Origin of the sequence: Winogradskyella pacifica (assembly GCF_003386275.1) — a bacterium.
Taxonomy (GTDB): Bacteria; Bacteroidota; Bacteroidia; order Flavobacteriales; family Flavobacteriaceae; genus Winogradskyella; species Winogradskyella pacifica.
On record NZ_QREI01000003.1, the window covers coordinates 468,232 to 557,238 of the forward strand.

The 89,007-nt window shown below is 33.5% G+C and carries 71 protein-coding genes and 3 tRNA genes; 38 read left to right on the forward strand and 36 right to left on the reverse strand.

The features are described from left to right. A partial coding sequence (locus DFQ09_RS09145; protein ID WP_115809581.1) for a BspA family leucine-rich repeat surface protein occupies positions 1–6,236 on the reverse strand: 6,236 nt, incomplete at its 3' end. A gap of 226 nt (positions 6,237–6,462) precedes the next feature. Between DFQ09_RS09145 and DFQ09_RS09150 the strand changes: the two genes are divergently transcribed. From DFQ09_RS09150 to DFQ09_RS19185, 3 genes are all read left to right on the forward strand, one after another. Then, entirely contained in the window at positions 6,463–7,092 is a 630-nt protein-coding gene (locus DFQ09_RS09150; RefSeq protein WP_115809583.1) for an NAD(P)H-dependent oxidoreductase, read from the forward strand. 79 nt (positions 7,093–7,171) lie between these two features. Further along, positions 7,172–8,365 carry a DegT/DnrJ/EryC1/StrS family aminotransferase gene (locus DFQ09_RS09155; protein ID WP_115809585.1) on the forward strand — a complete coding sequence of 398 codons (1,194 nt, stop codon included), beginning with the start codon at positions 7,172–7,174 and terminating at the stop codon, positions 8,363–8,365. Positions 8,366–8,392: 27 nt separating this feature from the next. Next, positions 8,393–8,512 (forward strand): T9SS type A sorting domain-containing protein, encoded by a 120-nt coding sequence (locus DFQ09_RS19185; RefSeq protein ID WP_394347265.1) that lies wholly within the window; start codon positions 8,393–8,395, stop codon positions 8,510–8,512. 81 nt (positions 8,513–8,593) lie between these two features. Here DFQ09_RS19185 and ribB read toward each other — a convergent pair whose 3' ends face one another. The 8 genes from ribB to pheT all read right to left on the reverse strand — a co-directional run bounded on the left by ribB (position 8,594) and on the right by pheT (position 19,402). Beyond that, on the reverse strand, positions 8,594–9,742 hold the full coding sequence (gene ribB, locus DFQ09_RS09165) for a 3,4-dihydroxy-2-butanone-4-phosphate synthase (RefSeq protein WP_115809587.1): 1,149 nt from the start codon (positions 9,740–9,742) through the stop codon (positions 8,594–8,596). A 35-nt stretch (positions 9,743–9,777) separates the two neighbouring features. Further along, on the reverse strand, positions 9,778–11,781 hold the full coding sequence (locus DFQ09_RS09170) for an LptF/LptG family permease (RefSeq protein WP_115809589.1): 2,004 nt from the start codon (positions 11,779–11,781) through the stop codon (positions 9,778–9,780). A gap of 17 nt (positions 11,782–11,798) precedes the next feature. Further along, a complete protein-coding gene (locus DFQ09_RS09175; protein ID WP_115809591.1) occupies positions 11,799–12,440 on the reverse strand; it encodes a LolA family protein in 642 nt (213 codons plus the stop codon). A gap of 60 nt (positions 12,441–12,500) precedes the next feature. Then, positions 12,501–14,945, reverse strand: coding sequence for an FtsK/SpoIIIE family DNA translocase (locus DFQ09_RS09180; RefSeq protein ID WP_115809593.1), 2,445 nt, complete (start codon positions 14,943–14,945; stop codon positions 12,501–12,503). 54 nt (positions 14,946–14,999) lie between these two features. Continuing rightward, positions 15,000–15,773, reverse strand: coding sequence for a M15 family metallopeptidase (locus DFQ09_RS09185; protein WP_115809755.1), 774 nt, complete (start codon positions 15,771–15,773; stop codon positions 15,000–15,002). 119 nt (positions 15,774–15,892) lie between these two features. After that, positions 15,893–16,261 (reverse strand): diacylglycerol kinase family protein, encoded by a 369-nt coding sequence (locus tag DFQ09_RS09190; protein ID WP_115809595.1) that lies wholly within the window; start codon positions 16,259–16,261, stop codon positions 15,893–15,895. 7 nt (positions 16,262–16,268) lie between these two features. Continuing rightward, a complete protein-coding gene (tpx, locus tag DFQ09_RS09195; protein WP_115809597.1) occupies positions 16,269–16,769 on the reverse strand; it encodes a thiol peroxidase in 501 nt (166 codons plus the stop codon). 206 nt (positions 16,770–16,975) lie between these two features. Continuing rightward, complete coding sequence (gene pheT / locus DFQ09_RS09200; protein WP_115809599.1) at positions 16,976–19,402, reverse strand: phenylalanine--tRNA ligase subunit beta; 2,427 nt, start codon at positions 19,400–19,402, stop codon at positions 16,976–16,978. 267 nt (positions 19,403–19,669) lie between these two features. Between pheT and DFQ09_RS09205 the strand changes: the two genes are divergently transcribed. The 4 genes from DFQ09_RS09205 (at position 19,670) to DFQ09_RS09220 (ending at position 22,753) form a co-directional block, all read left to right on the forward strand. Then, on the forward strand, positions 19,670–20,884 hold the full coding sequence (locus DFQ09_RS09205) for a peroxiredoxin family protein (RefSeq protein WP_115809601.1): 1,215 nt from the start codon (positions 19,670–19,672) through the stop codon (positions 20,882–20,884). Positions 20,885–21,309: 425 nt separating this feature from the next. Continuing rightward, positions 21,310–21,465 carry a YqaE/Pmp3 family membrane protein gene (locus tag DFQ09_RS09210; RefSeq protein ID WP_115809603.1) on the forward strand — a complete coding sequence of 52 codons (156 nt, stop codon included), beginning with the start codon at positions 21,310–21,312 and terminating at the stop codon, positions 21,463–21,465. Positions 21,466–21,479: 14 nt separating this feature from the next. Then, positions 21,480–22,121: an SDR family oxidoreductase gene (locus DFQ09_RS09215; protein WP_115809605.1), complete on the forward strand. Its 642-nt coding sequence runs from the start codon at positions 21,480–21,482 to the stop codon at positions 22,119–22,121. A 71-nt stretch (positions 22,122–22,192) separates the two neighbouring features. Next, on the forward strand, positions 22,193–22,753 hold the full coding sequence (locus tag DFQ09_RS09220) for a type 1 glutamine amidotransferase domain-containing protein (protein ID WP_115809607.1): 561 nt from the start codon (positions 22,193–22,195) through the stop codon (positions 22,751–22,753). A gap of 108 nt (positions 22,754–22,861) precedes the next feature. Here the strand turns inward: DFQ09_RS09220 and recG are convergent, their stop codons facing one another. The 6 genes from recG to DFQ09_RS09250 form a co-directional block, all read right to left on the reverse strand. After that, the gene (recG, locus tag DFQ09_RS09225; RefSeq protein WP_115809609.1) at positions 22,862–24,964 is read right to left on the reverse strand and encodes an ATP-dependent DNA helicase RecG; all 2,103 of its coding nucleotides are present in this window, start codon (positions 24,962–24,964) and stop codon (positions 22,862–22,864) included. A 181-nt stretch (positions 24,965–25,145) separates the two neighbouring features. Continuing rightward, entirely contained in the window at positions 25,146–26,606 is a 1,461-nt protein-coding gene (locus DFQ09_RS09230; RefSeq protein ID WP_115809611.1) for an AMP-binding protein, read from the reverse strand. An 11-nt stretch (positions 26,607–26,617) separates the two neighbouring features. Then, complete coding sequence (nadE, locus tag DFQ09_RS09235) at positions 26,618–27,598, reverse strand: NAD(+) synthase (RefSeq protein WP_115809613.1); 981 nt, start codon at positions 27,596–27,598, stop codon at positions 26,618–26,620. Positions 27,599–27,609: 11 nt separating this feature from the next. After that, on the reverse strand, positions 27,610–29,598 hold the full coding sequence (gene asnB / locus DFQ09_RS09240; RefSeq protein WP_115809615.1) for an asparagine synthase (glutamine-hydrolyzing): 1,989 nt from the start codon (positions 29,596–29,598) through the stop codon (positions 27,610–27,612). A gap of 25 nt (positions 29,599–29,623) precedes the next feature. Continuing rightward, positions 29,624–29,872, reverse strand: coding sequence for an acyl carrier protein (locus tag DFQ09_RS09245; RefSeq protein ID WP_115809617.1), 249 nt, complete (start codon positions 29,870–29,872; stop codon positions 29,624–29,626). A 189-nt stretch (positions 29,873–30,061) separates the two neighbouring features. Beyond that, positions 30,062–30,664, reverse strand: coding sequence for an acyltransferase (locus tag DFQ09_RS09250; protein ID WP_115809619.1), 603 nt, complete (start codon positions 30,662–30,664; stop codon positions 30,062–30,064). A 337-nt stretch (positions 30,665–31,001) separates the two neighbouring features. Here DFQ09_RS09250 and DFQ09_RS09255 point away from each other — a divergent pair, with 337 nt between their 5' ends. The 4 genes from DFQ09_RS09255 (at position 31,002) to DFQ09_RS09270 (ending at position 36,015) form a co-directional block, all read left to right on the forward strand. Beyond that, positions 31,002–32,975 (forward strand): M1 family metallopeptidase, encoded by a 1,974-nt coding sequence (locus tag DFQ09_RS09255; protein WP_115809621.1) that lies wholly within the window; start codon positions 31,002–31,004, stop codon positions 32,973–32,975. Between the two features lie 5 nt (positions 32,976–32,980). Further along, a complete protein-coding gene (locus tag DFQ09_RS09260; protein WP_115809623.1) occupies positions 32,981–33,886 on the forward strand; it encodes a patatin-like phospholipase family protein in 906 nt (301 codons plus the stop codon). A gap of 28 nt (positions 33,887–33,914) precedes the next feature. Beyond that, on the forward strand, positions 33,915–34,799 hold the full coding sequence (locus DFQ09_RS09265; RefSeq protein ID WP_115809625.1) for a patatin-like phospholipase family protein: 885 nt from the start codon (positions 33,915–33,917) through the stop codon (positions 34,797–34,799). A 73-nt stretch (positions 34,800–34,872) separates the two neighbouring features. Continuing rightward, the gene (locus DFQ09_RS09270; RefSeq protein WP_115809627.1) at positions 34,873–36,015 is read left to right on the forward strand and encodes a lycopene cyclase family protein; all 1,143 of its coding nucleotides are present in this window, start codon (positions 34,873–34,875) and stop codon (positions 36,013–36,015) included. Positions 36,016–36,054: 39 nt separating this feature from the next. Here DFQ09_RS09270 and DFQ09_RS09275 read toward each other — a convergent pair whose 3' ends face one another. After that, complete coding sequence (locus DFQ09_RS09275; protein ID WP_115809629.1) at positions 36,055–36,288, reverse strand: hypothetical protein; 234 nt, start codon at positions 36,286–36,288, stop codon at positions 36,055–36,057. Between the two features lie 39 nt (positions 36,289–36,327). After that, on the reverse strand, positions 36,328–36,786 hold the full coding sequence (locus DFQ09_RS09280; RefSeq protein WP_115809631.1) for an SRPBCC family protein: 459 nt from the start codon (positions 36,784–36,786) through the stop codon (positions 36,328–36,330). A gap of 251 nt (positions 36,787–37,037) precedes the next feature. Between DFQ09_RS09280 and DFQ09_RS09285 the strand changes: the two genes are divergently transcribed. The 10 genes from DFQ09_RS09285 (at position 37,038) to DFQ09_RS09330 (ending at position 52,584) form a co-directional block, all read left to right on the forward strand. Beyond that, a complete protein-coding gene (locus tag DFQ09_RS09285) occupies positions 37,038–38,981 on the forward strand; it encodes a peptidylprolyl isomerase (protein WP_115809633.1) in 1,944 nt (647 codons plus the stop codon). Positions 38,982–38,993: 12 nt separating this feature from the next. Continuing rightward, positions 38,994–39,845: a peptidyl-prolyl cis-trans isomerase gene (locus tag DFQ09_RS09290; protein ID WP_179349362.1), complete on the forward strand. Its 852-nt coding sequence runs from the start codon at positions 38,994–38,996 to the stop codon at positions 39,843–39,845. Continuing rightward, the gene (locus DFQ09_RS09295; RefSeq protein ID WP_245940336.1) at positions 39,808–41,247 is read left to right on the forward strand and encodes a peptidylprolyl isomerase; all 1,440 of its coding nucleotides are present in this window, start codon (positions 39,808–39,810) and stop codon (positions 41,245–41,247) included. The genes DFQ09_RS09290 and DFQ09_RS09295 overlap by 38 nt, the downstream gene beginning before the upstream one ends. Before the next feature lie 6 nt (positions 41,248–41,253). Further along, the gene (locus DFQ09_RS09300) at positions 41,254–42,207 is read left to right on the forward strand and encodes an AAA family ATPase (protein ID WP_115809637.1); all 954 of its coding nucleotides are present in this window, start codon (positions 41,254–41,256) and stop codon (positions 42,205–42,207) included. Between the two features lie 337 nt (positions 42,208–42,544). Further along, positions 42,545–45,322, forward strand: a complete 2,778-nt coding sequence (locus tag DFQ09_RS09305; protein ID WP_115809639.1) for a bifunctional aconitate hydratase 2/2-methylisocitrate dehydratase — start codon at positions 42,545–42,547, stop codon at positions 45,320–45,322. A 206-nt stretch (positions 45,323–45,528) separates the two neighbouring features. Beyond that, a complete protein-coding gene (locus DFQ09_RS09310) occupies positions 45,529–47,799 on the forward strand; it encodes an aconitate hydratase (RefSeq protein WP_115809641.1) in 2,271 nt (756 codons plus the stop codon). 118 nt (positions 47,800–47,917) lie between these two features. Then, positions 47,918–50,176, forward strand: a complete 2,259-nt coding sequence (locus DFQ09_RS09315; protein WP_115809643.1) for a DUF7619 domain-containing protein — start codon at positions 47,918–47,920, stop codon at positions 50,174–50,176. A 107-nt stretch (positions 50,177–50,283) separates the two neighbouring features. Further along, entirely contained in the window at positions 50,284–50,955 is a 672-nt protein-coding gene (locus DFQ09_RS09320) for a Crp/Fnr family transcriptional regulator (RefSeq protein WP_115809645.1), read from the forward strand. Between the two features lie 71 nt (positions 50,956–51,026). Continuing rightward, positions 51,027–51,905, forward strand: coding sequence for an anti-sigma factor (locus tag DFQ09_RS09325; protein WP_115809647.1), 879 nt, complete (start codon positions 51,027–51,029; stop codon positions 51,903–51,905). Positions 51,906–51,978: 73 nt separating this feature from the next. Continuing rightward, positions 51,979–52,584, forward strand: coding sequence for a TlpA family protein disulfide reductase (locus DFQ09_RS09330; protein WP_115809649.1), 606 nt, complete (start codon positions 51,979–51,981; stop codon positions 52,582–52,584). Between the two features lies 1 nt (position 52,585). Here DFQ09_RS09330 and DFQ09_RS09335 read toward each other — a convergent pair whose 3' ends face one another. From DFQ09_RS09335 to DFQ09_RS09365, 7 genes are all read right to left on the reverse strand, one after another. Beyond that, on the reverse strand, positions 52,586–53,032 hold the full coding sequence (locus tag DFQ09_RS09335) for a sterol desaturase family protein (RefSeq protein ID WP_115809651.1): 447 nt from the start codon (positions 53,030–53,032) through the stop codon (positions 52,586–52,588). A 12-nt stretch (positions 53,033–53,044) separates the two neighbouring features. Beyond that, on the reverse strand, positions 53,045–53,884 hold the full coding sequence (locus DFQ09_RS09340) for a phytoene/squalene synthase family protein (RefSeq protein ID WP_115809653.1): 840 nt from the start codon (positions 53,882–53,884) through the stop codon (positions 53,045–53,047). 19 nt (positions 53,885–53,903) lie between these two features. Continuing rightward, entirely contained in the window at positions 53,904–55,364 is a 1,461-nt protein-coding gene (locus DFQ09_RS09345; protein ID WP_115809655.1) for a phytoene desaturase family protein, read from the reverse strand. After that, complete coding sequence (locus DFQ09_RS09350) at positions 55,364–56,269, reverse strand: MerR family transcriptional regulator (protein WP_115809657.1); 906 nt, start codon at positions 56,267–56,269, stop codon at positions 55,364–55,366. The genes DFQ09_RS09345 and DFQ09_RS09350 overlap by 1 nt, the downstream gene beginning before the upstream one ends. 145 nt (positions 56,270–56,414) lie before the next feature. Beyond that, positions 56,415–56,498: transfer RNA gene (locus DFQ09_RS09355), tRNA-Leu, on the reverse strand. 55 nt (positions 56,499–56,553) lie between these two features. Beyond that, positions 56,554–56,626 (reverse strand) — tRNA-Lys (locus tag DFQ09_RS09360). A gap of 294 nt (positions 56,627–56,920) precedes the next feature. Continuing rightward, positions 56,921–56,993 (reverse strand) — tRNA-Lys (locus DFQ09_RS09365). A gap of 130 nt (positions 56,994–57,123) precedes the next feature. On the opposite strand from DFQ09_RS09365, the gene DFQ09_RS09370 reads away from it, so the two are divergent. After that, a complete protein-coding gene (locus tag DFQ09_RS09370) occupies positions 57,124–57,645 on the forward strand; it encodes a shikimate kinase (RefSeq protein WP_115809659.1) in 522 nt (173 codons plus the stop codon). On the opposite strand, the gene DFQ09_RS09375 is transcribed toward DFQ09_RS09370, so the two are convergent. From DFQ09_RS09375 to DFQ09_RS09385, 3 genes are read right to left on the reverse strand one after another with little or no spacing between them, the layout of a single operon-like run. Then, positions 57,637–58,140, reverse strand: coding sequence for a phosphoribosyltransferase family protein (locus DFQ09_RS09375; protein ID WP_115809661.1), 504 nt, complete (start codon positions 58,138–58,140; stop codon positions 57,637–57,639). The genes DFQ09_RS09370 and DFQ09_RS09375 overlap by 9 nt on opposite strands. Then, positions 58,140–58,727, reverse strand: coding sequence for a methyltransferase domain-containing protein (locus DFQ09_RS09380; RefSeq protein WP_115809663.1), 588 nt, complete (start codon positions 58,725–58,727; stop codon positions 58,140–58,142). Before DFQ09_RS09380 ends, DFQ09_RS09375 begins: the two co-directional genes overlap by 1 nt. Positions 58,728–58,758: 31 nt before the next feature. Next, the gene (locus DFQ09_RS09385) at positions 58,759–59,133 is read right to left on the reverse strand and encodes an RNA-binding S4 domain-containing protein (protein ID WP_115809665.1); all 375 of its coding nucleotides are present in this window, start codon (positions 59,131–59,133) and stop codon (positions 58,759–58,761) included. A gap of 134 nt (positions 59,134–59,267) precedes the next feature. Here DFQ09_RS09385 and DFQ09_RS09390 point away from each other — a divergent pair, with 134 nt between their 5' ends. Beyond that, entirely contained in the window at positions 59,268–60,323 is a 1,056-nt protein-coding gene (locus DFQ09_RS09390) for an FKBP-type peptidyl-prolyl cis-trans isomerase (RefSeq protein WP_115809667.1), read from the forward strand. A gap of 80 nt (positions 60,324–60,403) precedes the next feature. Here the strand turns inward: DFQ09_RS09390 and DFQ09_RS09395 are convergent, their stop codons facing one another. The 3 genes from DFQ09_RS09395 to DFQ09_RS09405 all read right to left on the reverse strand — a co-directional run bounded on the left by DFQ09_RS09395 (position 60,404) and on the right by DFQ09_RS09405 (position 62,952). Continuing rightward, a complete protein-coding gene (locus tag DFQ09_RS09395; RefSeq protein ID WP_115809669.1) occupies positions 60,404–61,003 on the reverse strand; it encodes an outer membrane beta-barrel protein in 600 nt (199 codons plus the stop codon). A 54-nt stretch (positions 61,004–61,057) separates the two neighbouring features. After that, entirely contained in the window at positions 61,058–62,011 is a 954-nt protein-coding gene (locus DFQ09_RS09400; protein ID WP_115809671.1) for a transketolase family protein, read from the reverse strand. 95 nt (positions 62,012–62,106) lie between these two features. After that, positions 62,107–62,952 (reverse strand): transketolase, encoded by an 846-nt coding sequence (locus tag DFQ09_RS09405; RefSeq protein ID WP_115809673.1) that lies wholly within the window; start codon positions 62,950–62,952, stop codon positions 62,107–62,109. A gap of 293 nt (positions 62,953–63,245) precedes the next feature. Between DFQ09_RS09405 and tgt the strand changes: the two genes are divergently transcribed. The 15 genes from tgt to DFQ09_RS09480 all read left to right on the forward strand — a co-directional run bounded on the left by tgt (position 63,246) and on the right by DFQ09_RS09480 (position 80,844). Continuing rightward, entirely contained in the window at positions 63,246–64,376 is a 1,131-nt protein-coding gene (gene tgt, locus DFQ09_RS09410; protein ID WP_115809675.1) for a tRNA guanosine(34) transglycosylase Tgt, read from the forward strand. A gap of 126 nt (positions 64,377–64,502) precedes the next feature. Beyond that, positions 64,503–65,525, forward strand: a complete 1,023-nt coding sequence (locus DFQ09_RS09415) for an LptF/LptG family permease (RefSeq protein ID WP_245940339.1) — start codon at positions 64,503–64,505, stop codon at positions 65,523–65,525. After that, positions 65,512–66,420 (forward strand): DMT family transporter, encoded by a 909-nt coding sequence (locus DFQ09_RS09420; protein ID WP_115809679.1) that lies wholly within the window; start codon positions 65,512–65,514, stop codon positions 66,418–66,420. Before DFQ09_RS09415 ends, DFQ09_RS09420 begins: the two co-directional genes overlap by 14 nt. A gap of 146 nt (positions 66,421–66,566) precedes the next feature. Beyond that, positions 66,567–67,520 (forward strand): acetyl-CoA carboxylase carboxyltransferase subunit alpha, encoded by a 954-nt coding sequence (locus DFQ09_RS09425; protein ID WP_115809681.1) that lies wholly within the window; start codon positions 66,567–66,569, stop codon positions 67,518–67,520. A gap of 168 nt (positions 67,521–67,688) precedes the next feature. Continuing rightward, positions 67,689–69,224, forward strand: a complete 1,536-nt coding sequence (gene dnaB / locus DFQ09_RS09430; protein ID WP_020896943.1) for a replicative DNA helicase — start codon at positions 67,689–67,691, stop codon at positions 69,222–69,224. 70 nt (positions 69,225–69,294) lie between these two features. Next, positions 69,295–70,329, forward strand: coding sequence for an AI-2E family transporter (locus tag DFQ09_RS09435; RefSeq protein ID WP_115809683.1), 1,035 nt, complete (start codon positions 69,295–69,297; stop codon positions 70,327–70,329). Between the two features lie 61 nt (positions 70,330–70,390). Continuing rightward, positions 70,391–71,308 carry an aminotransferase class IV gene (locus tag DFQ09_RS09440; protein ID WP_115809685.1) on the forward strand — a complete coding sequence of 306 codons (918 nt, stop codon included), beginning with the start codon at positions 70,391–70,393 and terminating at the stop codon, positions 71,306–71,308. Continuing rightward, positions 71,301–72,026, forward strand: coding sequence for a sulfotransferase-like domain-containing protein (locus tag DFQ09_RS09445; RefSeq protein WP_245940337.1), 726 nt, complete (start codon positions 71,301–71,303; stop codon positions 72,024–72,026). The genes DFQ09_RS09440 and DFQ09_RS09445 overlap by 8 nt, the downstream gene beginning before the upstream one ends. Positions 72,027–72,172: 146 nt before the next feature. Continuing rightward, positions 72,173–73,357, forward strand: a complete 1,185-nt coding sequence (locus tag DFQ09_RS09450) for an asparagine synthetase B (RefSeq protein WP_115809761.1) — start codon at positions 72,173–72,175, stop codon at positions 73,355–73,357. 83 nt (positions 73,358–73,440) lie between these two features. Beyond that, positions 73,441–74,148, forward strand: a complete 708-nt coding sequence (locus tag DFQ09_RS09455; protein ID WP_115809687.1) for a T9SS type A sorting domain-containing protein — start codon at positions 73,441–73,443, stop codon at positions 74,146–74,148. A gap of 77 nt (positions 74,149–74,225) precedes the next feature. Then, positions 74,226–75,923, forward strand: coding sequence for a tetratricopeptide repeat-containing sensor histidine kinase (locus tag DFQ09_RS09460; RefSeq protein ID WP_115809689.1), 1,698 nt, complete (start codon positions 74,226–74,228; stop codon positions 75,921–75,923). Next, positions 75,916–76,584, forward strand: coding sequence for a LytR/AlgR family response regulator transcription factor (locus DFQ09_RS09465; protein ID WP_115809691.1), 669 nt, complete (start codon positions 75,916–75,918; stop codon positions 76,582–76,584). Before DFQ09_RS09460 ends, DFQ09_RS09465 begins: the two co-directional genes overlap by 8 nt. Positions 76,585–76,942: 358 nt before the next feature. Further along, positions 76,943–79,666, forward strand: coding sequence for a LamG-like jellyroll fold domain-containing protein (locus tag DFQ09_RS09470; RefSeq protein ID WP_115809693.1), 2,724 nt, complete (start codon positions 76,943–76,945; stop codon positions 79,664–79,666). 459 nt (positions 79,667–80,125) lie between these two features. Then, positions 80,126–80,404, forward strand: coding sequence for an EF-hand domain-containing protein (locus DFQ09_RS09475; protein ID WP_115809695.1), 279 nt, complete (start codon positions 80,126–80,128; stop codon positions 80,402–80,404). 17 nt (positions 80,405–80,421) lie between these two features. Next, a complete protein-coding gene (locus tag DFQ09_RS09480) occupies positions 80,422–80,844 on the forward strand; it encodes a secondary thiamine-phosphate synthase enzyme YjbQ (protein WP_115809697.1) in 423 nt (140 codons plus the stop codon). Here the strand turns inward: DFQ09_RS09480 and DFQ09_RS09485 are convergent. The 6 genes from DFQ09_RS09485 to thrS all read right to left on the reverse strand — a co-directional run bounded on the left by DFQ09_RS09485 (position 80,818) and on the right by thrS (position 88,351). Beyond that, complete coding sequence (locus tag DFQ09_RS09485) at positions 80,818–81,621, reverse strand: HAD family hydrolase (RefSeq protein ID WP_115809699.1); 804 nt, start codon at positions 81,619–81,621, stop codon at positions 80,818–80,820. The two genes, DFQ09_RS09480 and DFQ09_RS09485, sit on opposite strands and share 27 nt — an antisense overlap. Before the next feature lie 73 nt (positions 81,622–81,694). Then, positions 81,695–84,952, reverse strand: coding sequence for an amidohydrolase family protein (locus DFQ09_RS09490; protein WP_115809701.1), 3,258 nt, complete (start codon positions 84,950–84,952; stop codon positions 81,695–81,697). Between the two features lie 167 nt (positions 84,953–85,119). Continuing rightward, entirely contained in the window at positions 85,120–85,464 is a 345-nt protein-coding gene (gene rplT / locus DFQ09_RS09495; protein ID WP_115809703.1) for a 50S ribosomal protein L20, read from the reverse strand. Positions 85,465–85,567: 103 nt separating this feature from the next. Then, positions 85,568–85,765, reverse strand: coding sequence for a 50S ribosomal protein L35 (gene rpmI, locus DFQ09_RS09500; RefSeq protein ID WP_020897364.1), 198 nt, complete (start codon positions 85,763–85,765; stop codon positions 85,568–85,570). A gap of 61 nt (positions 85,766–85,826) precedes the next feature. After that, positions 85,827–86,375, reverse strand: coding sequence for a translation initiation factor IF-3 (infC, locus tag DFQ09_RS09505; RefSeq protein WP_115809705.1), 549 nt, complete (start codon positions 86,373–86,375; stop codon positions 85,827–85,829). 35 nt (positions 86,376–86,410) lie between these two features. Then, on the reverse strand, positions 86,411–88,351 hold the full coding sequence (thrS, locus tag DFQ09_RS09510; protein ID WP_115809707.1) for a threonine--tRNA ligase: 1,941 nt from the start codon (positions 88,349–88,351) through the stop codon (positions 86,411–86,413). Between the last annotated feature and the right edge of the window lie 656 nt (positions 88,352–89,007).

Consider the following 89,007-nt stretch of genomic DNA (forward strand, 5'->3'; position numbering starts at 1 on the left):
AACGTAGTTGCAACATCAGTATCACCATTTACAGGACTTGTAAGATTAGTACAACTAGGTGTGTTAGAAATAATAGTAAAACTTTCAGCGGTACAACCTGTAACTTCAACAGTTCCGTTTATTGGAATAATAGTCACCATAACAACCTCATCATTTAGAAAAGGATTTGTGAAGTTGTAAAAAGTGTCTGTAGTTTCAAAATTTGTAATATTGTTATTGGCAGTACCAGAAATAGTCACTTTGTAGCTTGTTGCATTTGCAACCGTATTCCATGTGATTTGATTTAACGTAGTTGCAACATCAGTGTCACCATTTTGAGGACTTGTAAGGTTAGTACAGCTAGATGTGTCAGAAATAATAGTAAAACTTTCAGAAGTACAACCGGTAACTTCAACAGTTCCGTTTATTGGAATAATAGTCACTGTAACAACCTCATCATTTAGAAAAGGATTAGTGAAGTTGTAGAAGGTATCTGTAGTTTCAAAATCTGTAATATTGTTATTGGTCGTACCAGTAATTGTTATTTTATATGCAGTGGCATTTGCAACAGCATTCCATGTGATTTGATTTGATGTAGTTGCAACATCAGTGTCACCATTTACAGGACTTGTAAGATTAGTACAGCTAGGTGTGTCAGAAATAATAGTAAAACTTTCAGAAGTACAACCTGTAACTTCAACAGTTCCGTTTATTGGAATAATAGTCACTGTAACAACCTCATCGTTTAGAAAAGGATTAGTGAAGTTGTAGAAGGTGTCTGTAGTTTCAAAATCTGTAATATTGTTATTGGTCGTACCGGAAATAGTCACTTTGTAGCTCGTTGCATTAGTTGCAGAACTCCATGTTAATTGGTTTAAATCTATAGCAACATTTGTAGCGCCATCGATAGGACTAACAAGATTAGTACAACTTGGTGTTTCAGGAATAATAGTAAAGCTTTCAGTAGAACAACCTATGGCATTTTCTGTCGCATTAAAAGGAATAATAGATACAGTTACCATTTCTCCATTTAAAAAAGGATTGGAAAAGTTGTAGAATGTATTGGAAGTTTCAAAGTCCGTAATATCATTATTTGCAGACCCTGTGATAGTAATTCTATATGACGTTGCATTTGCTGCTGCATTCCAAGTCATTTGGTTTAGGGTTGTAGTAACATTTGTTTCTCCATTAGCAGGACTCGTAAGGTTAGTACAACCAGGACTTGTAGATATTTGGTCTGACGTAGTAAAAACTTCTTCGCTACAACCTGTTGCATCACCAATAGCATTGTAAGGAATTATAGTAACATAATAGGTTCTGCTATTTTGTAAATCATTGGGAAGGGTATAGGTTGTAAAATTACCGACATCAACACTATTAGCAATTTCAATTCCTCCACTTGTAGTGCCTATGCTAATTAAATATCCTGTTGCGTCTGTTACTGCATTCCAGGTAATGTTTGTATCGATGGCAACATCTATGGCATTATTAAGAGGATTGCTTAAGTTGGTACATAATGGAGGCCTAGGAATGGTCTGTGTTGTAAAACTTTCGGTTGTACATGAATTGGCATCTCCTTCGTCATTATAAGGAGTAATCGTTACATCTATGAGTGTTTCTTCGGGTAAATCTGTAGTAAAGTTATACGTCGTACTATTTCCTACGTCTTCATTGTTTAAAATAATAATGCCTCCAGGATTAGTGACAACATGTATTCTATAGCCATTGGCATTTGTTATAGGCGTCCAACTTAAATTTGTACCAACCATAACTTCTGTATCACCATTTAACGGCAGAGTAAGATTTGTACAATCTGGAACTGTCGCAGCATCTGTAGATACCGTAAAACTTTCTTCTGTACATGGCCCAATAGCGTCACCTTCATCATTAAAAGGAATAATTGTGACAGACACAGTTTCTCCACCTGCAAAATCAGAAGCAAATTCGTATGAAGTAACATCGCCTACGTTTTCATTAATAATTGTTCCACTTGGTTGAATCGTAATTTCTAATCTGTAGCCACTAGCAAACAGTACATTTTCCCATGTTAAATTTGTATTTACAGGGACATCTGTTGCACCGTTTAATGGTAAAACGAGTTGGGTACATTCTGGAATCGGGCAATCTAAAACATCATTGTTTATAGACCAACCGTAATTATCAATAATATCTTGTCGCTGTTGTAAAGCATCGCAATAAAGTAAGGTGTCTGCACCAAGTGTCAATCCGGCTGGTAACGAAAGTTCTGACCAAGCCATTAAAGTAGCGTCATAGTTTTCTCTAGACAATGCTGTACGGTCTAGCATATTGTTAACGTTGGTGACATTGCTTATATCCCATTCCACCAAGTTTTGGTTAAATGAGCTAGCATCTCTAAACATACTTTGCATAGTTACCGTACCAATATTCCAAGCATCCATAGACTGATTATAAGATAGGGCATCCCTAAACATATTCTCCATGGTTTGTACACCTGTAACACGCCAGTTAATTAAGGTCTGATTAAATGCTGATGCACCATAAAACAGAGCTTCCATCGTTAGCACATTACGTACGTTCCAACTGTTTATTTCACCATTAAATGAAATCGCATCTTGAAACATGCCTTTCATAGTCGTAACAGAGGCGACATTCCAACTGTTCATAGTTTGGTTATAGGTTGATGCTTCTCTAAACATGTCCTCCATAGTAGAAACAAACGATACATTCCAAGTATCAATATTTTGATCGAATGTTGAAGCACTTTTAAACATGGCTTGCATGTTAAGTACTTCGCCTGTATCCCAATTATTTAAAGGTTGATTAAAGGCAGTGGCGTCTTCAAACATGGACATCATATTGGTTACTGAAGCAACGGTCCAATTATTTAGTGGATTATTAAAAAGCATGGATGCTTTAAACATAGAATCCATTGCCGTTACTGAGCTTACATTCCATGAATTTAAAGGTTGATTAAATACCAAGGCGCTTTCAAACATCGAAGTCATAGTCGCAACAGCACTTACATCCCAAACGTCTATCGGTTGGTTAAAAAGGGCAGCATTTTTAAACATAGATCCCATATTTACCACTGAGTTGACATCCCATTGGTTTAATGGTTGGTTATAGGCTGAGGTGTTTTCAAACATGCTAGACATGTTTAAGACATTAGTTACATTCCAAGTATTTATGTTTTGGTTAAAAGCTACGGCTCCTCTAAACATGCCGAACATATTACTAACTGATACTACATTCCACTGATCTAAAAGCTGATTGAAGGATTGCGCATAAGAAAACATTCTACTCATAGTGATGGCATTACTAACATCCCAACTGTTTAGCGGTTGGTTGAAGTCAGAGGCACCCTCAAACATCTGTTGCAAATTGATGACACTGCTCACATTCCATGAATCTACAGGTTGATTAAAATCTGCAGCAGATCTAAACATGCTAGACGTGTTAACGACATTACCCACATTCCAATTACTGATATCACCATTAAAATGAGTAGAACTCTCAAACATTTGTTGCATATCGGTGACATTGCTGACATCCCAATTGTTTAAATCTTGATTAAATTCTATGGTATTGGCAAACATCTGTTTGGTGTTAGTGACATTACCAACATTCCAAGAGTTTAAAGGTTGGTTAAAAGCTTCACTATCGTTAAACATATCACTCATAGAAGTAACGCTGCTTACATTCCAAGAATCAATAGATTGATTAAAAGCTTTAGCCGTATTAAACATATTAGACATATTAGTGACGTTGCTAACATCCCAATCATCTAACGGTTGATTAAATATTTCGGCTTGATAAAATAAATTAGTCATGTTTGTTACATTACTAACATCCCAATTATTTATATCACCGTCAAATAACTTGTTTCGTCTAAACATGCGTGCCATGTTCGTAACGTTTGTTAAATCGGGTACATCCGTAGCATTGTACACCATATTATCACAAAACCAAAAGAAATATTCCATACTCTGCCATGGTTGCGTGCCCCATTGGTCTACAGCAATTAATTTTTTATTATCTCTATTGGTGCTGCGGTATATATGTTGAGGGTAATCGCCTATAATTGAAATCGTATAAATACCAGGAATTAAGTAGGTATGTGTTAGTTGATCTGTAACGTTATTATTATACTGATTATCTCCCCAATCAATAGAAAAGTTATACGTTAAACTAGAGTTGACTTCAAGAAATAGTTGGTTTGCTGCGCTTGAGTTAGTATCTAAAATACTTGTGTCTACAGTAAATTTGAAGGCATCCGGACTATTAACCCAACTTTCTATAGTCTTAAACTGTATTTCTTCACAACCAATTGCTGGTCCTTCAGAATTATAAGGAATGACAGTCACAAAAACATTATCGCCAGGCGAGAACTCATTAGTAAAGCTAACACCAATGACATTACCGATATCGTCATTATTATAGATGACTTGTAAAACGTTACCCATATCATCTTCTCTACGAATACTAATACGATAACCATCGGCATTTGCAACCGGATTCCATCTAATATCAGAATTTGCAGGTACGTTAAGATCACCATCAATAGGAGATATGATGTCTGAACATAGCACAAAAGAGCAATTAGCCGTATCGCCAGTAATCGTCCAGTTAAAAGTATCTATAAGGTGTTGTCTTGCTGCAAGTCCGTCACAATAGGTTAGCGTATGAGCACCTAAAGAAATATCTGTCTGAACACTTTGACTCGCCCAATTAATAAGCGTGTTATCATAATTTTCTTGAGATAAACCGCTATTGCTTAGCATATTTACCATATTAGAAACATTACTAATATCCCAAGTTGATAAGGGGTGATCAAAAGCATTAGCAGCACTAAACATATTTTGCATCGTGGTAACATTACTTACAGTCCAATTATCCAAGGGCTGATTAAATTGTGATGCGCCAAAAAATAGATTGTTTGTATTAGTTAGACTTGTCGTAATCCAATTATTAAGAGGTTGGTTAAATTCTGAAGCTTCATTAAACATCCCTTCCATAGTAGTGACCATTGCAACATCCCAAGTATTTAATGCTTGGTTGAAAACAGTACAATTATTGAACATATCAGACATATCGGTAACATTTCCAACACCCCAATTATCTAAAGGTTGGTTAAACGCCATAGCATAATTATCACCGTAAAACATTTTAGACATGTCAGTAACATTACTCACATTCCAACTATTTATAGGCTGATCAAACGATCTCGCTCTTTCAAACATTTCGCTCATGTTGGTCACATTGGTAACAACCCAACTATGTAAAGGTTGATTAAATGTAGCACAGCGTTTAAACATGGAGCTCATATCTGTTACGTTACTAACATCCCAAGTATTAATAGATTGATTGAAAATCATATCTAGAAACCCTTCAAACATCTGAGACATGTCTGTAACATTTCCTACATCCCAATTATCTAGAGGTTGATTAAATTCTCTCGCTCTATAAAACATAGAACTCATGTCTGTAACATTGGCCACATTCCAATTATTTAATGGCTGGTTATAATTTAAGGCTACAGAGAACATACTCGCCATAGTCGTTACATTGGCAACATTCCAATTATTAATGTTTTGGTTAAAGTTAGTCGCTGAGTTAAACATATTACTCATATCGGTTACAACTGCTGTATTCCAACCATCTAAAGGTTCATTAAAAGCTGTACTTTGAAATGTAGAAGCCATAGTTGTCACAGAGCTCGTATTCCAATTTGCCAAGGGTCTATTAAATGAACCTGCACGTGCAAATGTTCCTGAAAGATCAGTTATGGTGCTTGTATCCCAATTATTTAAAATACCGTTGAAAGAATTACAATCTCTAAACATGTTTTTTAGACTCGTCACCTGTGATAAATCTGGAGAATCAATGGCATCGAAATTTAAATTTTCACAACCAAAAAAAGCATTTTCCATACTTTGCCATTGAATAGTTCCCCAACTAAGGATCTCTTCAATTTTTAATTTATCTCCAGTGTCATTAAAATAAATTTGAGGAAACGTTCCTGAAATATTAATAGTATAACTTCCTGAAGACGCATAGGTATGTGTAATGTTTCCTGTAACATTAGAATCTGTATCACCATCTCCCCAATCTATGGTATAATTATAAGTATATAGTGCGTTGGTGGGAATTTCAATTTGATTATCTAAGGTAGAATTACTATCCGTGTTAGATGTATTCCATATTGAGATAAAATCTTGTGTAAAAGCAGTTGTGCTAAATATTAGAGCTAGAATTAATATAATTTTTTTATCCATATACAGTAGTAGGCTTTATCTAAAAAAAGCAGATTTTCGGGACGTGTCAAAAATCATCATTATCGACAAAGCTACAATAAAACAAGTTAAACGGTATTTTTTTGTTAGATTATTTATCAATTTAAGATGGTTTTTATATGAATTAAAAAGGGATCAAATAGTTTTAGCTTAACTTATTAAGGCTTTTTTAAGTTCTTTATTCCTTATTTTTGCTCAAAAAAAGAGCATGTCCATAATAGAGCAATTAAATTGGCGTTACGCGACCAAAAAATTTGATACTACCAAATCACTTTCTAGAGAAAAACTTAATATTTTAAAAGAAGCATTTAATTTAACGGCTGTGTCTTATGGTTTGCAAACTTTAAAATTAGTTGTTGTAGCAGATAAGATTGCAAGAGAGCGTTTAGTAGAGGTCGCTTATGGTCAACGTCAGGTTGTGGATTCTTCTCATTTATTGGTGTTATGTATTCAAAATGAAATTGACGGTAACGATGTGAATGCACATTTTGATACGATAAAAGCGATACGAAACACACCAGATGCGATCCTTAATCCTTTTAAAAAGGAATTAAAATCTACAGTTGAAGATATGCCTGCAGATAAGAAACTCATTTGGGCAACAAAACAGGCTTATATTGCTTTAGGAAATTTAATGACTGTATGTGCTGTAGAAGGCATAGATAGTTGTCCTATGGAAGGTTTTATACCAAAAGTGTTAGATGAAAAATTAGAACTAGAAAAGCATGGATTAAGTTCTGTTTTGTTGTTTCCGGTAGGGTATAGAGCAGATGATGACATGTTCGCTGATTTTAAAAAAGTAAGACAACCAATTTCAAAAACGGTTGTAGAATTATAGCAGTTTTAACTGTGAGAAATATGTAAAATGATATCTTTGTTTTTCAACGAAACATAGACCAATAAAATTAAAATTCAATATGCCAGGATTCGAGTTATTTAGTGATTTAGAACGTAACGAAGTTAATGATGTTTTAGACAATGGAGTCTTAATGCGTTATGGTTTTGATGGCATGCGAAAAGGCCATTGGAAAGCTAAAGAATTAGAATCTGAATTAGGAAAAACGTTTCAATCTAACCATGTTCAATTGGTGTCTAGCGGAACAGCCGCAGTATCTGTTGCTTTAGCATCAGCTGGAGTAGGAGCAGGTGATGAGGTGATAATGCCAACGTTTACCTTTGTGGCGAGTTTTGAAGCCATTATGATGTTGGGAGCTATTCCTATTTTGGTTGATATTGACGATACATTAACTTTAGATCCAAAGGCTGTTGAAGCTGCAATTACCCCAAAGACGAAAGCCGTTATGATTGTACAAATGTGCGGAAGTATGGGGAATATGGATGCGTTGCAAGATATTTGTAATACGCATAATTTATTATTTGTAGAAGATGCATGCCAAGCTATTGGTGGAACTTATAAAGGAAAACCATTAGGAAGCATAGCAGATTTAGGTTGTTTTTCTTTCGACTTTGTAAAAACAATTACCTGTGGAGAAGGAGGAGCTGTTGTCACGAATAACAAAGATTACTATATAAATGCCGATCATTACAGTGATCATGGTCATGACCATGTTGGTAATGATAGAGGTGCAGAAACGCATCCGTTTTTAGGTTATAATTTCAGAATTTCAGAATTACATGCAGCCGTTGGTTTGGCTCAAGTAAGACGTCTGCCAGAGTTTATTGCTATTCAGAAACGTAATTATACGATTCTAAGAAATGCATTATCTAGAGTTCCAGGAGTAACATTTAGAACTGTTCCTAAAGGAGGTGAAGAAAGTTATGCCTTCTTAAACTTCTTTTTACCAGACGCCGAATCTTCGCAAAAAGTAATTGAAGCTTTTAAAACAGGTGGAGTAGATGCATGTTGGAATTACTATCACAACAATTGGCATTATATTAAAGAATGGAACCATCTTAAGGATTTAAAATCGTTGTTTCCAATTTCGACAGAAGTTAAAAAAGGTTTAGAATATCTTCAAACTAAAACCTTTGAGCAGTCTGATTCATACATCGCTCGTAATATTTCATGTTTAATTAAATTGTCTTGGACGGAAGATGAGGTTAAGGATCGTGCTGAAAAGATGGCGAAAATTATAAAAGCGCATATTTAAATTCGACTATAATATTTTCAGATTAGAATTTATTTATACACAAGGGAAACAGAACAGATAAGAGTAGATCAGTTTGAATCTGGTATTTACGTATTAAAAATTTATTCTGAAAAAGGAGAAATCACAAAAAAGATAGTTATAAAATAGTAAAAAAAACACTATGAGTTCATATAAAAAGAGAGCCTCATAATAGATAAGGCTCTCTTTTTTATTCAGATGTTAATGTATTTAATACTCTACGTAATCTACAATCTCCAAACCATAACCAATCATACCAACACGTTTGGTTTGGAGACTATTAGATAATAATCTTAGTTTTCTCACTTTAAGATCGTGAAGTATTTGAGCTCCAATACCAAAATCTTTAGAATCCATACCTAAACTCGGTGCTTTTACTAATTCCCCTTCTATTTGATTGTCTTTCAAAATAGACAAACGATTTAATAGATTCATCGATTCTGCTTGCTGATTAATGAAAATTACAGCTCCTTTTCCTTCTGTATTGATGGCGTTGAACATATTGTCCAATTTTTGATCTGCATTATTGGTTAACGTTCCAAGTATATCATTATTAACTAAGGAAACATTAACACGTGCTAAAACAGGTTCGTCTTTAGACCAACTTCCTTTAGTTAAAGCAATATGAATTTGATTGTTCGTTGTTTGTTGGTAGGCTCTTAGTCTAAATTTGCCAAAACGTGTTTCGATATTAAAATCTTCTTTCTTTTCAATTAAAGAATCGTGCTCCATACGGTAGGCTACTAGGTCTTCAATTGAGATAATTTTTAAATCAAATTTCTCAGCCACTTTCAATAATTCAGGAAGCCTTGCCATAGTGCCATCCTCATTTAAAATTTCGACTAAAATTCCGGCAGGTTGAAAACCAGCTAAACGTGCTAAATCAACAGCGGCTTCAGTATGACCTGTTCGTCTTAGAACTCCGCCATTCTTAGCCTTAAGAGGAAATATATGCCCAGGACGACCTAAATCTTGTGGCTTGGTATCCTTTTCAACTAAAGCTTTTATTGTTTTTGCTCTGTCATGAACAGAAATACCAGTTGTACAGCCTTGTCCTATTAAATCAACAGAAACTGTAAACTGTGTATGGTGCAGAACCGTATTGTTTTGAACCATCATTGATAAATCTAGTTCGTCACAGCGGTCTTCAGTAAGAGGTGCACATATAAGCCCTCTACCATGTTTTGCCATAAAATTGATCATTTCAGGAGTTACAGCTTCTGCGGCTGCAATAAAATCACCTTCGTTTTCACGATTTTCATCATCTACGACAATGATAACCTTACCTTGTTTAATGTCTTCTATAGCTTCTTGAATAGAGTTTAGACTGGTTTGTGTATTCTTGGTTTTAGTAATCATCATAGTGCTTTTTTTTTGACGCTGCAAAGATACGCTTATTTTATATTTTGAAGACAGCTGAGGTAGAAGTCTTGAGAAATTCTACTTCTTACAATTATATACTTTAGTGGATAAATAGGAAGTGTTAATGCGACAATTAAAGGATTGATTCGCTTTCCTTCTTGATTAATAATTTTATAGAATTTGGAATACACCAAAGCGTTAACAATAACATAAATAGCAAAAAATATAAAGGCGATAATACTTAAAGTTAAAGCCGATTCTGTTAATTCTGGAAATTTATTGTTTTTAAACACAAAATGTAACACGAATAGTACAATACCAACACAATAACTGATTAAACTGGTTTTTGAGTAATCATTGTAATCTTTCAGTAATACTCTTGCTTTTATAAGTGTATCCGGAATTTCTAAACCTTCAGACTTTAAACCTTCAAGTGAAATATTTCGATCTAATATATTATGAAGTGCAATCTCTTTTGGCTTTTTATCTAACGTAAATTCATCTTGTTTCTTAATGATGTCAATTAACTCTTCAATAGAATATTTGGAATAAAAGTTATACACTTTAGTATCACTTTCCGAAAGTTGAAGTTTATTCTTAGGATTAAATAATCGTTTCAGGGGGACGATAATAGCATCAAACTCAAAAACGCCTTTATCATTTGTAGCACGGGTTGTAAGATAAATACTTAACGGTAGCATTACAGCTGTAGAAAGCCAAGAACCAATAACAGGACTAAAACTACCTTTTTCAGCACTGTTTTTAGCGAAAATACCAAAGAAATGATAGGTTAGGAAAAGGACAATAGCGATGACCATTGGTAACCCAAGTCCACCTTTTCGTATTAATGCTCCAAGTGGTGCTCCTACAAAAAAGAGAATAATACACGCAAATGCTAAAACAATTTTATCTTGTAATGATATAATGTGCTTGTTTAAAAATATTTGTTTCGTTTCTAAGTTCTTTTCATTAGAATCTAAAATTTGTCTGGTACTATTAGAAGAGTTTAATGCCAAATTCAGAATTTGAATTTTTTGAGCTGTATTATAAAAATCTAAAAGGTTTTTAGCAATTAAAAGAGAATCTTTTGGAATGGTTTTTCTAGTCTTAGTCGTATCAATATTTATATTTAGAGATGCGTATGTACTACGGTTATATAGGGTGGTTGATAAAGTTTCGTAATCGACTTGTCTGTTTTGTTGCAAGGTATCAATTACTTTATTTAGCTGCGCCACACTTAGCATATTATATCTGTCGGTTTGACTTTTTTCATCTAAGTCCTCACTGTTTAGTATTTCTAAATCTACATTGGTAATATAGTTGTCAAAATAACTTTTAACATGCGGTTTGTTCTGATTCTTTCTGACGTCCTTACTGATAACTTCTTCGTAATAATTCCCATTCAACAATTCAAGTTGAAGAATATTAGAATCAGGGCTACTTTTTAATTCCCCTCTTTCAGAAACAATAACTTTATAATTGCCACGTCTTGTGGTACTTTTTTCATGAATAACAACATCTTCTAAAAACTGCCCACGGTCACCAGACTTTTTTGCAACTTTTATATTAATATTTCCAATTTCGTTAAACTGACCTTCAGCAATAGCTAATGCTGGTTTCATTTTAGCGATGTTACGTCTAAGGTTGTAAAAATTATACTCTCCCCAAGGAATCACATTATTTGCAAAAAAGAAACAGCCAATACCAAGCGCTACAATGAATACACTTAAACTTCGCATGGCACGTTGCAATGAAATACCTGTAGATTTCATTGCCGCAAATTCATAGTTTTCTGCAAAGTTACCAAAAACCATTATTGAAGATAATAAAACGGTCAGCGGCACTACCAAAGGAATTAGCTTTGGCATGTAATACAAAATAAATTTAGCAGTCACAGTAACGTCCAAATCTTTACCAGCAAGTTCAGCAATATATAGCCAAACTCCTTGTAAAATAAAGATGAACATGAATATAATAAAGACGCTAAAAAACGTCTTTAAAAATGTGATAAGTATGTACCTATCTAATATTTTCACAGAATTATAATTTAGCCTTAGTCTATTTTATTGATAAAGTAATCACTGTATTTACTTTTGTCAAATGTAAATAAGGTTTTTGATATAGGTTGGTCGGTTTTAAAAGAATTAACAGTTAATGTTGTTTTTGTTCCATTTTTACCAACTTCAATTAAATTGTAAATATGCTTAGTAGTTGCATCAATCCCTAATAAAATATGCTTTATTTCAGAATTAGTATCCATTGGATTGAGTTTTACATACTGAATTTTTCGTCCTTTGATAGTTTGTAAAATGTCCATTTTAAAGCTATAACCATCTTCATAAAACGATAACATTTTGCTTGGTGTAATGGTGCTTTCATCTTCCGAATTATCCGAAGAAATCGTAACTTCTTCATCTTCAGGACTAATAGTGTGTAAGGTTTTTCCATCAAAAATACGTGTAATGCCTAAGATGTTAAGTTTGTATTTTTCACCTTCTATAACGACATCACCTCGTGTTTCTTGTTTAATATTCTCGCTAATATTATTTAATTCGTATTTAAAATCTAAGCTAATATTTTTATAGCTTTTAATTTTTGAGCTTACTTCTTTTAATAACGATTCGGCTTTGGCATCATTCTGAGCGAAAGCATTGAATCCTATAGCAATACATGCGATAATAATTAATTTTTTCATTCCTTTTTGTTTCTGTTCTTATTGTAAAATAATGTTTTTGTTACTTAGTGTAATGTTGTGTTACTGTTCATTATCTAACAACTGATCTAAGGATACTAAATCTGGAACTAAAACTTGACGCGCTTTACTTCCTTCAAAATTTCCAACAATACCAGCTGCTTCTAATTGATCAATAATACGACCTGCTCTGTTGTAACCCAATTTTAATTTTCGTTGTAATAAAGATGCAGAGCCTTGTTGCGCGGTTACAATAAGTTCTGCTGCTTCTCTAAACAATTTATCTCTGTCTGATATATCAATATCAAGATTTGTGCCACCTTCTTCACCAACGTATTCTGGAAGCAAATGAGCATCTGGATATGCTTTTTGTGAACCAATGAATTCTGTGATCTTTTCAACTTCTGGAGTATCTACAAACGCACATTGAATACGGATAAGTTCATTTCCTTGTGTGTAAAGCATATCTCCACGGCCAATTAACTGATCGGCACCAGAACCATCTAAAATCGTACGCGAATCTATTTTGCTCGTTACTCTAAAGGCAATACGAGCAGGGAAATTGGCTTTAATAATACCTGTAATAACGTTAACCGATGGTCGCTGTGTTGCAACGATTAAGTGAATACCAATAGCACGCGCTAATTGTGCAAGTCTTGCAATTGGTGTTTCTACTTCTTTACCTGCCGTCATAATTAAATCGGCAAACTCATCTACAACCAATACAATGTATGGTAAAAAGGCATGACCGTCATTTGGATTTAATTTTCGGGCTTTAAATTTTACGTTGTATTCTGCAATATTTCTACAAAATGCATTTTTAAGCATTTCGTAACGGTTATCCATCTCAATACAAAGTGAATTTAAAGTGTTTATAACCTTAGTGTTATCTGTAATGATAGCTTCTTCGCTATCTGGAAGTTTCGCCAAATAATGACGCTCAATTTTATTGAAAAGTGTTAATTCTACTTTTTTAGGATCAACAAGAACAAATTTTACTTCCGCAGGATGCTTTTTATACAGTAACGAGGTTAACACAGCATTTAAACCAACTGATTTACCTTGTCCGGTTGCTCCAGCCATAAGTAAGTGTGGCATTTTGGCTAAATCGACAACAAAAGTTTCATTGCTAATCGTTTTTCCAAAAGCAATAGGTAAATGCATTTCGGATTTTTGAAATTTTTGAGATGCAATAACCGAACGCATCGATACAATAGTCGAATTTTTATTCGGTACCTCAATACCAATAGTTCCCTTTCCAGGAATTGGCGCAATGATTCTGATTCCTAAAGCCGCAAGCGATAGGGCAATATCATCTTCTAAATTCTTGATTTTTGAAATTCTGATTCCAGCATCTGGTACAATTTCATATAATGTAACTGTTGGTCCAATAGTCGCTTTTATACTCGAAATTCCAATTTTGTAGTTGTTAAGTGTATCTACAATTTTGTTTTTATTTTCTTCAAGTTCATCTTGATCTATAGAAATACCTTCATTATCGTATTTCTTTAATAAATCTAATGGAGGAAATTGATACTTCCCTAATTCGAGTGTCGGATCAAATTGTCCAAAATCTTCAACTAATTTAGCGGCTAAATTATCGGATTCAGATTTTTCTTCTTCAACGGTTTCGACTTCAATTTTTAATTCAGGAGTTTCAATAGTTTCCTCTTTCGGCTTTTCTGTCACTTCCATTTTTAGCATTTCAACTTTAGAATCTGTCTCAGCCTCAGGTTCTGGTTTTGAATGCTTAGTAATGGTCGGTTCTGCCTTTTTTATAGGAATATCTAAAACAGACTTAATAGCTTCTGCTTCTTCAGTTAAACTATTGTCAAAAATAGGTGTCGGTTCTGTTGTTGTTTTATCGGATTGTAAATCTTCTTTGATAGAGCTTTTTGCACTTTTAAAACTGTTTACGAGTGTCTCTCCTGTAATTTTAAATCGAATAGCTAAATAGGTGATAAGACCAAATGTTAATAAGAGTATCGTCCCAATTTTACCGATGTAATCTTGAAAGAATTGATTCATCTCGAAACCAATGGTGCCTCCTAGAAAATCATATTTATGCGTAAAAAATCCGAAAAGAATTGAAAGCCATACAACGATCAATGTTCCCCAAACCCAATGTGATCTTAATTTTGATTTGTTTAAATTCAAAGCGACATAAACACCTGAAAGAAATAATAAACCCGCAAAAATAAAGGAAGGTAAACCAAAGCCTTTAGTAATGAAAAATTCACTTACCCAAGCTCCAAGCTGACTAGCCCAATTTTTATATTCGTTTGAGCGTTCTGGGAAATTATGAAGCACACTTTGATCTTCTTTCCCCGTAAACACAAAGGATAAAAAGGAAATAAAGAGCAGTGCTCCTAAAATAATAAGGAAACTACCAAAAATGAGTTTTTGCTGACTAGTCAACTTAAGTGAAGGTTTTTTAAACGCTCTCTTCGTCTTAGTCTTCGGTGCCGCTTTAGTGGTTGTTTTCTTTTTTGTTGCTTTTTTTGCCATTTTATGCCGAATTTATTTCGGTAGCTAGTTCCGTTTATTTAGGAAATCTATAGTTTAGTTGTAATCTTTTGCTCTTTTAGAAATCCCATTGACATAGTCTTCTATAATATGTAATTCTTTAGCTGTTTCAGAACCTTTAAAATTTGCAATATCTTCAATGGTGATATTAGAATTATAAAACTTTAAATAAGGATCTGCTAATGGTAAATAGGACCAATGCCATTTTTCGAGATTATAACCAGTTCTGCTATTGTCTTTAGTGGTATAAACTTGGTAAAATCCAAAATGATTCGCATTTGCATTCAACCAATCATAGATAGCCTTTCCTTTTCCGGTGCTAAAATACGAATTACTTAAACTATTTAGGTCTAAATCTGTTCCCCAATGGTGACGAGATGAACTTGGCATAGAACTATATTCTAAAATTTTCTGAGCACGTTTTAAAGGCTCAAGATTAGAATAGCTATTCCATTTACGTTCCCAAATCGCTTTTTGTTCATAGAAATTTCTTGTGCCTGATAAAATATGCAATACAACTCCATCTTTTTTAGCAGCCTCATACATGTCTAAAAAAGCCGTATAAACCGTTTTGTTAAGGTATAAGGTTTTTGCAGAATGCTGTGCACTAACTTTACTAAATGTAGAATCTGTTTTATAATCAAATTGTCCTAAAATCAATGCTTTTGTAATTATTATTTTAGGTGTTTCAATTGTTCTTAAAGTATCTGTTTGAGTTGTTATAAGCTCAACAGAACTGATTTTTTTATTCTTTTCATTGCAACTAAACAGCGCTAATACAATAGAAAACGTCGCAATTAATGATTTCATTTTAAAACTTAAAGGTGTTGTTGAATTTGAATAGAACAAAAATACAAATATGAAACGTTTCTAGTCTTAATTCTAGTATGGAAACGTAAATTTAAAGATGTATATTTTAATTTCTAGTATTAAATAAACTTAGGAATATAAATAATACCAGCAATGATAACAGCGACTATAGATGCAATAAAAACGGCACCTGCAGCCATATCTTTTATTAAACCTATTTTTTTGTGATAGTCAGGGTGGATAAAATCAGCAAGAGCTTCAATAGCCGTATTCATGCCTTCAAGGCTCATTACTAAACCAATCATTGTGAATTGCGCAATCCATTCAGTTTTTGAAATATTAAAATAGAAGCCAGCACTTGTTATTACTATGGCAATACATAGCTGTACTTTAATACTGGCTTCCGTTCTAATAAGTATAAGCATGCCTTTAAAAGCAAAAGCGACACTTTTTATTCTATTCACTAGAAAAGATTCTTTCTTTGGCATGCGGTAATTATGCTAAACTTGCTAAAGCGCTATCATAATTAGGCTCATCTTTAATTTCAGCAACTTGCTCAGCGTGCAAAACCGTACCGTCAGTATCAATAACTACAATACAACGCGATAATAATGGTACTAAAGGTCCTGTTTTAAAAGTGATACCGTAATCTTTTCCGAAATCACCTGTTCTAAAATCAGAAAGACTTTCTACGTTATCTAAACCTTCAGCTCCACAAAAACGTGCTAAAGCAAATGGTAAATCTTTAGAGATACACAAGACTTTTGTATTGTCTAATGCACTAGCTTTTTCATTAAATGTTCTTACAGATTGTGCACACGTACCTGTATCAATACTTGGAAAAATATTTAATATGAGTCGATTGCCACTGTAATCTGCATTAGATTTAGCCGATAAGTCGGTTGCTGTAAGTGTAAAATCGGGTGCTTTTGTACCAACTGTTGGTAATTGACCTGTAGTTTCTATTGGATTTCCTCCTAATGTTATATTTGCCATGATTTATTTTTTTTGTGTGTTAAAAATACCAACTTTTATGCGCAATACCCTTAAATAAAGAATAATATTTATCTGTGTTGTTGATGACGCAATACATGCCTGTTTTATGTAGACTAAGAATACTATTGAATTAAACGGTCTTAGATATATAAAAGCCCTTAAGCTATAAAGTTTAAGGGCTTTTTGTATTTGATAATTATTTCTTGTTATCGTAATTCAGCGCCAAGTTTACTTTCAAAATTAGATTGTAGTTTAGACATGATTTTGTCAATCTGTTTATCGTTTAGCGTTTTGTTTTCGTCTTGAAATATAAAACTCACCGCATAACTCTTTTTACCCTGAGGTAAATTTTTCCCTTCATAAACGTCAAATAAATTTACGTTTTTAAGTAATTGTTTTTCGGTCTGTTTGGCTATAGTGTCTATATCTTCAAAAGTAACTTTGTTGTCTAATAGCAAAGCAAAATCGCGTCGTATGGATGGGTATTTTGAAATAGGACTAAACTTAATTTTATTATGTTTTGCCATTTCAATCACATTATCCCAGTTAAAATCTGCGAATAATACATTCTGAGAAATCCCAAAATGTTTCAATACTGATTTTTTAACCAATCCGAAGTCAACTAGTTTTTTCTTTCCAATAGAAAAACTCATCCCTTCACTGAAAACATCAGACGTATTTGGAGTCGATTTTAAACGTGATAAACCTAAACGTTGTAAAATCACTTCTATGGTTCCTTTTAAATAAAAGAAATCACTTGGGTTTGCTACAGCATTCCAACGTTCTTCCGTTTTATTTCCTGTTACAAATAGCGATAAGTGTTTGTGTTCTTCTCGTGCTTCGGTGTATTGATGGTAGGTTTTACCGTATTCAAATAACTTTAAATCGTTACGCTTTCTGTTAATATTATGCGCTACAGCTTCCAATCCAGAAAACAATAACGATTGTCTCATCACTTCTAAATCACTACTAAGTGGATTTAACATTTTTACGTTGTGATCCGCGTTTAAGTCGTCACTCAATTCAACATACTTAGGTGTTGTTAATGAGTTCGCCATAATTTCATAAAAGCCTTGAGATGCTAATTGATTCCCTATGATATTTTGAAGTTTATAGTCTTCAAAACGCGATGAATTTGAAATAGATGCATTCAATTTCGTTGTCGTCGCTATATTGTTATAACCGTAAACTCTTAGGATTTCTTCAATAATATCGGCTTCACGCTGCACATCATTTCTGTATGCAGGTACGGTTAATCCTAAACCAGCTTCGGTAACATTATTCACTTTAATCTCTAAAGAGGATAAGATACTTTTTATAGTTTCTTCTGGAATAGTCTCGCCAATTAATTTTTTAGCATTGTCGAAACTCAACCGTACTTCAAAATCTTTAATTTTCTTAGGATACGTATCTACGATATCACTTGTAATTTCACCACCAGCAATTTCAAGAATTAATAAGGCAGCACGTTTTAAGGCATACTCAGTAAGATTAGGATCAATACCACGCTCAAATCTAAAAGAAGAGTCTGTATTTAAACCATGACGTTTCGCCGTTTTACGAACACTCACAGGATTGAAATAAGCACTTTCTAAGAATATACGAGACGTGTGTTCTGAAACACCAGAATCTAGGCCACCAAAAACACCAGCAATACACATCGGTTTTTTAGCGTTGCAAATCATTAAGTCTTCCTCGTGTAATTCGCGCTCAACACCATCTAATGTGGTAAATTTTGTACCTGCTTTACAGGTTTTAACTTCAATTTTATTACCTGTAATTCTATCGCCATCAAAAGCGTGTAAAGGTTGTCCTAATTCGTGTAAGACGTAATTAGTGATATCTACAATATTATTAATAGGAGATAAGCCAATAGATTTTAAACGGTTTTGCAACCAGGCTGGCGAGGTCTCTACTTTAATTCCTGAAATAGTAACACCACAATAACGTGGAGCTTTTTCGTAATCTTGTACGTCAACATCAACCTTATAAGCTCTAGCATCAACGTGGTAAGAACTTACAGAAGGAGTAATTAGCTCTAATGAGATTTCCTTTTGTAGTAAACCCGCTTTTAAATCGCGCGCTACACCATAATGGCTCATGGCGTCAGCTCGGTTAGGAGTTAGGCCTATTTCAAATACTTCATCGTTTTCTACCTTAAAAAGATCTGCGGCTAGTGTACCAACGTTTACATCGGCACCTAAAACCATAATACCATCATGCGATTCTCCAAGACCTAATTCGTCTTCGGCACAGATCATGCCATGACTTTCTTCTCCTCTAATCTTACCTTTCTTAACGGTCCAAGCTTCACCTTCTGCGGTGTATAGTGTGGTGCCAATAGTTGCTACAGGTACTTTTTGTCCGGCAGCCACATTAGGCGCACCACAAACAATTTGTACAGGTGCATCGGTGCCAATGTTTACAGTTGTCACTTTTAAGCGGTCTGCATTTGGGTGTTGTACGCAAGTTAAAACCTCGCCCACAACAATACCTTTTAGGCCGCCTTTTACAGACTCGTAAGTATCAATACCTTCTATTTCTAAACCCAGATCGGTAAGTAATTCGCCTGTTTTTTCAGCGTTCCAATCGGTTTTTATAAACTGTTTAAGCCAGTTGTATGAAATCTTCATTTTTTCAATTTAGTGAAGCTACAAAGATAGTAATAGTTGATTTGTAATGAAATGTGAAAGGATAAAATTTAGAATTGATTTTAATATTGTGATTTTTGAAGGATTACACACAAATATGGTGTATTATAAGCTACTGAAATATTGGTGGTTTTGTTGTTTTTGGGAATGACGTGTAGCATCTTTTAACGTATTTATTTTACTTTTTATGTTGAAAAACATTCTAGATTTCCGATTTTTAGCAAATAAATTAGAATTGAACATTATACTATGAAAAACCTTATAGGCTTTTTAGCCATTATTTTATTGTCTTCGTGTAAATCTGAAACACCAATTAAAACTTTAGAAGTCGGTTCGTATAGAGCGGTTATTGAAGCACAAGATAATGAAGAAATACCATTCATTTTTGAAGTGACATCAGCAAACGAAATAAAAATATTTAATGCAGAAGAAGTTATTGACGTCAACGAGGTGACTTATGAAAATGATTCGGTTTATATAAAACTACCCGTATTTGAAGGTTATATCGCGGCTAAATTTGAAGATAATAATCTAAAAGGGAGTTTTATTAAAGAAAGTTTAGACCGCACTGTGCCGTTTACAGCAGACTTTAATAAAACGAAACGTTTTGAAGTAAAATCGACGCCATCACAAAATAGTACAGGTATTTGGGAAACCGTTTTTAGTAAGGACATTGCGGATGACGAATATATTGCTAAAGGTGTTTTTAAACAGGAAGGAGATAAGGTAACCGGAACTTTTAGAACAACCACAGGTGATTATCGTTTTTTAGAGGGAATTATGGATGGAGATCAAATGAAACTGTCGACGTTTGATGGAGCTCATGCATTTTTATTTACAGCAACCGTTACAGATTCTACTATGCAAGGTTATTTCTATTCTGGCAACCATTGGAAAGAGCCTTTTGTAGCCAAACGAAACGATACTTTCGAATTGCCAAGTGCTAATAATTTGACGTTTATAAAAGAAGGTTATGATGGTATTGATTTTAAATTTCCTAATACCGCTAATGAGTTAATGTCTATAAAAGATGAGCGTTTTAAGGATAAAGTTGTAATTGTGCAAATTATGGGAACATGGTGTCCAAATTGTTTAGACGAAAGCAAATATTACGCAGAATACTATAAAGAGAATAAATCTAGAGGGATTGAATTTGTAGCCCTAGCATTCGAATATGCAAAAACAAAAGAAGATGCTTTTAGTCGCATAGACCGCTTGCAAGACAATGTTGGTATCGATTATCCGATACTTTTAGCGCAATACGGAACCTCTGATAAAGCCAAGGCACAAGAGAAATTACCAATGTTAAACCACGTGTTATCGTACCCAATCTCTATTTTTATTGATAAAACAGGTAAAGTACGTAAGATTCATACAGGCTTTAATGGACCTGCAACGGGTGAAAAGTATGTTGAGTTTAAAGAAGAGTTTGAAGGGTTTGTTAATGGGTTGTTGGCGGAGTAGAGTGATAGTTTTCGTGCTAAAATGTAGAATATTTGGCCCATTTTTTTAACTCTTTTTTTCGTTCATTTAGAAGTTTTTTTATGCTTTGTATGAATCACTAGTCATAGAATCATTTAAATAATTTTGTGTTACTCGGGGGGTTTAATTGGCTTTTAATATAAGTTATCGCATTCTTTCAATAACTCGTATCAAACGTCAAGCGAAATTAACATTGTCCAATGTAAAAGTCAGTCGTACAGCTTTTAAACATGTCTATGCCTTATTAATACTTTAGTCTACAGTAGTTCGCTTAACCCAATTCTTTCCTTTTAAGCTTTTGATGATTTAACATTTTGTTTTGTCAATATGCGCTAACATAACTATGAAACAAGTCAATGATTTTAAGGTGTTAGCTCTAATTTTGTGTAGAACCAAAAAACAAACAAATGTCTTTACTAACAATCATATTATCGATTCTCTTGCCACCATTGGCTGTATTTTTAAAACACGGTTTAGGAACCGAGTTTTTAATTAGCCTTCTACTAACCCTTGTAGGTTGGTTACCAGGAGTTATTTATGCATTCTATGTAAATAGTAAATAAAAACATAAAAAACTATGGAGAATATATTAGTAGCTGGTGCCAATGGTACCACAGGAAAACAAGTGGTTAATCTTTTAAAAGCATCGCAATACTTTAACCCGATTGCTATGGTTAGAAAAGAAGAACAGCAAAAACAATTTAAAGACGACGGAGTAGAAACCGTACTTGCAGATTTAACAGAAGACTTGACGCATGCTGTAAAAGGCATTGATAAAGTGATTTTTGCTGCGGGTTCTGGCGGAAAAAATGTCTTAGAAGTTGACCAAGAAGGAGCTAAACGTTTAATGGCTGTTTCTAAGATGGCGAATGTTAACCGATTTGTAATGTTGAGTTCTATGGGAGCAGATCAACCAGAAGCTTCAGAAGAATTGCAAGAGTATCTAAAAGCCAAGCAAAACGCTGACGAACATCTTAAAAACAGTGGACTTAAATATACAATTGTAAGGCCTGGATCTTTAACTAATAATGAAGGAAAAGGAACGATAGAATTAAAAGAGAAATTAAATAAACGTGGTGAAATTAGTAGAGCAGACGTGGCGCAAACCCTCGTGAAATCTTTAAATGATGATGCTCCGTATAATACCACATTCGAAATCATAGAAGGTAACACTTCCATTGGTGAAGCCATGAGTGAATTACAATCGACTGTTAGTTAGGTTTTGCCTATGTACATTGAATTTCAATAATACAGACGAAAAATTTAACACGAATTAAAATTAAGATTAACATGGAAAATTTAAATAAAAAAACAGTAGCTATTTTAGCAACAAACGGATTTGAAGAAAGTGAATTAAGAGAACCCAAAAAGGCTTTAGAAGATGCAGGCGCAGAAGTGCATATTGTATCCTTAGAGTCTGGTGAAATTAAAGGATGGGCAGATGGAAATTGGAGTAACTCATATAAGGTAGATAAAACGTTGGATGACGTGAATCAGAAGGATTACAATGCTTTAGTGCTACCTGGAGGACAAATCAATCCAGACGTATTACGTAAGAATAAGGCTGCGGTATCCTTTGTGAAATCTTTCTTTGAAAACCATAAACCAGTTGCTGCCATATGCCATGCACCGTGGTTATTAGCTGAAGCAGGTGTTTTAAAAGGACGTAAAATCACATCATACGATTCTATAAAAACGGATATGATTAATGCCGGAGCTAATTGGGTCGACGAAGAAGTTGTTGTCGATTCTGGTTTAGTAACTAGTAGATCGCCTGAGGATTTACCAGCGTTTAATAAAAAATTGGTAGAAGAGGTTTACGAGGGTAAACACGAAGAGCAGGTGGCTTAATACAAAACATTTTGCTTTGATTAAGAAAGAGAAAAGAGACGTTATAAGCGTCTCTTTTTTTTTTTTTTTTGTTTCAAATTGAATGATTAAAAATGAGTATTCGATGGTTTAGGAAATGTAGTTCCAAATATTACGGTACTTACTCATTTGTCTGTAGGTATGGAGTATGACACTGTGTTCTGGAGACGCTAAGCTAGGATCGGCTTTTAAAATGTTTTTAGCATAATAACGCGACTGTTCTAAAATGTCCTTGTCTTTTACAATATCTGCAATTCTAAGGTTTAAAACACCACTCTGTTGGGTGCCCATAATATCACCTGGGCCTCGGAGTTTTAAATCCACTTCAGCAATTTCAAAGCCATCACTACTGCGTACCATAGTTTCGAGTCTAGTTTTACTATCTTGACTTAGTTTGTGGCTTGTCATTAAGATACAATAACTCTGTTCTGCACCACGACCAACACGCCCGCGCAATTGATGTAACTGCGATAAACCAAAGCGTTCTGAGCTTTCAATAATCATTACCGAAGCATTAGGGACGTTTACACCAACTTCGATAACGGTTGTAGCTACCATAATTTGAGTTTCACCTTTAACAAAGCGTTGCATTTCAAAATCTTTATCGGCAGGTTTCATTTGTCCATGCACAATTGAAATCTGATAATCTGGCATTGGGAATTCTCTAGAGACACTTTCATAGCCATCCATTAAATCCTTATAATCCATTTTTTCGCTTTCTTGAATTAAAGGATAGACGATATAAATTTGTCTGCCTAAAGCGATTTCATCTTTCATAAATTTGAAAACTTTCAATCGGTTATTATCAAATCTATGAACCGTTTTTATCGGTTTTCGTCCTGCTGGTAATTCATCAATCACGGAGATATCTAAGTCGCCATAAACAGACATGGCTAAGGTTCTCGGAATGGGAGTAGCGGTCATCACCAAGACGTTTGGCGGGAGCTCGTTTTTATGCCATAATTTACTCCGTTGCGCCACTCCAAAACGGTGCTGTTCGTCTATAATAGCAAGCCCTAAATTCTTGAATTTAACCTTGTCTTCAAGTAGTGCATGTGTGCCAATTAGGATCTGTAAATTACCATTTTCTAAATTTTCGTGAATTAATTTTCGTTCTGAAGTTTTGGTTGAGCCGGTTAATAGTGAAACACTGATGTTGAGTGGTTTGCACAATTCACTTATTCCTTGGTAGTGTTGAGCTGACAAAATAGCAGTCGGAGCCATTAGGCAACATTGAAAACCATTATCAAGCCCCATTAGCATTGACATAAACGCGACTATGGTTTTTCCTGAGCCTACATCTCCTTGTAAAAGTCGATTCATCTGTGCATTACTACCTAAATCGAGTCTGATTTCTTTTAAAACGCGCTTCTGTGCATTGGTTAATTCGAAGGGTAAATGGTCTTTGTAAAACGTATTAAAATGGTCTCCGACTTTATCAAAAGAGAAGCCTTTTATTTTCGATTTATGAATGAGGTTTTTGATAATTAATTGCAGCTGAATGTAAAATAATTCTTCAAATTTTAATCGAAATTGTGCCCTTGCTAATAGCTCTGGAGTCTTCGGAAAATGAATATTAAAAAGTGCTTCAGGTTTTGAAATTAATTTTAATTCAGCCATAACTGAATCGGGCAACGTTTCTACAAACCGACCTTTGGTTTCCAAAAATAATTGCTGCATTATATTGGTTACAACTTTATTTGTAACACCTTTATTGGATAACTTTTCGGTAGAAGGATAAATGGCTTGCATGGCTGAACGTAGATTGCTTTCGTGCTCCGATTGCAATTCTATTTCGGGATGTGGCATATTGAATTTACCACTAAACCAATTGGTTTTTCCGAAGATGACGTAGTTTTGTTTGACTTTTAAGCTCTCTCTAATCCATTTTTGACCTCTGAACCAAACGAGTTCCATCATGCCTGTGTCGTCCCTAAAGTCTGCGACTAAACGTTTACCTCGCTTTTGGGCGACTTCTCTAAAACCTGTGATTTGTCCAACGATTTGAACTTCTGCATTGTTACGCTGTAATTCATTGATTTTGTAGTATCTGGTACGATCTATATAGCGATTAGGAAATAGATTTAATAGATCTTGATAAGTTTGAATACCCAATTCCGAGCGCAACAAATCTGCACGGTTTGGGCCAACGCCTTTAAGGTAATCGATTGGAGTTTGTAAATTCACACTCATAGTTGCGAATTTACCAAATTCCTGCGAACGTAGGAATCTCATTTGATGAAGAATTCAACTTTATTTTGATCGGTAAATTTTAGGTTTGTCATTCCTGCGAAGGCAGGAATCTATTTTACTCCTTGTAATACGCAATAGGATGGTGTTTTCGCTTTAGAAAATCACTCTGACTAACTTAGTGTTATTTAATGCTTTTCTTTCCTGTGGCGCTCAATGGTATCGTTTTTTCAAAAATAATCCGTTGCGGGATTTTATAAGTGGACAGATGTTTAGAGCACTCTTTAAGAATTTTTTCTTTCATGTCGTCTTGGTCAATTACATGGCTAAAAACGATGGTGGCTTGTATAGCCTCACCTAAAAGGTCGTCATCAAAACCAGTAATCATACAGTCTTCGACTTCTGGGATTACTAGTATAACGTCTTCAATTTCCTTTGGACTGACGCGTTTACCACCAACTTTTATGATTTCTTTCTTTCTTGCTACTAAGTAGATGAATCCATCCTTGTCTATTTTGGCTAAATCACCTGTGTGCAGCCATCCACCTATAATGGCCAGGTCAGTGCCTTCTTTGTCTTTAAAGTAGCCTAACATGATGTTTTCTCCACGTGCTAACAGCTCTCCTTCTTCATCTATTGTTGCGGTTTCGCCTTTGTCGTTAACTATTTTTAATTCGACATTAGGAATGGCTTTTCCGATGGAGCTTGTTTTGGTCTGGATAAATTCAGGTGATAAATAAGATAGGCGTGCTGTGGCTTCGGTTTGACCATACATCACATAGAATTCCTTAGTTGGAAAGGCTTCTGTGAACTCGTCGATAAAAACAGTATGCAATTTACCACCAGCTTGTGTTACGTACCTTAAACTAGGGAATGCTTCGGTTTTAAATGTCTGTGATTTTTTTAACAAGATTTGAAAATGACTTGGAACACCAGCAAATCCGGTGCAGTTATAATTTTTTAAATCGTTGATAACTGAACCAAGAAAAATAAAACTATTATTTAGAACTAGTGATCCACCAACTTTAAGATGTGTATGTAATAGTGATAAACCATAGCAATAAAAGAAAGGTAAAACCACGCACATAACGTCTTTTGAAGTCAATTTTAAATACGTAATGATAGCATCTGTATTTGCGATAATATTTTGATGACTAATCATTACTCCTTTTGGTTCTCCTGTAGAGCCAGACGTAAAAATGATTTCTGCTACACGATTACTGTCGAAATTTGAATTCATTTCAAGAATATTCTGATGCTCTCTAATTTCTAAAGATTCATCTTCATCAATTAAATGGATATTGGAGTTGAATTCTAATTTGCGTTTTAATGGTTTTGAAATAAAAACCAATGCGCTTTCCGTTGTGTTTAAAATGTAATCTAAATTGCCTTGTTCTATGGCGAAATTTAGAGGAACGCAGATATTGCCCGATTTTAAAATCCCTAAGTATGCTGTTATGAAGAAAGTGGAATTTGGACTAATTAATGTAATATGTTGATTCTCGCCAATAGTTTCTTTTAAATAGGATGCTATCTTTAAACTATCACTATGAAGTTTATGAAATGAAACGGTTTCCTTTGAGTTGAGCAAAAAGTCTTTTTCGAGATGTTTAGAGCTATCAAATAAGTGATCAAAAACATTCATATTTAGGGGTTTTAAAATATTGGACGCATTCTTAAATATTCCGTAGTCTTTCTTTTGCGTTCAAAGTTTTTGTAAATGTTTTCAATATCTTGAGGAGTTCTTCCCATAACTTTAGCAACTTCATTTGCTGGATATTCATTTTCCCAACCATACCAAATGAGATCCATTTGCTCAAAAGGCATTTGGTAAAAGAAATCTTCTTGTGTTTGTTCAGCCGTGTAAGTATCTGTGGTTGGTGTACGCTCAATAATCTCTTGTGGTACTCCTAAATAACGCGCTAATTGGTAAACTTGAGTTTTGTATAAATGACCAATAGGCATCACGTCTGCACCACCATCTCCATGTTTTACGAAAAATCCTTGTTCTACTTCATGTTTGTTTGGTGTACCTATTACGGCATAATGTAATCTTTCGGCATGATAATAAAGCATGCTCATTCTGCTACGTTGTTTAAAATTGGTGGAAGCAACGATTTGAAGGTATTCTTTTACGGGCAACAACTTGCTAATCACTTCGCCGTTTGGTTTTATGACAGTCACAGAAAAAACAGGAGGAAGATTTGATGCTGCATCTTGCTTAATTTCAATTTTAGCTTTATCAATAGTAGTATCAAAATTAGTGATCACTCTTCCGATGGCGTCATCTCTTCTTTGGTAGCATCCAAAACCATCTAAGGCTTTGGTAATATCTTCAACTATGGTATCTGTGACTTCAAATTTAGCGGCTAGTTTTTCGGCGAGCATTCGGCTGTCATCACTAGAATCTTGCTCTGGGAGCATAATTGCAGTAACTTTATTCGGGCCAAAAGCTTTAGCAGATAATGCCATGCAGACTGAAGAGTCAATTCCACCGCTGATACCAATAACGGCACCTCTTCGCTGTAATGTTTTAGCAACATCAGTTTTTAATTTTGAAATGATCTCATTACAAACGATATCGATGTTTTCAATATGTAAAATATCTTTTGAAAAAGGTTTGCGCGTTGTAGTCATAGTTAATTCGTTTAGATGACGGATTCGTCTAGTATTGTTTTATTCAATATCACAAGATCGCTTTCTTGTAATTTTGGTATGCTCTTGTTGATGAATAAATCGTATAATATTTGAGTGGATAAAACAGCTGTAATTGCCATATTGTCAATTTCTGATACTTGTTTATTTAGTATCATCTTCTTTTTAAGTTTACTAATGTATGCTGCGTTGAAAACACCAAACTCTGTAATTTTTTCCTCCGAGAGCATCGCATCTAAATAAGGAGGCATTTCTTCTGAAAAAAAAGCGCTTTGAATAGGTGCTCGATAGGCTTGCTTCGATCGGTTTAAAATAGATTCTGGTAATCTGTCTTTCATTAGTTTCTTTAGTAAATACTTTTCGTTTAAGCCATTTAGTTTTAAATCCGGATTCAATTGCATGCAAAATTCAATAACTCTGTGATCTAGAAATGGATAACGACCTTCAACTGAATTTGCCATAGCCATTCTATCTCCTTGAGAAGATAATAGATATTTTGACATAAAGAAATGTAATTCAATCCATTGTGCCTTGGTTAAATAGTCAAGGTCTTTAAATTTAGCGTCTAACTGCTTTTCAATTTTAGCAATTGGATTATAATTATGAACCGCTTCTTTATAATCTTTTGAAAGATAATTATTGATTCGAGATGTGTTATGCCACCGTAGTAAATGTGAATAAATTGGCGATGCTGTTTCGTTTAATTTAAAGCCAAAAAACAACTTCAATACGGTGTTGTTTGCTTTGCTTATTTGTGGAATGTAAGGATATAGTTTTTTGAGTAATAATGGGCGATACTTAGACTGTGGGTCCTTAGCCCAAAAATGCTTAATCTTAGTTTCTTTAAATATGTTGTAGCCTCCAAAAAGTTCGTCTGCACCTTCGCCTGTTATGACCACTTTAATATTATGATCTCGAACACTTTTTGCGAGCATACTCATAGGCGTAGGAGCTGTGCGCAATAAAGGAGCTTCAGAGTGCCAGACCACATCTTTAAAGTTTTCTGAAATATCTTTTGAGCTACAAATGATACTCGAATGATCTGTTTTAAAATAATCTCGCGCTATATTTTGAAAAGATGATTCGTCAAAATCCTTTTCTGTAAAACCAATGGAAAACGTCCTGAGGCTATCTGGTGTGATCTTTTTTATAAATGACGTGGTAATACTAGAATCTAAGCCGCCACTCAAATATGCGGCCACTTGTACATCTGCTCTGAGTCTTAATTTTACGGCATCTGTAAAAATAAATTCAAATTCTTCAGAAGCTTCTTTTAGTGTATTGTATTTATAGTCTTTTGGTTTGGATATTGGTAATTCCCAATAGGTTTTTATGGTTTTAGAATTCGCGTTAATCGTCATGTAGCTTCCTGGAGGTAATTCAAAAACACCCTCAAAAGCTGTGTTAGCCGATAGGGTTGTCCAAAACGTGAAATATTCGGATAATGCTTTGGCTGAAATTTTCGGATTAAATTCTGGAAACTCTAAAAATGATTTTATCTCCGAAGCAAAAACAAAAGCGTCGCCAACTGTTGTGTAAAATAAAGGTCTAATACCAACGCGATCTCTGGCTAAAAATAATTCTTGTTTATATTTATCCCAAATAGCAATAGCAAACTGACCATTTAATTTGTTTAGGAATTCTGGACCGTATTCTTCATAGAGATGAACAATAACTTCCGTATCGCTATGGGTTTTAAAGCTGTGATTTTTGGCGAGTAGCTCTTCTTTTAATTCAATATGGTTAAATATCTCACCATTAAATACAATCCATAATGAACCATCAGCGTTGGATAGTGGCATTGTGCCTGTGGTTAAATCGACAATGTTGAGACGCACACTGCCAAGGCTAGTAGCTTTAGAAATATAAATACCGCTTTCATCAGGGCCTCTATGCTTAATTCTAGTTAGCATTTGCCGAAGCGTATGAACTTTATCTTCTGTGGATAAATTAAAATTATAAAAGCCAGCTATGCCGCACATATTTTAAAGACTAAAAAGTTTGAAATTACATTTTACTCTCAATGAAGGCGATAATACTATTAATAGATTGAAAATTTTCTACAACGAGTTCTTCATCGCTAGTTGTTAAGTTGAATTCTTCCTGTAGAAATTCAATTAAAAACAATAAACCCATGGAGTCCAGGATGCCTTCTTCAAATATAAGAGTGTCATCTTTTATCTTTTCTACATCATCAAAAGTAGATTCAATAATATAATTTTTTATTTTGGTTTTTGTATCAGTTTCTGTCTGCATTATAAGATTATTATTAACTAAGATGGAGTGTTAAAAGTGTTTTAAAGTTTTCAATTAAATCATTCAATATATTAAAGCGTAAACTTATTAATTTTCTTACAAAATAAAGTTGAAATATTTCTAAAAGTTATTCTAAATTATTGTTTATAAGTTAGTTGACTTGGGTTTTTGAAATATTTCAAATAAAAATTAGTTACTTTTTCGTTTTAATTCTTCAAGAAATTCTTCCTTTTTATGTAATAGATTTTTAGATCGTTTTGTGAGTTTTCTTAATGGATTTCCTGCATATAACGTCCATGAGTTTAAATTTGAACCAATCAGAGATAAAGCACCAACAGAGGCGCCTTCTCCAATTAAAACATTTGGAAGTATAGTACATCCTGCGCCAATTATGGCGTGTTCACCCAGCGAGACTCTTCCTTTCTTCATGGTTTTATATGAATCTGGTATTGTGGGATTAGTTAAAGAATTACCTGAATAATCATCCGTTTTGCTGTATATTTTTACTCCTTGAGATAGACCGCAAAAATCATTAAGTTCAATACCGTCTGATGCTAGTAAGTGGCAATATGAAGCAATGTGAACATAAGAGCCTATGTTTAAATAGCCATTTCCAGGCACTATCAGAGAGCAAAATGAATCTATAATAACATTATTGCCGATAGCGATATTTTGAATGCCAAAAATTAAACAATTTTTAGCGATTTTAACATTGGTTCCAAGGGATTTAAAACCAAGTGATTTTAGATCATTATTGTCGTAATAACCAATTTCAAAGAGATTTGGGGTCATTGGGAATAATTTAATTAAAAAGCTGAGCTATAAATGTATAAATAAAATTGAATAGGGTAAAGATACATATAAAATTAACCAATAACATGATATTTGTCAGTCACTAAGTAGTGCGTTTTTGTTCCGGTTAAAATTAATTTCATTGTGAAATCGGAATTATAAATTGAGCACAAAAAAATTGGAGTCTCATTTCTGTCATTTCGACGGCTTGGGCTAAAATCGTTTTAATAACACAGGAATCTAATTTAATTATTACAATATAACTTTTAGAATTGAGTTTTTGTGATATAAGCGCTGAATTCCGTATTTTGCTATTATTCTTGTCTAGTTATATTTTATGAAGAAATTTTTTGTTACGATTTGTGTTTTTATTTCCGGTTTGTCATTTGCTCAGCAAACTGAATATGTAGATTTCAAAAGAGCGAACGGAATGCTTAATATCGTTTTAGATTCTTCAATGGTCAAAGGAAAGGTTTGGTATAATCTCGATATGACTAAATCAACAGATTCTATATTTTTAGATGCTGTAAATATGACATTCAAAAATGTAGAGATAAGCGTAGGGGATTCTAGTACTCAAAAATTAGACTATTCCAATGTAGATAATAAGATTTATTTCAAATATCCGTTTCAGAAAAATCAAGCTTATACCATCTATTTTGATTATTCGGCAAAGCCTAAACAAGCGTTGTATTTTTTAAAACGAGAGAATGAGCCTCAAGTATGGACTCAAGGTCAAGGAAAGTATACCAGCCATTGGTTTCCTAGTTTAGATGATGTTAACGATAAAATCATCTTCAATTTAAGTACCGTTAAGCAATCTGAATATCGTTTCATCGCGAATGGTTTAAATACAATTAATAGTCCGTTGCAAGATGGTTTGGTAAAGGTTTCTTACCAAATGCAAAAACCGATGTCTAGCTATTTACTAGCTATGGTTTATGGTAAATACAACAAAAAAACTAAAACGTCGAAAAGCGGTATTCCTTTAGAGTATTACTATTACCCAGAAGATTCCCTCAAGGTGGAGCCAACCTATCGCTATTCTGAACAGATGTTTAATTTCTTAGAAGAAGAAATAGGTTTTGCTTATCCTTGGCAAAACTACAAGCAAGTTCCTGTTCACGATTTTCTATATGCAGGTATGGAGAATACAAGCCTTACTATTTTCTCAGATGCTTTTGTGGTTGATGAAATTGGGTTTAATGACAAGAACTACGTTAATATTAATGCGCACGAGTTAGCGCATCAATGGTTTGGTGATTTGGTGACTGCTAAATCTGGCGAGCATCATTGGTTACAGGAGGGTTTTGCAACGTATTATGCGCTTTTGGCAGAACGCGATATTTTTGGGGATAATTATTTCTACTATAAATTATTGGAGTCCGTTTTAGAGCTAAGCAGACAAGATCTTTCAGGAAACGGGACATCACTCTTAGATCCTAAATCGAGTAGCTTAACATTTTACCAACGCGGAGCTTGGGTTTTGCATGCTTTAAAAGATAAGGTAGGTGATGTCGTTTTTAAGAAAGCTGTTAAAAATTATTTAGAAAAGCATCAATTCGGAAATGTTGACACCGCTGATTTTATCTCTCAAGTTGAAAAGCAATATGGTCAATCCTTATCTCATTTCGTTAATTATTGGATTAAAAATAAAGCCTTTCCTTATGAAGAAGCGTACGATATTTTAAAACGCCAATCTACGTTTATCAATGAATATGCCATGGTAGATTGCGAAGCAAAAACGTCTAAATGTGAAGAATATCTTAAGTATTATGTTTCAGACGAAGCAAAAGTGAAGGTTATTTCGCAAGTACCAGAATTGGTGACGCCAGAGGTGTTTAATAATAGTTTTAAAGTCCGACAAGCCATATCTGAACATGTGACCAAAATTCCTGAAAGTATAAAATCAGATTATGAGTCTTTGCTCAATGATAAATCGTACATTACGGTAGAAAATGCTTTGTATAATCTATGGGTTAATTTCCCATTAGAACGTTCTAAATACCTTTCTAAAACGAGAAAAACAATTGGTTTCAGTGATAAGAATGTTCGAATGTTATGGATTGTTTTAAATTTGAATACACCTTATTATGATGCCGATAACAAACAGGTGTTATTTGATGAGTTAAAGGGATATACTGCTGAAAAATATAATACAGATGTAAGAATTAAAGCTTTTAATTATCTAAATTTAATGAAGTCTTGTTCAGAAGAATGTCTATCTAATTTAGAAAAAGCAAAATCACATCACAACTGGCGAATGGTTAAGTTTGCTAAAGAATTGTCTGAAAAACTACAACAAAAATAAAATTAATGCGAGCATTAGTGATATCTGGAGGTGGAAGCAAAGGTGCATTTGCAGGTGGTGTGGCGCAGTATTTAATTGAGAATAAAAAACATAAATACGATTTGTTTATTGGGACGTCAACAGGAAGTCTTTTAGTATCTCATTTAGGATTAAACCGCGTCGATAAAATAAAACAAGTTTACACTAGTGTAAATAATGATGCAATATTTGATAGTTGTCCTTTTATTATTAAAAAGAAAAATGGTATTGAAACTATAGGGATTAATCATTTTACAGTACTTCTAAATTTGTTAAAAGGGTATAAAACATTTGGGACAAGTCTTAACTTAAAGCAACTCATTAAAAGAACATTAACCAAAGCGGAGTTTATTGCGCTTAAAGAAAGTCATGTAGATATTGTAGTTACGGTTTCTAACTTATCACTTAATCAAGTTGAATATAAGTCTATTATGGATTTTAATTACGATGAGTTCTGCGAATGGATTTGGATATCTTGTAATTATACGCCATTTATGTCTCTAGCTAAGAAAAATGGCTGTGAATATGCAGATGGAGGGTTGGGATCTATGGTTCCTATAGAAGAAGCTATAAAACGAGGAGCAACAACAATAGATGCCATTATTTTGCAAACGGAAATAAGTCAACTCAATAGAATGCCTTCGATTAATGCGTTTTCCTTACTGACTAACATGTTTGCGTTTATGTTAGATAGAATAGAGAGCCAAAATATTAAAATCGGTAAGTTTGTAGCGTCAAATCAAAACGCCATCATTAATTTTTATTATACTCCAACAGTTTTAACAACCAATTCATTAGTTTTTGATAAAGTTAAAATGACTAAATGGTGGGAAAGTGGCCTTAATTACGCCAAATATAAAAACGAGGAAGTAAGTCCTTTAGAAACAGAATAAATCAACAATAACAAACATATATAATTAAATGCGAGCTTTAGTAATATCTGGTGGAGGAAGTAAAGGTGCATTTGCAGGCGGAGTGGCGCAGTACTTAATGGAGCGCGAAAAACATAATTACGATTTGTTTTTGGGCACATCAACAGGAAGCCTATTAATACCACATTTAGCGGTCAACGAGATCGGCAAGTTGTACGATATTTTTACCAACGTACAGCAGCACGATATTTTTAGTATAAGTCCTTTTGTACAACATAAAAAAGGAGATAGAGAATATGTGTCTATTGATTTTATAAATTCATTATGGCAGTTTATTAGACGTAAACGAACTTTTGGGGAAAGTAAAGCCTTAAGACGTCATATTAGAAAAAATGTGACCTATGAGGAATACTTAAAAATCAGAAAAGATAAGCACGATGTAGTAGTAACGGTTTCTAATTTATCTATGAATCGTGTGGAATATAAATCTATTCAAGAATGTTCATACGAGGAATTTTGTAATTGGATATGGATTTCATGTAACTACATTCCGTTTATGTCCTTGGCAAAAGTAGATGGTTATGAATATGCAGATGGTGGATTAGGTTCTGTAATACCAATTAGAGAAGCGATTCAGCGTGGAGCTACAGAAGTTGATGCCATTGTTTTAGAAGCTGAAACTTTAGGAAAACAAAAAGTATTGGGAAAAAACCCGTTTTCATTAATGATTAGTTTGTTTGGACATCTACTAGATCAGGTAGAACGAAATGATATCATCATCGGAAAGTTAGCTGCACGAAATAAAAATGTAAAACTCAATTTATATTACACGCCTACAAGTCTAACTGAGAATTCACTTATTTTTAGTAAACGATTAATGGAGAAATGGTGGAGAGAAGGCTATGAGTATGCCGAAAAACGTCATGATAAATAAATGTTTTTATTCTGAAAAGCGGCAGTATCATTCTGCTGTTTAAAAATTCAATTGCAATTAGAGAGTTATCAAAATGGAATTAAAATACGATTATATCATTTTAGGAGCAGGTGCTTCGGGATTAATGCTGGCATATAGAATGTCCAAAGACGCATTCTTTAATGATAAATCTATTGTAATTATAGACCAAATAAAAGATAAGGGCAATGATAGAACTTGGTGTTTTTGGGAAGAAGGGCCAGGAGAATGGGATGATTTCTTAGTTAAAACTTGGAATAATGTTTACTTTGGAAGTGCTACGTTTTCTAAAGTTATTTCGATTGCGCCGTATCGGTATAAAATGATTAGAAGCGAAGCATTTTACAAATCATTATGGAACACTATAACGTCTAAATCTAATTTTAGTTTTATTGAAGATACTGTTGATAGCTTTTCGGAAATAGAAACGGGAGTTCAGGTAATTGGAGAAAATGATACTTATTTTGGCTCTAAGCTTTTTAATAGTTTACCAAATCCTGAAACTTACACTTCACAAGATAAATACCCTTTAATACACCAGCATTTTGTCGGTTGGTTTGTGAAAACAAAAACTGAATTAATTGACGATTCTGCTGCCACTATTATGGATTTTACAGTGCCTCAAAACGGAAATACACGTTTTATGTATGTGTTACCAATAGATAAACACACAGCTTTGTTTGAGTATACCTTGTTTTCAAAAGACTTATTAAAGCATTCTGAATATGAGGCTTCTATTAAAGATTATTTGAGTGAACGAAATATTCTAGATTACGAAATTATAGAAAAGGAACAGGGTAATATTCCGATGACATCTTTCAAATTTAGCGACTTAAATTCTAAGCATATACTAAATATTGGGACAGCTGGCGGTTGGACAAAAGCAAGTTCTGGTTACACCTTTACAAACACTTCAAAGAAAACGAAAGCCGTCGTGTCTTTTTTAAAGAAAGCTGAGGATTTATCTAATTTTCATAAAAATGATAAATATGGCTTTTATGATCTTATATTATTAGATGTATTAGCCAATCATAATAAGGAAGGTGCTGCTTTGTTTTCGTCGATGTTTAGAAAGACGAATATTAAAACTATTTTTAAGTTTTTAGATGAAGAGTCAACATTGTTCGAAGATTTAAAAATTATTCTATCAGTCCCGCCAAAACGATTTATTCAAGCCTTTTTTAAACGGCTATTTTAAGACTTCAAATTTTAAGAAGTATATTTCAAACACCTCAATTTAAGAATACACTTGTCCTCTATGGGGCTTTAAAGTGTCTCGTATAGGTTTCATTTCTGACTCATCAACCACCAAATAAGCTATACTATGCATGTCGCTAAGCGTTTCAACACCTGTAATAGTAATGTCTAGTTTATTGATTTCAATATATTCTTTTAAGTGTATAACATGGTGTTCAGCTGTCTTTTGTCCTGCTGGCCCTTTAAAATCCCATATTAATTTTAATTTTCGCATCGTTTAGTTGTGTTGAATCTTTATAAAAATTAGTTGCTCTTAATTAGACTTGTCAATAGAAATACCTTCTTCTACAAATTTCTTAAAATTAGTCATATATGTTTCTGTCTGCTTTTTAAACGCGCTAGGCATTAAAAACAACATTAAACTAATCTTAAAGCTCGTTGGTTGGCAATCTGTTATAGAGGTCCATTTTGTGGTGTTGTTTTCTAAAGCTTTAAAATAATTTTCTTGAACATTGCGTACTCCTTTAGTTGTGTAAGTAACGTGTAATTCATTAGGGAACTCTTGTTTTGTAATGGTTTCTATAATTTCCATTTTACGTTTTCCAAAACTAAAGTTTAATTTCATTTTAGCACCAAGTTGGTTCGGAATACCAGAAATATGTTCCGTACTAACCAAGCCTTCTTGCCAATGTTTTAAGTTGTCGGCAGAATTAAATTTTTTTATAACTTCTGAAATAGGTTTGTCAATTAATATTTCAGTGGTATACTGCATGCTCTTGAAGTTTTGATAAAAGTATAAAAAGCGATAGTTAAAGTGTTATCTAATCGTTGTTGCACACTTTTAATTGTTAAAATCATCGCAAAATATTATGACATGTACTTTTGTAGTGATTTTTACGATGTAACTAGCAGTAACTATTAAAAATAATGCTATTTAATCCACTTGCTAAATACGCTATTTATGTTACTTTTGCTGAGTTTTAAAAGTGAGTTATTTATATCAATTCAAATCAAGTTTAAATTATGAAGCTTAATATTAAATGTTTGTTTCTAGTGTTTTTTGCACTTAGTTTTTCTTTTGCACAAGATAACGATCAAGTACTTCTTACAGTTAATGGAGAGCCAGTTATGGCTTCGGAGTTTTTAAGAGTCTATAACAAAAATTTAGATTTAGTACAAGATGAAAGCCAAAAGGATATTGATGGTTATTTAAAGTTATTTACAGAATACCAGTTAAAGCTTAAAGAAGCTAAACGTTTAAAGTTAGATGAAGATAAAAACTACCAACGCGAGTTTTTAAGATATAAGAAACAATTAATTAAAAATTATATTTCTGAGAATAAAGTAACTGAAGCTTTAGTAAAAGAAGCTTACGATCGTAGTAATATAGATATTAATGCGTCCCATATTTTAGTGCGTTTAGACGCAACATCAAAAGACACTTTAAATGCTTATAATGAAGTTTTGGCTTTAAGGGAGCGTGCTTTAAAAGAAGGGTTTGATAAAGTGAAAGCTGAAATGCATAACGGAAAAACTATTTTTTTAGAAAACCTAGGGTATTTCTCAGCCTTTAAAATGGTTTATGAATTTGAAACGGCAGCGTATAATACTAATGTTGGCGAAATTTCAATGCCATTCAGAACCCAATTTGGTTATCATGTGGTAAAAGTTGATGATAAAAGATCATCTAGAGGTACAGCAACGGTAGCTCATATTATGGTTAACTTAGTTTCTCAAGACTCATTAGCCGATCCTGAAAAACGAATTAATGATATTTATAAAAAGTTAAACCAAGGAGAAAGCTTTGAGTCCTTAGCGAAACAATTTTCAGAAGATAAGAGTTCTGCTAGAGAAGGTGGTAAAATTGCACCATTTAAAAGCGGGCAGTTAAGTTCTTTAGAGTTTGAGGATGCTGCTTTTGCATTAAAGAATGATGGAGATGTAACTCAACCTTTCAAGACTGCCTATGGTTGGCATATTGTTAAACGAATTAATTTAAAGCCAATTGAGCCTTTAGAAAATTTAAAAGAATCTTTTGAATCAAAAGTAAAAAGGGACTCGAGATCAAAGTTAATTAACGAAGCTATGATTACTAAGCTAAAGAATAAGTATGATGTAACCTATAATTCTGAAGCTAAAGGATATTTTACGTCTATTCTTACCGATGAGTTTTATAAACGTAATTGGAATTTACCAGCAGTTTTTAAAGCTAATGAAACGCTGTTTTCTATAAATGAGACGATTTTCACTTATGAAGACTTTGGAAAACATTTAATAACGGCACAACGAATTTACTCAGGTAAAGCAACACCTTTTACTACTATTGTAGAGAAGGAATATGAGAGCTTTATTGAAAGTTCAATTCTACAATACAGAGAAGATAATTTAGAGGTAGAAAATATTGAGTATGCCAATATTCTTAAAGAGTATAGAGACGGATTGTTGTTGTTTGATTTAATGGAAAAAGAGATTTGGAATAAAGCTTCTCAGGACTCTACAGGTATAGAATCGTATTATGGTAAAAATAAATCTAAATACCAATGGAGTGATAGAGTAGAGGTTGTTATCGCATCTTCAGCAGATAAATCTAATGTAAAGAAAGCCCTTAAAATGATGAAGAAGGGGAATTCAGAAGCTGTTATTAACGAAAAATTAAATACAAACGATAAGCAAAACGTTATCTTTACGAAAGGAACTTACACTTTAGATAATCCTGTTCTGCCTTCAGGTTTTAAAGCTACAAAAGGTGTTTCAGCTGTTTATGAACATCACGATGCATTTCATGTTATTGATGTTGTGGAAATTTTACCAGCAGGACAAAAATCATTAGATGAAGCAAAAGGTAACGTGATTAATGATTACCAAACTGAGATCGAAACCAATTGGGTTACTGATTTATACGCGCGTTTTAATGTAGAAGTGAATCAAGAAACACTTAATGCTATTAAAGCTAAAATAGGAAACTAATTTATATACTTTTTGAAATATTTTTTATACATATTTTGCCTTTGTTTACTTTTAACTAGCTGTGATTATTTTAAAAAATCAGATGGTCTAGATCCTGTGGCGCGCGTTAATGAAAACTACCTATACAAAGAAGATATCAAGGATTTAGTACCCAAAGGTACTTCTAAAGAAGATAGTACTTTAATGGTTAATGCTTATGTAGATCGTTGGGCTAGACGTTTGCTTTTAATGGATGGTGCTTTAGTAAATCTTTCTGAGGACAAGCAAAATGAATTTTCTAAATTAGTAAAGCAGTATAAAAATGATTTATACACCAAAGCGTATTTAGAAGGTTTAGTTAAAAAAAATATTGATTCTGTAGTAAAGCGCGAAACAGCACAGCTTTTTTACGATGAGAATAAAGAATCGTTTAAGCTTAATGATAACTTAATACAATTTAGGTATATAAGTTTGCCACTTAATCCAATTAATTTAGATACAATAAAGAAACGTTTTCAACGCTTTAGTTATAAAGATAAAGTGTATTTAGATTCCATTTCTGTACAGTTTAGATCGTATTCGTTAAACGATTCTCTTTGGTTGAAATTAAGTAGGGTTACAGAGAAAATTCCAATTTTAAATAACACCAATAAAAATGAACTGTTAAAAAAAACTAATTTCTTACAGCTCAAAGATTCATTAAACCTATATTTGATGTTAGTAAACGATGTGCGACTTCAAAACGACTACGCACCTTTAGATTATGTGAATTCGTCAATCAAAAAAATTGTTATAAATAAGCGAAAACTAGAGCTCATCAAGCAACTCGAAAATGATATTACAAAAGATGCCATCAAACAAAATAAATTCCAAACTTATAATTAAAGCAGCCCTTTTGGTTGGTTTTATTTCATTCAACTTCAGCAACGCCCAAGAAATCATTGACGACGAAGCACCAAAAGTTGAAAAAACTAAAGATACTTTAGTAAACAAAACTCGAATTAAAGCAGATGGTGTAGCAGCTGTTGTAGGTGATTTTATTATTCTAGAATCTGATTTAGATAGAGAAATTGCACAACTTCAGGCGCAAGGAGCAGATCTTAAAGATTTAACGAGATGTGAACTTTTTGGAAGCTTGTTAGAAAATAAATTATACGCACACCAAGCTATTCAAGATAGTGTAATTGTTAATGAGTTGTTTATTAAGTCGCGTACAGAACAACAAATACAAGGTATTTTGGCGCAGACCAAAGGAGACATGGAAGGTTTATTAGAATTTTATAAAAAAGATTCAGAGAAGGCTTTACGTGATGAAATGTATGAGATTAATAAGAACGGATATCTTGCTCAAGAAATGCAATCTAAAGTGATTGGAGATATCGAAGTAACACCAGAAGAAGTTCGTACGTTTTTTAACGATATCCCAAAAGAAGAACGCCCTATTTTTGGAACAGAATTAAAGTTAGCTCAAATTGTAATTATTCCAGAAGTTACAGAAGATGCAAAGCAAGCTGTAATAGATCAATTAAATGATTTCAAAAGAGACATAGAAGAAAACGGTTCTAGTTTTGTAACTAAAGCGATCTTTTATTCTGAAGACGGATCAAAAAGTGATGGTGGTAAGTTACCGACCATGAACAGAAAGCAACCAAGAATGGTTAAAGAGTTTAGGGATGCCGTTTTTAATATGCAAGAAGGTGAAATTTCAGAGCCATTTGAAACTGATTTTGGTTTTCATATTGTGTTTTTAGAAAAAGTTAGAGGACAAGAATATGATGTTAGACACATTTTATTACGTCCAAAATTATCTCAAGAAGCTATTAAAAAAGCAAATGACGAAATTAAAGAGGTTAGAGCTAAAATCATGGATGGCTCATTAACATTTGCACAAGCAGCAAGAGAATTTAGTGACGAAAAGGAAACTAAATTTGAAGGTGGTCAATTAACAAATCCAACAACACAAGATTTCAATTTTGAATTAACACGAATGGAACCAGAGTTGTATTCTCAAATTCAAGATTTAAAAGATGGAGAAATTAGTGAAGTCTTACAAGATGAAGATCGTGTAAATACTATAAAATTCAAGATTTTAACGGTAACTGATCGTATTGACGATCACGAAGCTGATTTTGCAAAAGATTACTTAAAAATTAAAAATTTAGCCTTACAAGACAAACAAGTTAAAGCTGTTGAAAAATGGCAAAAAGAAACTATTATTGATACTTACATTAAAATTAATGGTGAGTATAGAGATTGTGACTTTCAAAGTAACTGGTTAAAAAAATAATAGAGTATGTCTGATGTTGCAATAATTGAAAATTTTGTCAAAAAATATGCTGCACTAAAGCAAGAGATTGCTAAGGTTATCATAGGTCAGGATGAAGTTGTAAATCAAATATTAATTTCTATTTTTTCCGGAGGTCACTCGCTTTTAATCGGAGTGCCTGGTTTGGCAAAAACATTAATGGTAAATACCATTGCACAAGCATTAGGCTTAAACTTTAAACGTATTCAGTTTACTCCAGATTTAATGCCAAGTGATATACTTGGTAGCGAAATCTTAGATGAAAACAGACAATTCAAATTTATTAAAGGGCCAATATTTTCAAATATTGTCTTAGCAGATGAGATTAACCGAACGCCACCAAAAACGCAAGCAGCTTTATTAGAGGCCATGCAAGAACGCTCGGTAACTGTAGCCGGTCATCAGTATAAATTAAGTTTACCATACTTTGTATTGGCAACTCAAAATCCAATAGAACAAGAAGGAACCTACCCATTACCAGAAGCACAGCTAGACCGTTTTATGTTTGCTATTAATTTAGAATATCCTTCGTTTCAAGAAGAGGTTGATGTTGTAAAAGCGACCACTACAGATGTTCAAATGACTGTAAATTCTTTATTTACAGCGCAAGAAATTATTGATTTTCAAAATGTAATTCGTCGTATTCCTGTTGCAGATAATGTTATAGAATACGCAGTGTCATTAGTGGCTAAAACGAGACCTAAAGCAGATTCTGCAGCAGAGATCGTAAAAGAATTTGTTGACTGGGGAGCAGGACCAAGAGCGTCTCAGAATTTAATTCTAGCAGCTAAAACGCATGCGGCTACAAATGGTAAGTTTTCACCAGATATTGAAAACATACAAGCCGTAGCAACCGGAATTCTTAGACATAGAATTATTAAAAACTACAAAGCAGAAGCTGAGGGTGTTACAGACGAAAAGATCATTCAAAGTCTGTTTTAACCAAAACGTAGCTTAAGATTATAGCTCAGCCTTTTTTCTGATTTTATTGAAGTCTTTTGTTTGTTGATTTCTATCACTATCAAATGCGTGTTTTCGAAATTTATATCTCCTTAAAAGCCGAATTTTAATTCATACTTATTCTAAATAATAAAACGCACTCACTTTGCGCTTAATGGTCTTGTTGTCAGGCGTTTATGTGATTATGTTGCGATAATTAAAATTAATTATACGATATATTTTAAGAATAGTCAATAATGTTACATATATCTAAAATGTGTAGATTTGTTTCGGTTAAAAAAAAATGTAAAAACATTCAAAGAATTCTATTATATATTATATGAACATTTATACAGATTACCTAAAGCAAATAGAAGAACGTAAAGTTCAAGGACTTCATCCTCAACCGATTGATGGTGCTGAGTTACTTAGTCAGATTATAGATCAGATTAAAGATTTAAATAACGAATATAGAGAGGATTCTCTTAATTTCTTTATCTATAATGTTTTACCTGGTACAACTAGGGCAGCTGGTGTTAAAGCTAAGTTTTTAAAAGAAATTATTTTAGGTGAATCTGTTGTTAAAGAAATCACTCCTGCTTTTGCTTTAGAGCAATTAGCGCATATGAAAGGTGGACCTTCAGTAGAGGTGTTATTAGATTTAGCTTTAGGAGACGATGCTGCTATAGCAGAAGACGCTGCTAAAGTGTTAAAGACACAAGTGTTTTTATATGAGGCAGATACAGAACGTTTAGAAAATGCTTTCAATTTAGGAAGTAGCATTGCAAAAGATATTATAGAAAGTTATGCTAAAGCTGAATTCTTTACGAAGCTACCAGATGTTGAAGAAGAGATAGAAATCGTAACTTATATCGCTGGTGTTGGAGATATTTCTACAGATTTATTATCTCCTGGTGCAGATGCACACTCAAGATCAGATAGAGAATTACATGGTCAATGTATGTTTGAGCATAATAAAGACATGCAAAATGAATTGTTGGCTTTAAAAGAGCAGCATCCAGATAAGCGTGTAATGTTAATCGCCGAAAAAGGAACCATGGGAGTTGGGTCTTCAAGAATGTCTGGTGTAAATAATGTTGCATTATGGACAGGTGTTCCTTTTAGTAAATATGTTCCATTTATCAATTTTGCTCCAGTAATTGCTGGTACAAATGGAATTGCACCGATTTTCTTAACAACGGTTAGTGTAACTGGAGGTATTGGTATCGATTTAAAAAACTGGGAAAAGCAAATAGATGCAGAAGGAAATACTATTGTAGATAAAGATGGCGAACCCGTTTTAAAGCAAACCTATTCTGTTGATACAGGTACAGTATTAACAATTAATACAAAAACAAAAAAATTATACAAAGACGGTGAAGAATTAAAAGATATTTCTACGGCGTTAACTCCGCCTAAAATGGAGTTTATTAAAGCAGGAGGTTCTTACGCTGTTGTATTTGGTAAAAAATTACAAACATTAGCTTGTAAAATATTAGGAATAGATATTCCCCAAGTATATGCAGCTTCAAAAGAAGTATCTATTGAAGGGCAAGGCTTAACAGCTGTTGAAAAAATATTCAATAAAAATGCTGTCGGAACTACTCCAGGCAAAACCTTACATGCAGGTTCTAATGTTAGAGTTGAAGTAAATATTGTAGGGTCACAAGATACTACAGGTTTAATGACATCTCAAGAATTAGAGATGATGGCTGCTACAGTGATTTCACCAATTGTTGATGGTGCTTACCAATCGGGTTGTCATACAGCGTCTGTTTGGGATGATAAGTCTAAAGCTAACATTCCAAGATTAATGAGTTTTATGAACGACTTTGGTTTAATTACTGGTCGTGATCCTAAAGGGAAATATTTCCCAATGACAGATGTTATTCATAAAGTATTGAACGATATTACTGTTGGTGATTGGGATATTATTATCGGTGGAGATTCGCACACACGTATGTCTAAAGGTGTTGCTTTTGGAGCGGATTCAGGAACCGTTGCTTTAGCATTGGCTACGGGTGAGGCTACAATGCCTATTCCAGAATCAGTAAAAGTGACTTTTAAAGGGCAAATGAAGTCTTATATGGATTTCCGTGATGTGGTTCATGCTACACAATCTCAAATGTTGAAGCAATTTGGAGGCGAAAATGTATTCCAAGGACGTATTATCGAAGTGCATATTGGAACTTTAACTGCAGATGAAGCCTTTACATTTACAGATTGGACAGCAGAGATGAAAGCGAAAGCGTCTATCTGTATATCTGAAGATGATACCTTAATTGAATCTTTAGAGATCGCAAAAGGTCGTATCCAAATCATGATTGATAAAGGAATGGACAATGCGAAACAAGTTCTTAAAGGTCTTGTAGATAAAGCAGAAACTAGAATTACTGAACTTAAAACAGGTATTAAACCATCTTTAAGACCAGATGCTAATGCGAAGTATCATGCAGAAGTTGTTATTGATTTAGATGAAATTTCTGAACCAATGATTGCTGATCCAGATGTAAATAACGAGGATGTTTCTAAACGTTATACGCACGATAATATTAGACCATTATCTTTTTACGGTGGTACTAAAAAAGTAGACTTAGGATTCGTAGGATCTTGTATGGTCCATAAAGGTGATATGAAAATATTAGCGCAGATGTTAAAGAACATTGAAGCGCAACATGGTAAAGTTGAATTTAAAGCGCCATTAGTTGTAGCTCCTCCGACATACAATATTGTAGATGAGTTGAAAGCTGAAGGGGATTGGGAAGTCTTAGTAAGGTATTCTGGTTTCGAATTTGATGATAACGCACCAAAAGGAGTGGCACGTACAGGATACGAAAACATGTTATACTTAGAGCGTCCAGGATGTAACCTTTGTATGGGTAACCAAGAAAAGGCAGCACCAGGAGATACGGTTATGGCAACATCAACACGTTTATTCCAGGGTAGAGTTGTAAAAGATTCTGGAGAGAAAAAAGGGGAGTCATTATTATCATCTACTCCAGTTGTTGTATTGTCAACAATTTTAGGTAGAACTCCTACACTTGCAGAATATGAAGCTGCAGTAGACGGTATTGTTTTAACGAAGTTTAAACCTTCAACGAAGCAATTAGTAAGATAATTGAAATTTTATTTTATATAAGTGAAAGCCTGAATCTTAGATTCAGGCTTTTTTTATAATCTTGTTTTAAGATAATGTTATTTTTAATTTAGAATAATTATGATATAGAAAATACTTATTCCACTATCATTATTATATGTAATGAACGCTTTTAAAGTCATATTGCATTTTGTATATTAGTAAAATTAATTAAAAACTGATATTCCATGGCATTTGATATTGATATGATTAAAAAGGTTTATGCTAACATGACAGAGCGCGTTGATGCTGCTAGAGACATTGTTGATAAACCATTAACACTTTCAGAAAAGATTTTATACTCTCATTTGTGGGACGGAACACCAAATAAGGCATTTACAAGAGGAAAGGATTATGTAGATTTTGCTCCAGACCGTGTTGCTTGTCAAGATGCAACAGCACAAATGGCATTATTGCAATTTATGCAAGCTGGTAAGCCAAAAGTAGCAGTACCAACTACAGTGCATTGTGATCACTTAATCCAGGCTAAAGATGGAGCTGCAACAGATTTAAAGCACGCTAATCAAACCAGTAGTGAGGTATTTAATTTCTTAGAATCGGTATCAAATAAATATGGCATTGGATTCTGGAAACCAGGAGCAGGTATTATTCACCAAGTTGTTTTAGAAAATTATGCATTTCCTGGAGGAATGATGATTGGTACAGATTCACATACTGTAAACGCAGGAGGATTAGGTATGGTTGCCATTGGAGTCGGTGGAGCTGATGCCGTTGATGTAATGGCAGGAATGGCTTGGGAGCTTAAATTCCCTAAGTTAATTGGTGTAAGATTAACAGGAAAACTTTCAGGTTGGACAGCACCTAAAGATGTGATTTTAAAAGTAGCTGAAATTCTTACTGTAAAAGGTGGAACAGGAGCAATCGTAGAATATTTTGGACCTGGTGCAACGTCTATGTCCTGTACAGGAAAAGGAACAATATGTAATATGGGAGCTGAGATTGGTGCAACCACATCAACCTTTGGTTACGATGATTCTATGGAGCGTTATTTACGTGCTACAGATAGAGCAGATGTTGCTGATGCAGCTAATGCTATCAGACCTTACTTAACAGCAGATGATGAAGTTTACGCTAATCCAGAACAGTATTTTGATGAAGTTATCGAAATTAACCTTTCTGAATTAGGCCCATTATTAAATGGCCCTTTTACTCCCGATTTATCGACAGAAGTAGGTCGTGATATGACAGAAAAAGCAAAAGCTAATGATTGGCCTATGCAAGTAGAATGGGGACTTATCGGTTCTTGTACTAATTCATCTTACGAAGATTTATCTAGGGCTTCTTCTATTGCGCAACAAGCACTAGATAAAGGTTTAAAAATGAAATCTGAATTAGGAATTAATCCAGGTTCTGAACAAGTAAGATTTACTGCAGAGCGCGATGGAATTCTTGGAATATTTGAAAAGTTAGACGCAAAAATATTTACAAATGCTTGTGGTCCTTGTATAGGACAATGGGCAAGATATAGTGATCCTAAAAATGCACCTAAAAATAGTATTGTACATTCTTTCAATAGAAACTTTGCTAAGCGTGCCGATGGGAATCCAAATACACATGCTTTTGTAGCATCACCAGAATTAACCGCTGCGATTGCTATTGCAGGTCGTTTAGATTTTAATCCTTTAACGGATAAATTGATAAATGAAGAAGGAGAGGAAGTGATGTTTACAGAACCAACAGGATGGGAATTACCTCCAAAAGGTTTTGAAGTTAAAGAAAATGGTTATTTAGCGCCAGTTGCAGATGGAAGTGGAGTTGTCGTTTCTGTAGACCCAGATTCAGAACGTATTCAATTATTAACACCATTTGAGCCAATTGGTAATGAAATTAATGGAGCTAAATTATTAATAAAAGCATTCGGTAAATGTACAACAGATCACATTTCTATGGCTGGACCATGGTTGCGATTTAGAGGGCATTTAGATAATATTTCTAATAACTGTTTAATTGGAGCTGTTAATGCTTATGGAAAGAAAACCAATTTTGTTAAAAATCAATTAACAGGTGAGTTTGGTGGTGTTCCAGATACAGCAAGAGCATATAAAGCAGCTGGTATCAAAACAATTGTTGTAGGTGATCATAATTACGGTGAAGGATCGTCTAGAGAACATGCAGCAATGGAGCCAAGACATTTAGGTGTTGCAGCGGTTATTGTAAAATCTTTTGCACGTATTCATGAGACAAACCTTAAAAAGCAAGGGATGTTAGGTTTAACATTTGATAATGAAGCTGATTACGATTTAATTCAAGAAGATGATACCTTCAACTTTACAGATTTAAATGCATTTGCACCGGATAAACAATTACATTTAGAAGTTGTTCATGCAGATGGAAGTAAAGATGTTATTGCTTTGAATCATACGTATAATCAAGCTCAAATTGAATGGTACAATGAAGGTTCTGCTCTTAATTTAATAAAAAAAGAGAACAACGCTTAGTTGTTAACTCATAGTAATTAAAATCCGTTAGAATTTCTAACGGATTTTTTTTATGCCGATTAGTAAGGGAGGTAGCGCTAAATTAAAAAGAGTATATTCGTTTTTATAATTGAATTTTATGAAAAAACTACTACTCTTATTTGGTTTCATTTTGTTGCTACAAACAAATGAAATTCTTGCACAAGTCATCGAATTACCAAATATGCTATATTTATGTGATGGTGGTTCTCTGCAACTTGATGGCACCGTTGTAAATACATCAGATACAAATATTACGTATCAATGGTATTATGGATTATCTTTTAGTTCTTCTAATACTGAAATTGTTGGAGCAACCAATCCTTTACTTACAATAACAGGTGCTGATAATGAACGTGGGTTTTATAAAGTAAGAGCCATATTATCTGATGGTAGCAACCATGTTGATTGGGTTCAAATTATAAAGAGTGATAGCAATACTAATTTTGAATATGTACAGTGTAATAATTTTTTTATTGAGGAATTGCAAATTGAGAATACGTTGTCAAATGTTTCTAATATTACTACTAAATATTACGAATTAGAGGAAGATGCTACTCTAGGAAATGAGAACAATTCATACGAGTTTTTTATATATGATTTTGCCATTACTATTTTCATTCGTGTTGAAGAAAATAGTGGAGCATGTGTAGATATCATACCAGTAGAAGTCTCCTCTGATTCTTATTTGTATGCAAATTGGGTTCCAAACATGGGGAATTGTTCTACGGATTCTTCAAATGTGGTTTTTGACTTAACAACTAATGATGATCAAATTCTTGGTGGTCAACAAGCAGTGGTGAGTTACTTTGTTAATTATAATGATGCTATAAATTTGGCTACCCCAATAACAAATGCTTCAACTTATGTTCCGTTATCTCCAAATCAAACTATTTATGCAAGAGTTTATAATCCCGATGATATAAATTTTGGTTGCTTTGCGGACAGTAGTATTATTCAATTTCAATTGTTGTCTATCTCAAGTCCAACGCCAAATACTGAATTAGATTATATCGTTTGTGATGCGTCAATTGGTACTGCTACAGATGGTATTGGTGTATTCGATTTAACGAGTCAAAATTCATTGGTATTATCTGGTTTAAGTACGTTTCAATATAATATTAGTTACTATACGACTTTGATGGATGCTGACAGTAATACAAACGCTATTACTTCGCCTAATAATTATATCGCTAGTAATGGAGTTGTTTATGTTAGAGTAGAAAGCAGCTCAAACTCGGCATGCGTGCAAATATCGCAAATGAATTTATTGGTTCAAGATGCTTGTGATGATATTTCAGTTAATTTACTTTCTTATTGGCAGGCACCGAGACCCGGATTTACGTACAAAAACATGTTAATTGTAAGAAATTATGGAGAGTCCACAGTCAGTTCTGGTACTGTAGTGTTTACTGCAGATCCGTCAGTAACCTATACCGGAGCGTCAGGGTTAAGTGCAGGAAATTCAATTACGCCAACGCCGAATGGCTTTACTTTAGATTTTACAAACTTATTACCTGGTGAAAGTGAAGTGATTTATATTGAAGCATTAGTTGCTACATCAGCTAATTTAGGAGATATGATTACTAATGTTTCTGAGTATACAACAGCTGCAAATGACGTCGTTATTGAAAATAATACCTCTAGTTTATCGGAAATTATTATAGGTTCTTATGACCCTAATGATATTAACGAATCGCATGGACCAGAAATTGAACATGTAAGTTTTACGGAGGGCGATTATTTGTATTATACCATTAGGTTTCAAAACGTAGGAACTGCTAGTGCTATCAACGTAACTATCGAGAATATTTTAGATCCAAAGTTAGATAAATCAACATTTCAGATGTTAAGAGCGAGTCATTCGTATGGAATTGAGCGTGATTTTGATGCCCTAACATGGCAATTCAATACTATTAATTTAGGCGATGCAGCTACTGATGAAGCTAATAGTCATGGATTTGTATACTATAAGATTAAACCATTAGCAGGCTATGAAATAGGTGATATTGTGCCAAATACGGCGGGTATTATTTTCGATTTTAATGCACCTGTAGTTACGAATACGTTTAATACAGAATTTGTAGCAGCTTTAGGTTTAGCTGAAAATGGTCTTAATTCTCAATATGTATTATATCCAAATCCTTCAAAAGATGTGGTGAGTTTAAGTTTTAATTCAGAACAATCTACTGTGGAAGTTGGTGTTTTTGATATTCTAGGCAAAATGGTATTAACGCAAAAGAAGCAACACGTTTCAACCTTAGAACTTAATCTATCGTCTTTAGAAAAGGGTGTTTATTTTGTGAAGGTTAAAGATGATAAAGGTCTATTTGAATCAAAAAAGATTATTAAAGAATAATCTTTAACGTTTTATACAAGCAAGCCTTTGAGAAATCAAGGGCTTTTTTATGTTAGGATGCTAGATTTATCGCGACAATTAACATATCTAACAAATACGTCCTCGTAATGCAGTCACTGTGGTTCTTTGACAATGTTAACCTATTCAAGGTGCTCTGTCCTCATAAAGTCAAAATTTATGCTAATGAACATAATTTTTGTTCTTACAAAAAGAAAGATTACATCTATATTGAAGCAGATGCAGCCAATAAAGTCTATTTGATAGCGCATGGAAAAGTTAAAATTGGCTATTATAGTGAAGATGGAAATGAAATCGTAAAAGCCATTCTTACTAAGGGCGAATTATTTGGCGAGAAAGCGATTTTAGGAGACGATAAGCGTGATGAATTTGCACAATCTGTAGATAATGAAACGTCTATATGTCCTATAAGCGTTGATACAATGCATGGCTTAATGCGAGATAACCAAAATTTTAGTTTTAAAGTCTATAAGTTTATTGGTTTAAAATTTAAAAAATTAGAACGTAGGTTACAATTGTTGTTATTTAAAGACACTAAAACACGCTTAGTTGAGTTTTTAGATGAGCTTTGTATCGATTTTGGTTATGATTGTGAAAAAACAGGTGATCATGTTATTAAGCATCCTTATACTCAGAAGGATATAGCATCATTGATTGGTACGTCGAGACCAACAATAAATATTCTGTTAAATGAACTTAAAGAAGAAAATTACTTAGATTTTAACAGAAATGAAATAAGAATCTTAAAAAGATCAGCATAGTGTTAGCTGTCTAACATTTCATTAAGCTTTGAGATATTAATTTTGAAATATAATTTTAAAGTAAAAAAGCAATGAAGAAAAAAATGATTTTAGCAGTATTGGCATTAGGGTTTTTTGCCAGTTCGTGCAGTAATGATGACGATAATACTAGTTCTGTAGATTCAAATTTAACTCTTAACCTTGATGGTTTAGAAGCGTTAGGAGATGATTTTGTGTATGAAGGATGGATTATTGTAGACGGATCTCCGGTATCTACAGGGACATTTAGTAGTGTAGATTTTCCACAGACATTTAGTGTCAATTCAGAACAATTAGAGGTAGCAACCACATTTGTGTTGTCTATTGAACCAGCAGTGGATTCTGATCCTTTACCCGCAGCAACAAAAATTCTAGCAGGTGATTTTTCAGGGGCTTTGGCTAGTGTAGATTCTAATGGTATAGTTGCAAATTTTGAAACGGCTACAGGTAGTTATATTTTAGCTACACCAACAGATGCCGATGATACTAATGAAGAAAGTGGAGTTTGGTTTTTAGATAATTCTAGTGGAAGTGCTGTTGCAGGTTTAGACTTGCCAACATTAACAGAGGGTTGGAAATATGAAGGTTGGGCTGTCTTAGATGGCACACCAATTAGTACAGGGACATTTACAGATCCAACATTAGCAGACGATAATGCAACGACTTCAGTTTTTAAAGGAGATGCAGGAGATGGGCCAAGTTTCCCTGGTGAAGATTTTTTACAAAATGCACCAGCAGGAATAACATTTCCAACAGATTTAAGAGAAGCTACAATTGTAATATCAGTTGAGCCTAGTCCAGATAATAGCCCAGCGCCTTTTACATTAAAGCCTTTGGCACATGCGGTACCTAGTGATGCAGCGGTTCATACAACTATTTCTATGGGGGTAGGGCCAACTGCGGTTGTTTCAGGTTCTGTAACAAGAAATTAAAGCAAATTTAAATTGTTAGATTTGAAGCGTGATACCTATTTTTGGTATTGCGCTTCTTTAATTTAATTACGTTATGACTAAAGATAAAACAGCTATAGATAAAACAGCTAAAGATAAAACGACTAAAAATAGAATTTATAATGTTTTAGCGATTTTACTAATTATTTTATTTGTGATTCCGCAAACGAGAGAACCAATTCAGGTCTTCTTTCATAAGGGGTTTAGCTACATTAATACAGCAACACTTATAGATAAAGTAGAACGAAAAACGGTAAGTAATTTAAATTGGAATTTAGTATCTGATACTGGTAATAGGTTAGATTTTAACGCTGCAAAAGGTAAAGTTGTATTCGTTAACTTTTGGGCGACGTGGTGTCCTCCATGTATTGCAGAAATGCCAAGTCTTCAAGAATTATATGATGATTATGGGGATAAAGTTATATTTCTATTTGTTACCAATGAAGATTTTGAAACCGTAGAAAAGTTTAAAGTAAAAAAGAGTTTTAATTTTGAAGTGTTTACACCTTTAAGTGAAGTTCCAGAGGAATTGAGAGCACATTCAATACCAAGAACATTTATCTTAAACAAGGCTAGCGAAATTGTTGTTGATGAGACTGGAGCCGTAAATTGGAATAGTACTAAAGTCAGAAAACAGCTAGACGAGTTACTTTCCGAATAAACTACTTAAAATATTTAAAAGGCACTATGAGCATTCCGAAGTTCTCTCCTTTATGCTTACCTAAGTGTTTATGATGTATTTTATGTGCACGTCTTAAACCTCTAGCGTATTTATTGTCAACATTCCGCAACCATTTAAAGCGTTGATGAATAAAAATATCATGAACAACAAAATAGGCTACACCATAAGCCAAAATACCTAAGCCAATAGGAAGCGTATACCAAACGTTTTCATAACTCCAAAGATAAAAGCATGTTATGCTTACTAATGCATAAAATATAAAAAAGGCATCATTGCGTTCAAACCAACTATCGTGATCTTTATGATGATGATCTTTATGTAAATTCCATAAAAAACCATGCATAATATACTTGTGCGTAAACCACGCATTAAATTCCATAATGAAAAATGTAGCAAGAAATATTAAAATCCAAAAAGCGATTTGCATTGCGTTGTTATTTTAAAGTAAATTTAATTGATATTTTACATAACTACGTGTTAGAAGCTCTATTTTTCTGTAGTTAGGAACTCTGATTCTAGTAGATTTTATTTGTAATGCTGGTGTTTTTTTGAGTTTATCTAATAATTTGCTATAATATCTGTAAGCCATAAAAACACCGAATTTAGCTTCTAAAGGTAAATTTTTAATGCCTTCTAATCCTTTAGCAAAATCAGCTTCAATTTCACTGATGATAGCCTTCTTAGAAGCTTCATCAAGTTTATTTAAATCTGTATTCGGAAAATAAGTTCTGCTTAAATCTTCAAAGTCTTCTTTTAAATCGCGTAAAAAATTCACTTTTTGAAATGCAGAACCGAGGCTCATCGCTGAAGCTTTTAAATCATTATACTTCGTAATATCTCCTTTCACAAAAACTTTAAGGCACATTAAGCCTACAACGTCCGCTGAGCCATAAATATACGTTTTGTATTCTTCATCAGTTAAATAGTCTTTTTTATGAAGGTCTAAGCGCATACTGTCCATAAAAGAATCTACCATATGTTTCTCAATATCATATTTATGATAGGTTTCTTGAAACGCGTTTAAAATAGGATTAAGACTAATCTTGTTTTCTAAAGCGGCTTCTAAATCACTTTCAAACATGTTAAAGAGTTTTTCTTTATCATAATCATGAAATGAATCTACTATTTCATCAGCAAATCTTACAAAGCCATAGATATTATAAATATCTTGTCTTATGGTGTGCGATAGCATTTTTGTAGCCATAGAGAACGATGTACTGTAAGCGTTTGTAACGGCCTTACTACAGGTATGAGAAACGTTGTCAAAAATTAATTTCATATGATGGTTATGTTTGCTATTAAACTTCGTTTTTTTGAATCAGTTCAGCCACGAGCTTACCTGAAATTAAAGCCGGAGGAACCCCTGGCCCTGGCACAGTAAGTTGTCCTGTGAAATAGAGTCCATTTACTTTTTTACTTTTTAATTTTGGTCTTAAAAAGGCGGTTTGCATTAACGTATTGGCCATACCATAAGCGTTTCCTTTATAAGAGTTGTAATCTTCAATAAAGTCATTAACACAATACGATTCTTTAAAAAGTATATGTGCTTTAACATTTTGTCCCGTTCTTAATTCAAAACGATTTATGATAAGATCAAAATATTGCTGACGTAATTTTGGTGTGTCTTCAAGTCCTGGAGCAATTGGAATTAGAAAAAATCCGGTTTCACAATTCTCAGGAGCCATACTTGCATCAGTTACTGAAGGAAAGTTAGCATAAAATAATGGATTTTTAGGCCATTTTGGATTATCGTAAATTTCTTCTGCATGATTCTCAAAATCGGTATCAAAGAACAAATTGTGATGTTCTAAATTTTTCAACTTTTGATTGAAGCCTACATAAAAGAGTAGGGACGAAGGTGCAAATGTTCTGCTTTCCCAATACGACTCACTGTATTGTCTATAGTTTTCGTCTAAAAGCGTTTCAGAATGGTGGTAATCTGCACCACTTAAAATAATGTCAGAATTAATAATAGTTCCGTTTACCGTAATGCTTTTCCCTTTCTTATTGTCAACACTAATTTTTTCTACGTTGCTATTGGTATGTATGTTTACTCCTAAGCTTTCCGCTAGGCTTTTCATAGCTTTAACTATTTCGTACATGCCTCCTTTGGGGTGCCATGTACCTAAACCAAAATCGGCAAAATTCATAAAACTATAAAATGAAGGAGTCTGATTTGGTTTAGCGCCTAAAAACAAAACAGGGAATTCTAAAGTTGAAATCAGTTTAGGGTTTTTAAAGTTCTTGCGGACTTCTTTGCTAATGGTATTATAAAAGCGATCTAAGCGCGTAATAGTTTCTTTTGTCACCAATTCAAAAGGTGAAAGACCAGGCTTTAAAACCACTTTATTTATAGCGATGTCGTAATTTTCTTGAGCTGTTGCTATAAATTTACGAAGTGGTTTGGAGCTGCCGGTTTCAATACGCTCAAACTCGTCGCAAATTTTATCCATGTGGTCACCAATGGTAATCACATCATCAGAAAAGAAAATTTTATAAGCAGGACTTAATTTATCAAGTTGATAGTAGTCACTTGTGCTTTTTCCGAAATCATTAAAGAACTTATCGAATATATCTGGCATCCAATACCAACTTGGACCGATATCAAAAGTAAAACCATCCTTTTTGAGTTGTCTAGCTCTTCCGCCTACCGTATCGTTTTTTTCGTATATAGAAACGGTATAACCAGCTTTAGCTAAATAGCATGCTGCCGATAACGCTGAAAACCCTGAGCCTATTATGGAAATCGTTTTACGCATTAATCTTGCAATTCTTGAGTTAGTGTTTTAATAGAATTAAATGCTCTTATATTTTTAGGGAATTGGTCTTTGTCAAGCTCATTTATCATGCGGCCTAATACCCAAAACTTGGTTTTTGAGGTTTTTAAAATAAGGTCATCAAATTCATTTAGGTAATTTACGAGGTTTTCTTTTTCAGGTTTTATCGTAAAATAGGATACAAAAATGATGTCTTCGTAGTAATTCTTAAGTTCTAGCAAACTCGCCATAGGAACACTTGGTCCTAAAAAGATAGATCTATAGCCATGTCTTACAATTTCGTGATTAAGAAACATTAAACCGAGTTCGTGTATTTCATTATCAGGTAAATAAAGAACAAAGGTTTTGTCAGATTTAAGAATTTGTTTGGATTGTATTTTTTCTGTACTTATTAATATTTTTTGGCGAATAAGTGTAGAAATAAAATGTTCGTGTGCAGGTGTTATAGTATCTGTTTGCCACAATAGTCCGATTTCAGTTAAAAACGGAATAAATATATCGTAAAAAATGTCTTGAAATGTCTTTTCTTTTAACAGTGACTCATAAGTTTTGTAAAATAAAGCTTGATCAAAATTTAGCATTGACAGTTTGAAAGCATTTATAGCATGGCTTTCTAAATTAGTTTCTGTTGCGATTTCTCTAACTAATTGCGGAATTTTCTGCGTATCAATTGTAGCAATCTTAGAAATTTTGTATCCATTATTATTAAGGTAGCTGACGTTAAGAAGCTTTTGAAAACTAGCTAAGTCGTAATACCTAATATTTGTTTCCGTGCGTTTAGGCTCTAGCAAATTATAACGCTTTTCCCAAATTCTTATAGTGTGTGCTTTAATCCCTGTTAGGTTTTCTAAATCCTTTATACTAAACCTATCCTTAATATTGTTCATTTTATTTTAAAAATGTTTAAACAAAAATAAGGTTTATACCAATACGAAGTTTAGAATTAACAAAAATTATATAAAAAAAGAATGTAGGGTGATGTAGAAACTTGAATTTACTTGGGTAGGTAAGAATAATTTTTTTGAGTAATTGTGCGCACGAGAAGACTCGAACTTCCACGGACTAATGTCCACCAACCCCTCAAGCTGGCGCGTCTACCAATTCCGCCACGTGCGCAAAATAATGAAGTAAATAAAAAAAAAGTTAAGCATTATACTTAACTTTTCTTTAGTGACCAGTCTGGGGCTCGAACCCAGGACCCTCTCCTTAAAAGGGAGATGCTCTGCCAACTGAGCTAACTGGTCGTTATGTTTTTTTTCTAACGAGGGTGCAAATATAAAACCTTTATCCAAATACAAAGACTAGAATTTGAAAAAATTTTATTTTTTTTATCAGTTTAAAATTTTAGATACAATAAACAACATTTTAGAAAGGTGTAATTGTTTGTATTTTAAAAAGTTAATAAAGTAATAACGTAATTTTTGTTGTTTACTATTTATTATTTTATCACGTTAATATTTTTGATGATACCTTGTTTTAGGTGAATAGATTGAATTTTAAGCAAAAAAAAGTTAAGCGTAATGCTTAACTTTTTTTAGTGACCAGTCTGGGGCTCGAACCCAGGACCCTCTCCTTAAAAGGGAGATGCTCTGCCAACTGAGCTAACTGGTCTTATATGCTTTTCTCTAACGAGGGTGCAAATATATAAGCTTTCTTTAATTTAACAACACTTTTTTAAATTTTTTTTTCGTTTTTTTGTTGTGAACAAACCTATGGGTTTAATAATCAATTTATAAGTGCTATGATTATAGTTTTAATAGGATATATGGGGTCGGGAAAATCAACTATTGGTAAGGAATTGGCTACAGCTCTGGAGTACAGTTTTTTAGACTTGGATGATTACATTTCTGACAAAGAAAAAGGGTCAATTTCTGAAATATTTAAAACAAAAGGTGAAATTTACTTTAGAAGAAAAGAAACCGAATATTTAAATGATGTTATAAATTCGTCTGAAAATATTGTTTTAGCGCTAGGAGGAGGCACTCCTTGTTATGGTAAAAACATGGATTTGATAATTAATAATGCTAATGTAACTAGTTTTTATTTAAAGCTGTCCATACCACTTTTGTCAAAACGTTTATTCACAGAAAGAGAAAAACGACCTTTAATAAGTCATTTAAATTCTGAAACTGAATTATTAGAGTTTATAGGTAAGCACTTATTTGAGCGCAATCAATATTATAGTAAATCACAATTTACACTCAACACAGATCATAAAACGAAACAAGAAATTTTAGAAGATCTTGTAACGCATTTAATCTAAATAGGCTTCGTAAGGTTGTTTAGATAAATTAACATTTACGTGTTCGAATAAAGAGGTTGAAAGGGAAATGCCTTTGAAATCAGCTTTAACAGGATATTTTTTGTGATTACGATTTACTAAAACCGCAGTTTTAAACTGTTTTAGAGGTACGTCTAAAAAGTGCTTAATACCATATATTAATGTACTACCAGAATTTAGTACATCGTCAATAAGCACAATAGATTTATTGGTATACTCTTCTTTAGGTATTGAGGTTTTAATTGGATCTGTTGGTTCTAATTTGTTTATAATCACCTTACATAAGGTAGATTCAATAGTAGAAATTTTATCCAAATTAGATTTTATCTTTTTGGCAAGAAGATAGCCATTGCTTTCTATGCCTGCGATAATGAGCTCTGTTTCATTAACATTGCTCTCATAAATTTGATATGCAATACGTTTTATTTTATGCTCAATTTCTTTATGACTTAAAATTGTATTTTTTGTAAGTGCCATTAACTCTTTTTTTCAAAGATAAAAAACAGTTCATTACCTTGTCTTTCTTTTATCGAATTAATTGAAGGTTCTAATACTTTTTGATGAAACTTGTGTTCGAAAAGCGCTTTGTATTCTGAGAGACTCCCTCCAAATGGTGGACCATCTTCAGTTAATTCAAAATTAAAGAATAAACCAATAAGCTTCCCTTTGGCTTTTAGTAGATGAAACATTTTTTCAACATAGTGTGCTCTTAAGCTAGGATGTAGCGCGCAAAAAAAGGTTTGTTCAAAAATAAGATCAAAGCTATCGTCTAATTCAAAAAAGTCAGTATTTAAAAGTTGATTTTCAGGGAACTCTGGTAGACGCTTTTTAAAATTATCTAAAGGTTGTTGCGCAAAATCTAATACATAAACGTTTTTAAAACCGTTATTCCATAAATATTCGGCTTCATAACTATTTCCTGCGCCAGGAATTAAAATTTTTACGGTCTTATCCTTAAGTTGATCAAAATAAATTTTTAGTGGAGTAGACGTATAGCCAACATTCCAACCTGTTTTATGTGTAGCGTAGCGGTCCTCCCAATATTTTTGATCTATTAAGTCCATATAATAATATTATTTTAAAAATGCCACAAGGTTATTCTTCGTCATCTTCATGAAAGTCATCAATATCTCGTCTGTCCTTTTTAGTAGGTCGTCCTGCACCTTTCTTTCTATAATAATCTTTACTGTATTTTAAGAGCTCTTGTGCCTCAAACGCAGATTTGGGAGTGGTGTCTGTTCTGTATAGATCAACTAATTTTGCGCCCACACGATTGGGCGGTAAATCATTAACAGTAAGCTGATAAATGATTTGGTCTTTTCTTAGTTCTATTTTATCGGTAGGAAACACTTCTCTCGATGGTTTTACTGCCGCACCATTAACTTTTACTTGTCCTTTTTTGCATGCTTTTGTTGCAATGCTTCGTGTTTTGTAATAGCGTACACACCATAAATATTTATCAATTCGCATATCTTTTTTACTAAAAACTACGTTAATCTTGTAGTGCAAAAATATTATATTATTGTATCTTGCGCGTTAAAAATAAGCAATAATGAACTTCGTATATCAACTGTGGTGGTTTTATGCGTTCAATATAAATTTATATGAAAATTAAAATTTTAAAATTCAGCCTTTTATTAATGGTGTTATCTACGGTCGTAATCTCTTGTAAAAGTGATGATGATAATACAGTTACTTTCGTTGAGGCAGATAGAACAGAGCAACAAGTTAAAGATAGAGATTCTATATTATTATACTTATCTACACATTATTATAACTCAGGTTTTTTTGAAACGGGTTCAAATCATAAATACGCAGATATTCTAATAGAAGGATTAGCTGATGGTGAAGTAGTGCCAGACGGCCATACCTTATTACTAGATGCGGTGACAACGCACACAACGGAATACTTAGAGGCTACTTATGAGTACTATGTACTAAACATTAACCAAGGAGGTGGTGATAGTTCACCTACTTTTGTAGATAAAATCCGTGTAAGGTACGAAGGAAGTTCTGTAAATGATGCCTTAGAAGGTAATTATGAAGTTTTTGACTCTAGTGTAACACCTGTAGATTTTAATTTACAATTAGGAGGTTTTGTAACAACTAGTGTTATAAAAGCATGGCAACTTGTAATGCCATCCTTTAATGTGTCTTCTAGTTACGAAATTGACGAAGAAGGTATTTTTAGTTTTGTTAATCCAGGTTTAGGTGTCATGTTTGTGCCTTCTGGTTTGGGTTATTTTTCAGGTTCTACTACTGGGTCGTCATATGACAATCTTATTTTTAAATTTGAATTATTACAGTATGAAGTAGAAGATCATGATGGGGATGGAATCCCTTCATATATTGAAGATTTAGATAACGATTTAGATGTTGTTAATGACGATTCAGATGGAGATCTTTCTCCAGATTTTGTGGATGTTGATGATGATGGAGACCTTGTTTTAACTAGAGATGAATTGATGCCTACAACTTATACGGTTGATACAAGTCTTAATGAAGATGAGCCAATACTTGCTGCTAATGAATTTGAAATTAGTAGAGTTAAAATTGGAGATATTATCACGATTAAAACAGTAACTATTGTAGATTCTAATAATGATGGTACACCAGATTATTTAGATCCAACAATTACAATTAATTACAACGAGATTTAGTATATAAACTAAATTCTTAAAATAAGAAAAGCCGCTCAAAATTTTTGAGCGGCTTTTTATTTGCTTTTTTTTAGCTTTGTCTAAAGCGCAATAGATAAACTTAATATTAACTGATCTGGTCTCGTGTCTATTCTACTTTCAATTCCAGTACCTAAATTAGTATCAATAAAAGTAGCTTCGTTGTGATTAAAACCTCTTTCATATCTGAGATCTACTCCTATGTTATTAAAGCTAAGTCCGACACCAAAGTTTAATCCAACAGAAAAGTCGTTTTCAACATTGTCTATATTAATACCATCAAATTCTGTATCTAGAATATACTGAAATGATGGGCCTGCAAAGACACTTAGAGGTCCTATGATTTGAACCCCTACAAGTACTGGAGCATCAATTTTCTTAACTGAAAATTCATCATTGCTATAATCACTTTTGGTAGCTGTATAAACGAGCTCAGGTTTCAAATACAATTTGTTACCTATTTTTCCGAAAAGGCCAATATGATAGCCAATGTTGCGATCCGGGTTTTTTGCATTAGCACTAGCAGATTCAAAATAATCTCCATTGGCACTATAATTTAAGCCCCCTTTAATTCCAAAAGAATTTCCGTTTTGAGCTGTCATTGAAAATCCAACAAAAGCAAAAGCCACAGTTGCGATAACTGTTTTTTTTAAATTTTTCATAATGTTCGTTTTATAAGATTAGGTACTTACTTCAAAAACGATACCAAATCAAAATTATTTTCTTTTCAGTACTTTTTTAACAGCATTTTGAATAGCCTCGCTATTTAAACCATACTTATCCATCAGTTGTGCTGGTGTACCAGACTCTCCAAAAGTATCATTTGTAGCAACAAATTCCTGAGGTGTCGGACGGTGTTGTGCTAAAACTCTAGCTACACTTTCTCCTAAGCCGCCAAGATGATTGTGCTCTTCAGCAGTAACGATACAACCTGTTTTAGCAACAGAGTCTAAAATAGCTTTATCGTCTAAAGGTTTTATAGTGTGAATATTAATGACTTCCGCAGAAATACCAGCTTCATGTAATGCTTTTGATGCTTCTAGAGCTTCCCAAACTAAATGACCAGTGGCAACAATAGTGACATCCGTACCCTCTGTAAATTTAATAGCTTTACCAATTTCGAATTTCTGATCGGCAGGAGTAAAAATTGGGACAGAAGGACGACCAAAACGTAAATAAACAGGGCCATCATAATCAGCAATAGCAATAGTTGCCGCTTTTGTTTGGTTGTAATCACATGGATTAATAACTACCATTCCAGGTAACATTTTCATTAATCCGATATCTTCTAAAATTTGATGTGTAGCTCCATCTTCACCTAAAGTTAATCCCGCGTGAGATGCACAAATTTTTACATTCTTACCAGAGTAGGCAATTGATTGGCGAATTTGATCATAAACGCGACCAGTAGAGAAATTAGCAAAAGTTCCTGTAAAAGGTATTTTTCCACCAATAGTTAAACCAGCAGCAATGCCCATCATGTTAGCCTCTGCGATTCCGATTTGGAAAAAACGTTCAGGATTCTCTTTAATGAATTCGTCCATTTTTAAAGATCCAATTAAGTCAGCACATAAGGCTACGACATTAGGATTTGTACGGCCTAATTCTGCTAAACCAGCACCAAATCCACTTCTTGTATCTTTTTTTTCTGTGTATGTGTATGTTTTCATTCCTATGCCCACGAAAGTGGGTATCTTTTAATTAGTATTCATTTTTAAGTCCTTCCTTTATAGAGAGATTTAATCTCAATCTATTAAGAAGGAGTTTAATAATCTCCTAAAGTTTCAGGATTCTGAGCTAAACCGTTAGCAAGTTGCTCATCGTTTGGTGCTTTACCATGCCAAGCGTGTGTGTGCATCATAAAATCAATTCCATTACCCATAACCGTATGTAATAAAACACAAACTGGTTTTCCTTTTCCTGTTAAAGATTTAGCCTCTTTCATGCCTTTAATAACAGCTTCAATGTCATTACCTTTTTCGATGTCTAAAACGGTCCAGCCAAAGGCTTCAAATTTTGCTCTTAGACTTCCCATTGGTAAAACATCGTCTGTAGAACCATCAATTTGTTGTTGATTTAAATCTACAGTTGAAATTAAATTATCCACTTTTTTAGCAGAAGCGTACATAATAGCTTCCCAGTTTTGACCTTCTTGAAGTTCCCCATCACCATGAAGACTGTATACTAAATGATCGTCATTGTTTAGTTTTTTGGCTTGTGCTGCTCCAATAGCAACAGACATACCTTGCCCTAAAGAACCAGAAGCAATTCTAATGCCTGGTAACCCTTCATGTGTCGTTGGGTGTCCTTGTAAACGTGTATTAATAAGTCTAAAAGTATTCAATTCCTCAACAGGAAAATATCCAGATCTTGCCAACACACTATAATAGACAGGTGAAATGTGTCCGTTTGAAAGAAAAAATAAATCTTCCCCAATTCCGTCCATATCAAAACCGTCTTTAGTTTCCATCAGCTCTTGGTATAGAGAAACAAAAAATTCGGCACAGCCTAATGATCCGCCAGGATGACCAGAGTTTACCTTGTGTACCATTCGTATAATATCTCTACGAACTTGAGTAGTTAAATCAGTTAATTCTTTAATGTTTGGCATGTTATGTTGCTTAAGTTTTATGCTACAAAAGTAACTTTTTACTAAGGTTTTTCAAAAGTTGAAAAGGAGCACTTATTAACGAATTGTATGATTTGCTAACAATATGCTGAAAATAGCTGAAAACAATAATAGATTATTGGAAGATTGTTTTTTTAAATTTAATTTAAGAGGGAATACTATAGAGTTATTTATATTTGCCGTCTGACTTACAATTCTTGAGACGAGTATGCTAAAATTATTAATGATTAATAGCGTACAACATGTGTCTCCTGAAAAATAATAAGTACAAACACATGAAATTTCAAAGAGTAGCAAAAGATACACAAAGCAAGGCAAGAGCTGGTACAATAACAACAGATCATGGAACTATAGAAACTCCTATCTTTATGCCAGTTGGTACTGTAGCTTCCGTAAAGGGAGTGCACCAAAGGGAGCTTAAAAATGATATTAACCCAGATATAATTCTAGGAAATACATATCATCTTTACTTAAGACCTCAAACTCCAATATTAGAACAAGCTGGAGGCTTACATAAATTTATGAATTGGGACCGTAATATTTTAACCGATTCTGGTGGTTACCAAGTATACTCTATGTCTTCAAATAGAAAGATAAAAGAAGAAGGTGTAAAGTTTAAATCGCATATTGATGGTAGTTACCACGTGTTTACTCCAGAAAATGTGATGGAAGTGCAACGCAGTATTGGTGCTGATATTATCATGGCTTTTGATGAATGTACACCGTATCCATGTGATTATAATTACGCTAAACGTTCTATGCATATGACGCATCGTTGGTTAGAGCGTTGTTTAACTCATCTAAAAAAGACACCATTTAAATATGACTATGAACAAACGTTTTTTCCGATTGTTCAAGGTAGTTGTTATAAAGATTTAAGAGAGCAATCTGCTGAATATATCGCAAATGCAGGTGCTGAAGGAAATGCAATTGGTGGACTATCAGTAGGTGAGCCAGCAGAAGAAATGTATGCGATGACAGATATTGTCTGTAATATTCTACCAGAAGACAAACCACGGTATTTAATGGGAGTTGGGACACCAATCAATATTTTAGAAAATATTGCGTTAGGTGTAGATATGTTTGATTGTGTAATGCCAACACGTAATGCCAGAAACGGTATGTTGTTTACTGCTCATGGGTCAATTAATATTAAAAATTTAAAATGGGCTAATGACTTTTCGCCTGTAGATGAAATGGGAATTACATTTGTAGACACAGAATATAGCAAAGCCTATTTAAGACACCTGTTTACTGTTAATGAATTATTAGGTAAGCAAATTGCAACCATTCATAATCTTGGTTTTTACCTTTGGTTAACTAGAGAGGCTAGAAAACATATTATTGCAGGTGATTTTAGAGCTTGGAAAGACAAAATGGTAAAACAAATGGATAACCGTTTGTAGATATAGAACTTAAATTTGAAACTGAATTTAATATTAAAACGATAAGTTCTGTTAAACAACTAAAGAAGACACTTGAAAATCCTAGATTGGTACATATTAAAACGGTATTTGTTTACATTTCTAATGATGTTACTACTTTTTGTCCCTATTGGGATTACTGTAGATTTAGCAGAAAAAGTAGGTAAAATGTTAGAAAATGATGTGCCGTTTGGGGAGATCGCATTTTATTATTTAGATTTTACGGTATATTTTGCGAACCTTTTATTTCCGTTATTTTTATTCTTATCGGTTATTTGGTTTACATCCAAACTGGCAAATAACACAGAAATTGTCGCGTTTTTAAGTTCTGGTGTTTCGTTTTCAAGATTCTTAAGACCGTATATGATTGGTGCTTCTATTGTAGCAGGATTCGCGTTGTTTTTAGGTATGTATTTAGCTCCAATAGCAAGTCAAGGGTTTAATGAGTTCAAATTTAAATACCTAAAAAAGAACAAGTCAGTTCAGCAAACAAAAGATGTTTACCAACAAATTAATGATCACGATTATATATATGTAAGTAATTTTATACCTAAAACTAAATCGGGCTTAAATTTTACGTACGAGCATTTTGAAGGCAATGAATTAAAATATAAAATTTTTGCAGATAGAATTAGTTATGTTGAAAAGGATAGTGCTTATAAACTTACGACCTATTTAAAGCGGTCATTTGATAATGGCATTGAAACGGTAGAGAAAGAGACTCATAAAACAGTACAATTTCCATTTGAGCTCGAAGATTTAACACCTGTAGAATATGCCGCAGAAACAAAATCTTATGGGGAACTCCTTGATTTTATCGCTGCAGAAAAACGAAGAGGTTCACCTAATATTGGACGTTATGAAGTGGTGAAATTAAAAAAATGGAGTTTACCAGTTTCCATATTTATTCTAACTATAATTGCTGTGGCTGTATCTTCTATAAAGCGTAGAGGTGGTATGGGAGTGAATTTAGCTTTTGGTATTGCCATTGCAATGATTTACGTTTTCTTCGATAAGGTTTTTGGTGTCATGGCAGAGCAATCTAATTTTCCTGCGATTGTTGCTGTATGGTTTCCTAATGTAATATTTGGTATTTTAGCCATATATCTGCTGCAAAATGCCAAACGCTAAATTAAAGCATTATTTACATTTACACTTTCTTGTGGTCATTGCTGGTTTTACCGCAATACTAGGAGAATTAATTACTATTGGTGCTTTAGAATTGGTTTGGTATAGAATGGCAATGGCCGGAATTTTAATGTTTATTTATATTAAAATTGTAAGAATAAATATAAAAATCTCATCAAAAACATTTTGGCAATTTTCTGCAGCAGGAGTTATTATAGCATTGCATTGGATTACGTTTTTCGAAGCCATAAATCAAGCCAATGTTTCTATTGCTTTGGCCATGTTCTCTTCGGGGGCATTTTTTGCGTCCTTCATTGAGCCCATCTTTTTTAAACGCCGTATTTTAGGTTATGAAATTATTTTTGGAATCATTGTCATTCTTGGAGTTGTTTTAATTACTAGTAGCGAAATGGGGTACATTAATGGGATTATTTTAGGATTGTTCTCAGCGTTATTCTCGACTTTATTTGCGGTAATAAATGGACTTTTTATAGAGAAGCATAGTGCAACCGTTATTTCATTTTATGAATTTATAAGTGGAGTCGTTTTTCTTACGATTTTCATTCTTTTAACAGGCAAAAGCTTTAATGCAGAATTTTTTACACTATCCAATTCAGATTGGATGTACTTATTCATTTTAGCGTCAGTTTGTACAGCTTATGCGTTTATAGGTTCAGTAGAAGTGATGCGTTATATAAGTCCATTTACTGTGATTTTAAGTTATAACTTAGAGCCAGTCTATGGTATTGCTATCGCTTTGATGCTATTTCCTGAAACAGAAAAAATGTCGCCACAGTTCTATTTGGGCGCTATACTTGTGTTGGGAACTGTTTTATTTGATGCAGTTTTCAAAAATTATCAAAGACGAAAAAGGAAAACAAATAGTATTAACACTTAAAGTTTTCATAGTTTCTTTAATAAATTCTATTTTTGTAAATTGAATATTGTGTGCCTACTTTTTTATCTATTTTTTATAAAATAGAAATAAGAATACGTAGGTTTGTACCTAAGAAAACTAACTAAACAAAACTAACTTCAAATTGTATGGAATATTTAGAGTTTGAATTACCAATAAAAGAATTAGAGGATCAGCTAGATAAGTGTGAAATTATAGGTAAAGAAAGTGATGTAGATGTCACTGAAACCTGTAAGCAGATTGAAAAGAAACTTGCTGAAACTAAAAAAGATATTTACAAAAATCTTTCAGCTTGGCAGCGAGTACAGTTGTCTCGTCATCCTAATAGACCTTATACGTTAGATCATATTAAAGCACTTTGTGGTGATACTTTTTTAGAATTACACGGAGACAGAAATGTAAAGGACGATAAAGCCATGATTGGTGGATTAGGTAAAATAGGAGACCAATCGTACATGTTTATTGGCCAGCAAAAAGGATTTAATACCAAAACAAGACAATATCGTAATTTCGGAATGTCTAATCCGGAAGGGTATCGTAAAGCATTACGCCTTATGAAATCTGCCGAGAAATTCGGAATTCCGGTAGTCACTTTAATCGATACTCCAGGTGCGTATCCTGGTTTAGAAGCTGAAGAACGCGGACAAGGTGAGGCTATTGCTAGAAACATTTTAGAAATGGCACGTCTTAAAGTACCAATTATCACCATTATTATTGGAGAAGGTGCTTCAGGTGGTGCTTTAGGTATTGGAGTAGGAGATCGCGTTATGATGTTAGAGAATACATGGTATTCGGTAATTTCACCAGAATCTTGTTCTTCAATATTATGGAGAAGCTGGGAATACAAAGAACAAGCAGCAGAGGCTTTAAAACTTACTGCTAAGGATATGAAACGTATGAAGCTTGTCGACTCTATTATTAAAGAACCACTTGGTGGAGCTCATACTGATAGAGACAAAGCATTTTCTGCAGTAAAAGACGCCATTATTAAATCTTATGAAGAGCTTAAAAACTTATCACCAAAAGATTTAGTGAACCAACGTATGGAAAAATACGATGCAATGGGAGTCTATAAAGACTAAATCCACTAAACATAGGAAACTAAAAAAAACTGAAGTTTTAGCTTCGGTTTTTTTTGGCACTATTAACAATATAATCAAGTTATTAACAGTTAAATTGTTGAAGACCTGTTGACATCGTCAAGCGTGCTTCTTCATTTCCTCAACACTAATTAACTACTTTTGCTACTTATGAAACAACCCAATCCAGTACAAGGCTACAAAGTTGATAAAAGCACTATCATTAATTTAGAGAAGGGCAAAATACCTCCTCAAGCAACTGATTTAGAAGAGGTTGTGCTTGGGGCGATGATGATTGATAAAAAGGGAGTTGATGAAGTAATTGACATTTTAAGTCCTGATGCATTTTACAAAGATGCTCATAAACACATCTTTGAGGCCATTTTTAAGTTGTTTGAAAATAGTGAGCCTATTGACTTATTAACCGTTTCTAGCCAATTAAAGAAAGATCAAAAGCTCGAAGTTTCTGGCGGTGATTTTTACCTTATTTCCTTAACACAACGCGTCTCTTCTTCTGCACATATTGAGTTTCATGCACGTATTATTCTTCAAAAATATATTCAGAGAAGTTTAATAAAGATTTCAAACGAAATTATTGAAGAAGCTTATGATGAAACGAAAGATGTTTTTGATCTTTTAGATACCGCTGAAGCTAAATTATACGAGGTCACCCAAGGTAACGTTAAGAAATCTACGGAGTCTGCTCAAAGTTTAGTAATTCAAGCGAAAAAGAAAATTGAGGAAATGTCTAATAAGGAAGGGATGAGTGGTGTCGCTTCTGGTTTTGATAAGCTCGATAAATTAACCTCCGGTTGGCAACCTAGTGATTTAATTATTGTTGCTGCACGTCCTGGTATGGGTAAAACAGCTTTAACATTAACCATGGCAAGGAATGTTGCTGTTAATAGTAATACGCCTGTTGCGTTCTTCTCTCTGGAGATGTCTTCAGTTCAATTAATTACGCGTTTAATTTCTAGTGAAACTGGCTTATCTTCTGAAAAGTTAAGAACAGGTAAATTAGAAAAGCACGAATGGGAGCAACTTAACGTTAAAGTAAAAACCTTAGAGCAAGCACCTTTGTTTATAGATGATACACCATCGCTTTCTATTTTCGATTTAAGAGCAAAAGCACGTCGTTTAGCGTCTCAATATGGTATTAAGATGATTATGATTGACTACTTGCAATTAATGACAGCAGGTGGAAGTCAAAAAGGGGGGAATCGTGAACAAGAAATATCGATGATTTCTCGAAACCTTAAAGCCTTAGCAAAAGAATTAAGTATTCCTGTAATTGCCTTATCTCAGTTATCTCGTGCGGTAGAAACGCGTGGAGGTAGTAAACGTCCTTTATTATCCGATTTACGTGAATCTGGAGCGATTGAGCAAGATGCGGATATTGTAGCCTTTATTTATAGACCTGAATATTATAAGATTGATGAATGGGATGATGAAGAACGCTCTCCAACCGAAGGTCAAGGTGAATTTATTGTAGCAAAACACAGAAATGGTGGTTTAGAAAATATACGTTTGAAATTTATTGGACACTTAGGTAAGTTTGATAATTTAGATGATTTTGATACACCTTTTGGTGCAGAGTTTCATTCTAAAATGAACGATGCTGCTAATGATAATACATTTACACCAGATAAGTTCCCTTCTGCTTCGGATGCATTTGGAGGACCAGAGGATGATGGCGTACCATTTTAACAGCATTTTAAGGATATAAAAAGTGTATTTTAACTTATCTTTGACCGCTAGTTAAAAAGAATTTTGCCTCATGTTAGAACAAAGACGTACAACCAATGTGTTGCTGTTAATTATAGTAGTGCCTTTAGTATTTTATTTACTAAAGATCTTGTCGTTTATATTTATCCCATTGATTTTCTCAATGTTTATTGCCTTGTTATTCTTGCCATTAATGCGATGGTTGGGGCGTAGAAATGTACCTAAAATTGTAAGTATTATTATCGTTTTGTTATTGGTGGCATTAGGCCTTAAATTAGGTATTGAATTAGTACAGTTATCTAGCAAACAAATATTAGCAAATAACACTGAGTTTTTAGCTAAAGCCGAATTAAAAACAGCAGACTTAAAAATCTATTTATTAGATAATTTCGGAATTGAAATAGAACAAGAACATGGCATTATAGGGCAGCTTTTTGAAAAAGAAAATTTAGGATCTACGCTTGGCTTTCTCAATTCATTTTTAACCACTTTATTAATGACTGTTTTCTTTGTAGTGCTGTGGTTAGCAGAATCCATTAACGTGCATAAACTACTTAATAGTACGTTGTTAAAAAGAAAACACACGTCTATTAAGACCTTTATGAAGATTGAAAAAGATCTTATAAAGTTTATTAAAGTAAAAGTTTTAGTGAGTGCGCTTACAGGATTATTCACCGGATTAATGTGTGTCTTTTTTGATGTTAGTTTCCCTATTTTCTGGGGATTATTCGCCTTTGCTATTAATTTTGTGCAAATGGTAGGCTCGTTTATTTCTGTAATATTCTTATCTATTTTTGCTTTTGTAGAACTCGATCCGTCAAGTACATTGTTCTTCTTTATTTTTGCGATTTCTATGGTTCAAGTCACTTTTGGTGCCGTTTTAGAACCAATTTTTATGGGGAAATCTTTCTCTATAAATGTGATTGCAGTATTGGTAATGTTAATGTTTTGGGGCTTCCTTTGGGGAATTCCTGGATTGATTATGGCAATTCCAATAACCGTTTTTATCAAAATTATTTTAGAACAGTTCGAAGGCACCAAGGTCATTGCTAGCTTACTTTCGGGCAGCGAATCGCCTTTGGACTAAGAGCGTTGTTTTTGTAATCAAATTATAATTTTAAGTATCTTTCGATACTAAATTTTTAATTATGGTTCATGGTACGCACAATGCTATAGAAGATAGCAGAAATAACGATATTCTAATTTCTATTAACGATCAATTGTTTCCAAGAAACGATGCTAAAATTTCCGTTTTTGATAGCGGTTATTTAGTAGGAGATGGGATATGGGAAGCCTTACGACTACATCATGGTGTATTAGTGTTTTTAGACGATCACTTTAATCGGTTATGGACGTCAGCAGCATCGGTTGGTATGCATTTGCCTTTTTCAAAAGAAGAACTAACGGCTAAAGTGATGCAAACGCTCAAAGCAAATAACATGACCGATGGTGTGCATGTCAGAATCATGGTTACCCGTGGTATTAAAAAAACACCATCCCAAGATCCACGCCTTACCATTTCTGGACCAAACGTGGTTATTATCCCTGAATATAAAACGGCTTCAAAAGATTCTAAGGAAAAAGGAATTACACTTTTTACAAGCACAATCCGAAGAGGATCACCAGATTATTTAGATCCAAGATTAAATTGTCATAGTAAACTTCACGAAGTTCAGGCGCTTATACAAGCCATACAAGCAGGTGCAGATGAAGCTTTAATGTTAGATATTCATGGTTTCGTTTCAACTTGCAATGCCACTAATTTCTTTATGGTGAATAAAGGTGAAGTATGGACTTCTACAAGTAAGTATTGTATGAATGGTATCACCAGAGCCAAAGTAATCGAAGTTTGCAAAGCCAATAATATACCTTGTTTTGAAAAAGACTTTTCGTTGTTTGATGTTTACGGTGCTGATGAAGCCTTTGTAACAGGAACTTTTGGTGGTTTAACACCAGTAGTGAAAATTGATGGGAGACAGATCGGTGAAGGTAATTATGGTAATGTAACGAGAAACCTCAATAGACTTTACGAAGCCTTAATAGAAAATACGGTGAATAATGACTAGTATAAAACGTATGTGTTTATGGTCTGGACCACGAAATATTTCAACAGCCTTAATGTATGCTTTTGCACAACGAAAAGATACCAAAGTGTTTGATGAGCCCTTATACGGTTACTATTTGAAAAATCATCCGGAAGCTCAAAAGTATCATCCAGGATCTCAACTCATTCTAGATACGATGGAAAATGATGGAGACGAAGTCGTTAAAATGATGCTTGATAATACCGAAAAACCAGTCCTGTTTCTTAAACACATGACGCATCATCTGTTGGGATTAAAGCGCGACTTTATGAAGAACACTATTAATATCATTTTAACAAGACATCCTAAAGAGATGTTACCTTCTTTTGATAAGGTCATAGAAAACCCAACGTTAAACGATGTCGGTTATGCGCTTCATGTAGAGCTAATTGATTATTTTAAAACACAAAATATCCCATTTGTAGTATTAGATTCTAAAAAGGTATTATTAAATCCAGAGCGGACACTTCAAAAATTATGTGAATTTGCTGAAATTCCGTTCGATACAAACATGTTGTCCTGGCAACCACAGCAACTTACAGAAGATGGTGTTTGGGCTAAATATTGGTACAAAAACGTACATCAATCGAGTGGTTTTATGATGTATAAAGAAAAAAAGGAAGCTTTTCCTCGGCATCTTAAGCCGTTACTAAATGAATGCCTTCCGTATTACGATGAACTTATTACATATTCGATTTAGGTCTTAAAAGAATGATAAAACGAGTCTCTAAAGACTAAAAAATACTTATATTTCGTTCTAATTCTATGAACTTGAAAAATTTACTCATTATAATTTTTACACTCTTCTTAAGTGCAAATGCTTACGCATCCTATATTCTTATTCCAATGGATGTTGAAACACAGAAGAACCATCTTAAAGCATATGGTTTAACCTACTGGACTTTAGAACGTGAACTTAAAGTAAAATGGCTTCTTAATTATAGAGGCGGTTCATTTTTATTACCTGATGCAGATATTATTCAACGCGAATGCCAAATTAGAGGTGTCTCGTTTGAAGTGATTTCAGAGGCACAAGCAGCTCAAATTTTAGAAGATATTGCGAGTCCTGCCGTAAATCAAGAAGCAGTTGTGTTAGAAAAAGCACCTAAAATTGCTGTTTATACACCTAAAGGATTAAAGCCATGGGACGATGCGGTAACTATGGTTTTAACTTATGCTGAAATTCCTTATGAAACCATATACGATGAAGAGGTTTTAAACGATGAATTATTACTTTATGATTGGTTGCATTTACATCACGAAGATTTTACAGGACAATACGGAAAATTTTATCGCGCTTACCGATCAGCTGCTTGGTATATTGAAGATAAAAAAGAAGCAGAAGCTTTGGCTAAACGCTTAGGTTACAACAAAGTTTCTGAGGAAAAATTAGCCGTATCATTAAAAATTAGAGATTATGTTGTTGGAGGTGGATTTATGTTCGCCATGTGTTCTGCAACTGATAGTTTTGATATTGCCTTGTCAGCTGAAGGCATAGATATTTGTGAGCCGATGTTTGATGGAGATGGTAGCGATCCAGGCTATCAGAATAAAATCGATTTTAATAAAACCTTTGCTTTTAAAGATTATATTTTAGAACGGAGTCCTAATGTTTATGAGTTTTCTTCGATAGACATGACTGAAAAACGTCAAATACCAAAAACTACAGATTATTTTTCATTAATGGAATATTCTGCCAAATGGGATCCCATTCCAACCATGTTAACTCAAAATCACACCGCTTTAGTTAAAGGGTTTATGGGGCAAACAACCTCGTTTAGTAGAGACCAAATTAAATCTAATGTTTTGGTGATGGGAGAAAACAGAACCAATGGTGAAGCCAAATACATTCATGGTATTAAAGGAAAAGGTTTCTTTACCTTTTACGGCGGTCACGATCCAGAAGATTACACACATAGAGTAGGTGACCCAAAAACAGAATTAGACTTACATCCTACATCTCCTGGGTATCGATTAATTTTAAATAACGTGTTATTTCCAGCAGCTAAAAAGAAAAAACAGAAAACGTAATCTGTCTTATTTACTTTGATTAGAGATAATCAAATTTTACAAGTATTAAAAAAAGAGTAAATTTAGAGTCTAAACTCTTATTTATGAATTCTAAAACTACAAAGCGGTTACTTATATTTTTTTGTTTTCTGTTCTTTATAAAGAACATAAACGCACAGGATTCTAATCTATATGGCACTTGGTATTTGCATCAATTGGAAGCAGATCTAGACGGTGTCGTTTGGGATTATGAGGATGTGCAGCCAGATTATATTCCTCAACTCACCATTAATAGCGACTTAACTTTTGAGGGATTTGGAGCGTGTAATGGATTTAATGGCTATTATACCTATGATGCTGAACAAAATACTTTAACACCAAATAGTTTTGTGCAGTCACTTGCTGTATGTGATACTTCAGGTGAAATTAATCTTGAAAATCTTTTTTTTAACCAAGTAGCAGCCAATACAAGTCATTCCATCACCTTAAATTCTAATGCTGATTTTACTCAGTTAAGATTAGAGAATTTTCCAGGTTATATAGCAACTTATAGAAATGTGAGTTTATCAAATTCAGATCAAATTTTATCAGAATTGAAGATTTATCCCAATCCAGTTTCAGATAACTTATTTATTTCAAAGCCTAATAGCGAGGTTTTAGATGTTGTATTGTATGATATTTATGGAAATTCAGTTTTACAACAGAAAACAATTGAGGAATCCGTTGATGTTTCAATTTTAACGGAAGGCATTTATTTTATTAAAATCAGTTCTGCAAACGATACACGTATTCAAAAAATTATAAAAGCTTAATTAGTGGAAACTGAATCATTGGATTGTTATAGTAATTTCTATTTAATTTCTAAAAAAAAATAAGCATAAAGCATAATATGAAGTACTTAATTATCATGCTTTTTTTTGTTTGTAATGCGTCACATAGTCAAACCGAAGATATTATAGATTTTGGACAAAATCTAATATCTGAAAACAAATTGGATGAAGCACTTTTTTACTACAACAAAAATCTCGAAACCACCAGTATCAAAGTAGAGGAAATTCATTTGTTATTAGGTTTAGCAGAAATATATAAGCTAAAACTGAATTACGATACAGCTAATACCTACTATTTAAAAGCATTTGAAGCTATTAAAATTTCTAAAAATAAAGAGTTAGAATTTTTATACCATGTAAAGATTGCTGAATTTTATAGAAAGAGAACCTTATTCGCTGAATCGATAAAGCATTTAGAAGCTGCTAAATTGATTTTAGAAACGCATAAAATTGCTCCTATATATTTAGCAAAATATTACAGTAGAAAAGCAGCCTTGTTTTCAGAGTATTTTATCCAACCAGATTCTACACTTTTATATGCTCAGAAATCATTAAAGATTTCAAAAGAACTGAATGATAAAAATGGAATATTTTATTCTATGCTAGAAATTTCAGGCGTTTATGAAAAGGAAAAGGATTTTAAAAAAGCAATACATAATTTAGAAGAACTTATTGATTTTGCTGAAAGGCATCAGTTAATTCAGAATAAAATTGATGCTTATATTAATTATACCCGCGTCTTAATAAAGGATAAGCAGTATACTAAGGCTTTAGAAGAATCGTTGAATGGCTTAGATTTTGCCCAAAAAAATGAATTGTTTTATGGCGAAATTTTACTCACCGATAACATAAGAAATATTTACGAAAAGCTTGGCAATACAATCAAGGCTTATCAATATTTAAAAGTAAGATTAAAACTTACAGATAAATATTATAAACTAGAGCATAATAAATTTCTGTTTGAACTTGAGGAAAAATACAAATTATCGGAGAAAGAGAATCAAATTAGAATTAATGCCCTCGAAATTGAAAATAAAAATAAAGCTTTGGCCTCTAACACGGTTATGTTTTATGCTATTGTTAGTCTATTGATTGTTGTTATTATAGTAACATTGTTAATTGCCTATGTTTTAAAAGGGGCAAAAGAAAGTAACAAGCAATTAAAAATATTATCTAAAGAAAACGAGTTTTTACTAAGTGAAGCCAACCATAGAATTAATAATAATTTGCAATTGGTGGTCATTCTTATTTCAGATCAATTGAAAAAAGCGTCTACCGAAAATAGTTTTCAACTTAAAAATATATTGACAAAAGTAGAAGCCATTTCAACACTTCACAAGCACTTATATAAAAATAATGATAAAGAGAAAATAGAAATCTCAAATTATCTAAACGATGTTAAACAAAGTTTTTTAGACGTATTTAACGAAAATAACATTAGTACAAATTTTAAAATAGACACTGTAGAAATTCCATCAGACTATGCCATGTATTTTGGGTTATTACTTACCGAATTATCTATAAATTCTATAAAACATGCTTTTAATAATCAGGATAATAAAACCATTAATGTTGAATTACGTGTTAAAGAAAATCAGCTTAGTTTTCTGTATTCAGATAATGGAACGGTTATTATGACGCAAGATATAAAGCCAAAACTGATAGATAAAATTTGTCGACAACTTAAAATTGAGTATACTATTAATACTGAAAATGGTTTTACATTTTCATTCCAAAAAGACATAAGTAATGCATAACCCTAAAAACACCAAAATACTTATTATTGAAGATGACGTTATTATAGCCGAATACATTTCAGAGATTTTACAAGAAGAACAATTTAAAAATATTGAAATCGCAAATGATGCCAATACTGCAATTGCTGAAATGAAAAGCTTTGTACCAGAGATTATATTGATGGATATTAATTTAAGTGGTAAAAATGAAGGCATAACCTTATCTCAAAACAAAAATGATAATGCCGCTGTTATTTTTATCACGGGTCAGCAAGATTTTGCTTTAATGAGCGAAGCCATAAAAACAAAGCCATATGGTTATTTAACAAAGCCTATAAAGAAAGTAGATTTAATGGCATCCATAGGTATTGTCATTCAGAAAAATGAAAATCAGAATTTTCAATTTAAAGATGGATATGATACGGTAAATGTTAAATATTCAGATATAAGATATTTTGTAGCTGATGGTAATTATAGTAGTATTTATACTATTTCAAAAAAATATAGTATAAGACAATCGTTGAGTACTATAGCAGAGCAATTGCCATTGCACACATTTGCAAGAGCGCATCGGTCCTTTTTAGTAAATAAAAATAAAGTAGAGCGTATTACAACAAACACACTTGAAATTAACAATGTAGAAATACCATTGTCTAGAACCTATGCAAAACAGTTTAAGTAGCCATTATCAATTTTTTGAGTATTAAGATCTAAGTATAGGATCATTTGTCTCAACCAAAACAAAAACAGTGACTTACATACAAAGTATTGCATCTCGTCCCAAATTTAAAAGATAAGGAATAGTTTAGCCATATATTAGTGGTTGAACGGATAACCAACCATTCTTTATAATCTGATTAATAGCAAAAGGCAGCATTTACCATTATGGTAGGGCTGCTTTTTTTTGTCATTAAATGAAAATATTAGGGATTGAAATACCATTTACATACATAGTATTGCATTTGGACACGTTAAAAATGTATTTCATCGGTAATTATATAGATTTGAATGATTATTAATTCAAACTAAATCTATAACCTATGAAACTAAAATTTTACTTATTTACGTTGGTGCTTTTATTCCAATTAATGTCTTATGGACAAACCTTTAATGCTGATGGCATTAATTATAATATAACTTCAGTCTCAGATCCACTTACGGTTGAAGTAGGGCAAAATTTTATGATGATGTCTAAAACTGTAATGATTCCAGAAACGGTTATCTACGATTCAAATACTTATGAAGTCACTGCTATAGGTGAAGCTGCTTTTTTTGATTCTTTAGACTTAACTTCAGTCCTAATTCCTGATTCGGTGACTTCGATAGGGACTGCAGCTTTTGCTATGTGCCATAGCTTAACTTCTGTTACAATTCCTAATTCAGTGATTTCTATAGGAGAACTAGCATTTGATCATTGCACAAGTTTACAAACAGTTAATATAGGTAATTCTGTAACTTCTATAGCTCCACGAGCTTTTGGAATGTGCCATAGTTTAACTACTGTCATTTGTAATAGTACTACTCCTTTAGTAATTAACCCATCTGTTTTTGATAATGACTTTGGACCATCAGTAAATAGAACTTTATATGTACCTTATAGTGCTGTAGCTGCATACCAAAATACAGCAGTTTGGCAAGATTTTAATCCAATTTTACCGATTGATGTTTCAGCGACACATTTAAATTTAGATGGAGTAGACGATTATATCGATTGTGGTAATATATTAACTGAGTCTTATACTAAAGAAGCATGGATTTATCTTAATGAATTTGCTGCCGAGAATAATATAGTTTCAGGTTCTGATAATTTTGGACAACATGCGTTATGGGTACCGAATGGTATATTATCGGCTGGCCATAATGGTCAGTGGAATGCTGTAGAAGATTCAAATATATTAGAACTTAATACATGGTATCACGTGGCTGTTAGTTATGATAGCCCGTCACAAACTTTAAAATTATATAAAGATGGATCTTTAGTAGCTACGAATACTAATGTATTACCATCAGTTAATGGAAATGAAGTGAATATAGGATCTTATAATGATGCCAATTACCTATTTAATGGCTCTATTGATGAAGTCCGTATATGGAATGTAGTAAGAACTGTTGAAGAATTAAATGAATCTAAAAACGTTGAATTACAAAATGATGAAACAGGTTTAATTGCATATTATAATTTTAATCAAGGTTTAGATAGCCAAGACAATACTCAAGAAACAGTACTTTTTGATAGTTCTGAAAATATAACTCATGGAACATTACATAATTTTGAATTGTTAGGATCAACTAGTAATTGGTTAGCTGGGTCTCCTATAAGTACACCTGCAACTTACCTTAATTTTGGAAATTCACACGACTTTATAGATTGTGGTGATGATGTAAGTTTAAGAATTACAGGTAATACCATTACATTAGAAGCTTATGTTAAGTTTAATTCTTTTGCATCACAAGCTTATTTAGGAAATATTATTAATAAAGATGACGCTAATGGTCCTTTTAATTCGGGTTATATGCTAAGAGCAGGAGGTAATGGTGTTGTTAATTTTGCCTTAGGAAATTCTGGATGGAACGAAACAAATTCACCTGAAAACAGTATAAGTTTAAATACATGGCATCATATTGCAGGTGTTTATGATGGAACCACAGCAAAAATTTATGTAGATGGTATTGAAGTTGCTTCTCAAGATTTCACAATGAATATTGGTAATGCGTACCGAAATCTTAATATAGGAAAAGATCCACAATTTAATGATCGATTTTTGGATGCAGCTATTGATGACGTTAGAATTTGGAACATAGCAAGAACGGCTAATCAAATCAACAAAAGTAAAAATTGTGAACTACAAGGAGTAGAAGAAGGTTTGGTAGCGTATTATAAATTCAATCATGGCTTAAATGCGGATTATAATAGTTCAGAGCTTCAACTAGTGGATGCCACAGGAAATGGAAACGATGGTATTTTAAATAGTTTTACCTTATTTGGAACAACATCAAACTGGTTAAAGGGATCTCCACTTACATCAGGTGTCGTTATACCAACAGCACCAGCAGTTGATACACAGACATTTTGTGGAAGTGCAACAGTAACGGATTTAGAAATTATAGGGTCGACATTAAAATGGTATAATTCAGAAACTAGTGATACGGCTTTAATTGCTATTACCGATTTAGAAACCGGGACTTATTATGTGTCAGATTTTAATGCAAATGGTTGCGAAAGTGAAAGAACTATGGTTAATGTTACTATTTCAGACATTCCAGAAGTGCCAACAATAACAGCATTAGTCACTTACAGTCAAGGTGATGATGCTAGTGCATTAACAGCAACTTCAGGTGGGTTAGACTTAGCTTGGTATGAAACTGAAACAGGAGGAATTTCTGATTCAGAAGCACCAACACCTAGTACAGAAACTATTGGTTCAACATCGTATTGGGTAGCTAATGTTAGTGATGACGGTTGTTACAGCGAACGTGTAGAGATTGTTGTTACAGTTGAAGAAGTTTTAGGAGTTGGAGATCGTAATATATTGAACGCTATTAAAGTGTACCCAAACCCAACAGATGGTCAAGTGTCTATTATGCTACCAAGTACTAATGAGGTTAAAATTACAGTGTACGATTTAAATGGACGCTTGCTATTAAGCAAAGTAAATACAAGTGATAATTTCATAATTAATTTAGAACAATATGAAGCAGGAGTCTATGTATTAAAAATTAAAATAGACGAAAATGAAACTATAAAACGAATAGTAAAAAAGTAATATAAGTAAATTTGATGTAGTTAAAATAGCGATACTCTTTTTTGAGTATCGCTATTTTGTTTCTAATTTAGGTATAGGAATGACTGCTAAAAAGGAAAGAATAAAACAAAATAGTTCATTCACATACAAAACACTGCATTTCAAACCTGACTATTTGTAAGTTATTGATATAAATTTAGTTTTGTTCGGCTCAATAGTTATGGTAGATCTAAGCTTTTAAATTATGTAGAAGAATGGACTATTTTAATAAAGAGCCATTCGTTAATATCTAAGGTGTTTATATTGAATCTAATTATTTTATATTAAGCCGAGGTTTGGGTAAATTTCGGTAACGGTGATTAAGAAGTAGGGTTTTTAATCAACTAAATTAAAGGTGGCTGTGAGGCGACCTTTTTTTTGTTTGTTAATACATCAGAGTTTCATAGCATTATTTCTTATTTTTAATAAAATCCATTAGATATGTTATCAAAAGAAACAATACTCCACAAAATTCAAATCTTAATAACCAATCATTTTAACACACCCGAAGACGCCTTTGCATTTTTTGATAAAGATGGTGATGGAAAATTGAGTAAAGATGAAATTGTAAAACTCTTAAAACAAGCTGAAATTACCGGGTTTATTCGAGGTATGGTGTCTTCTAAATTAATAGAAGGCTACGATAAAGATGGTGATGACCTTATTAATTGGAAAGAATTTAAATCTGCTATTGATGAAATTTCAGGCGAATCAAAATAAAATCAGCTTATAGTAATATGAATTTTTTTCAAAAAGAGATTAAACTTCAAGCATTTTCTAGAGGTTTCCATCTCATTACTTCAGATATTTTACGAGCACTTCCAGAGTTAAAGCAAATTAATGTTGGGCAATTGCAAGTATTTATTAAGCATACTTCGGCAAGTTTAACCATAAATGAGAATGCAGATCCAACGGTAAGATTAGATTTTGAAAGCCATATCAATAAAATGGTTCCAGAAAATCAGGACTATTACCAACATACTTACGAAGGTTCTGATGATATGCCTGCACATATAAAAGCATCGTTAATGGGAACCTCTGTTCAAATCCCCATTACTAATGGTGAGTTAAATCTCGGAATTTGGCAAGGCATTTATCTTTGTGAGCATAGAAATAAAGCATCAGGAAGGCAACTAGTGCTTACGGCTTTCGGTAATTAATTGCTCTAAAACCAATTCGACACCATTATTATCGTTAGATTCTGTTTCAAAATTAGCAACAGTTTTCACGTTAGGATGTGCATTTTTCATCGCATAGCTATATTTGGCGCATGTCAACATTTCTAAATCATTATTATAATCTCCAAATACCATAGTTTCAGAAGCTGAAATGTTGAGTTGGTTTTGTAAGAATGTAAGGGCGTTTCCTTTATTAGTAATAGCTTCAGAAATATCGACCCAATGATTTCCTGAAACCACAACATTGAGTTCTGGTTTTAAATGTTTTACGAATGGAAAAATATGTTTTTCTGAATTTGTGGTGTGATACAACGCTATTTTAATGATGTCATCTGTAATCTCTTCAAAAGTATCAATGATGGTGTAAACAGAATAATATTCAGAAAATGTCTTTACTAGTTCATCCGATGCTCTAAGAATAAATGCCCGATGTTGCGTGCAGAAAATAGGGTAGGCGCCTTCAATATTAGTAACTAAGGTGTAGAGTTCTAATAATCTATTTGGATCTAGCTGATTAGAAAGCAGTAGGTCCTCATTTTTAATGACTAAACCACCATTTTCTGCAACGATTATAATATCATCTTTTATAGGTTGCAGTTTCTCAACAATGCTATAATAAGGTCGTCCACTTGCCGCAACAAATTGAATGTTTTGTTGTTTTAAGTCCTTAAATAACTCAAAGAACTTGGAACTCACTTCGTGATGAGAGTTTAGTAACGTACCATCCATATCAGTGACTACCATTTTAACGTCTTTCATATTGTATCTTTAAAAATTGTATTCAAATTAAGTAAAATAAAAAACCGATTCATAATGGAATCGGTTTTTGTTTTTAGTGAGAACCTACATGACAACCACAGGTTTCTCGTGTAAAACTTTGCGATTCCTCATGCCAAGGAAACGCTTGGTTATATTTATTGTTTTCCCAATAGAACTCAGTGCGCTCCTTTGGATGATTTCCTATTTCATTCATAGTTTCAGTATCATATAATCGACCATTAATCATGGTGTAAATAATACTTTCAGAATTTCTAATGTCTTCTAAAGGGTTTTTATCCATCACAATTAAATCGGCTAATTTTCCTTTTTTCAGCGAACCTATATCATTACCTGCACCTATATAATTAGCTCCATTTATAGTGGCAGCTTTTAAGGTTTCATGGTTAGTCATCCCTCCTTGTTGAAGTGACCATAATTCCCAGTGGGCTCCTAGTCCTTGTAACTGACCATGTGCACCGAGATTTACTTTTACGCCAGCATCACTAAGTGCTTTAGTGGTTTTAGAAACCAAAATATGACCGTTTTCATATTCTTCATCCGGAACCATAACACGATGTCTAGAACGTGAATCGATAATTGCTCTTGGAGTATATTTTAGAAGTTTCTCATTTTCCCATACATTGGTTTTTTGATACCAATAGACTTCACTATTCATACCACCATAATTCACAATAAGTGTTGGTGTATAACCCACATTACTATTTCCCCAAAGTTCTAAAACATCTTTATATACAGGGGCCACAGGAATGTTGTGCTCAACACCAGTATGGCCATCCATGACCATGGTGATATTGTGATAAAACGTTGAGCCTCCTTCCGGAACAACAAAAATACCTTCTTCGCGGGCGGCTTGTAATACTTGTTGTCGTTGCTCTCGTCTTGGTTGGTTATAACTCTTAACCGATAAGGCACCGAAAGCTTTGGTTCTTCTAATAGACGAACGCGCATCTTCAAGATTATTGATGACCGCTTTAAAATCTCCATCAGCTCCATAAAGTATAAAACCGGTAGAGTAGAGGCGTGGACCAACAAGTTCTCCTGTTTTTTGTAATTCGGAAAGTGCAAAAATCGTTTCAGAATGCGCAGATGGATCATGAGAGGTTGTAACACCATAAGCTAAATTGGCATAAAATTGCCAATGCTTTTGTGTGGTTAATCCATATCTAAAACCACCAATATGTGCATGCGCATCAACCATTCCTGGCATTATTGTTTTTCCTGAAACATCATAGACTTTCGCATTGGAAGGAATTGTGATGTCTGAAGAGTTTCCAATAGATTCAATAATGTTGTTGTTGATAACGATGGTGCCATTGTCTATGATTTCATCACCTTCCATAGTAATCAGTCGCGCTCCTTTTAAAGCAATTCTACCTGAAGGTTTATCAGTTTTAGCTTCTAAATTAATTTTTATGCCTTTTTCAACGAGTTTGGTATCTTCGGAAGCATTAGCTGAAAAATACTGGTTGCCTAAGGTCCAATGTAATGTTTTACTGTCTTTAGACCAATGTAAATTAATGCCTGCATCTTTAGAAAGTTGTGTAATTGGAACATATTTACTTTTATCAGTTAAGTCTAAAGTATGTCCAGATTTAGGCATTGGCGCCAAATACACTTTATGTAAATGAACAAAAGCAATCCAGTTTCTATCAGGACTCGGTACCAAAATATTGCCATGTTTTGATTTGACAAGTGTGAGTTCCTCAAAACCATTAAGGTTAACACTTTTCAATTCTTTAGTTAAAGCCCCAAAAAACTGGCCACCATTCTGGTATAGAATTCGTGTATCATCGGCATTAAACATTGGGTAATCTCCTTCTTTGGTTACAAATTTGGTGTTTGTGCCGTCACTATTCATCACATACAAACCTGCTTTTTTTGAAAACGTCCGACCTTGCTCGTTGTTTCCTCCTTCTTTTCGATAAACAATATGTTTAGCGTTATGAGAATACGATGGGTTTCTATAAATGCCTTTTTCTGAAGTCAATTTTGTAGCAGCTCCACCATTTGAAGGAATCGAATAAATAGCACCAAGGTTTTGATCATTCCAAGTTACATAAGTAATGGTTTTTCCATCAGGGGAAAAGGTCGGTTCAAATTCAAAATCAGTTCCTGTCGTTAACCGTTTAGCTTTTCCGTTTGGTAATTTTTGTGTATATAAATACCCAAGCGCATTAAATACAATTGATTTTCCATCAGGTGACGTGGTCGCATGACGAATAACTTTAGCATCAAAAGTATCTGGTGCTACAGGAGTATCAAATTCAACCGCTTTAGCAATTTTAATAGTGGCATTAGCTTGAAAAGGAATATCGGATACTGTAAGCGAATTGATATTGATTGTATTAATCTTTCCGCCAGACCAAATCACGATGTCTTCATTATTAGGCATCCAATTAAAGTTGGTGTACACTCCAAAAATAGCCCAAGCTTCTTGTTGGTCTTTATTAAGTTGGTCATAAACAGGCCATTCTTCACCTGTTTCTAAATCATGAATATATAAAACAGTTTTAGTTCGAATACGTTTTACAAAAGCTAGTTTTTTTCCATCTCTAGAAATTTGAGGACGTGCAGCTCCACCTGGACCACCAGTAATTCTCATGGTTTCTCCTGTTTTCATATCATAACGATTAATGACATAGATTTGGCTGTTAGGATCTTTGTTGTATTGAAAAGCACCTCCAGGATAAACGTCTTCGCTATAGTACAAATACTTCCCGTCAGGAGAGATTGTCGGTTCGTTAACATCCTGTTGGTCATTTTTCTTTTTAGTAAGTTGTAAACCACTACCACCAGTTTTATGATACATCCACAATTCACCAGCTCCTAAAGAGCGACCAGAAGTAAAATGCTTTCTAGCAATAAGATAATTTCCGTCTGGTGTCCAAATAGCATTGTTTAATAACCTGAAATCTTCTTTTGTAATTTGTTTTGCATCAGAACCATCGGTATTCATAACCCATATATTGTCGCCACCACCTGCATCGCTCGTAAATGAAATCTGTTTACCATTAGGACTAAATCGTGGTTGTATTTCAAAAGGCAAACCTTCTCTTAGTATTTTAGATTTACCACCTTTGATATCCATGATGTAGATGTCCCCTAGTAAATCGAAAACAATAGATTTTCCATCAGGACTGATATCTAAATTCATCCAAGTCCCTTCGTCAGTTGATAGTTTTATGTCTTTAAAATCCCAATCCCCTTCTGGGTTTGAAACATCCCAAGGTTTGGGTTTTTCTTGGTCTTGAGTATAAGCGTTAAAAGTAACAAGTAGAATGAGGGTTGCAATGAGTTGAATACGCTTCATGTAATTGGTTTTTATTAAAGCGTAAGTTAAAAATAAAAAAGGAATTTTGTGTAAGTATGCGCTTATGTAAATGGTTTAGTTTTTACTATTTAGGCATAAAAAAATCCGATTCAAATTAATGAATCGGATTTTATAAGCGAAATGTTGTTATTAATTTGGCTAAAAGCCTATTTTACTTTGTTTACTATAGTTTCAAAAGCATCTGGGTGATTCATCGCTAAATCGGCAAGTACCTTACGGTTCAAGTCAATATTATTAGATTTTAATCCTCCCATAAATTTTGAATAGCTCATTCCATGCTGTCTTGCACCTGCGTTAATACGCATAATCCATAACGAACGGAATGTTCTCTTTTTTACTCTACGGTCTCTGTACGAATATTGCATCGCTTTGTCAACCGCATTTTTTGCTACTGTCCAAACGTTTTTACGTCTTCCGAAGTAACCTTTTGCTTGCTTAAGAACCTTTTTTCTTCGGGCTCTTTTTGCTACTGAATTTACTGATCTTGGCATTCTCTTAATTGTTTTTTTGTAGTAGGCGGTCTAAATTGACACTTGCTAAATTGTTTTGCCTAACTCCAGGGTTTATAATTTGTTTTAACCGATTAAAACGCTATTACTTTAAACGTAACATTGTTTTAATATTGTTCTCATCTGCTTTATGTACTAAACCATCATGAGTCAATTTTAGCTTACGCTTTTTAGATTTTTTTGTCAATATATGACTCTTAAAAGCATGCTTTCTTTTAATCTTACCAGTGCCAGTTAGTTTGAAACGTTTCTTAGCACTCGATTTTGTTTTCATTTTAGGCATTTTCTCCTCTTTTTAATTTACGTTTCGCTTATTATCGTATCGCTGAAAATTCAGCTTTTAATTACTTCTTCTTAGGTGCAATGAACATAATCATTCGCTTTCCTTCAAGCTTAGGCATTTGCTCAACCTTTCCATATTCTTCAAGATCTTGAGCCAATTTTAGTAATAAAATTTGACCTTGCTCTTTAAAGACAATAGATCGTCCTTTAAAGAATACGAACGCTTTTAATTTCGCTCCATCTTTTAAGAATTTTTCAGCATGCTTCTTTTTAAACTCGTAATCGTGATCATCTGTTTGAGGACCGAAACGTATTTCTTTAACGATTACTTTTGTTGCTTTAGATTTTAATGATTTTTCTCGTTTCTTTTGCTCGTAAAGGAATTTTTTATAATCCATAACTTTACAAACAGGAGGGTTCGCATTTGGCGAAATCTCTACGAGATCTAAACCTTGTTCGTCGGCTAAGGATAACGCTTGTTTAACAGGATAAACACCTATTTCGACATTATCTCCGACTAATCTTACTTCTTCAGATCTGATTTTAGAATTTATACGGTGTTTATCTTCCTGAGATACACGTCTTGTAAAATTCTTTCTGTTTCTACGTATTGCTATGGCTTCTGTATTTTAAATTAAACTTAATATTATTTAAAAGTTTTTAAACTTTTACTAACTCTATCTTTTACTATTTTTATAAAGTCTTCTACATTAATTGTGCCAAGGTCTTCACCACCATGTTGACGCACTGTTATTGTATTATCCTTTTCTTCTTGCTCACCGACGATAATCATATAAGGAAACTTTTGCATTTCAGCTTCGCGAATTTTCTTACCTACAGTTTCATTTCTGTTGTCTGTGAGGGCGCGAATTTCGTCATTTTCTAGCGAAATTAAAACTTTTTCAGCGTATTTTTCATATTTCTCACTTATAGAGAGCACAATTACCTGTTCAGGCATTAGCCAAAGCGGGAAATTTCCTCCTGTATGCTCTAACAATATAGCTATAAAACGTTCCATACTTCCAAAAGGAGCACGGTGAATCATAACCGGTCTGTGCATCTCGTTATCACTGCCTTTATAAGATAAATCAAAACGTTCTGGTAAGTTATAATCTACTTGTATAGTTCCTAATTGCCATTGGCGTCCAAGGGCATCTTTTACCATAAAGTCTAACTTTGGACCATAAAAAGCAGCTTCACCCGTTTCTACAACAAAATTTAAGTTTTTATCCTTAGCGGCACTTAAAATAGCTTGTTCTGCTTTTTCCCAGTTTTCATCGCTTCCGATATACTTATCCGGATTTTCAGGATCTCTTAATGAAACCTGAGCTGTAAAATTTTCGAAACCTAAAGATCCAAAAACATAGAGTACTAAATCTATGACATCTTTAAACTCTTTGTCCAACTGATCTGGTGTACAGAAAATATGGGCATCATCTTGAGTAAAACCTCTAACGCGTGTTAAACCATGTAACTCTCCACTTTGCTCATAGCGATATACCGTTCCAAATTCCGCATAACGTTTTGGTAATTCTTTATAGGAAAATGGTTTTGTGTTATAAATTTCACAATGATGTGGGCAGTTCATTGGTTTTAAAAGGAATTCCTCACCCTCAGAAGGAGTCGTTATAGGCTGAAAACTATCGGCACCATATTTAGCATAATGTCCAGAAGTTACATAAAGTTCCTTACTTCCAATATGCGGGGTCACCACCATTTCATAACCAGCTTTCTTTTGTGCTGCTTTCAAAAAGTTCTCTAAACGTTCGCGCAATGCAGCACCTTTAGGTAACCATAACGGTAAACCTTGTCCTACCTTTTGCGAAAATGTAAAAAGCTCTAATTCTTTACCAAGTTTTCTGTGGTCTCTTTTCTTAGCTTCTTCTAAAAGCTCTAAGTATTCTGTTAGCTCTTTTTGTTTCGGGAAAGAAATACCATAAACTCTTGTGAGTTGCTTATTCTTTTCGTCACCTTTATAATAAGCCCCAGCAACACTTAATATTTTAACAGCTTTTATTATACCGGTATTTGGTATGTGGCCACCACGACAAAGATCTGTAAAACTTGAGTGATCACAGAAACTAATAGTGCCGTCTTCAAGGTTTTCAATTAAATCAACTTTATAGTCATTCTTTCCTTTATAATAGGATAAGGCTTCAGCTTTAGAAACCTCACGCATTTTAAAGTCGTGCTTACCTCTAGCGATTTCTATCATTTTAGTTTCGATAGATTTAAAATCCTTTTCAGAAATAGAGCCTTCATCTAAATCAACATCATAATAAAAACCATTATCAATAGCTGGGCCAACCCATAACTTTACGTTTGGGTATAGTTCTTCTAAAGCTTGTGCCAACACATGGGCAGAAGAATGCCAAAATGCTTTTTTACCTGCATCGTCTTTAAAAGTATATAAGGTAAGACTACCATCAGTGGTTAGTGGAGTGGTAGTTTCAACAACTGCGTCATTGAATTTTGCTGAAATAACATTACGGGCAAATCCTGCGCTAATGTCTACAGCCACTTCATAAGGAGTTACATCTTTTTCAAAAGATCTAACCGAACCATCTGGTAGAGTAATTTGTATCATTATATATAGTATAAATTTTAGCCTACAAAGATATACCTATATAAGGAATAGACAAAGTGAAGTTTCTATAAATATTGTATAGTCCTTTTAGGGCATTCCGCTTTTGCTTTTTAGTAGCAAAAGCGTCGCGTCATCCGCTGTATCTTTTTTTATTAGGTTTACTTTAGTGCAGAATATGTTGTCTCATAGTATTATGTTCTTATCATGTCATTATATATAGACCTAAAAAAAGGATGCCGCTACTACCGCTAATGCAGTTGTAATTCATAAAGGTATTGTGCTATTGAAAGCCGTTTTTTATATTAAAGTATAGTATTCGCTAGGGGTTAGAATAAAACAAGAACTTTTTAATATTGTTAAATTGCACGGAATTAAGGTTTTAAAATAAAAATAGAAATAAAAAGCAAAAATGTGTTGTGGGAATGAAAAAGGGTTCTATTTTTGCACCCCGAAACAAAAACAATATGTTGCGTTTTGGACGTTCATTTCCAGAAAAATTAAGCTTGAAAAAAGAATTAAATATTTTTTCAAATTAAGTTTGTGAGAGAGAAAAAAGGGTTTTATATTTGCACCCGCTTAGCGAAACAACGTTAAGAGAAAGTAAAGAAAAAGTTCATTAACATATTGAATTGACAGCGTAAGAATCAACTGGAAAC

Bases quoted from the DNA above. Each gene is read 5' to 3' on its own strand.
- DFQ09_RS09445 (WP_245940337.1), top strand. From the start codon at position 71,301: ATGACTAGTATAAAACGTATGTGTTTATGGTCTGGACCACGAAATATT.
- DFQ09_RS09230 (WP_115809611.1), bottom strand. From the start codon at position 26,606: ATGAATGTTTTTGATCACTTATTTGATAGCTCTAAACATCTCGAAAAA.
- DFQ09_RS09265 (WP_115809625.1), top strand. From the start codon at position 33,915: ATGCGAGCTTTAGTAATATCTGGTGGAGGAAGTAAAGGTGCATTTGCA.
- asnB (WP_115809615.1), bottom strand. From the start codon at position 29,598: ATGTGCGGCATAGCTGGCTTTTATAATTTTAATTTATCCACAGAAGAT.
- DFQ09_RS09425 (WP_115809681.1), top strand. From the start codon at position 66,567: ATGGAATATTTAGAGTTTGAATTACCAATAAAAGAATTAGAGGATCAG.
- DFQ09_RS09375 (WP_115809661.1), bottom strand. From the start codon at position 58,140: ATGGCACTTACAAAAAATACAATTTTAAGTCATAAAGAAATTGAGCAT.
- DFQ09_RS09270 (WP_115809627.1), top strand. From the start codon at position 34,873: ATGGAATTAAAATACGATTATATCATTTTAGGAGCAGGTGCTTCGGGA.
- DFQ09_RS09210 (WP_115809603.1), top strand. From the start codon at position 21,310: ATGTCTTTACTAACAATCATATTATCGATTCTCTTGCCACCATTGGCT.
- DFQ09_RS09350 (WP_115809657.1), bottom strand. From the start codon at position 56,269: ATGAACAATATTAAGGATAGGTTTAGTATAAAGGATTTAGAAAACCTA.
- DFQ09_RS09470 (WP_115809693.1), top strand. From the start codon at position 76,943: ATGAAACTAAAATTTTACTTATTTACGTTGGTGCTTTTATTCCAATTA.
- DFQ09_RS09185 (WP_115809755.1), bottom strand. From the start codon at position 15,773: ATGAAATCATTAATTGCGACGTTTTCTATTGTATTAGCGCTGTTTAGT.
- DFQ09_RS09380 (WP_115809663.1), bottom strand. From the start codon at position 58,727: ATGGACTTAATAGATCAAAAATATTGGGAGGACCGCTACGCTACACAT.
- DFQ09_RS09465 (WP_115809691.1), top strand. From the start codon at position 75,916: ATGCATAACCCTAAAAACACCAAAATACTTATTATTGAAGATGACGTT.
- DFQ09_RS09405 (WP_115809673.1), bottom strand. From the start codon at position 62,952: ATGCCAAACATTAAAGAATTAACTGATTTAACTACTCAAGTTCGTAGA.
- DFQ09_RS09400 (WP_115809671.1), bottom strand. From the start codon at position 62,011: ATGAAAACATACACATACACAGAAAAAAAAGATACAAGAAGTGGATTT.
- DFQ09_RS09175 (WP_115809591.1), bottom strand. From the start codon at position 12,440: ATGAAAAAATTAATTATTATCGCATGTATTGCTATAGGATTCAATGCT.
- DFQ09_RS09310 (WP_115809641.1), top strand. From the start codon at position 45,529: ATGGCATTTGATATTGATATGATTAAAAAGGTTTATGCTAACATGACA.
- DFQ09_RS09260 (WP_115809623.1), top strand. From the start codon at position 32,981: ATGCGAGCATTAGTGATATCTGGAGGTGGAAGCAAAGGTGCATTTGCA.
- DFQ09_RS09340 (WP_115809653.1), bottom strand. From the start codon at position 53,884: ATGAAATTAATTTTTGACAACGTTTCTCATACCTGTAGTAAGGCCGTT.
- DFQ09_RS09285 (WP_115809633.1), top strand. From the start codon at position 37,038: ATGAAGCTTAATATTAAATGTTTGTTTCTAGTGTTTTTTGCACTTAGT.
- DFQ09_RS09180 (WP_115809593.1), bottom strand. From the start codon at position 14,945: ATGGCAAAAAAAGCAACAAAAAAGAAAACAACCACTAAAGCGGCACCG.
- DFQ09_RS09435 (WP_115809683.1), top strand. From the start codon at position 69,295: ATGTTAGAACAAAGACGTACAACCAATGTGTTGCTGTTAATTATAGTA.
- DFQ09_RS09280 (WP_115809631.1), bottom strand. From the start codon at position 36,786: ATGCAGTATACCACTGAAATATTAATTGACAAACCTATTTCAGAAGTT.
- DFQ09_RS09460 (WP_115809689.1), top strand. From the start codon at position 74,226: ATGAAGTACTTAATTATCATGCTTTTTTTTGTTTGTAATGCGTCACAT.
- ribB (WP_115809587.1), bottom strand. From the start codon at position 9,742: ATGATTACTAAAACCAAGAATACACAAACCAGTCTAAACTCTATTCAA.
- DFQ09_RS09205 (WP_115809601.1), top strand. From the start codon at position 19,670: ATGAAAAACCTTATAGGCTTTTTAGCCATTATTTTATTGTCTTCGTGT.
- DFQ09_RS09275 (WP_115809629.1), bottom strand. From the start codon at position 36,288: ATGCGAAAATTAAAATTAATATGGGATTTTAAAGGGCCAGCAGGACAA.
- DFQ09_RS09455 (WP_115809687.1), top strand. From the start codon at position 73,441: ATGAATTCTAAAACTACAAAGCGGTTACTTATATTTTTTTGTTTTCTG.
- DFQ09_RS09480 (WP_115809697.1), top strand. From the start codon at position 80,422: ATGAATTTTTTTCAAAAAGAGATTAAACTTCAAGCATTTTCTAGAGGT.
- DFQ09_RS09370 (WP_115809659.1), top strand. From the start codon at position 57,124: ATGATTATAGTTTTAATAGGATATATGGGGTCGGGAAAATCAACTATT.
- DFQ09_RS09345 (WP_115809655.1), bottom strand. From the start codon at position 55,364: ATGCGTAAAACGATTTCCATAATAGGCTCAGGGTTTTCAGCGTTATCG.
- DFQ09_RS09305 (WP_115809639.1), top strand. From the start codon at position 42,545: ATGAACATTTATACAGATTACCTAAAGCAAATAGAAGAACGTAAAGTT.
- dnaB (WP_020896943.1), top strand. From the start codon at position 67,689: ATGAAACAACCCAATCCAGTACAAGGCTACAAAGTTGATAAAAGCACT.
- DFQ09_RS09395 (WP_115809669.1), bottom strand. From the start codon at position 61,003: ATGAAAAATTTAAAAAAAACAGTTATCGCAACTGTGGCTTTTGCTTTT.
- DFQ09_RS09390 (WP_115809667.1), top strand. From the start codon at position 59,268: ATGAAAATTAAAATTTTAAAATTCAGCCTTTTATTAATGGTGTTATCT.
- rpmI (WP_020897364.1), bottom strand. From the start codon at position 85,765: ATGCCTAAAATGAAAACAAAATCGAGTGCTAAGAAACGTTTCAAACTA.
- DFQ09_RS09300 (WP_115809637.1), top strand. From the start codon at position 41,254: ATGTCTGATGTTGCAATAATTGAAAATTTTGTCAAAAAATATGCTGCA.
- DFQ09_RS09330 (WP_115809649.1), top strand. From the start codon at position 51,979: ATGACTAAAGATAAAACAGCTATAGATAAAACAGCTAAAGATAAAACG.
- DFQ09_RS09440 (WP_115809685.1), top strand. From the start codon at position 70,391: ATGGTTCATGGTACGCACAATGCTATAGAAGATAGCAGAAATAACGAT.
- DFQ09_RS09335 (WP_115809651.1), bottom strand. From the start codon at position 53,032: ATGCAAATCGCTTTTTGGATTTTAATATTTCTTGCTACATTTTTCATT.
- DFQ09_RS09315 (WP_115809643.1), top strand. From the start codon at position 47,918: ATGAAAAAACTACTACTCTTATTTGGTTTCATTTTGTTGCTACAAACA.
- tgt (WP_115809675.1), top strand. From the start codon at position 63,246: ATGAAATTTCAAAGAGTAGCAAAAGATACACAAAGCAAGGCAAGAGCT.
- DFQ09_RS09420 (WP_115809679.1), top strand. From the start codon at position 65,512: ATGCCAAACGCTAAATTAAAGCATTATTTACATTTACACTTTCTTGTG.
- DFQ09_RS09250 (WP_115809619.1), bottom strand. From the start codon at position 30,664: ATGACCCCAAATCTCTTTGAAATTGGTTATTACGACAATAATGATCTA.
- DFQ09_RS09150 (WP_115809583.1), top strand. From the start codon at position 6,463: ATGTCCATAATAGAGCAATTAAATTGGCGTTACGCGACCAAAAAATTT.
- DFQ09_RS09490 (WP_115809701.1), bottom strand. From the start codon at position 84,952: ATGAAGCGTATTCAACTCATTGCAACCCTCATTCTACTTGTTACTTTT.
- nadE (WP_115809613.1), bottom strand. From the start codon at position 27,598: ATGACTACAACGCGCAAACCTTTTTCAAAAGATATTTTACATATTGAA.
- DFQ09_RS09190 (WP_115809595.1), bottom strand. From the start codon at position 16,261: ATGCCAAAGAAAGAATCTTTTCTAGTGAATAGAATAAAAAGTGTCGCT.
- DFQ09_RS09295 (WP_245940336.1), top strand. From the start codon at position 39,808: ATGCCATCAAACAAAATAAATTCCAAACTTATAATTAAAGCAGCCCTT.
- DFQ09_RS09450 (WP_115809761.1), top strand. From the start codon at position 72,173: ATGGATGTTGAAACACAGAAGAACCATCTTAAAGCATATGGTTTAACC.
- DFQ09_RS09325 (WP_115809647.1), top strand. From the start codon at position 51,027: ATGAAGAAAAAAATGATTTTAGCAGTATTGGCATTAGGGTTTTTTGCC.
- recG (WP_115809609.1), bottom strand. From the start codon at position 24,964: ATGAGTGTGAATTTACAAACTCCAATCGATTACCTTAAAGGCGTTGGC.
- pheT (WP_115809599.1), bottom strand. From the start codon at position 19,402: ATGAAGATTTCATACAACTGGCTTAAACAGTTTATAAAAACCGATTGG.
- rplT (WP_115809703.1), bottom strand. From the start codon at position 85,464: ATGCCAAGATCAGTAAATTCAGTAGCAAAAAGAGCCCGAAGAAAAAAG.
- DFQ09_RS09155 (WP_115809585.1), top strand. From the start codon at position 7,172: ATGCCAGGATTCGAGTTATTTAGTGATTTAGAACGTAACGAAGTTAAT.
- DFQ09_RS09475 (WP_115809695.1), top strand. From the start codon at position 80,126: ATGTTATCAAAAGAAACAATACTCCACAAAATTCAAATCTTAATAACC.
- DFQ09_RS09255 (WP_115809621.1), top strand. From the start codon at position 31,002: ATGAAGAAATTTTTTGTTACGATTTGTGTTTTTATTTCCGGTTTGTCA.
- DFQ09_RS09215 (WP_115809605.1), top strand. From the start codon at position 21,480: ATGGAGAATATATTAGTAGCTGGTGCCAATGGTACCACAGGAAAACAA.
- DFQ09_RS09245 (WP_115809617.1), bottom strand. From the start codon at position 29,872: ATGCAGACAGAAACTGATACAAAAACCAAAATAAAAAATTATATTATT.
- tpx (WP_115809597.1), bottom strand. From the start codon at position 16,769: ATGGCAAATATAACATTAGGAGGAAATCCAATAGAAACTACAGGTCAA.
- DFQ09_RS09385 (WP_115809665.1), bottom strand. From the start codon at position 59,133: ATGCGAATTGATAAATATTTATGGTGTGTACGCTATTACAAAACACGA.
- DFQ09_RS09415 (WP_245940339.1), top strand. From the start codon at position 64,503: ATGTTACTACTTTTTGTCCCTATTGGGATTACTGTAGATTTAGCAGAA.
- DFQ09_RS09320 (WP_115809645.1), top strand. From the start codon at position 50,284: ATGCAGTCACTGTGGTTCTTTGACAATGTTAACCTATTCAAGGTGCTC.
- DFQ09_RS09485 (WP_115809699.1), bottom strand. From the start codon at position 81,621: ATGAAAGACGTTAAAATGGTAGTCACTGATATGGATGGTACGTTACTA.
- DFQ09_RS09220 (WP_115809607.1), top strand. From the start codon at position 22,193: ATGGAAAATTTAAATAAAAAAACAGTAGCTATTTTAGCAACAAACGGA.
- thrS (WP_115809707.1), bottom strand. From the start codon at position 88,351: ATGATACAAATTACTCTACCAGATGGTTCGGTTAGATCTTTTGAAAAA.